Annotated in this window: 102 protein-coding genes (2 of these 102 only partly in view); 27 read left to right on the forward strand and 75 right to left on the reverse strand. The window is 68.3% G+C overall.

The window, feature by feature from the left end; all coding sequences use genetic code 11:
* Positions 1 to 133: the beginning of a type 1 glutamine amidotransferase gene (locus tag ACH34W_RS35775; protein WP_395965586.1), read on the reverse strand. The gene continues 614 nt to the left of window position 1, outside the view; the window shows 133 of its 747 coding nt (coding positions 1–133); the start codon lies at positions 131 to 133; the stop codon falls past the left edge of the window.
* A complete protein-coding gene (locus ACH34W_RS35780) occupies positions 123 to 1,373 on the reverse strand; it encodes a MurT ligase domain-containing protein (protein WP_395965587.1) in 1,251 nt (416 codons plus the stop codon). The genes ACH34W_RS35775 and ACH34W_RS35780 overlap by 11 nt, the downstream gene beginning before the upstream one ends.
* A gap of 466 nt (positions 1,374 to 1,839) precedes the next feature.
* On the opposite strand from ACH34W_RS35780, the gene ACH34W_RS35785 reads away from it, so the two are divergent.
* Both ACH34W_RS35785 and ACH34W_RS35790 read left to right on the forward strand, forming a co-directional pair.
* Positions 1,840 to 3,369, forward strand: coding sequence for a hypothetical protein (locus ACH34W_RS35785; protein WP_395965588.1), 1,530 nt, complete (start codon positions 1,840 to 1,842; stop codon positions 3,367 to 3,369).
* Between the two features lie 233 nt (positions 3,370 to 3,602).
* Positions 3,603 to 4,340, forward strand: coding sequence for a hypothetical protein (locus ACH34W_RS35790; protein WP_395965589.1), 738 nt, complete (start codon positions 3,603 to 3,605; stop codon positions 4,338 to 4,340).
* A gap of 60 nt (positions 4,341 to 4,400) precedes the next feature.
* Here ACH34W_RS35790 and ACH34W_RS35795 read toward each other — a convergent pair whose 3' ends face one another.
* The 7 genes from ACH34W_RS35795 to ACH34W_RS35825 form a co-directional block, all read right to left on the reverse strand.
* Positions 4,401 to 7,397: an ATP-binding protein gene (locus ACH34W_RS35795; RefSeq protein ID WP_395965590.1), complete on the reverse strand. Its 2,997-nt coding sequence runs from the start codon at positions 7,395 to 7,397 to the stop codon at positions 4,401 to 4,403.
* A gap of 36 nt (positions 7,398 to 7,433) precedes the next feature.
* Complete coding sequence (locus ACH34W_RS35800) at positions 7,434 to 9,539, reverse strand: hypothetical protein (RefSeq protein WP_395965591.1); 2,106 nt, start codon at positions 9,537 to 9,539, stop codon at positions 7,434 to 7,436.
* A 371-nt stretch (positions 9,540 to 9,910) separates the two neighbouring features.
* Positions 9,911 to 10,552, reverse strand: coding sequence for a hypothetical protein (locus tag ACH34W_RS35805; RefSeq protein ID WP_395965592.1), 642 nt, complete (start codon positions 10,550 to 10,552; stop codon positions 9,911 to 9,913).
* 154 nt (positions 10,553 to 10,706) lie between these two features.
* Complete coding sequence (locus tag ACH34W_RS35810) at positions 10,707 to 10,955, reverse strand: hypothetical protein (protein ID WP_395965593.1); 249 nt, start codon at positions 10,953 to 10,955, stop codon at positions 10,707 to 10,709.
* Between the two features lie 880 nt (positions 10,956 to 11,835).
* Complete coding sequence (locus tag ACH34W_RS35815) at positions 11,836 to 18,444, reverse strand: polymorphic toxin-type HINT domain-containing protein (RefSeq protein WP_395965594.1); 6,609 nt, start codon at positions 18,442 to 18,444, stop codon at positions 11,836 to 11,838.
* A gap of 542 nt (positions 18,445 to 18,986) precedes the next feature.
* Positions 18,987 to 22,619, reverse strand: a complete 3,633-nt coding sequence (locus ACH34W_RS35820) for a LamG domain-containing protein (RefSeq protein ID WP_395965595.1) — start codon at positions 22,617 to 22,619, stop codon at positions 18,987 to 18,989.
* A 511-nt stretch (positions 22,620 to 23,130) separates the two neighbouring features.
* Positions 23,131 to 24,171, reverse strand: coding sequence for a glycoside hydrolase family 43 protein (locus tag ACH34W_RS35825; RefSeq protein ID WP_395965596.1), 1,041 nt, complete (start codon positions 24,169 to 24,171; stop codon positions 23,131 to 23,133).
* A 384-nt stretch (positions 24,172 to 24,555) separates the two neighbouring features.
* On the opposite strand from ACH34W_RS35825, the gene ACH34W_RS35830 reads away from it, so the two are divergent.
* Positions 24,556 to 25,677, forward strand: a complete 1,122-nt coding sequence (locus tag ACH34W_RS35830; protein ID WP_395965597.1) for an alpha/beta hydrolase — start codon at positions 24,556 to 24,558, stop codon at positions 25,675 to 25,677.
* Positions 25,678 to 25,720: 43 nt separating this feature from the next.
* Positions 25,721 to 27,391, forward strand: coding sequence for an RICIN domain-containing protein (locus tag ACH34W_RS35835; protein ID WP_395965598.1), 1,671 nt, complete (start codon positions 25,721 to 25,723; stop codon positions 27,389 to 27,391).
* Between the two features lie 100 nt (positions 27,392 to 27,491).
* On the opposite strand, the gene ACH34W_RS35840 is transcribed toward ACH34W_RS35835, so the two are convergent.
* From ACH34W_RS35840 to glf, 6 genes are read right to left on the reverse strand one after another with little or no spacing between them, the layout of a single operon-like run.
* Positions 27,492 to 28,997, reverse strand: coding sequence for a sulfatase (locus ACH34W_RS35840; protein ID WP_395965599.1), 1,506 nt, complete (start codon positions 28,995 to 28,997; stop codon positions 27,492 to 27,494).
* Between the two features lie 57 nt (positions 28,998 to 29,054).
* Positions 29,055 to 30,500 (reverse strand): acyltransferase family protein, encoded by a 1,446-nt coding sequence (locus ACH34W_RS35845; protein WP_395965600.1) that lies wholly within the window; start codon positions 30,498 to 30,500, stop codon positions 29,055 to 29,057.
* Positions 30,497 to 31,294, reverse strand: coding sequence for an ABC transporter ATP-binding protein (locus ACH34W_RS35850; protein ID WP_395965601.1), 798 nt, complete (start codon positions 31,292 to 31,294; stop codon positions 30,497 to 30,499). Before ACH34W_RS35850 ends, ACH34W_RS35845 begins: the two co-directional genes overlap by 4 nt.
* Positions 31,295 to 31,332: 38 nt before the next feature.
* Positions 31,333 to 32,205 carry an ABC transporter permease gene (locus ACH34W_RS35855; protein WP_395965602.1) on the reverse strand — a complete coding sequence of 291 codons (873 nt, stop codon included), beginning with the start codon at positions 32,203 to 32,205 and terminating at the stop codon, positions 31,333 to 31,335.
* Complete coding sequence (locus ACH34W_RS35860) at positions 32,202 to 34,193, reverse strand: glycosyltransferase (protein ID WP_395965603.1); 1,992 nt, start codon at positions 34,191 to 34,193, stop codon at positions 32,202 to 32,204. Before ACH34W_RS35860 ends, ACH34W_RS35855 begins: the two co-directional genes overlap by 4 nt.
* The gene (glf, locus tag ACH34W_RS35865; protein ID WP_395965604.1) at positions 34,190 to 35,359 is read right to left on the reverse strand and encodes a UDP-galactopyranose mutase; all 1,170 of its coding nucleotides are present in this window, start codon (positions 35,357 to 35,359) and stop codon (positions 34,190 to 34,192) included. Before glf ends, ACH34W_RS35860 begins: the two co-directional genes overlap by 4 nt.
* 224 nt (positions 35,360 to 35,583) lie before the next feature.
* On the opposite strand from glf, the gene ACH34W_RS35870 reads away from it, so the two are divergent.
* The 3 genes from ACH34W_RS35870 to ACH34W_RS35880 all read left to right on the forward strand — a co-directional run bounded on the left by ACH34W_RS35870 (position 35,584) and on the right by ACH34W_RS35880 (position 41,165).
* A complete protein-coding gene (locus ACH34W_RS35870; protein ID WP_395965605.1) occupies positions 35,584 to 36,903 on the forward strand; it encodes a hypothetical protein in 1,320 nt (439 codons plus the stop codon).
* Positions 36,900 to 37,808, forward strand: a complete 909-nt coding sequence (locus tag ACH34W_RS35875; protein WP_395965606.1) for a glycosyltransferase family 2 protein — start codon at positions 36,900 to 36,902, stop codon at positions 37,806 to 37,808. The genes ACH34W_RS35870 and ACH34W_RS35875 overlap by 4 nt, the downstream gene beginning before the upstream one ends.
* 96 nt (positions 37,809 to 37,904) lie before the next feature.
* Positions 37,905 to 41,165: a hypothetical protein gene (locus ACH34W_RS35880; protein ID WP_395965607.1), complete on the forward strand. Its 3,261-nt coding sequence runs from the start codon at positions 37,905 to 37,907 to the stop codon at positions 41,163 to 41,165.
* Positions 41,166 to 41,359: 194 nt separating this feature from the next.
* Here the strand turns inward: ACH34W_RS35880 and ACH34W_RS35885 are convergent, their stop codons facing one another.
* Together ACH34W_RS35885 and ACH34W_RS35890 are read right to left on the reverse strand one after the other, a co-directional pair.
* The gene (locus tag ACH34W_RS35885; protein WP_395965608.1) at positions 41,360 to 42,319 is read right to left on the reverse strand and encodes a glycosyltransferase; all 960 of its coding nucleotides are present in this window, start codon (positions 42,317 to 42,319) and stop codon (positions 41,360 to 41,362) included.
* 280 nt (positions 42,320 to 42,599) lie between these two features.
* A complete protein-coding gene (locus ACH34W_RS35890; RefSeq protein ID WP_395965609.1) occupies positions 42,600 to 44,072 on the reverse strand; it encodes an LCP family protein in 1,473 nt (490 codons plus the stop codon).
* Positions 44,073 to 44,150: 78 nt separating this feature from the next.
* Here ACH34W_RS35890 and ACH34W_RS35895 point away from each other — a divergent pair, with 78 nt between their 5' ends.
* From ACH34W_RS35895 to ACH34W_RS35905, 3 genes are all read left to right on the forward strand, one after another.
* A complete protein-coding gene (locus tag ACH34W_RS35895; protein ID WP_395965610.1) occupies positions 44,151 to 45,101 on the forward strand; it encodes a DUF6177 family protein in 951 nt (316 codons plus the stop codon).
* 357 nt (positions 45,102 to 45,458) lie between these two features.
* Positions 45,459 to 46,280 (forward strand): hypothetical protein, encoded by an 822-nt coding sequence (locus tag ACH34W_RS35900; protein ID WP_395965611.1) that lies wholly within the window; start codon positions 45,459 to 45,461, stop codon positions 46,278 to 46,280.
* 117 nt (positions 46,281 to 46,397) lie between these two features.
* Complete coding sequence (locus ACH34W_RS35905; protein ID WP_395965612.1) at positions 46,398 to 46,841, forward strand: MarR family winged helix-turn-helix transcriptional regulator; 444 nt, start codon at positions 46,398 to 46,400, stop codon at positions 46,839 to 46,841.
* Between the two features lie 42 nt (positions 46,842 to 46,883).
* Here the strand turns inward: ACH34W_RS35905 and ACH34W_RS35910 are convergent, their stop codons facing one another.
* Both ACH34W_RS35910 and ACH34W_RS35915 read right to left on the reverse strand, forming a co-directional pair.
* Positions 46,884 to 47,324: a hypothetical protein gene (locus tag ACH34W_RS35910; protein WP_151561473.1), complete on the reverse strand. Its 441-nt coding sequence runs from the start codon at positions 47,322 to 47,324 to the stop codon at positions 46,884 to 46,886.
* Positions 47,321 to 48,928 (reverse strand): hypothetical protein, encoded by a 1,608-nt coding sequence (locus ACH34W_RS35915; protein WP_395965613.1) that lies wholly within the window; start codon positions 48,926 to 48,928, stop codon positions 47,321 to 47,323. Before ACH34W_RS35915 ends, ACH34W_RS35910 begins: the two co-directional genes overlap by 4 nt.
* A gap of 181 nt (positions 48,929 to 49,109) precedes the next feature.
* Between ACH34W_RS35915 and ACH34W_RS35920 the strand changes: the two genes are divergently transcribed.
* A complete protein-coding gene (locus ACH34W_RS35920; protein ID WP_395965614.1) occupies positions 49,110 to 49,580 on the forward strand; it encodes a YbaB/EbfC family nucleoid-associated protein in 471 nt (156 codons plus the stop codon).
* A gap of 13 nt (positions 49,581 to 49,593) precedes the next feature.
* On the opposite strand, the gene ACH34W_RS35925 is transcribed toward ACH34W_RS35920, so the two are convergent.
* Positions 49,594 to 50,436 (reverse strand): hypothetical protein, encoded by an 843-nt coding sequence (locus ACH34W_RS35925; RefSeq protein WP_395965615.1) that lies wholly within the window; start codon positions 50,434 to 50,436, stop codon positions 49,594 to 49,596.
* A 129-nt stretch (positions 50,437 to 50,565) separates the two neighbouring features.
* Between ACH34W_RS35925 and ACH34W_RS35930 the strand changes: the two genes are divergently transcribed.
* Genes ACH34W_RS35930 through ACH34W_RS35945 form a run of 4 tightly spaced genes read left to right on the forward strand, consistent with a single transcriptional unit; the run spans position 50,566 to position 55,674 of the window.
* Complete coding sequence (locus ACH34W_RS35930; protein WP_395965616.1) at positions 50,566 to 50,895, forward strand: WXG100 family type VII secretion target; 330 nt, start codon at positions 50,566 to 50,568, stop codon at positions 50,893 to 50,895.
* A gap of 6 nt (positions 50,896 to 50,901) precedes the next feature.
* A complete protein-coding gene (locus ACH34W_RS35935; RefSeq protein WP_395965617.1) occupies positions 50,902 to 51,393 on the forward strand; it encodes a hypothetical protein in 492 nt (163 codons plus the stop codon).
* 17 nt (positions 51,394 to 51,410) lie between these two features.
* Positions 51,411 to 55,190: an RHS repeat-associated core domain-containing protein gene (locus ACH34W_RS35940; RefSeq protein WP_395965618.1), complete on the forward strand. Its 3,780-nt coding sequence runs from the start codon at positions 51,411 to 51,413 to the stop codon at positions 55,188 to 55,190.
* A gap of 7 nt (positions 55,191 to 55,197) precedes the next feature.
* A complete protein-coding gene (locus ACH34W_RS35945) occupies positions 55,198 to 55,674 on the forward strand; it encodes a hypothetical protein (protein WP_395965619.1) in 477 nt (158 codons plus the stop codon).
* A gap of 31 nt (positions 55,675 to 55,705) precedes the next feature.
* Here the strand turns inward: ACH34W_RS35945 and ACH34W_RS35950 are convergent, their stop codons facing one another.
* From ACH34W_RS35950 to ACH34W_RS35970, 5 genes are all read right to left on the reverse strand, one after another.
* The gene (locus ACH34W_RS35950) at positions 55,706 to 57,979 is read right to left on the reverse strand and encodes a hypothetical protein (protein ID WP_395965620.1); all 2,274 of its coding nucleotides are present in this window, start codon (positions 57,977 to 57,979) and stop codon (positions 55,706 to 55,708) included.
* 141 nt (positions 57,980 to 58,120) lie between these two features.
* Positions 58,121 to 58,981 carry a nucleic acid/nucleotide deaminase domain-containing protein gene (locus ACH34W_RS35955; RefSeq protein WP_395965621.1) on the reverse strand — a complete coding sequence of 287 codons (861 nt, stop codon included), beginning with the start codon at positions 58,979 to 58,981 and terminating at the stop codon, positions 58,121 to 58,123.
* A 45-nt stretch (positions 58,982 to 59,026) separates the two neighbouring features.
* Positions 59,027 to 59,674 carry an SUKH-4 family immunity protein gene (locus tag ACH34W_RS35960; protein ID WP_395965622.1) on the reverse strand — a complete coding sequence of 216 codons (648 nt, stop codon included), beginning with the start codon at positions 59,672 to 59,674 and terminating at the stop codon, positions 59,027 to 59,029.
* A gap of 12 nt (positions 59,675 to 59,686) precedes the next feature.
* Complete coding sequence (locus ACH34W_RS35965) at positions 59,687 to 60,310, reverse strand: nucleic acid/nucleotide deaminase domain-containing protein (protein WP_395965623.1); 624 nt, start codon at positions 60,308 to 60,310, stop codon at positions 59,687 to 59,689.
* The gene (locus ACH34W_RS35970; protein WP_395965624.1) at positions 60,303 to 60,794 is read right to left on the reverse strand and encodes a hypothetical protein; all 492 of its coding nucleotides are present in this window, start codon (positions 60,792 to 60,794) and stop codon (positions 60,303 to 60,305) included. The genes ACH34W_RS35965 and ACH34W_RS35970 overlap by 8 nt, the downstream gene beginning before the upstream one ends.
* Before the next feature lie 153 nt (positions 60,795 to 60,947).
* Here ACH34W_RS35970 and ACH34W_RS35975 point away from each other — a divergent pair, with 153 nt between their 5' ends.
* Positions 60,948 to 61,280, forward strand: coding sequence for a hypothetical protein (locus tag ACH34W_RS35975; RefSeq protein WP_395965625.1), 333 nt, complete (start codon positions 60,948 to 60,950; stop codon positions 61,278 to 61,280).
* Positions 61,281 to 61,371: 91 nt separating this feature from the next.
* Here ACH34W_RS35975 and ACH34W_RS35980 read toward each other — a convergent pair whose 3' ends face one another.
* The 10 genes from ACH34W_RS35980 to eccD all read right to left on the reverse strand — a co-directional run bounded on the left by ACH34W_RS35980 (position 61,372) and on the right by eccD (position 69,860).
* Positions 61,372 to 61,494 carry a hypothetical protein gene (locus ACH34W_RS35980; RefSeq protein ID WP_395965626.1) on the reverse strand — a complete coding sequence of 41 codons (123 nt, stop codon included), beginning with the start codon at positions 61,492 to 61,494 and terminating at the stop codon, positions 61,372 to 61,374.
* Positions 61,495 to 61,700: 206 nt separating this feature from the next.
* Positions 61,701 to 62,102, reverse strand: coding sequence for a hypothetical protein (locus ACH34W_RS35985; protein ID WP_395965627.1), 402 nt, complete (start codon positions 62,100 to 62,102; stop codon positions 61,701 to 61,703).
* Between the two features lie 110 nt (positions 62,103 to 62,212).
* Positions 62,213 to 63,547 carry a S8 family serine peptidase gene (locus tag ACH34W_RS35990; RefSeq protein ID WP_395965628.1) on the reverse strand — a complete coding sequence of 445 codons (1,335 nt, stop codon included), beginning with the start codon at positions 63,545 to 63,547 and terminating at the stop codon, positions 62,213 to 62,215.
* A 104-nt stretch (positions 63,548 to 63,651) separates the two neighbouring features.
* Entirely contained in the window at positions 63,652 to 64,950 is a 1,299-nt protein-coding gene (locus ACH34W_RS35995; protein WP_395965629.1) for a WXG100 family type VII secretion target, read from the reverse strand.
* Between the two features lie 46 nt (positions 64,951 to 64,996).
* On the reverse strand, positions 64,997 to 65,443 hold the full coding sequence (locus ACH34W_RS36000; RefSeq protein ID WP_395965630.1) for a hypothetical protein: 447 nt from the start codon (positions 65,441 to 65,443) through the stop codon (positions 64,997 to 64,999).
* A gap of 140 nt (positions 65,444 to 65,583) precedes the next feature.
* A complete protein-coding gene (locus ACH34W_RS36005; protein ID WP_395965631.1) occupies positions 65,584 to 65,859 on the reverse strand; it encodes a WXG100 family type VII secretion target in 276 nt (91 codons plus the stop codon).
* Positions 65,860 to 65,926: 67 nt separating this feature from the next.
* The gene (locus ACH34W_RS36010) at positions 65,927 to 66,241 is read right to left on the reverse strand and encodes a WXG100 family type VII secretion target (protein ID WP_395965632.1); all 315 of its coding nucleotides are present in this window, start codon (positions 66,239 to 66,241) and stop codon (positions 65,927 to 65,929) included.
* A gap of 236 nt (positions 66,242 to 66,477) precedes the next feature.
* Positions 66,478 to 66,768, reverse strand: coding sequence for a WXG100 family type VII secretion target (locus tag ACH34W_RS36015; RefSeq protein ID WP_395965633.1), 291 nt, complete (start codon positions 66,766 to 66,768; stop codon positions 66,478 to 66,480).
* 253 nt (positions 66,769 to 67,021) lie between these two features.
* Complete coding sequence (gene eccB / locus ACH34W_RS36020) at positions 67,022 to 68,449, reverse strand: type VII secretion protein EccB (protein ID WP_395965635.1); 1,428 nt, start codon at positions 68,447 to 68,449, stop codon at positions 67,022 to 67,024.
* Between the two features lie 13 nt (positions 68,450 to 68,462).
* On the reverse strand, positions 68,463 to 69,860 hold the full coding sequence (gene eccD / locus ACH34W_RS36025) for a type VII secretion integral membrane protein EccD (protein ID WP_395965636.1): 1,398 nt from the start codon (positions 69,858 to 69,860) through the stop codon (positions 68,463 to 68,465).
* A 433-nt stretch (positions 69,861 to 70,293) separates the two neighbouring features.
* On the opposite strand from eccD, the gene eccCa reads away from it, so the two are divergent.
* Together eccCa and ACH34W_RS36035 are read left to right on the forward strand one after the other, a co-directional pair.
* On the forward strand, positions 70,294 to 74,253 hold the full coding sequence (gene eccCa / locus ACH34W_RS36030) for a type VII secretion protein EccCa (protein WP_395965637.1): 3,960 nt from the start codon (positions 70,294 to 70,296) through the stop codon (positions 74,251 to 74,253).
* A gap of 57 nt (positions 74,254 to 74,310) precedes the next feature.
* Positions 74,311 to 74,796, forward strand: a complete 486-nt coding sequence (locus ACH34W_RS36035; protein WP_395965638.1) for a YbaB/EbfC family nucleoid-associated protein — start codon at positions 74,311 to 74,313, stop codon at positions 74,794 to 74,796.
* 93 nt (positions 74,797 to 74,889) lie between these two features.
* Here ACH34W_RS36035 and ACH34W_RS36040 read toward each other — a convergent pair whose 3' ends face one another.
* From ACH34W_RS36040 to ACH34W_RS36075, 8 genes are all read right to left on the reverse strand, one after another.
* Entirely contained in the window at positions 74,890 to 76,101 is a 1,212-nt protein-coding gene (locus ACH34W_RS36040) for a hypothetical protein (RefSeq protein WP_395965639.1), read from the reverse strand.
* The gene (locus ACH34W_RS36045) at positions 76,101 to 76,394 is read right to left on the reverse strand and encodes a hypothetical protein (protein ID WP_395965640.1); all 294 of its coding nucleotides are present in this window, start codon (positions 76,392 to 76,394) and stop codon (positions 76,101 to 76,103) included. The genes ACH34W_RS36040 and ACH34W_RS36045 overlap by 1 nt, the downstream gene beginning before the upstream one ends.
* A gap of 149 nt (positions 76,395 to 76,543) precedes the next feature.
* Positions 76,544 to 77,158: a hypothetical protein gene (locus tag ACH34W_RS36050; RefSeq protein ID WP_395965641.1), complete on the reverse strand. Its 615-nt coding sequence runs from the start codon at positions 77,156 to 77,158 to the stop codon at positions 76,544 to 76,546.
* A gap of 2 nt (positions 77,159 to 77,160) precedes the next feature.
* Positions 77,161 to 77,775, reverse strand: a complete 615-nt coding sequence (locus tag ACH34W_RS36055) for a hypothetical protein (protein WP_395965642.1) — start codon at positions 77,773 to 77,775, stop codon at positions 77,161 to 77,163.
* Positions 77,776 to 77,813: 38 nt separating this feature from the next.
* The gene (locus tag ACH34W_RS36060; protein WP_395965643.1) at positions 77,814 to 78,086 is read right to left on the reverse strand and encodes a hypothetical protein; all 273 of its coding nucleotides are present in this window, start codon (positions 78,084 to 78,086) and stop codon (positions 77,814 to 77,816) included.
* 6 nt (positions 78,087 to 78,092) lie between these two features.
* Positions 78,093 to 78,794, reverse strand: coding sequence for a hypothetical protein (locus ACH34W_RS36065; protein ID WP_395965644.1), 702 nt, complete (start codon positions 78,792 to 78,794; stop codon positions 78,093 to 78,095).
* Positions 78,795 to 80,102, reverse strand: a complete 1,308-nt coding sequence (locus tag ACH34W_RS36070; protein ID WP_395965645.1) for a hypothetical protein — start codon at positions 80,100 to 80,102, stop codon at positions 78,795 to 78,797.
* A gap of 54 nt (positions 80,103 to 80,156) precedes the next feature.
* Positions 80,157 to 80,459 (reverse strand): hypothetical protein, encoded by a 303-nt coding sequence (locus tag ACH34W_RS36075; RefSeq protein ID WP_395965646.1) that lies wholly within the window; start codon positions 80,457 to 80,459, stop codon positions 80,157 to 80,159.
* A gap of 285 nt (positions 80,460 to 80,744) precedes the next feature.
* Here ACH34W_RS36075 and ACH34W_RS36080 point away from each other — a divergent pair, with 285 nt between their 5' ends.
* Complete coding sequence (locus ACH34W_RS36080; protein ID WP_395965647.1) at positions 80,745 to 81,893, forward strand: S8 family serine peptidase; 1,149 nt, start codon at positions 80,745 to 80,747, stop codon at positions 81,891 to 81,893.
* Positions 81,894 to 82,075: 182 nt separating this feature from the next.
* On the opposite strand, the gene ACH34W_RS36085 is transcribed toward ACH34W_RS36080, so the two are convergent.
* From ACH34W_RS36085 to ACH34W_RS36100, 4 genes are read right to left on the reverse strand one after another with little or no spacing between them, the layout of a single operon-like run.
* Positions 82,076 to 82,702, reverse strand: coding sequence for a hypothetical protein (locus tag ACH34W_RS36085; RefSeq protein WP_395965648.1), 627 nt, complete (start codon positions 82,700 to 82,702; stop codon positions 82,076 to 82,078).
* A complete protein-coding gene (locus tag ACH34W_RS36090; protein WP_395965649.1) occupies positions 82,703 to 83,998 on the reverse strand; it encodes a hypothetical protein in 1,296 nt (431 codons plus the stop codon).
* Positions 83,999 to 84,010: 12 nt separating this feature from the next.
* Positions 84,011 to 84,304: a hypothetical protein gene (locus tag ACH34W_RS36095; protein ID WP_395965650.1), complete on the reverse strand. Its 294-nt coding sequence runs from the start codon at positions 84,302 to 84,304 to the stop codon at positions 84,011 to 84,013.
* Between the two features lie 22 nt (positions 84,305 to 84,326).
* Positions 84,327 to 84,650 (reverse strand): hypothetical protein, encoded by a 324-nt coding sequence (locus ACH34W_RS36100; RefSeq protein WP_395965651.1) that lies wholly within the window; start codon positions 84,648 to 84,650, stop codon positions 84,327 to 84,329.
* A 161-nt stretch (positions 84,651 to 84,811) separates the two neighbouring features.
* Here ACH34W_RS36100 and ACH34W_RS36105 point away from each other — a divergent pair, with 161 nt between their 5' ends.
* From ACH34W_RS36105 to ACH34W_RS36115, 3 genes are read left to right on the forward strand one after another with little or no spacing between them, the layout of a single operon-like run.
* Positions 84,812 to 85,438, forward strand: coding sequence for a hypothetical protein (locus ACH34W_RS36105; protein WP_395965652.1), 627 nt, complete (start codon positions 84,812 to 84,814; stop codon positions 85,436 to 85,438).
* Positions 85,435 to 86,037: a hypothetical protein gene (locus tag ACH34W_RS36110; RefSeq protein WP_395965653.1), complete on the forward strand. Its 603-nt coding sequence runs from the start codon at positions 85,435 to 85,437 to the stop codon at positions 86,035 to 86,037. Before ACH34W_RS36105 ends, ACH34W_RS36110 begins: the two co-directional genes overlap by 4 nt.
* Positions 86,034 to 86,798 (forward strand): hypothetical protein, encoded by a 765-nt coding sequence (locus ACH34W_RS36115; protein ID WP_395965654.1) that lies wholly within the window; start codon positions 86,034 to 86,036, stop codon positions 86,796 to 86,798. Before ACH34W_RS36110 ends, ACH34W_RS36115 begins: the two co-directional genes overlap by 4 nt.
* Here the strand turns inward: ACH34W_RS36115 and ACH34W_RS36120 are convergent.
* From ACH34W_RS36120 to ACH34W_RS36165, 10 genes are all read right to left on the reverse strand, one after another.
* Complete coding sequence (locus tag ACH34W_RS36120; protein ID WP_395965655.1) at positions 86,680 to 87,987, reverse strand: hypothetical protein; 1,308 nt, start codon at positions 87,985 to 87,987, stop codon at positions 86,680 to 86,682. The two genes, ACH34W_RS36115 and ACH34W_RS36120, sit on opposite strands and share 119 nt — an antisense overlap.
* Before the next feature lie 155 nt (positions 87,988 to 88,142).
* Positions 88,143 to 88,451 carry a DUF1416 domain-containing protein gene (locus tag ACH34W_RS36125; RefSeq protein WP_395965656.1) on the reverse strand — a complete coding sequence of 103 codons (309 nt, stop codon included), beginning with the start codon at positions 88,449 to 88,451 and terminating at the stop codon, positions 88,143 to 88,145.
* A 56-nt stretch (positions 88,452 to 88,507) separates the two neighbouring features.
* On the reverse strand, positions 88,508 to 89,347 hold the full coding sequence (locus ACH34W_RS36130) for a sulfurtransferase (RefSeq protein WP_395965657.1): 840 nt from the start codon (positions 89,345 to 89,347) through the stop codon (positions 88,508 to 88,510).
* Positions 89,344 to 89,781 (reverse strand): DUF4395 domain-containing protein, encoded by a 438-nt coding sequence (locus ACH34W_RS36135; RefSeq protein WP_395965658.1) that lies wholly within the window; start codon positions 89,779 to 89,781, stop codon positions 89,344 to 89,346. The genes ACH34W_RS36130 and ACH34W_RS36135 overlap by 4 nt, the downstream gene beginning before the upstream one ends.
* A 106-nt stretch (positions 89,782 to 89,887) precedes the next feature.
* Entirely contained in the window at positions 89,888 to 89,953 is a 66-nt protein-coding gene (locus ACH34W_RS36140; protein WP_360610734.1) for a putative leader peptide, read from the reverse strand.
* A 116-nt stretch (positions 89,954 to 90,069) separates the two neighbouring features.
* Entirely contained in the window at positions 90,070 to 90,558 is a 489-nt protein-coding gene (locus tag ACH34W_RS36145) for a TlpA family protein disulfide reductase (protein WP_395965659.1), read from the reverse strand.
* Positions 90,559 to 90,645: 87 nt separating this feature from the next.
* Entirely contained in the window at positions 90,646 to 91,377 is a 732-nt protein-coding gene (locus ACH34W_RS36150) for an anti-sigma factor family protein (protein WP_395965660.1), read from the reverse strand.
* Positions 91,374 to 91,859, reverse strand: coding sequence for a sigma-70 family RNA polymerase sigma factor (locus ACH34W_RS36155; protein ID WP_395965692.1), 486 nt, complete (start codon positions 91,857 to 91,859; stop codon positions 91,374 to 91,376). Before ACH34W_RS36155 ends, ACH34W_RS36150 begins: the two co-directional genes overlap by 4 nt.
* A gap of 118 nt (positions 91,860 to 91,977) precedes the next feature.
* A complete protein-coding gene (locus tag ACH34W_RS36160) occupies positions 91,978 to 92,673 on the reverse strand; it encodes a DUF2993 domain-containing protein (RefSeq protein ID WP_395965661.1) in 696 nt (231 codons plus the stop codon).
* A gap of 130 nt (positions 92,674 to 92,803) precedes the next feature.
* On the reverse strand, positions 92,804 to 93,064 hold the full coding sequence (locus ACH34W_RS36165; RefSeq protein ID WP_151561424.1) for a MoaD/ThiS family protein: 261 nt from the start codon (positions 93,062 to 93,064) through the stop codon (positions 92,804 to 92,806).
* A gap of 225 nt (positions 93,065 to 93,289) precedes the next feature.
* On the opposite strand from ACH34W_RS36165, the gene ACH34W_RS36170 reads away from it, so the two are divergent.
* Positions 93,290 to 94,000: a winged-helix domain-containing protein gene (locus ACH34W_RS36170; RefSeq protein ID WP_395965662.1), complete on the forward strand. Its 711-nt coding sequence runs from the start codon at positions 93,290 to 93,292 to the stop codon at positions 93,998 to 94,000.
* A gap of 106 nt (positions 94,001 to 94,106) precedes the next feature.
* On the opposite strand, the gene ACH34W_RS36175 is transcribed toward ACH34W_RS36170, so the two are convergent.
* The 12 genes from ACH34W_RS36175 to ACH34W_RS36230 form a co-directional block, all read right to left on the reverse strand.
* Complete coding sequence (locus ACH34W_RS36175; RefSeq protein ID WP_395965663.1) at positions 94,107 to 94,799, reverse strand: Crp/Fnr family transcriptional regulator; 693 nt, start codon at positions 94,797 to 94,799, stop codon at positions 94,107 to 94,109.
* Between the two features lie 76 nt (positions 94,800 to 94,875).
* The gene (locus tag ACH34W_RS36180) at positions 94,876 to 95,391 is read right to left on the reverse strand and encodes a hypothetical protein (protein ID WP_395965664.1); all 516 of its coding nucleotides are present in this window, start codon (positions 95,389 to 95,391) and stop codon (positions 94,876 to 94,878) included.
* A 428-nt stretch (positions 95,392 to 95,819) separates the two neighbouring features.
* Positions 95,820 to 96,596: a phosphate ABC transporter ATP-binding protein PstB gene (gene pstB / locus ACH34W_RS36185; protein ID WP_395965665.1), complete on the reverse strand. Its 777-nt coding sequence runs from the start codon at positions 96,594 to 96,596 to the stop codon at positions 95,820 to 95,822.
* A 38-nt stretch (positions 96,597 to 96,634) separates the two neighbouring features.
* Positions 96,635 to 97,534 (reverse strand): phosphate ABC transporter permease PstA, encoded by a 900-nt coding sequence (gene pstA / locus ACH34W_RS36190; protein WP_395965666.1) that lies wholly within the window; start codon positions 97,532 to 97,534, stop codon positions 96,635 to 96,637.
* Positions 97,531 to 98,511, reverse strand: coding sequence for a phosphate ABC transporter permease subunit PstC (pstC, locus tag ACH34W_RS36195; RefSeq protein ID WP_395965667.1), 981 nt, complete (start codon positions 98,509 to 98,511; stop codon positions 97,531 to 97,533). The genes pstA and pstC overlap by 4 nt, the downstream gene beginning before the upstream one ends.
* Before the next feature lie 92 nt (positions 98,512 to 98,603).
* Positions 98,604 to 99,716 carry a phosphate ABC transporter substrate-binding protein PstS gene (gene pstS, locus ACH34W_RS36200; protein ID WP_395965668.1) on the reverse strand — a complete coding sequence of 371 codons (1,113 nt, stop codon included), beginning with the start codon at positions 99,714 to 99,716 and terminating at the stop codon, positions 98,604 to 98,606.
* Positions 99,717 to 99,932: 216 nt separating this feature from the next.
* Positions 99,933 to 100,829, reverse strand: coding sequence for a mycothiol synthase (gene mshD / locus ACH34W_RS36205; protein ID WP_395965669.1), 897 nt, complete (start codon positions 100,827 to 100,829; stop codon positions 99,933 to 99,935).
* A 36-nt stretch (positions 100,830 to 100,865) separates the two neighbouring features.
* Entirely contained in the window at positions 100,866 to 101,885 is a 1,020-nt protein-coding gene (locus tag ACH34W_RS36210) for an anion permease (protein ID WP_395965693.1), read from the reverse strand.
* 137 nt (positions 101,886 to 102,022) lie between these two features.
* Positions 102,023 to 102,640 (reverse strand): DUF47 domain-containing protein, encoded by a 618-nt coding sequence (locus ACH34W_RS36215; RefSeq protein ID WP_395965670.1) that lies wholly within the window; start codon positions 102,638 to 102,640, stop codon positions 102,023 to 102,025.
* 306 nt (positions 102,641 to 102,946) lie between these two features.
* Complete coding sequence (locus ACH34W_RS36220) at positions 102,947 to 103,144, reverse strand: hypothetical protein (protein ID WP_395965671.1); 198 nt, start codon at positions 103,142 to 103,144, stop codon at positions 102,947 to 102,949.
* 294 nt (positions 103,145 to 103,438) lie between these two features.
* The gene (locus tag ACH34W_RS36225) at positions 103,439 to 107,482 is read right to left on the reverse strand and encodes an AAA family ATPase (protein WP_395965672.1); all 4,044 of its coding nucleotides are present in this window, start codon (positions 107,480 to 107,482) and stop codon (positions 103,439 to 103,441) included.
* A gap of 143 nt (positions 107,483 to 107,625) precedes the next feature.
* Positions 107,626 to 108,150 carry a gamma carbonic anhydrase family protein gene (locus ACH34W_RS36230; protein ID WP_395965673.1) on the reverse strand — a complete coding sequence of 175 codons (525 nt, stop codon included), beginning with the start codon at positions 108,148 to 108,150 and terminating at the stop codon, positions 107,626 to 107,628.
* 288 nt (positions 108,151 to 108,438) lie between these two features.
* On the opposite strand from ACH34W_RS36230, the gene ACH34W_RS36235 reads away from it, so the two are divergent.
* The gene (locus ACH34W_RS36235) at positions 108,439 to 109,464 is read left to right on the forward strand and encodes a DivIVA domain-containing protein (RefSeq protein ID WP_395965674.1); all 1,026 of its coding nucleotides are present in this window, start codon (positions 108,439 to 108,441) and stop codon (positions 109,462 to 109,464) included.
* Positions 109,465 to 109,604: 140 nt separating this feature from the next.
* Positions 109,605 to 110,168, forward strand: a complete 564-nt coding sequence (gene def, locus ACH34W_RS36240; RefSeq protein ID WP_395965675.1) for a peptide deformylase — start codon at positions 109,605 to 109,607, stop codon at positions 110,166 to 110,168.
* Positions 110,169 to 110,211: 43 nt separating this feature from the next.
* Here the strand turns inward: def and arfB are convergent, their stop codons facing one another.
* The 6 genes from arfB to ACH34W_RS36270 are packed head-to-tail and all read right to left on the reverse strand — an operon-like array spanning position 110,212 to position 114,130.
* Positions 110,212 to 110,637: an alternative ribosome rescue aminoacyl-tRNA hydrolase ArfB gene (gene arfB, locus ACH34W_RS36245; RefSeq protein WP_395965676.1), complete on the reverse strand. Its 426-nt coding sequence runs from the start codon at positions 110,635 to 110,637 to the stop codon at positions 110,212 to 110,214.
* A 43-nt stretch (positions 110,638 to 110,680) separates the two neighbouring features.
* A complete protein-coding gene (locus ACH34W_RS36250; RefSeq protein WP_395965677.1) occupies positions 110,681 to 111,568 on the reverse strand; it encodes an alpha/beta hydrolase in 888 nt (295 codons plus the stop codon).
* Positions 111,569 to 111,605: 37 nt separating this feature from the next.
* Positions 111,606 to 112,100 carry a nuclear transport factor 2 family protein gene (locus ACH34W_RS36255; RefSeq protein ID WP_395965678.1) on the reverse strand — a complete coding sequence of 165 codons (495 nt, stop codon included), beginning with the start codon at positions 112,098 to 112,100 and terminating at the stop codon, positions 111,606 to 111,608.
* Positions 112,101 to 112,139: 39 nt separating this feature from the next.
* Complete coding sequence (locus ACH34W_RS36260; protein WP_395965679.1) at positions 112,140 to 112,970, reverse strand: NAD(P)H-binding protein; 831 nt, start codon at positions 112,968 to 112,970, stop codon at positions 112,140 to 112,142.
* Positions 112,971 to 112,994: 24 nt separating this feature from the next.
* The gene (locus tag ACH34W_RS36265) at positions 112,995 to 113,672 is read right to left on the reverse strand and encodes an SDR family oxidoreductase (RefSeq protein ID WP_395965680.1); all 678 of its coding nucleotides are present in this window, start codon (positions 113,670 to 113,672) and stop codon (positions 112,995 to 112,997) included.
* Entirely contained in the window at positions 113,669 to 114,130 is a 462-nt protein-coding gene (locus tag ACH34W_RS36270; protein WP_395965681.1) for a nuclear transport factor 2 family protein, read from the reverse strand. Before ACH34W_RS36270 ends, ACH34W_RS36265 begins: the two co-directional genes overlap by 4 nt.
* A 61-nt stretch (positions 114,131 to 114,191) precedes the next feature.
* On the opposite strand from ACH34W_RS36270, the gene ACH34W_RS36275 reads away from it, so the two are divergent.
* Together ACH34W_RS36275 and ACH34W_RS36280 are read left to right on the forward strand one after the other, a co-directional pair.
* Complete coding sequence (locus ACH34W_RS36275; RefSeq protein WP_395965682.1) at positions 114,192 to 115,073, forward strand: LysR family transcriptional regulator; 882 nt, start codon at positions 114,192 to 114,194, stop codon at positions 115,071 to 115,073.
* Positions 115,074 to 115,099: 26 nt separating this feature from the next.
* Positions 115,100 to 115,343, forward strand: partial view of an oxygenase MpaB family protein gene (locus ACH34W_RS36280; protein ID WP_395965683.1) — the beginning only. The gene runs 626 nt beyond the window's last position; the window shows 244 of its 870 coding nt (coding positions 1–244); the start codon lies at positions 115,100 to 115,102; its stop codon lies beyond the right edge, outside the window.

Raw genomic sequence — 115,343 nt, forward strand, 5'->3', positions numbered from 1 at the left:
TGCCGCGCAGCGCGGCCCGGCGCTCCAGGACGATCGTGTTGCCCTGGTCGCCGTACGTGGAGAGCAGGTCCGGGTAGATCCAGACGATCTTCAGCGGGCGGTGGGGCCCCGCGTTCGTGGGGTCAGACGACACGGCCGTACCTCGTTCGGATGTTCTGGAAGGCGGTGTAGTTGGCGATCACGTCGAGCGGGCCCGGCGGCACCGCCATGACGGCCTGGTCGATGTCGTCGACGATCGTGAACGGGACCTCGGCGGCCTCCAGCCGGGCGGCGAGGTCGACGCGGCGTTCACCGGTCACCCAGACCGGACGGCCGCGCAGGATGCGGTAGTCGACGTCCCACAACCACGACGTGTCGCGGCCGTCGGGGCCCTGCGCGTTGATGGACAGCGCGACCGGCCCCGGCGCGGGCTCCAGCACGTCGAACGCCTCCAGCCAGCCCGCCGGATTCTTGGAGAGCAGCAGGCGGATGTGGCGGTTTTCGTGCTCGACCGTGGTGTAGCGGCCCGCCACGGACCGGACCTCGCCGAGGAGCGGCAGCGCATGCTCCGGCGGCACCCCGAACTGCGCGACGACCGCGAGGGCGATCACGGCGTTCGACTTGTTGGCCCGGCCGGGCAGGGCGAGCTGCGACAGCGGGAACATCCGGCCATCGGGGGCGGTGACCTGGTCGCCCTTCAGCACCCAGTCGGGCTGCGGGCGGGCGAAGTGGCACTCGCGGCAGCGCCAGTCGCTGTCCTCGTCGGTGTCCTGGCGGTCGAGCGGGCCGCCGCACTCGGGGCAGCACCAGGAGTCCTCACGCCAGTGCTGCCCGGCGGCGACCCACGTCACGCTCCTGGCGGTGGAGGCACCCCAGGTGACGAGCGGGTCGTCGCAGTTGGCGATGACGTGGCTCTGCGGCGAGGCCTCCAGAGCCTTGCGCCACTTGCCGGCGAGCAGCCAGATCTCGCCGGCGCGGTCCATCTGGTCGCGGCTGAGGTTCATCAGGGCGATGACGTTGGCCCCGGTCTCCCTCAGGACCATGGGGACGTACTTCTCGTCACATTCGAGCACGCCGTAGCGGGCACCGGGCGCCGAGGCGAGCGCCGACACGTGCCCGGTGGGCATGTTGGCCCCGAACGCGTTGGTGGCGACCTCGCCCAGGGGGGTCATCGCCGATGTGATCAGCCGGGTCGTGGTGGTCTTGCCGTTGGTCGCGCTGACGAGCACGAGCTTGCGGTCCTTGGCGAGCCGGGTGAGCAGTTCGGGGTCGAGCTTGAGGCCGACCTTGCCGCCGATCACCGACCCGTCCCCTTTGCCGGCGAGCCGGGACATCTTGGCGGCCGTACGACCGAGCGCGACGGCCAGCTGCGAACGCAGTGGAAGATCGCTCATGGACTCCGTCTTCTCTGGTGTGCGGGGGGGCATCTGGGGCGCCTCGGAAAGTCGCCCCGAGCCTAGCCGGAACCAGCGGCGATCTCGCCACAACGTGATGAGATCGCACGCCCGTCATGCCCGCCGCACGTGAAAAATGCGACGAGAGTCACACGATCTGAGGTAAACCACTTGGCTCGATCTTGACCGATCTCACCGGGGCATGGTTCGGTGCCAGCCCCGGATGGCTGCGGCTCACCTACGACAAACCGGATGAACGAGTCGCAAAATCGCCATCGGCGCGCCTGAGAGCGACGTCAACCAGTACTTTGTCGGGGGCCCTGCTGTTTCGTGGGGAAAGCGGCGACAAGGCGAGGTCTGAGCGATGCAGTGTCCGACGTGCGGTACGAACACGCCCGGGACGCTCGGCAGGTGTTCGAACTGCAACGCAGTGATAGACCGGCTCGCGGGACCGCTGGAGACTCCGTTGAGCGCACCGGTGGCCGCCGATGCCGAGGTGGTCGGCGACAAGACGATGATGGTGCCACCGCCGACCCCGGCCTGGGCACCGTCCCAGGATGCGGCGCCGGGCGGTCTGCCGCCCGCCCCACCCAGCACCCTCCCGCCGCCACCCGCGCCGGCCGAGGGCTTCTCCCCGGCGTCCTCGGGCGGATTCCCGGCTGCGTCCGGCCCACACCCGACCACGTCCGGCCCGCACCCAGCTGCGTCCGGCGCGCTCCCGCCCGCCGATCCCGAATCGACCGCCGCGTGGACGTTCGACCCCGACGACGACATGGATGACGGTCCCGCTCCGGGTTCCGGACCCGGCTCGGGTGGTGCGCCGGCGGCGTTCGGCGCCGCGCCGCCGCCTCCGCCGCCCTCCTGGGCGGGCGCGGGCGCCGGGCCGTCCCCGTACGGCAGCGAGCCGCCCGCCGAGTCGATCGTCCCCGATTCCTGGTTCGCCCCTGCTCGCACACCAGACGAGCAGTCGCAAGACGCTGCCCAGGCCACCCAGCAGTGGGCGCCACAGTCTCAGCCCGCCGAGCAGTCCTGGGGTATGGACGCCACCCAGGTCGCCCCGCCCGCCCAGCATCAGCAGCAACCGCTGGATGCGAACGCGACGATGATGGACCAGGGCCGACCGCAGTTCGACGGCAACGCAACCATGCTCGATCAGGGCATGCCGCACCCGAACGCGCCCTTCTCCCCCGGCATGGACCCCTACGGCTCCCCCGGCATGGACTCCTACGGCATGCAGCCCGGCGGCATGGATCCCCACGGCATGCAGCCCGGCGGTATGCAGCCCGGCGGATTCCCGGGGCAGGGCGGCCCGATGGGCCCGCACGGCATGCCGGGCGACCCCGCGTACGGCGGCCAGCTACCGCCGCGGTCCTCTGGCGGCGTGAGCAAGGTGCTCGTCATCGCCGTGGCTGCCTTGGTCGTGGTCGCGCTGGTCACCGTCGGCCTGGTGATGTGGCCGGAGGGCGATAAGAAGCCGCCGGCCGCCAAGCCGCCCGCGACCACGGCGCCCAACAAGAAGGTGTCCGACGACAAGCCGCTCCCCGTGGCCACCAAACAGCAAGCCGCGGCCGTGAACGAGTTGCTGAACGCCAGCGCCGACACCCGCCGGGTACTCACGGCCGCGATCGGCAAGACCCGCAAGTGCGAGGACCTGCCTGCCGCCATGAGCGGCTTCCAGCGAGTGGCCCAGCGCCGGCAGAACCAGGTGCGCCGCACCGATGGCCTCAAGGTCGACAAGCTGAGGCGCGGCGAGCAACTGCGCGCCGCGCTCCGCCAGTCGTTCCAGGGCTCGCTGGAAGTGGACCAAGCACTCATGACGTGGGCGCAACAGGCCCAGCAGAACTGCAATGGCAAGCCCAAGCCGGATGCCACACAGGCCCCTGGCCGCGCTGCTGCGGAACGCAAGGCGACGCTGGGGAAGAAGCAGCTCGTCAAGCTGTGGAATCCGATCGCCAAGAAGACGGGACACTCCCAGCGACGCTGGAACGGCGTGTAGGTATCTTGACGGCCTGTAGGTATCTTGTGACCGAAGGTTCCCCCTAAGTAAGGGCAGGGCTTGGTATGCGGTGCCCGCGATGCGGTAGCGAGGCCGATCCGGCACTCTCCACCTGCCCACGGTGCGATGCACCCCTGGGTGATGACGCGACGGCTCCGGACCCGGGCGGACCGCGGTTCGGCTCGTCCGACCGGCCTCCGCCTACGCCCTGGTCACCCGCTCCCCAAGAGCCGGTGCCGTGGTCGCCGCCACCGCAGTCCGACCCTTGGGCACCGCGCGAAACGCCGCACGAGCCGTCGGCGGGTGAGACCTCGATCTCGCTGTCGCGCGAACCGTGGGACGAGCCGGAGATCTGGCAGCCGCCGCCCAGCAGGAAGAAGAAGAAAGCCCTTCCTCTCATCCTCATCGCCGCGGGCGTCGTGCTGCTCGCTGCGGTGGCGTCGGCAATCGTGTTCTGGCCGGACGGCTCGTCCGACAATGCCGGGCCGCCGCAGCCGCAGCAGAGCGGGAACGTCCAGGAGACCCAGACCGGCGATGACGGGACGCCGTCGGCGACGACGTCGGCGACGACATCGGGGCCTGGGCTGACCGAGCAGGCCGGCAAGGTCGACGCTCTGCTCACCGAGATGGTCGCGACCCGGTCAGAGCTGGGCACGGTCACCGGTGACGGCGAGTGCGAGAGCTCCGGCCTGCAGCGGATCCGGACCCAGCGCCAGGATCAACTGGAGAAGGCGCGCGCCCTCGAGGTCAGCGCCTTGGAGAGCGGCACCGAGATGAAGGACGCGCTCGTCCGGGCGCTCCAGGCGTCGGTCGAGTCCAACCAGCGTTACCTGGACATGGCGCCCGACTGCCCGTCGACCGCGACCGACGCGGACAGCCGTGCCTCCCAGGCCAAGTCCGACTTCGTCCGGTACTGGACCCCGATCGCCGAGCAAGCAGGCCTCCAGACCCGTTCCGCCGACGCCATCTGACACCGACCGACCCCGCCGACCGACCCCGCCGCCCGATTCGGCCTGCCCGCAGCGAACGCCTCAATCGGTCGGGAACGGCAGGCCGGCGTCCGGGTCCTCGAACGGCGCGATGAAACGCTCCGGCCAGCTCAGCACCGGATCGAGCCATGAGCTCACCCGCATGGTCTCGGCGACGTGCGCGAGCTGCTCCTCGTCCGACAGCCCGATCCCGACCACCGCGAGGTCGCGGACGAAGCCTTCGTGGTGGTCCTCGCCGGCGAGCGCCGTGATCGCGATGGGCCGGTTGCGTTCCAGCTCCATCGACAGCGGATGGCGGCGCAGCGCGCGCAGCCGATGCCCGAGCTTGGGGTCGGCGGGCTGCTTCAGCCCCGGGAGCTGGTAGTCCAGCGGCGGCGCGGGCGCGTGCTTGTCCGGAGCGCCGGAGCCGAGCGGGAAGAGCCGGTCCATCTCATGCAGCCAGCGCAGCTGCGGGATCACCCAGGCGGGTCCGGGCAGTCCCCCCGCCAGCCCGTACGAGCCGCCGAGGAGCTGCTGCGCGGACGCCGCCACCGTCGCGGTGAGCTCCGATGGCGCGAACGCGTTCCGCAGCGCCCACGCCCTCCTTGTGACCGCGCGCTCGACCAGCGTCGCCAAGGTGCACTCGCGCAGGCGCGGCATGAGACGCGACCAGGCACGGCCGAGCTCCACCGGTACGACGGGCAGCGGGCGGTTGGTGACGTGGGCGAGAACGAGCGTGTCCGTCCAGAGCCGCAGCCACGCCCAGTCCGAGTTCCCTGCCATCAGGTCGGCCTCACGCAGCTCGTACAGCGAGCACGCGCGCCCTGAGCGGCACTCCACGCCGCACGCGGCGGAGCGCCGGCCGTCCACCGGAGGCGGCGGGCCGGGCTGGACGGCCTCCCGCCCCTCGCCCAGCGGCACCCGCACCCGCAGCGGCCGGTCCATGCCGTCCGCGAACACCGCGGCGACGCCCGGCCGCAGCGACACCACCTCGCGGGACTGCTCGGTGTCGAGGTTCATCGCGGCGCCGACCTGGTGCCGGTCGTCGTACGCGGGGAGCCGGTGCACGACCTTGAGCGCGGTGTTCTTGATGACGTCGGGGACGAGCTTGGTGGGGATCTGCTCGGCGACGATGATGCCCTCGCCGTAGGCGCGGATCTCGGCGAGCATGCCGGCGAACAACTCGACCGCGTGCGAGCTGGTGCGCTCGGGCCCGCGGTTGCGCAGCAGCCGGTGCGCCTCCTCGATCACGATCACATGCCGCAGGCCCGGCGAGGTCCCGCTCCCGGCGGCCCGCGACCGCATCCGCAGGTGCTCGACCACCCGGATGATGAGCGTGCCCATGAGGAACGCCTTGTCCTCGTCGTTGGCCACGTCCTCGATGGCGAGCACGATGTTCTCGCGCAGCATGCCGCCGATGTCGGCCGGATGGCCGCCCTCGAAGAACCGCCCGGCCGAGCCGATGCGGAGCGACCGCAGCCGGACGTCCACGAAGCCCTGGACGTCGGCCATCAGCTCGCGGCCGTACCCGACGTCGCCGATCACCTGCAGCGCCGCGTTCTGGAGTTGTTCGAGCGTCGGCACGGCGGGTTCGATGAGCGATCCGGGCACGCCGGCGCCGGTCACCACGTCCCAGCCGTTCGACTCGTACACCCGCTGCAGTGCCTGCGCCATGATCTGCGGGAACGGCTCCTCGGCGTCGAACGCGGCCTGGAACAGCGCGCGCACCATGTCGATGTGCGCCTGCACCGGATAGCCGGGCTCGGGTGCCAGCGGGTTGACCGACAGCGGCACCGACGCCGGGTCGGACGGGTTGACGACGGTCACCGGGCCGCCGAGGTCCTCGATGCGCCCGGACATCGCCGCGTACTCCGACTTGGCGGGCTCGATCGCCAGCCAGGGGATGCCCGCGCGGGTCAGCTGCTCCAGCAGGTGCCGCACGGTCTGCGACTTGCCCGAACCGGTGGAGCCCGTCACGAACACGTGCCGGTTGATGGTCGAGCGTGGCACGGTGAACCGCCCGACTTGCCGGTCCTGCCCGTCCAGGATCGCGCCGAGCTCGATCCTCGGCTCGTTCGCGTTCACCGGAACGGCGTCGTCGGTCTCGGACGTCACGTCGAAGTAGCCTGCGTCCAGCACCCGCAGCCCCGGCACCTCGCGGCGCGGAAGCCCGGCCAGCGCCGCCAGCGCGCCCGCCGTCGCCACGAACGGGTAACGCTGCTCCGACTCAACCGCGGGGCGGGCGAGCGCCGGGCTCGACGCCGGGGGACGCAGGATCTCGCTGAACGTGCCGCTGCCGTGCCCCGAGCGCAGCCGGTACGGATGGTGGCCGAGCTCCATCGAACCGACCAGCACGGGCGCGATCTGGCTCAGCTCGGTCTCGGACGCGGCGCCCGCGAGCACCCGGACACGCCAGAGTCCCGCCTCCCGGAACGCGTCGAGCTCAGCCAGGCGCTGGTCGGCACGTGCGACCGCCAGCCGCGCCTGCTCGTCCTCGCCGCGCCGCAACATGCGCAGCTCGTGATGTAGGTCCCGCATCTCGGTGTCGAGCAGCCGCTCGTCGCACGGGTCGGCGACCACGAACCAGCCGAACGGCCGTTCCATCAACGTCATGAGCGTCGCCTCGAAGAGGCTCGCGCCGTTGTCGGCCGACTTCACCTGCGGCGCAAGACGGCCGGGACACCGCGTCCACACCATCCGCTCGGCTCGCCGCAGCCAGCCGTCACCGATCGGCACGCCGCGCGCTCCGCTCGGGAACAACAGACCTTGATGGGCCTCCGGGCCCGGGCTCACGGGACCCGCGTTCGTGATGAGCTCCAGCGGCGCGCCGCCGCCCGGCGAGATCCACCCCACCACGAACGGCCGCTGCCGCCGTGCCGCCGATAGCACAGCGGGGAGCACGCTCACGAAGTCCCACTCGGCCGAGGCGTTCCGCTCGGGAGCGGGGATCGCCTGGATCCGGTACCAGGGTCCGGGGAGAACGGAGCCGTCCGCGCCGTGTTGACCGGCGGAGTGGTGCTGCGCGCCGGGAGGTTGACGCATGCTGGGGGCTGGGGTCACGCCAGCATCCTTACCTTCGCCCGCCCCCTAGCGCCACTACTCGGCAGGTGGTTTCGGCGGGGGGTCTGCGGCGTGCCTGCCGTTCTTCTTCAGCGGCGGCACGATGCGCTGCGGTCGCGGGCCGGTGCCCCTGGGCAGCGCGTGGCGCGCCCGCGACCCCCAGGCCGCGCGCGGCGAGGGCGGCACGTCGCGTTCCTTCTGGCCGGTCCGCTCGGTCGCGGTCTCGTCAGAGGCCTCCGGAGCCGCCTCCGACGCGGCCTCTGGGCTGTCGCGTTCCAGCTCGGCTTGCTGCAGCCGTTCCTGCTCGCGTACGTGCTCCTCGAACTCCACCGAGTGCGCGGTCGGCAGGGTGATGATGCCGGGGTTGGCGTCCACCAGCAGGATCCGGCGGCCCGTCGCGCCCGCGTGCGTGAAGACCATCGCGGTCAGCGGCAGCTCCTGGAGCTGCGGCGGCTCAATCAGCAGTTCGCGGAAGCGCTGGCGCGTCTCGGTGGCCGGGATGCTGCGTCCCCAGGCTGTGGACGAGCTGATGCCCTCAACCAGGGCGGTGTCGTCGGCCACCGGAGCCGGGAGCGCCGACCACACCGGGTCGGTGAGCTCGTCGCCCCGCCGCCGCGCGAAGGCGACCGTGCTGGCATAGGTCTCCCCCGCGACATCGGACAAGGTCTCCCCCGCCGAGTCGGTGATCTCGGCGACGAGGAGGCGGTGGTCGGCGCCGATGTGCTCGGCGGCGATGCGTGCGTCCTCCGGGTTGCCGAGCCTCATGAAGCCCACCGCCGCATGGCCGCGCCGCCCGAGCCGTTCCCTGACGTGCTGCGGGATCGACCGGTACATCAGCACCAGCCCGGTGCCCGTGGCCTCGCACGCGTCGATCAGACGGTCCAGAACGTCCCCACGCAGCTTCTCCGCGCCGCACAGGAACAGAGTGTGGTCCCACTTGCCTCCGGGCGGCGCCTCCCGGATCCGGTGCGTGAGAGCCGTCGTGACGTACGTGCCGAGCACCCGGTTGGTCAGGACGCCGGCCCGCCGGTCCATCGAGACCACGTGCAGCCGCGACGGCGGCAGCCGGACCGGCTCGGTCGCCAGCCGCTCCAGCTTGCGCAGCTGTGCCTCCAGCGCCCAGGCACGCCGCACCACGATGCGGTCGGTCGCGTCCCGCCCGAACAACGTCGCGATCCGTTCCAGTTGCTCGTCAGTCAGCAGCCCGCGCCGCAGGTCGTCTCTCGGGTCCCCCACCTGCGCCAGCACGCGGAGCGCCGCCGTGATCTGCGGGATCGTCACCTCGTCACCGAGGACCTCGATGAGCCGTTCCAGGATCGAGTTGTCGAACGACAGGTCGCGCGTGCTGCCCTGCTCCTCGCCCGCGCTGACCACCAGCGACAGCACGTCGGCGAGGGCCTCGGGCCCGAGCCCGCGCGTCGCGTCCAGTCGCGACAGGTCCGCGGGCAGCACCCACACCAGCGGGTCGTCGCCGCGGTCGGCCGCGAGCCGCAACAGGTCATGCGCGACCGCGCCCTCCGAAAGATCGATCACGGTCACCCGCGCACCCACCGCGAGCCGCGCCGCGCCCATGGTCGTCACCGAGGCCGACCATCCGGCGAGCGTCCCGCCCACCACATCGACACGGTCGACACCGGGCGGGACGGCCACGGGATACCACTCACGCTGGTTCTCGTACGCCCGCTGCCGGCGCTCCCAGTCGGCCAGCGCGGTCGCGTACTCCTTCTCGGCCGCGTCCCGAGCCCGGCTCCGCGCGGCACGTTCCCGCTCGCCCAACGCCCGCGCCTGCGCGATCCGCTCGCGCACAACGCGCTCGTCCCGCCACAGCGCCGAGCCGGTGATGCCGAGCACAACTCCGCAGGCCAGCAACGCCACCACCGCGAACGCCCAAGGCAGCACGCCGACGAGGCCGCACAGCAGGAAGAGCGCCATGCCGACCCCGGTGCCGACGCTGGCGATGCGCAGCGGGCGCCCGGCGAGGTGCTCTGCGGGCATGCGTTCGGGTATGCCGCTCGCCACCGGCTCCGCGGTCGCGGGCGGGGTGGGCGGTGGCCCGGGATCCGGGTGCACCTGTGCGTAGCGCCAGCCGACATAGACGCGATCGGCCTGTGTCAACCGCGCCATCGCGGACCCGCTCGCCATGTCCGTCACGTGGTCAAACCCCTGGGTGTTGCGGGACGGTAAGGAACGCCTGGGGGCTTAGTTGGGTCAGATTCCTACCCGCACAGAGTAAAGACGTTTCCGCCACAACGCGCCACATTCAACCGAACACGAATACCCATGGCCGACTTGAGCCACCAATTCGGTCACCCGGTTCACCTGCGGTAAAGATCGGACACACTGGGACTCAAGGTTGGCCGGATCCGGCCAACCTTGAGGTCTTTCCAGTAAGCGAACGAAGGAGTAACTGCGGCCCGTGGTGTCTGTGGTGCCGCCGACGAAGCCCTCCGCCAACACCCTGGCAGCCGACCGCCCAGCCTGAGCCGAGACGCCGCCTGACCTCGGTACCGCCGTCAGGAGTAGATCTTGGCGGCGACGGAGGCTTTTGCCTCCGCGTATGAGCGGAGGGCCGCCAGGTCGAAGCCGCCCCCCGCCGGGCGTTCCGGAACGGTCAGTCCGTCGGTGAGGGCCCAGCCGCTGCCGCGCTCGATGAGGGACCGGTGCTTGGTGGCGTAGTAGTCGGCGTTGATCGACACCGCGACGCCGCTCGCGCCCGCCGCCGCAGCCATCATGTGGAGGTGGAAGCGGGTCGAGATCCACGTCTGCCCGGGTCCTGCAGGGAGGCCGTGCCGCCAGACGCCCGCGAACGGATAGAAGCGCACGTCCGGCAACTCCGGCTCGATCAGGTCGAACACCGCCCGGTCCGCGCCCGGGATGCCCTCCACGATGCCGACACGGTCGCCGGTGACGCCCCAGGACCTCAGCGTGTCGAGCACGAACGCCGCCAGCGCTCCGCGGGGCATGTCCAGCAAGTCCGACTGCAGGCACAACATGACCTCGCGCAACGGCTCCTCAGGCCGCCGGTACAGATGCGGGCCGATCCCGAACAACATGTCGTCCCCGGTACGGCTGACGGCCGTCGCATCGCCGACCAGCTCCGCGGACGGCTCGTCCCGCACGTCGATGAGCTCGAAGCCCGACGCCAGCCCGCGCATCAGCGGTGTCGCGTACTACGGCAGAGGCCACAACCCCTGACCCGTCATCACAGCGCGACCGCCGGACCGCTGCACGGCCGCGGCCATCAAACCCGTAGTGCTTGGGCCAGATCTTGTTGATGTAGCCCCCGCCGATGATGTGCACCACCCGTGCTTAAGCGGCCACCTCAACGCCAGCCACCCAGCGGACCGCCATGCTCGGCGAGTGGACGGCCTGCCGCACCCAGCGCGTGACCTCCCACGGGTCGTCACCCGGCGCCTCCCAGCACAACCGCCCGAACGTGTCGGTGAACCGCGCCCTGGGATGGATGTCGCCCAGCAGCGCCGCCGCCGGTCCGGGACTCGGATAGTCCAGCCAGACCTCGGTCTCCGGATCCGTCTCAGCCAGGTACCGAAGCCACAAAGCCGCAACCAATTAATCGCCATAGCTCGGAAAGCCCGAAGTGCCGACCAGGTAGAACATCTCACACCCTAAATTACGACCTGGACAAATACCCACAAATCCTACCCGACCACCCAAGCGAACGAGCTAATGAATCAAGCTTCCAATATGGCAACGCACCAGACGCAGACCGGAAAATCTGCAAGCTACCAGCCTCTTCTAAGCAGGGCCAGCAGGCAGGAATGTGGCCATGCATGAACGCCTTTCACTCTCGGATGCGTTCTGAATCTCACGGTCCAGGACATTAACTACTCAGAAACTCGCCCGACCGACATTAGAGCCCCCGCCCTGCACCACTCGATTGCAAGTTTCCTACTCTTGCCCTCTTCCATATATGAAACCATGTCACACAAAGCCTCAAGACCCATCCTTACTCTGGAGAGCCAACGCAGGCTTCGGAGCATAGATTCGTCATCAACGCCTGAGGGTCGGACTTGCACAACTTCCCGACAGTTCTCGACGAACTTCTCCGGAGAGCCCCCCAGCCGACCGAGCATCCATGCAAGTATCCGTTCCGGATCTCGAGAATTATTCCCCTCATTTACGCCGTGATATTTAATTGCGGCTGCACATGCAATCATGCGGCGGTGAAATGTCTCCTCTATGCCGAGCGCTCCACTCGCATTAGCGGCATCAAGAGACTCGACGAGAAGGTCCGACCACTGATCTGCGTCAACTGCTCCAACTTCGGCACTAAGGTGGTGCGAATTACATACCGAGATAACGGCACTCCACCAGCCAGCCCCAGCAGAGGACAAATCGTTCCGACGCAATATATTGGCCATCTCATGCGCCGACCGAATTTGCCCCAACTCGTCCGCACTCGGCAAAGTAGACATCACTACCCCCCTCCAAACACCGACGAAATGTAGTCAATTCCAGCACGCTCGAAAGCAGCCTCACCTATTGGCAGGGTTTCCGCGCCTGGCATGAAATGGCCGCTGTGATTATTAATGAATGCTGGAAAACCTTCCATAAAGGTACCGGATCCCGCTGCGCGAACTCTAGCCCCGAGCCCCGCAAGAACCGTGTGAGCGATCTCCGCCCGAGGCCATCCACCTGACCCGCCGCCAGCAAAGGCAGGCATCACCTTGAGGTCGTCATCCATGGTGACGGCCCACTTGAAATCAGACGCTCCGCCAATAGCTTCCTTCAGACCGCTCATCCCGGCACCTTCCCCAAGAGTCACAGGCTTGACTCCTCGATCGGCCGCCGTCTTCAACTCAATCTTCTGAATCTCAATTGATCTTTGGTTAGGGAGCCCGGGCCCACAGTCGTTGTGGACGAGGAGTTTGGCATCAGTGACGTAGTAGTTGTGGGTGTTTTCGACTTCGAAGTTGTAGACGGTGGTGTTGGTTTGCAGGGCGCCGACGGCGGCGATGGTGGCGGTGCGACCGTTGGCTTGGAGGAGCTTGTCGCCCACGGCCAGGTTACGCGCGTGGGTCCAGCCCTTGCCGTTGACCCAGATGCGGTGGTCGGGGGTGACCTTGATGTGCTGGCCGGCGACCTTGAGGGTGATGAGTCGGTCGGTCTTCTTTTGAAAGAGTCGGACGACGCGTTGGAGGGTGAGTTTGCCGGTGGCGGTGTCGCGGGACCAGACACGGTCGCCGACCTTGATCTTCTCGATCGGTTTGCTGCCGTGTTCGGTGGCGATCTTGGTGCCGGCGACGAAACATTCGGCTTCGGTCAGGGTCTTGGTCGGTGTTGTTCGGCGTAGGGCGTTGACAGCCCGTTTGATGAGGCCAGGTGCTTTGGTAGCGGCCCGGACGCCTCCGGTCGCGCCGGCGCTGGGAAGTGGAACGCCGGTCACTTCGCCGATGACCTTGGCGACCTTGTAGGTCTTGGAGTTGGTGTCTCCGCCGAGAGGGACGTGGACGGGGGCGGGCTGTTGGCTGGTCTTGGCTACGATCTGGCAGCCAGCTGAGCTGCCTGCGGCGCAGGGGCCGATGGCGCCGAGTCCCATCATGGCGCGGCTGAGGTTGGTGATGCCTTCGGTGGCGCTGGTGATGGCGCCGTCGACCCAGCCGTTGAAGGCGTTGACGCCGTGGCCAATGATGCCCTTTTGCCACCAGTTCTTGTTGGCCGGCGGGTTAGTTCCGCCTCCGCCTCCGCCCGGGCTTGGGGGGTCTGGGTTTGTGCCTGTAGACGGTTTCTTGCATTTGCCGTGGAATCGGCATTGGGCTTCGTTGGGTTCGTCTGCCCTCAAGCCCGTCGGGTCGCTGAAGGTGATGGGGCTGTTGTTGGCGTAGGAGTAGCCGTTCCAGCTTTGGGGGTTGGAGGCGTCGAAGATGGGGTCGACGGTGGTGAAGCGGCCGGTGTTGGGGTCATATTCGCGGGCGCCTAGGTGGGTGAGGCCTGTGGTGTCTTTGGTGCCGCCGACAAAGCCCTTGTCCAGGGAGGTGGGCCAGGTGCCGGTGGTGCTGCGTTCTTGGCCGAAGGGTGTGGTGCGGCGCTGGGTGAGTTTCTGGTCGGCGGCGCCGATGGTGAGGAGGCTGGTGCCTTGGTGGTCGGGGGCAAGGAAGGTCACGCCGGCACTGGTGCGGGTGGCGATCGTGTTCCCGCCATATGAGTAGTAGCGGGTCGCGGTGGGCGTGGTGGCGCCCGCGGCGAGTTTGACCTCCATGCCTGGGAGGTAGAGCGTGACGCCGGTGGAGTCACGCTTGATCAGGCGGCCGCCTTCGGTGCCGTAGACGAAGGTGCTGGTGTCCTTTGCCTTGCCGGTCTCCTCCTGGGTGATGGAGGAGATCTCGCCTTCGGTGTCGTAGTCGAAGGTTTGAGTGCGGGATTTCGGTGTGCCGTTGTCGGTGTAGGCAATGTTGCGGGTGGCGGTGTTGCCTACTTGGTCGTAGGTGAAGGTCTCCCTGCCGGTGGCGCCGGTGTAGGGGCTGGTGCCGCTCTGGACGACGTTCGCGAGCTGGTGTCCGTTGTAGCCGGTGACTCCGGGCTCTCCGGCGTAGGCATAGGCGCGGGTTGCTGTTTGGGCCGTGCCGACGGCGTCCTTGAAGTACTGCTTCTCGCCCTTGCGACTGCCGTCGGTGGCGTAGGTGTAGGTGGCGCGGTAGGGAGCGGGGCCACCGATCGTGGGGGTGGTGGAGGTGTCGGTGGGGCAGTTGCCTGCGTCCTGCGACCAGGCGTCGGTGAGTCGCCGGAGGTGGTCGTAGCGGAAGCATTGGGTGTCTTGGCCCGCCGCGGATATGTCGGCGACCTGCAGGATGTTGCCGGCGTCGTCGTACTTGTAGGTGGCGTCACGGTCCGACAGTGTTGGGATGTCCTGGCGGGTGACGCGGAAGCGTGAGGTGCGCTGGGTAACGACCTCGTACTCGTAGGACAGCCAGGTCTTCTTGGCGCCGGTGGTCAGCTCGTACTGCAGCGGTTTGCCGGTCGGGGTGTAGAGGCTGTCGGTGACGTAGCTGGACAGGTTGCTGTCGAGCGTCTCCGGCAGCGCGAGGAGATCGTTGCTGTAGCCGAAGGTGACCGCTTCCCCGGGCAGATCACCGGCGGCGGGCATGCCGGTGGACTTGGGGGTGCCGTCGGCGTTGAAGGTGCTGGTGAAGGTGAAGCTGGTGCCGACACCTTCGGATGCGGGGATGGTGAGCGTGGTGCCGGTCGGGCGATACAGGTTGTCGTAGCCAGCCACGGTGGTGGTGTAGTCGGCGATGTTGCCGTTGCGGTCCTTGGCCTTACGTGTGCTGGAGGTCAGCTGGCCCTTGGCAACCGTGTCGTAGACGTTGCTGGTCAGAACGCTTCCTGCACCATCGGTGGTGCTGGTGACGCGGTTGAGGACGTCGTAGTTGGTGATGACCTTCTGGTCGCGGGCGTCGGTGACGCTGGTGAGCCGGTCAAGGTCGTCGTAGCTGTATTTGGTGGTGCCCTTGTCCGGGTCGTCGGTACGGGTCTTGCGGCCTACCTGGTCGTAGTAGGTGGTCCAGGTCTTGCCGGAGCCGCCGGTCTTGCTGTTCACCGGCCCGGTGAGCGTCTTGAGTTGTCCGCCGGGTGCGTAGGTATAGCGCGTGATGTCGTAGTCGTCGCCGGTCGGAGTGCTCGCGTGGTACTGCCGCTGCTCGGTGAGCTGGCCTCGGGCGTCGCTGATGCTGATGGTGGGGGTGCCGCCCTTGGGCGGAGTCACGCTCACCCGATCGCCTTCGTAGTCGTAGATGGTGGCCCACATCTGCGCGCCGTCACCACCACCGTTGATCAACGCTTCCTTGGTGACCCGGCCAAGCCCGTCATAGACGTATTTGGTCTGAGTCTCGGTGGCGCCGGGCGAGGTGACACCCCACAAGACCGGGCTGGGCGCGCCCTTTTCGTAGTAAGGCGCGTAGACACGTTCGGCCTTGCCGACGTTGTTATAGAGCGTCTCAGCGACGATCTTGTTGCCGCCCGGACCGTGGCCCTGGGTCTGGCGGGGACGTAGGAGGCCGTCATACAGCTGGTAGGTCGGCGGCTTCTGGGCTCCCGTCGCGGTCAGGTTCTTGGTGCCGATCGCAATGATCTTGCCCTCTTCAACCTGGTACGTGTACTCCAGGTTGGGAGACAGGCCGCGTGCCTTAGGGCGGTCCGGGAACCACACCTTGACCAGCCTGCCCAGAGCGTCATAGACGGTGTCGGTGCGCTTGAGCGCGGGGTCGACTCGGGTGAGCGGCTTGCCTGACGCGGTGTCGTAGTCCGTGACAGTGACGTGCGCGCTGTCGGCGTCATCCGCCTTCGTTCGCGGGCTGGTCACCGTGGTTCGGGTCGTGAGGCCTTGAGGGTCCTCGTAGGACGTTCTAGTGGTGTTTCCCTTGGCGTCGGTCACCTCGGTCTGACGCCCGTACAGGTCGTCGTACTTGGTGGCAGTGACCCTCTTGTATGTGGGTGTGGTGCCGTCGTGCGAGGTCAGACGTTCAGTCAGTGTCACGCTGCCCTTGGTCGGCGCGACATTCCAGCCCTTCTCGTCGTAGGAGGTACGGACGTCGGAGATGACGTGGCCTGGTTGCCCGTCGGGCTTGGTGGCTCTGCTGGGCGTGGTGGAGCACTTGACCGCAACGGTCTCCACACGGTTGGGGAAGGACAGCAGCCAGTCGCCGGTGTTGTCCTTGTAGGTCGTGCGAGTGCAGCGGTCGTCGGTAGCAGTGGAAACGTCACCTAGGTCTTCTGACATGGTGACGCGGCCGATCGGGGTGTCGGTGCCACCGTTGCCGTTCACATCGAAGGTGTTGTTCACGCGGGTCTCGCGCCAGCCGCCACCGCCGACCGCGGTGAAAGCTCGGGTGCTGGAGACTCCCGACAGGTTGGCGGTCACCGTGCCCCATGAGCGGGTACGGGACGCCGTCTGGTGGTTCCAGGGCGTGCGGACGCTCTTGGCGGCGACAGCTCCGCCGGGACGCTCGTAGTTGACGGTGCGGTATTCGAAGCCGGCGTAGACGTTGTGGTCGATGATGGTGCCGCCCTCACCGTCATCGATTTTGACGATCCGGCCTAGGTCGGTGTCCGGGACGGCGCGGTCGGCGTCCATGCCGCGCAGGAAGAAATGGTCGCTTTGCGTGCGCGGGTCATTCCATCCGCCAGTACGGATTTGGACGTGCCCGTAGCCGCGCCACTGCGACCAGGTCTTGTACTTCTCCTTGGTCAGGCCGTCGTCATCATCGAAATGCCAGGCCGCACCGCCCTTGTAGTCATAGGTGGTGACTACGTTGGGAGCCAGTCCGGTGCGGTCGGTCGTTTGGACGTTGTCGACCACGTACTTGTGAAACCAGTCGATCTTAGGGTCCTCGCCGCCGTTATGGACCCAGTACACCGGGAAACATCGTTTGGTGTTCGTGTGCGGTGTCGGCAGGTTGTCGGCGTTGCATTCGGCGGTCTTGTAGGTGATGGCGGTCTGGCCGCCGGACTCATCGGAGACTCCGACCAGCCGGTACTTGATGAACGGACCAGTGTTGTCGCCAGCCTTGTCCACCCGATTGGGACTGTCGTGGTAGGCCAAGGTCACCTTCGGCAACGTCACCGACGGAGTCGCCGCAAGACCGGTGTGCTGGATCGTCTCCAGCAACAGCGACCGTTCAGGGTCGGCGTCCCCCCACTTGTGCCCGAGCTTCCAGTTGTCGACGTTGCGCCAGCCCATGCCGTTGTCTTCGATCACCTTGGTGGTGATGTTCAGCAGGCGGTAGCGAGACCAGAATGTCGGCGCCAGGGTGCCGTGGTCGTCCTTGCATTCTTGACCGGACTTGCAGTTCAGGTCCCACGGCGTGTCCTGCCACTGTGCGCGCTGTGCATCGATCTTGTCGGGGTCACAGTTGAACGAAGCGTTGGGCAGGCAACGCTCGGCCACCTCGAACTCCACTGCGGCCGGTACGCGAGAGGCCCACAGATTGTCCTTACGCAGGCCATACTCCACCCGCGACAGGTAGCCGCCGCGGACATACGGGGTTTCATCGCTGGCCTTGAGGTTGCGGCCGTAGTGGTTGGTTTCCTTGGCGTAGTAGTAGGTGATGGCGTTACCGTCACGGTCAACGACGTAGTCAAGGTTCCAGCGATAGGCCTGCGGACACGACGAGTCCTTGAACGCCGCCGCGTGGCATGGCTCGGTGGAGTTGTTCCCGAAGACCGGCGCAGTCCAGGCCGAGTTGGTCACCGGATTGCCTGATGTCCAACCTTCAAGCTTGTGCTTGCCAAAGAAGTACTGCGTCCCGTCGGTCGTAGTGACCTTCCAGTACTCGTTGTCATCATCGCCATTGTCGGTATTGGCATCCGTGCCTGTGAGACGCTCGACGCGTGTGCCGTCATCGTTCTTGAGCCGGTACTTGCCACCGCCAGCCGGGATCAGTTCCCCTGAGTGGCCATTGAGGCTGAGAGTGGCGTTGTCGTACCCCCAACACTGGTCTGCAGGCGCGACTCCCCATTCGTCCTTGGGAGCACCGTCGTCCTCACAGGACTTGTAACCCCGCTGTACGTACCCCGGCCACAGCTCGAACCCATCGCCAGCCCAGGATGACTGGTTGTTCGAATTGGCCGTCCGGCCGTCGATGCCTCCGGAGTTGTAGCTCAACGCCAAATCAGGCTGTAGGCCACCCGGTACTGGCGGAACCCGCAACGGATATGACCAAGTGAAGTCACCGGTGTTGGTAGAGACATTGCCGCTCGAGGACGGCGACAACGACGTGGCATTGTAGTCGCCCTGGCTGCTCGAGGCACCTGCGGTCACCGCCAGAACCGTTGCCTGCCCTGCGGATGCGGATGAGCCCCTGGATGCCACATCGATTTCACCAATGAGCCTCTTTGACTCGGTGTCGTTTCTAGTCGGCACAGGCTTGTGCGAACGGCACTCCGGTTTATCCGGAGTCACCAGCGCACAAGCCGGCAATTGAACGAGCCGCAACCTCGACGCGTAAGCCCCTCCCGCGGCGTGCGCGAACTTCGAGTAGTCGAGGTGAAGGGCCACCTTGCCGGCCTGTGTCTGATCGGTGGGCGCCACGGTCAGAAGTAGAGTGCTCACCCCTGCTCGCTGAGCGGCCGCACGGTCCGCTAGTCGGACTCGGACCTTGCCTGGAATCTCAACACGCTTTTTTTGAACGGCGCGCTGCTGCCGACCCGGAGGAGCAACCCACACGGGAAGGGAACCAACTCGCACCGGCTGAGTGCCGCTAGCCGGAACCTCTACCTCTGCGCCTCCGGGTTCAGGCCACGTTGGAACAGGCAGCGGCCTCGTGGTGAAGGCCTCAGGACTGGTCTTGCGGGGCCGCACCTTCAGCTTCTCAGCCTCGGCGAGTTTCTCGTGATGAGTGACCTTGGGACGATCACCTCCGCGGGGGTCTGCCTGCGCGGGTACCACCGACAGCAATCCGGTTCCGAGCGTGACCGTCATTATGACGGCGATACGCCGCCTCAGTCTGCTCGCACCGCAGAGCACCATTCGACCGCTCACGCAGCCCTCCAAGACCGCCGCCCCGCCACTGCGAGGCGCCTTTAACACGACCGACAGGGGAGATCAGGCTGAACGCTGAGAGCTAGCCGACATCAAGGGGCATCTTCGAGTCTGAATTCGACGCCGCTGTGCAGCTGGCCGATCTGGTCCTCCAAGAGTGCGCCTTGATAAACCCACACATCATCGACCAGGCCAGCGAACGGTTGACCGAACGTCCCGTTCCTGAGCGCTCGACCGATCTGCAGCTTGCCGTCGGCGTTGAAGCTGCTCACGCCTTCGCGCACCGACTCCACCGCGCCACCGAGAAGCCCGTTGACGTACAACTTCATCGTTCGGGTCGGCGCGTCGTAGACCAAAGCGAGATGGTCAGGTGTGCTGGCAGAACCTTCACACACACTGCATTTGTCATGGTCGACGGTCTTCATATCTGCATCAGAGGTGTCTTTGTCCGGCACCTCGATCTGCCAACCACCCAAGCCGTTGTACGCGGTGGGCGCATAGCGCACCGTGAATCCGCTGTTCACATTTCCTGCTTGGGAGAAGACCGCAGCGTTGGCCCCGGGCACTCCGGCCGGAGTGGCCCAACCTGCGATCGTGAAGCTCCGATCCGTCTCAAGCACCGGTCCGGACGTCTCGCCATATCCCCCTTGAGGAAGGCTCAAGCATCCCGGTCCAACGACCCTGGTCGTGCAGGAAACGCTCGTTGCGATTGCGGCGCCACCTTGGAGAGTCAGTCCGTGGCCTCCCGTGTCGTCGGGCACCGTACCTCCCGCAGAATCGAGCCGCCAACGCGCCGACACCGTTCCGTAGTAAAGGTCTTCAGCCTCGCTCGCCGAAACCGCGCGCGTCAGCACCTTCACTTCGTCAATCTCACCCGGGAAGAAGTCAACCGAGCCGCCGTTATACTTCGTGCGTCCGATGGTGAATGGTCCTGCACCACCGGTGGACCATTGCGTTTCCGGGGCGGTCTGGGTCTGCTGAAGCTTGCCGTCCACGTAAAGGCTGACATTTTTAGCCGACGCGTCGTAGACACCCACCAGATGCGTCCACCTACCCAAGGTAGGTGCATCATTGGACAGTGCCCGAGCGACAGAATTGCCCTGGTAGTCCCCGCCGGTGATCGCGAACTTCCAACGATTGTCCACCTGCGAGTACTGCAAATAGAACGGCGTAATCACTGCGCCGTCCTGTCCAAGGACGGTGGCGAAGGCGCCGTTATTCTCGAGTTTCGCCCATGCCGAGACCGAATAGCTCTTCACAGGATTGATGAGCGGCTTATCGGTCTGCGCGTAACCTACGGTGCCCGGATCGGCATCGCGATTGAGACGGAGAGCGGTCCCACGCTTGCCCACCGCGCCTGTGGACACATCCGCACCTTGCACAGCTGCCGAGAAGGCATTGGCATCCTGGTCGTTTACCAGCTGCCTGGCTCCAGCAGCGTCGTCCAACCTCCAGTAGGCCGCCGCTGGGGGCTCCTCCTTCACACGGAAGACGTAGTAGTAGCTGGCGCTAAGACGGTTCGCACCATCCTTCGCGGTCACCACGAGGACCTTTTCACCGCCCGAGGTAGGGCTCAACGGAAGTTCCACGCTTCCGTCGGCCGCCGCCGCGATGGTCCTCGGCGCAGCCCAGTCGGTGAACGTCACTACGTAGGACTTCGGTATATCCCAAGCCGGCGTGCCCGGGGCCGCTGCCAACTTGAACCTCCCCGGCACCCCGGCACCACCGTTCCAAAGCGTGTTCGTGGGATACTCCGAGTAAACTCCGTCAAGTGAAGTCACCTGCGGCTTGGCGGGCGCATTAGTATCAATGACAAAGTTGCACCAGTGTTCTTCCCGGGGTGTATCCGGGTTGGGCACGTCGCTCCACGGACTCATTCCCTGCCAGGTGTTCGTGACATTCCCACCACTGTCGCGACGGAAGTCATGGGCGGCAATCCGCCAACGGATCTGCTTATTAGCGGCCGGCTCCGCCTGGGCCATATTGAACTCGAACCGCGTTGGATTATCAAAATTCTCGTTTTCCCATGCGACATTCGTCTTCCACCCGCCCGCCGGACTTGAGAATCCGAGATTCGGGTCGATGTACTCGAGCTCGAGTTCGCCCTGCAGCTTCTCTGTGTCATTCGGGTCCGTCAGGCCGGCCCTCAGCATAGGTACCTTGTTCACGATCAGCGGAGCGTCAATGGGCTGGCAGGGGCCACCATCCGTTGTCAGGTGAGCTTGGCGCGGCTGATGCGGAGGCAGGTTGAATTGCACTTGAAGGTAGGCATAGTTGTCGAAGCGCTTCCAATTCTGGAAGGTACTTTCACTCTTGGCCTTCAGCCCAAATACCACCTGGGAGGATCCAGCGAGTGAACTGCGATGTACATAGTCCGTCACCGCTGCCGAATCGAACCTCACTGTGTTCGCATTAGCTGCCGGAGACCCGTAGTTTGTACTCTTTTCCTGAAGCATCCTGTCCCAGAATTTTCCGTCTCCGAAAGAATCCTGGCCACCCCAGGTAGTGGAAGCGCTGTAGTTCTTCGTCGCCCATGTCTGGACGGCAGTCATGTCACCGTCATAGTTGAGAGTCTGCTTCACCTGGAGGGCAGCAGTGATGACGTTCTGCCCCTTGAAGATCTTCGTTGGGAAGCGATAGAAGATCCGCTTCCTAAGGCCACTGCCACACGACGCCATATTGACGCCGGAACTGTGGCAATAACCCACGCCTTCCGTATCCCAGCTGGCGTCCAGCCCACCCCGGTCGGACACCATTGCATATCCGTAGCCAGAAGAAGATGGGTTGACAGTCTTGAAGACAGGGTCGATGACGACCGGGAACTCGGTGGCTACGCTAGAAAGAAGCTTTAGGTCAGGTTTGAGGGACAAGGTCCCATCAGCGACCGTCGCTTTTACCGGCGATACTCTGGCCCCGTCGTTCGGTCCAGCCAACAAGTCGTTCTGTCCGCCTGTAGTAGAGCGTGCCGCAGCAGGAGTCGGCTGACCAGCGGAGTCCCACATCGTCGGGGCATCGGCCTCGAAGAGCTCATTCCCGCTCCCCCGATCCTCCACGCGGACACCGCCATCCTTGGCGGAACGCAGTTTGATCTTGGAGCCTCCAACCGCGAGCCGCACGTCCGCCAGCTTCGGATTGCGCGCAGCATCTGGTGTACGTACGACCAAGAAATGCGAGATTCCGTCGGGCAGGACTCGGACAGCGAGGTCGATTCCTTCGCTGACAGCATTGACATAAGTCGCCGTGTCGCCTGCCACGGTCGGCGCCGGCAACTCACCGGGGAGTGTCAGTGAAAACTCGCGCCCCGCCCGCGATACACGAACAAAGGCGCCCTTACCACCCCCCGAAACAATGACACCTACCGTGGATGCCGAGGGCTCCCATCGCCCGTCTGCCATCTTGCGCAAGCGCGTGTCGACCGGAACAAACTTGTTTCCCTTGCGGGTTTGGAAGGGAACTCCAGAGAGTGTCGCGGTGAATGTTCCATCAGCAGAGGCCACAACGTTGCGACGTTCATCTGCCAGCGACAACACTTGAACGGGCTTCTTCGCGCGCTGTGCTTCCTGCGCCGCATCCTGCGGGGACAGGGCAATCCCATCCGTCGCGCTTGCCGGTTCGGCAATTGCTTGGTCACGCCCTGCAATAGCTGGCGCTCCGAGCAGAGGAATGGTTAGGACGACGGGCAACAGTCCGGCCAGCAATCCACGTCGAGCACGCGAAGGGGCCACGAGAGACTCCAAAAGCCACAGGGTCGGGGGAACCATACGCTGCGGCCGCATAAGCCCAACATAAAGGCCATGGCTTCAGCGGCTTGATCTTGCCTCAACAAGCGGTCAGAGATCAAGACACAAGTGGAGTAAACCTTCGAGGGCCGTCGCGCGTCTCCATCACCGGACAATTAGGTCACGTGGCAGTTCTGTTCATTCGGCCGAGGAATGAACAGAACGGTCGGATCTGCCATGACGTCTCGCGGGCGGGGGCACACGTGGCAGCACGAGGCGAGACGCCCCTCAGCCAGTGGAGCGGCCCAAGCAGCAGGACCTGAGCCATCCCGGAATATGACGGCGTGGCGGGGGGCTGTGTGCATACGCGGGGCGCGCAGGTCGACGTACGCGTCACGCGTGCGGGACTCCGGGCTAGAGGCCGTGGGGCGGCCCGGGATCATCGCCTACGCGCGAGTTTGCGGCCGGCTCCAGTTGGAAATCTCCGGCTACCCCTCCGAGAAAAGATCAGAGCGGGTCAGCGGACGTAGGGGTGGCCGCTCTTGGTCCAGCCGAGGCCGGTGACGTACATGCCGCGCGTGAGCTTCGGGGGGTGCGGCGAGGGGTCCGGCTTGGGCGGCGGGCCGGGGAGGATCGCGCCGTGGAACACGATGCTCCAGACGCCGGCGCCGCCCCACAGCGCGTCTGCGCCACCTGGCCCGTTCACCTTCCGGCCGAAGCCGCCGGTGGTCATGAGCGGCTTGGCGGCTTTCTTGTACGGGCCGCCAAGCTTCGAGGCCACCGCGTAGCGCGTTTGATAGTTGTCCTTGCTGAACACCCCGGCGGAGTAGAACAGCACATACTTGCCGTTGCGGTAGACCAGGTCGGGAGCTTCGACCGTGTACGGCTCGTTGGTCTGGGTCAGGATCACCTTGGCCTTGCCGACGCGGCTGAGGCCGTTGGAGCTCACCCTCTGGATCGCCAGGAACGAACGCTTGCCGTACTTGTTGTAGCCGACCTTGTAGAGGACGTAGTTGCGGCCACCCTGCGAGAAGCTGCCCGCATCGATGATCTCCGGGAGCACCCCGGGATGCGTGGCGCCCGCCGGCGGGTCGCACACCAACGGCCGGGCGGCGGGCGTGAACGGGCCGAGCGGCGAGGGTGCCAGCGCGGTGCCGAGGCAGTGCCGGCCGGTCGACCGGTTCAGGGCCGTGTAGTAGAGGACGAACTTGCCGTCCTTGCGCCGCATCACGTCCGGAGCCCACGTACGTCCCGCCTTGGCCCACGCACCGAGCACGGGCAGCCCGTCGGCCCGCTGCTTCCACGGACCGCGCAGGGACGGCGCGGTGGCGACGGGCATGTTCTTGCCACGGGTGTTCGTCGCGTACGCGTAGTAGGTCTTGCCGACCTTGATGACGTCCGGATCCGCGAAGTTGACCGGGATGACGAGCTTGGGAGCTGCGACCGCCGCCTGCGCGGGAGCTGCCACCGGCGCCGCGGCCCGCCCGGCCTCGTCGCTGGTCACCGCCCACGCCGCCGTGCCGCCCACCGCGAGCGCCGCGGCGCCGGCCACAGACATGATCAACCGTCGTCTCATCGATGCGTCCCGTCGTGGAGAGGTGGCGGCAGCGCTAACCCGGCGAAGCTCACCGACCGGTGCGGGTGTGGGCTCCGGTGTCAGCGCGGATGCAGGCGCGGATTTCGGTGCGGTCTCCGGCCTAGGTGTCATGGCACGGCGCTTTGACTTGGAGTAGGCGACGTATCCCGCAGCTGCGGCGGCCAGCACGGCGCCACCAGCGGCGAGAATCACGACGCGTCGCACGGCGCACTCCAATCGGGGGAAGATCAAAATTGTAGCGTCGAGCAGCCCACCAGGGGCCACACGATCAACAACCGTTACCGAATGGGACGGACTTGCCGGTAGTGTCCGCTATGCCGGTGACTCGGGGATCAAGGAGTATGCGTGTCGCTTATCGGCTGGCCGTTGGTATGCCTGCTGATCGCCGCCGCAGTCGCCGTGCTGATCGCGACGGTCTGGGGCTGGCGCCGGCTGGGCGGCCAGGGACTACGCTTCGTGATCGGGCGGCTCGCGATGTTCGGCCTCTGCCAGGTGCTCGTGGTGGCGTCGGTGCTGGCGTTGATCAACCGGCAGTTCGGCTTCTACGCCACCTGGAGCGAGCTGACCGGGATCGGCCGCGGCGGCGAGGGGCCGGCGGTGGTCCAGAACGGCGGCCCGGCCGGGGCGCTGGCCGGCGCGAAGGTGATCAAGCTGAAGCCGGAGTTCTCGGTCGGCGGCGACCCGGCGAAGGACGGCTCGGTCGACACCGTGGACGTCCAGGGGGCCCGATCCGGGCTGCGCGGCCGCGGCTATGTCTATCTTCCACCGCAGTACTTCCAGCCCGGCGGGCAGCAGAAGCGCTTCCCCGTCGTCCTGGCGCTGAGCGGCTACCCCGGTGCGGTGCGCAACCTGGTCACCCAACTGAAGGTGCCCCAGACGGCGAGCAAGGAGATCAAGGCGGGGCAGGTCCAGCCGACCATCTACGTGCTCATGCGGCCGGCGCTCTCCGGGAGCCGCGACACCGAGTGCATGGACGTGCCGGGCGGCCCGCAGGCGGCGACCTTCTTCTCACAGGACCTGCCCGAGGCGATCTCATCCCAGTACAAGACCTCCACGTCCCGTACCGGCTGGGGCGTATTCGGCCTGTCGACCGGCGGCTACTGCTCACTCAAGCTGGCGATGCGGAACTCGAACGTCTTCTCCGCGGCCGCCTCCATTTCGGGCTACTACGGCGCCATCAAGGACTTGACGACCGGCGATCTGTACGGGGGCAGCCAGGCCGTCCGGGACGAGAACGACCTGTTCTGGCGGCTGCGCAACCGCCCTCCCCCACCCATCTCGGTCCTGGTCACCACCAGCAAGGTCGGTGAGCCGAACCGCGCGGGAACCGAGCGCTTCCTTTCGATGGTCAAACCCCCGATGCAGGCATCGTCGATCACACTGGACTCCGGTGGTCACAACTTCGGAACCTGGAACCAGGTCCTGCCGCCTGTGATGCGATGGATGAGCCAGCGGCTCACTCCCTGACGGACACCTCTGGCCAAGGGGTGAGGTGCGATGTAGGAGAGAGATGGGGAGCCAGTCCGGTCACCGCTCGGCCCCGGCCGTCGTACGCGTCACGGCGCTGCTGACGGCCATCCTGCTCGTGGCCAACTGGTGCGCGGGCTCAGACTCCAAGCCGCCCGCGCCGAAGAAGCCGCCGAAGCCCACCGCGGCCGGACCGGCGCCTGAGGCGGCCGCGCAGCTCGTCACCCGGCCGGAAAGGCCGCTCGATGACCGGGAGGCCATGTACCCGCGGGCGATCCGGCTCAAGGACGGGCGCATCATCGTCAGCGTCTCCAGCTCGGCTCAGGGCGGCCTCACCGATCTGGCGCGCTTCTACGAGAGCGCCGACGACGGCGCCACGTTCAAACCGATCTCGGAGATCCGGGACGACCGGGCGGCCGGTGGCCGCGGCGGGTGTTGCGGCAGCCTGTTCCAACTCCCGCACCAGGTCGGCGCCCAGCCGGCCGGAACCCTGCTGTGGGCCTGGACGGTCGGGATGAAGAACAAAGCGCCGGGGCGGCACCCCGAGCTTCGGATCTGGCGGAGCACGGACGGCGGCCGTCACTGGAGCCATCTGTCGAGCTGCGCGAGCGCGCCGCCCGGGACACCCTCCGACCAGGGCCTCTGGGAGCCGGAGCTGGCCCTGGACGCGCAGGGCCGGCTGGTCTGCTACTTCTCCGACGAGACCCGTCCGGGCCACGACCAGACGATCGCACAGGTGGTGTCGACCGACGGCGGGGTCACGTGGGGCGCCAGGACGGATGTCATCACCCTCGGCGGCGGCGCCCGCCCCGGCATGCCCGTGGTCAGGCGCACGCCCAACGGCACGTACTTCATGGTGTACGAGGTGTGCGGCCGGGACCAGGACTCCTGCAAGGTCCACTACCGCACGTCGCCCGACGGATGGAACTGGGGCGACCCGCGCGATGTCGGCACCGCCGTCCGCACCGTGGACGGCAAGTTCCTCTACCACGCCCCCACGGTCACCTGGATCCCCGGCGGCGGCCCCAACGGACGCCTGCTCCTGGTCGGCGGCCTCCTCCGCTCCGAAAACGGCAAGCTTTCCCGTCCGGCGAGCGGATCCACCATCCTGGTCAACGTCGACAACGGCCGTGGCCGCTGGTACGAGCAGTCAGCCCCGGTCAGGGTGGACTTCTCCGCGCGCCCCGACCACGACGAGGTGGTGTGCGACAACTACAGCTCCACGATGCTTCCGGTGGCCGACGGCAACGGCCTGCTTGAAGTCGCCACTGAACGATCCGGCAGCAAGACGTGCCGCGCGTTCGTCGGCACGGCCGCGATGCAGCCGGCCGCGCCCGCCCCGCCCAAGCCCGGCTCTTACCGCCTCCGCAATGCGGGCAGCGGCCTGTGCCTGGACGCCACAGGCCCGGGTGACACCACGCGGCAGTTGCCGTGTGATGCACGCCGTCCGCGCCAGAAGTGGACGATCTCCGGAACGCCCGACGCCTCGCTGAAGCTGCGCAACGCCAAGACGGGCCGCTGCCTGGGCGGCCCCTGCGCCACCAGCCCCACCTGGTCCGTCAACCAGCTCACCGGCATGATTTACACCGTCGTCGCTAAGGCCTCCGGCAACTGCATCGATGTCGCCGGCGGATCGCACACCGCCGGTGCCGCCGTCCAGCAGGCGCCGTGCACCGGCCGGGCCGCCCAGCTCTGGCGCGTGGAACCCCGGTGACGGATCTCCAAGATCTGGCGCGTGGGGCCCCGGTGAGGGATCCAAGATCTGGCGCGTGGAGCCCCGCTGACGGATGTCCAAGATCTGGCGTCTGGGCCCGCTAGCGGATCTTGCGGCACGCGGCCCCGGCACACGTGCGGTAGGCGCCGAGCACTCCTTGCAACTCGGTCCGCCTCGCGGCCGGCATCTGGGCGTAGAGGTTCCCAAGCTGGTACGGATCCCGCGTGAGGTCGTAGTACTCACGGTCCCCGTTCTGGTACTCCACGTACAGCTCGCTCGCGGTCCGCACCGCCGCGTATGTGGGCGGGTTACCGCCGTATTTGAGTGGCAGGTCCGGGTCGTTCTTCTGGAACTTGGGCCCGAGATGTTCGATGAACGCGCTGATCCGCCAGTCCCGTACGGATTTGCCTTGCAGTAGCGGGAGCAGGGACCGGCCGTCGGTGTTCTGCGACGGCTTCACTCCTGCCAACTCCTGGAACGTAGGGGAGATATCGGTGTTCTGCGTGAACCGCTGCTCCGTGCTGCCCGCGCGCACTCCCGGCCCTGACACGATCAGCGGCACCTTGATGTCGGTGTCGTATGCCGTGAGCTTGCCCTCGTCGAGTCGATGCTGGCCCATGTGGTAGCCGTTGTCAGAGTTGAAGACGAAGTAGGTGTTGTTGCCGACGCCCTTGGCGTTCAGTGTGGCCTGGAGCTTCCCGATCATCCGGTCGACCGACTGGACGGCGCGCACCCGCTCCCGGTACGCGCGGTCGATGGCCTGGACCTGCTTGGGGCTGAGCTGCGGATACGTGCGCAGCCAACCCGGCTTGTCACTGATGTCCGGCTCGTTGAAGCCCGGCGTCCTGGGTGCCTTGAGCTTCGCGAACGACTTGGCGTCCTGGGGGGCGGGCGTGGCCGGCGCGTGGGGCGAGAACGTCGACATCTGCAGCATGAAGGGCCGGCGGGTGTCGACACTGCGATTGATGAAGTCGACGCCCTTGTCCGACAACACTCTGTTGAGGTAGTCCCTCGGTGCCCGCCCGTAATACCTGAGGACGCCGTTGCTGTTCAGGTTGTAGTTGTACATCCCGTAGCCGAGCCCGGTGACCTGCCATTCGGTCCAGCCCGGCGGAACGTAGGTACGGGTCGAGCCCTGCTGCTTGGTCGGCTCGTAGCCGTTCATGTACTTGCCCATGAGGGCCGTCCGGTAGCCGGCCCGCTGCAACGACATCGCGAAGGTGTTCTGCTCGTTCCCACGCTGTTGGAAGACCGTGAACCCCCCGGTAGGCGGGTCATTGCTCTGGACCCCGGTGTTGTGCGGGAACTTCCCGGTGAGGATCGTGGCCCGCGACGGGCAGCACAGCGTGTCGGCGACGAAGTAGTTGGAGAACGTCATCCCGCGCTGCTGGAGCCGCTTGACGTTCGGCATGTACTGGAGCAGGCCCCAGTCCAGGTCGTCCGTCAGCACGTACACGAGGTTCGGCTTATTGCGTGCCGCCTCCGCGTCAGCCGTCGCCGGTGCCTTGGCGCGCTTGCCGCCCCCGCCCATGCCACCGCAACCCGCGAGCACCATGGCGACAGCGATCAATGCGCCTGCCAGCCGTCTCGGCCTCGCGCGGAGCATCCAGTACCTCTTCCGACCATCGGGGCCAATTTGACGATCTGGGCAACCTTGATCAGATTAAGGCATTCCGTCGCCCGGCGCGGTCCGAACACTTTCCCAACGCCCTTCCAACGGGGCCTCCCCCGCAACAGGTTCCCCATACGGTCTCCCGCCGTAGGAGGGGCCGGGCTGTACTGCAGTTGCTGAGGTTTGTGCGGGGACCGTTGAGGTCTGTGCGGGGGCCGATGAGCTCTGCGCGGAGACCGATGAGGTCTGCGCGGGGACCGGGGCTTGTGCGTGGACCTCCCCGGGCGCCTGCGTGAGAGCGGACGCCGCCGGTGCCGGCGATGAGGCTTTGGCGGCCACCCCGGCGCCCTGCAACCGGATCTGCTCGAACGCGGTCGTCAGTCTCGGCCTGAGCCAGCCCTGCGCGGGCACCTCCACCAGCCGGTAGACGGCGTACGAGACCGTCAGAGCCACGACGACGCTGACACCGAGGGTCTCCCACGAGCCGAGCGCGTCACCGAGCTGCTCCCGGACCACTCGGCCCAGCGTCTCGTGCACCAGGTAGAGCGGGTAGGTGAGCGCACCGAGCACCGTCGCACCGCGCACGCCGAGCCAGCCCATCCGCCGGGTCGACACCAGCCACATGATCGCGAAGACGAGCGTGACGCCGAGCGGGATGGCCAGGTTCCGCGTTTCGGGCAGTGCGAGGACCGGATTGAGAACCGTGGTGCGGTGGTAGGTGGCCAGCGCCCAGCTGAACCCGATGATCAGCGTGAGCGCGAGGTTCGGCCCGAACCGGTACATGAGGTAGAAGGCCATGCCCGCGACGAAGTAGGGCGCCCATGTGGGGACCAACAGCGCCATCAGCAGCGTGGAGTCGACCTCCTGCGCGAACACCCCGGCGAGCAGCCAGGCCACCATGAACGCGATGCACCGGCCATAGGTCATCCCGCGCTTGGCCAGCAGCGCGACCGCGACCAGCACGTAGAAGTGCAGTTCCACCCAAAGCGTCCAGTAGACGCCCTCCAGCGACTGGACGTGCAGGCCGCTCTGGAGCATGGTCATGTTGGGCAGGAACGCCTCCAGCGCGCCCCTTCTCTCCTCGTCGGCGGGAAGCCACCGCAGCCCGGTGGCCAGGTAGACCATCAGCACCAGCACGACGGCGAACCAGTAGGCGGGGAAGAGCCGGACCACGCGCGAAACAGCGAACCGGTCGACGCCCCGGCCCCATGCGCTCATCAGGATGACGAACCCGCTGATGAGGAAGAACAGGTCCACGCCGAGGTTGCCGTACTGCGTGGCCTGGGACACCCCGCTCATCTGGTCATAGCCCTGCGGACCCCACCCGACGATCTCGCCGACGTAGTGGTGCAACATCACCGCGGCTGCGGCGACGAAACGGAGCAGGTCGAGCTCATGCAGCCGCCCGTGGGCGGCCGTGGCGGGAGTGGCGGTGACGGGGGTTGTAGCGGTGGCGGGGGACTGGGAGGGGTGAGCATGATGGGGAGCTGGGGTCATCTACTTGCTCCGGCGGCCGGGGGCACGGGCAGACCGAGGGCGCGGCGGCGTTCCTGGCGCTTACGCACCAACAGGTCGGCGGCGGTGTCGATGTCGCCGTCCCACAGAACACGTCCTTTCTCCAGAAAAACACCACGCGTGCACAATTGACGCAGCAGCTTAGCGTCATGGGCGACGATGACCATCGTGCGGCCACTGTCTTTGTATTCGCGGAGCCGCTTGATGCACTTGTCCCGGAACAGCGGATCGCCTACGGCCAGGACCTCGTCGATGAGGAACACGTCCGGCTCGGTGTGCACAGCGATGGAGAAGGCCAGCCGCATGAACATGCCGGACGAATAGAAGCGCACAGGCTGGTCCAGGAAGCGGCCGATGTCGGCGAACTCCACAATGGAGTCGAACTTCCGCAGCGTCTCGGCACGGTCCATGCCGAGGATCGCGCCGTTCAGGAAGATGTTCTCGCGGCCGCTGAGATCGGGGTGCAGGCCGGCACCGACCTCGATGAGCCCGGCGATGCGGCCGCGCACGCCGACCGAACCGGCGTCCGGCGGCAGCACCCCGGAGATGATCTTCAACAGCGTGCTCTTGCCGGACCCGTTGACGCCCAGCAGCGCCACGGACTCGCCCACGCCGATGCTGACAGAGACCTCGTCCAGCGCGACGAACCGTTCCTTGAGCTTCTCCCGGCGGAGCGCCCGCACCGTCATGGTCTTGATGGAACGGGCGTGCCGGAGAGTGAACCGCTTGGTCACCGCGTCGACGACGATCGCTTGCCGACCTGACGAGTGGGTCACGTCACAGCTCCTCGGCCATGGTCAGCTCCTCGGTCATGTCACAGCTCCTCGGCGAAGCGGCGTTGCAGCCGGGCGAAGACGAGCTGGCCGAACACCAGCACCACGACGCCGATCGCCAGCGAGATGAGGCCGTCCCGGGTGAGGTGCGGCGGGAACAAGAACGTCTGGTCGGTGGTGGGCCACCAGAACGCGCGCTCGAACAGCAGCACGGCGTCCGCGATGGGGTTGGCCAGGTAGAGGTCGAGGGCCCAGCCGGGCGCGGTGTCGCGCACCACGGTCCACGGATAGATCATCGGGACGGACCAGGTGATGAAGAGCGTGGCGATGTCCACCACCTTGTCGGTGTCCCGGTAGAAGACGTGCAGCGCACTGCACAGCAGCCCCAGCCCCATGCCGAACACGGCCACCAGCGCGAAGCCCAGCAGCGCCGACCCGATGGCCCCAGCGCTCGGCGTCCAGCCCCAGGCGATCGAGACGCCGGTCACGATCGCCAGGCCCGGCACCAGGTGAACACAGGACACCAGCAGCGAGGCCACCGGAAAGAGCTCGCGCGGCAGGTAGACCTTGCGCACGAGCGGCGCGTTCCCCAGCACGGAGTGCGTGGCGTTGATCAGGGTCTCGTTGAAGAACGAGACCAGGATCAGGCCGGAGAACATGAAGATCGGGAAGTGCTGAACGTTCTTGCTCATCCCGAGGAAGATGCCGACCACGAAGAAGAACACCGCGAAGTGCGCGGCCGGCCGTACGTACGACCAGCCGATCCCCAGCAGCGATCCCTGGTAGCGGGCGCGCAGCTCCCGCCGGACGATCAGCCTCAGCAGGTAGCGGCGGCGGACGACGTCGCCCAGCCCGCCACTGCGTCCCGGTTCGACCAGTTCCCCGGCCGCGGCATCACCCGACGCGACGGTCATTCCGTACGGGCCTTCTCGAAGGTCGCTACCCACTCCTCCTGTGAGGTCAGCATCGGCAGCGCGTCCTTGTACTCCTGGCTGAGCTTCGCCCAGTCCTTGCCGAGCTGGGCGTGCAGCGCGGACGCGCGCTTGATGAGCGACCAGAACCGCTGCGGGTCACGCTGGTACCAGGCGACCTTGGTGCCGTCGGCGGACGAGACCAGCGCGCTGTCGAACTTGGTGAGCAGCCACCAGGTCTGGTCGACGTGCGGGACGACCGCCTCGGGGTTGCTCTTGGGCAGCGAGCCGACCGGCTTGAGCTGTCGGATGCCGCCCATGATCGCGGTCTGGAACATCGCGCGCCGGTTCTTCGGCGGGACGACGTCGCGGCCCTTGCGTGGCGGCTTGCTGCGCTTCACGGCCGGGAAGGCGTCCAGGTCGGGCTTGGCGCGCGCGTCGGTGAAGCTGGCCCGGAACTCCCGCAGCTCGCCCATCTTGGTGACGATCGAGGGGTGCAGGTCCTGCGGGCCCTTGAGCGCGTCCTCTATGGCCATCAGCATCAGCTCGGCCGTGGAGTACTGCATGGCCAGCGCGTGCTTGACGGTGATGAACAGGCTCTCCTTGAGCATGTTCCCGCCGCGCTCGTACGGGGAGTACATGAGCGCCGTGATGACACGGTTGCGCTCGGTGAAGTACGCCTGCCAGTCGGTCATGACGTCCTTGGAGTGCCACGGCACGTGCCACACCGCGGCGCCCGGGAGCGAGACCGTCGGGATGCCCGCCGCCTTGGCCCGCAGGCCGTACTCGATGTCGTCCCACTTGATGAAGAACGGCAGGGAGAGGCCGATCTTGCGGATGACGTCGACCGGGATCAGGCACATCCACCAGGCGTTGTACTCGACGTCCGCGCGGCGGTGCAGCCAGTCGGTGTGACGCAGCGGCGAATGGGCGAGGTCGTGCGACAGGTGCGTGTTGGCCGCGGGGACCATCCACCAGCGGTAGCGGGCGATCGTCTCACCGAAGACGTGCAGCACCGAGCGGTTGTAGAGGTCCAGCATGTGGCCGCCGACGATCATCGGCCCCTTGGCGAGGTCGGCGAAGGTCACCGAGCGCAGGATGCCCTCGGGCTCCAGGATGACGTCGTCGTCGAGCAGGAGCGCGTAGGTGCTGCGGCCGCTCTCCACGGTCTCGTGCATGACGCGCGCGAAGCCGCCGGAGCCGCCCAGGTTGGCCTGGTCGATCACACGCAGCTTGTCGCCGAGCGCCTCGGCCGCGGCGGCGAAGTCGGGGTGGTCCTCGATCCGGTCGGTGCCCTGGTCCACGACCACGACCTCGTCGATGACGTCCAGCACGTCCCCCGCGCCGCCCAGCGCGATGAGCTGCTCGACACAGAACTTGGGCCGGTTGAACGTGGTGATGCCGATGGTGGCGGTGCCCTGGGCGACCTGCCCGGCGTCCGCGCACCACTCCGCCTCTTCGAGCACGGCGGTCCGGCCGTCGGCGACGATGTCGAACCAGTACCAGCCGCCGTCGATGAACGGGGCGAGCGGCAGGGTCACGGTCTCCTCGACCGAGGTGTCGGAGTCGACGTGCAGGGACTTGATCCGCTCCAGGTGGCCCTTGCCGGTGGAGCGGTAGATGAGGACGGTCGCCTCGCCACTCAGTCGCAGCCGGAGGGTGACCTCCTCGAGGGTGCTCCAGCGGCGCCAGTAGCTGGCCGGGAAGGCGTTGAAATAGCTGCAGAACGACACGCGGGCACCCGACGGCACGACGATGCTCCGGCGGCCGACGATCTCAGCCTGGTCTTCCTTGGTCGCCGGCCGGTAGGCCTTGCCACTGCCGGAGCTCGGCTGGTCCTGCTCGGCCAGCACCTGCTCGGCGGCGCTCTGCAGGTCCGCGGCCTTGCGGCCGAAGACGGCGTTGCCGTCCACGTAGAGCTTCAGGACGTCGAAGTCCCGCTCCGCGGGCATGATCACGCGGTGCAGCACGCGCAGCTGATCGGCACTCATTCGTCCACTCCTCCAGAGATGAGCCGCTCGCCCTGCGCGAAGTGGGGCCGCAGCCGGTTGTCGACCATGCTGAGAGCGCTCGCGATCGCCATGTGCATGTCGAGGTACTTGTAGGTGCCGAGGCGGCCGCCGAAGAGCACGCTGTCCTCGCCCTTGGCCAGCTCACGGTAGGCGAGCAGCTTGGCCCGGTCCTCGGGGGTGTTGATCGGGTAGTACGGCTCGTCGCCACGCACGGCGGAACGCGAGTACTCCCTCATGATCACAGTTTTGTCGGCCGGGTACCAGTCCCGTTCCGGGTGGAAGTGCCGGAACTCGTGGATCCGGGTGTAGGGCACGTCCTCGTCGGCGTAGTTCATCACCGGGGTGCCCTGGAAGTCGCCGGTCGGCTTGACCTCCATCTCGAAGTCCAGCGTGCGCCAGCCGAGCTCGCCTTCGGCGAAGTCGAAGTAGCGGTCCAGCGGGCCGGTGTAGATGACCGGGACCTGCCCCGCGAGGTCGCCGCGTACCTCGAAGAAGTCGGTGTTCAGCCGCACCTCGATGTTGGGGTGGTCGGCCATGCGCTCCAGCCAGGCGGTGTAACCGTCGACCGGCAGCCCCTCGTACTTGTCGTTGAAGTACCGGTTGTCGAACGTGTAGCGCACCGGGAGCCGCGCGATGATCTCGGCGGGCAGGTCCTTGGGGTCGGTCTGCCACTGCTTGGCCGTGTAACCCCGGATGAACGCCTCGTACAGCGGCCGCCCGATGAGGGAGATCGCCTTCTCCTCCAGGTTCCGCGCGTCGGTGATCTCCCCGGCTTGCTCGGCGACCAGGGCCCGCGCCGCGTCCGGGGAGAACGCCCGGCCGAAGTACTCGCAGATCGTCGCGAGGTTGATCGGCATCGAGTAGACCCGGTCCTTGAAGGTCGAGTACACCCGGTGCTGGTAGCCGGTGAACGAGGTGAATTTGTTCACGTACTCCCACACCCTCTCGTTGGAGGTGTGGAAGAGATGCGCGCCGTACCGGTGGATCTCGATACCGGTCTCGGGCTCGGCCTCGCTGTAGGCGTTGCCGCCGAGGTGGTCACGGCGTTCCAGGACGAGCACCCTCAGCCCCAGGTCGGTCGCACAGCGTTCGGCGACGGTCAGCCCGAAGAATCCGGAGCCGACCACCACGAGATCAACGTTCACGGACGTCCTTCTGTGTTGACGAGGGGAGCTGCGCCCTGCTCCAGCAGGAGTCCACTTCGGCGGACTCTGGGACGATTGAGGGCGTTGGGTCGCTAAGATACCTGCGCCACCAGGCCTGGATGACCAGGTTGAAACACTTGGCCGGTATTTTCCTGGTTTGTAAACCGCGCTGCCGTTCCAGGTGTCCTGCGCCAGATCACGAGACCGACCCCGGGAGTACCCAGGTGCCCGACGCACCCGCCCCCCCGCCCCAGACCGTCTTCCTGCACATCGGCGCCCCGAAGAGCGGCACCACCTTCGTCCAGGGAGTCCTCTGGCGCAACGCCGAGCTCCTCGCCGAACACGGCGTGGTCATGCCCGGCGGTTCGTTCGGCGCACACGTGGCGGCCACCCGAGACCTTCGCGGCCTGCGGCCCGAGCCGGACGACCCGGCGCCCGACTGGGACGGCGCCTGGGACGGGCTGGTGGACAAGATCAAGGAATCCGCCGGCCGGGTCGCGGTCATCTCCAACGAGGTGCTGGCGGCGACCAACGCCGACCAGGTCAAGCGGGCGGTGGACTCCCTCGCGCCGGCCGAGGTGCACGTGATCTACTCGGCCCGCGACCTGGGCAGCCTGCTGCCGTCGGAGTGGCAGGAGTACGTCAAGCACCGGTTCCACTTCGCCTTCGAGAAGTGGCTGTCCGAAGTCGTGGACGGTCCGCGCGACGAGGCCGCCGGTGAATGGTTCTGGCGTGTGCACGACATCCCCGAGGTGCTCGGCCGCTGGGCCGCGGTCGTCCCGCCCGACAGGATCCACGTCCTCACCATGCCGCGGCCGGGCAGCCCGCCCACCCTGCTCTGGGAACGTTTCGCCTCGCTGATCGGCGTCGACCCCGAGCTGGTCGATCTGTCCGAGGCCCGCACCAATTCCTCGCTGAGCTGGACCGAGACCGAGCTGCTGCGGCGCCTCAACCAGGCCATCGATGAGGATGCGCCGATGTGGCTGTACCACCAGCTGGTCACCGATGTGCTCGCCCTGAAGGTCCTGCCGGGTCGCGGCGCGCCGGGGCGGGTGCCGCTGCCGGCGGACCGCCGCGAATGGGCCGCGCGGAAGTCCGAGAGCCTCGTCACAGCCGTGCGGGACGGGGGCTACGACGTGGTCGGCGATCTCGACGAGCTGCTGGCCGCACCCGTACCGGCCACCGAGCCGGCCGCGGCGCCGGGTGATCCGGAGCTGCTGGACGCCGCGACCCACACCATCCTCGGGCTGCTGGACCGGATCTCGATGTTGCGCACGGAGATCGGTGACTTGCACAAGGAACGCAGCGAGCAGCGGACGACCGCACTGCCGAAGCTCATGGCGCGCCATATGAGCGAGCGCAGCCAGGCGGTGTGGAAGATGCGTGTGGGCTACTGGCACCTGGTCGAACGGATCAAGGGCGTCGAGCCTCCCGCCCTCCCGGCCCCCGGGGATGCGGAGGCCGCCGACGACACCGAAGCCACGGAGGAGGAGACCGGCCCCGCCCTCTCCAGCCGTACGGCGAACACCACCGCAAGCCGATGACCCCGCGTGTCGTCGCCGTCGTGGTGACCTACAACCGGCGGGAGCTGCTGACCGAGGCGCTCACCGCGCTGGCGGCGCAGACCCGGCGCCCGGACGCCGTCGTCGTCGTGGACAACGCTTCAAGCGACGGCACGGCCGACCTCGTCCGGGAGCGGTTCGGCGACGTCGAGCTGGTGGAGCTGACCGACAACACCGGCGGCGCCGGCGGCTTCGCGGTGGGCATCGCCCAGGCGCTCGACCAGGACGCGAACCTGATCTGGTTGATGGACGACGACACCGTCCCCGAGCCGGCGGCGCTCGCGGCACTGCTGTCCGCCCGGGAACGGTCGCCGGCACCCCCGGCGCTGGTGGCCAGCCGGGTCGTCTGGACGGACGGCCGTGAGCACCCGATGAACACCCCGCGGACCAAGCCGGGCGCCGGTCGTGCGGAGCTCTCCGCTGCGGCCGCCGCGGGCTGCACGCCCATCCGGTCCGCCTCGTTTGTGTCGGTCCTCGTCGACGCGGAGGCGGTACGGGAACGCGGGCTGCCGATCGCCGACTACTTCCTGTGGAACGACGACTTCGAGTTCACCACTCGGCTGCTGCGTGGCCGGGTGGGCCTCTACTGCCCCGCAAGCGTGGTCGTGCACAAGACGAAGACCTTCGGCGGCACCGACGTCGACCCCGGTGACCGGTTCTACTTCGAGGTGCGCAACAAGGTCTGGCTGTTCACGCGCAGCCGCGGCCTCGCGCCCGTGGAGCGCTCGCTTTACGCGGCCTCGACCCTGCGCCGCTGGGCCCGGACATACGCCGGCTCCGCGGACCGCACGACGCTGCGCCGCGGCCTCAAGAAGGGGCTGTGGGACGGGGTGCGCAACGGTCCCCGGCCCACCGAGGAGCTGCTGCGCGACGTGAAATCGCCCTGAGCACGCCGTGTGACCCGAAGCGCAGCTCAGCCTGTGCTTCCATCCTCAATGCGTCGCTATCATCCTTGGCGACGCAGACGACCACGGGAGACCGGCGTGACCACACCGAGGACTCCGGACGACGAGCCGGGCGACGACCAGACGCGGGCTGACTCCTTCGACCAGCCGTCGGCGCCCCCACCGCCCCAGTGGCTCGACGAGGGCCAGGCGACCCCTGGCTCCCACCTGCCCCCGGAACCGCCACAGCTGCCCCCGGATCCGCCACAGTTGCCCCCGGAACCGCCACAGTTGCCACCGGACCCCGCCGAGCCGCCCCCCGCCCAGGATCAGACGATCATGGATGCCGACGTCGGCGACGCGATGCAGACGCAGGTCGTCCCTGCCAAGCAGCCCGGCACCGGCGAGCAGGCTCGTGCCGCCGGCCAGGCTCCAGCCGCCGATCAGGCTGGAGCGGGCGAGCGGATCGACACGGAAGCCACAACGTTCATCGCCCCCGGCCAGGCCGGAACGCCCGCGCCGGGTGCCACGCCGCCTGCTCCTGCGAACCCTCCTGCGGCAAGCCCACCTGCAGCAAGTCCTCCTGCGGCAGGCCCTCCTGCGGCGAACCCTCCGACCGACATGACCGTGTCGGATTTCTCGCGGTACATGCCGGGCCCGCAGCAGGCACAGCCGCCCGCGCCACCGCCGCCGCCTGAGCCGTTCCCGTACGCCCAGCAGATTCCGCCGGCGCAGCAGGTTCCCCCGGCGCAGCAGCCGCAGCCTCCGGCGCAACCATCTGCACCTGAGCCGTTCCCCTACGCGCAGGAAATCCCGGGTCAGACCCGTCCCGCCGCTCCGTCGGCCCCTGAGCCGTTCCCTTACGCGCAGGAGATTCCCGGCGTCCCGTCGCCCAACGCGGCGGCCGCTCCCCCACCCTTCCCGTACGCCCAGGAAATCCCGGGCGCGGGCCAGGCCGGGCCCGCTCCCGCGGCTCCTGCGGCTCCCCCTCCCCAGATCGACGAGCCGTGGCGCACCCCCTCAGCCGGCAAGCGCAAGCGCAAGCTCAAGGTCGGCAAGAAGCCGCTGCTCATCGGCATCGGCGGGCTTGCCGCCGCCGCTCTCGTCGCCGCCGGTGGCTTCTTCGTGCTGGGCGGGGGCGACGAGAGTGACGACGGCACCGTCACGCTCGCCAAGAACGTCTTCGCGATCGATCCGGCCGTCCGCGCGGACGGCCGGATCCAGCAGCTCACCGACGTGGCCTCGGTCGGCTCCACCGTCGTCGCGGTCGGCGGCGAGTCCGACCCGGACCAGCAACGCGGTGTGTTCCTGGTCTCCGGCGACGGCGGCAAGACGTTCAAGCAGGCCTCCGTCGGCGGCCTGGAGGGCGCCGGCCCCGCTTCGGGCGATGTGCCGCAGCAGGTCGTCGGTTCCGAGCGCGGCTGGATCGCGATCGGTTCGCGGGCCGGCGGCGGCGCGGTGTGGACCAGCCGGGACGGCAAGGACTGGCAGCGCCAGCCCGACGCGGTCGGTGACGTGTTCCGCCCCGGCAACCAGGTGAAGCAGGTCATCACCACCGGCAGCGGCTTCGCCGCCATCGGAGAGAACTCCGAGAAGGGCGACTTCAGCGACTCGCAACCCGCGCTCTGGCTGTCCACGGACGGACAGCGCTGGGAGGCGCTCATCGGTGACAAGTTCGCCATCCCGGCCCCGGCACGCAAGGGCAAGGTCTCACTCATCAGGGCCGCAGCCAGCGGCAACGCCATCCTGCTCAGCAGCCAGCACACCCCTGACCCGAAGAAGCCCCAGACCACGTTCCGGCGCGTCTGGCGTTCCGACGACGGCGGCCGCACCTGGGTACCGGCGAAGGTCCCCGCGCCCAAGGGTGCTCGCGGCCTCATGGTCGGCGGTGGCAAGCCGGGGCTCCTGGTGATCCGCGAGGTCAAGGACGGCGACAAGCCGGCGTACGGGCAGGCGTACACGTCCACAGACGGCCAGGCGTGGACCACGGCCGGCAAGCTGGAGAGCCCCGGCTACCAGCAGGTCTCGCAGATCCTCGCCACCGACTCCGGCTACGCCGCCCTTGTGGTCCGGGGGCGCGACGTCCTGATCTCACGCACACAGGACGGCAAGTCCTGGCAGGACGCGGGCTTCCTCCCCAACAAGTCCGGGCAGACGTTGCAGAGCGCCGCCTTGTCCGGCGATCAGACCATCCTGGTCGGCCGGGCCACGGGGGTGGGCGACGGCGACGCGCTGCTGTCGGTCTGGAACGCGCGCGGCAGCCAGCTGCCGGTCGACCCCGCCAAGGTCCCCGGTGCCAAGCGCCCCGACCACAATGTCGCCACCGTGGCCGCCGCCGACGGCCGCGCGGTGGCGGTCGGCAGCGCTGGCGGTGACGCGGCGCTGTGGAGCACGCAGGACGGCAAGTCCTGGACGGCGGGCAAGGGTTCCGGGACTGCGTTGGCCCGGCCCGGCTTCCAGATGCTCCTGGACGTGACCGGCGGCAAGTCCGGCTGGCTCACGGTCGGGTTCGACGACTCGGTTCCGCGTCGGCCGATCGTCCTCACCTCCGCCGACGGCGCCACATGGCAGGCCATGGACGGTGACGCGCAGTTCAAACCCGAGAAGGACGCACTGACCACGTTCGCGGCGGCCTCAGGACCGGCGGGCTACGTGATCGTGGGCGACGAGGGCCTCTCCGCCACGACCTGGTTCTCCGCTGACCTCAAGAAGTGGGAACGCGGCAAGGGCATCGGCTCGAACGCGCTGGCCGCACAGCCGAACTCCAACCGCTGGATGCGATCCGCCGCCGGCGGCTCGTTCGGCTACGTCGCGGTGGGCGGCGTACGCGACCCCAATGTGGGCGACGCCCCCGCCGACCGTCCCGCAGTGTGGACCTCGGCCGACGGCAAGCAGTGGACGCTCCAGCAGCCGCAGTTGCCAGGCGGTCTGCGTGAGGGTTTCCTGTCCCACGTCGCAGCCAAGGGCAACACCCTGGTGGCGGCGGGCACGGCGACGACCGGCTCGGCCAACATGCCCCTCGCCTACGTCTCCACGGACGGCGGCAAGACGTGGCGCGAGTCCAAGATGCCCGCCCCGGACGGGGTCGCCGGCATCGACGTGACGGCGCTGACCGAGACCTCCAAGGGCTTCACCGCAACCGGGGTCACCGGCCGCCAAGGCGCCACGGACGTGGTCTCCTGGACCTCAGCCGACGGCGTCTCCTGGACCCCCTCCAAGCCCGGCGGCGACGGCCTCGACGGCGACGGTGACCAGCAGATCACCGGACTGGCGGCCCTCAGCGACACCCTCCTCGGCGTGGGCCGCACCGTCACCCGATCGGACGAACAGCCCGTCCTCTGGACCCGTTCCGTCCCCTGACGCCACGAACACAGCGCCCCGAACACAGCGCCCCGATCCCTCCGCGGGGATCGGGGCGTTCGGCATTGGAAGGCGGCCCTGCGACGGGTTGGCGGAGTTGATTCGCCAGAGTTGATTCAGCAGCACTACTTCGGCACGGCACCGCTGCTTGGGGACCGCTACTTCAGCAGCGCTACTTCAGCAGCGCTACGGGCTCAGGCGTGCGGCGGGAACTGGTGCCCCGCTGAGGGCGCGTCGTGGGGAGGAGCGGCGTGCCGGGGAACGTAGGCGGGCTGCTCAAGTAGGGGCGCGGGCGCTTCGAGCTTGTCGCGGTTCTTGTTGCGGCGAGCCCCGTACGGGGCCACCAGCAGCCGGTACACGGGACGGCGGATCGGCGTGGGGACCAGCCGGTAGCCACCTCGGACCACGACGTTCCGCCAGTACTGGGGCCGTGAGATGAACCCTTCGCGGAGCATCGCGCGCTGGAGCCGCATCTCGGAGCGCAGCAGGTCGCGGCCGCCGCGGCGTTCGTACGCGCCGTCACCGACGCGGTAGTAGACCAGCGGCTCGGCCACGTTCACCACCTGCGCGCCGTTCGCGATCATGCGGGCGAACAACCAGTAGTCCTCCATCAGCGGGAGGTCTCCGTAGCCACCCGCGGCGATCACCGCACTGCGGCGGTAGACGACGGTGGGGTGGTTGAACGGGTCGTGCAGCCGCGAGTAGCGGGCGATGTCGAGCGGGTCGCTGGGCGGGATGCGCTGGCCGACCACGTCGTGGATGTCGGCGCCGAACTCCAGCAGGCCGGCGCCGACCAGGTCGGCGCCCGCCTGGACGAGCGGCACCTGGAGCCGGAACCGCTGCGGCATCGCCACGTCGTCGGCGTCCATGCGGGCCACGATGTCGTAGCGGCTGGCCTGGAGACCGGCGTCCAGGGCGGGACCGAGCCCCCGGTTGGCCTCCAGGGAGAGAAAGGTCACCTCGACCGGGCTCGTCGCCACGAGCTCCTTGAGGCACACCGCCAGCTCGGCCGAGATCGGGCCGTCCTGGACCAGCACCACCTGGCTTGGACGGAGTTCCTGCGCATCCACCGCACTTCGGAACGCCGCCCGGACGTACTCCTCCCGATCACCGCCGTACACGGTCATCAGCAGGGCGAAGGGTTCGGGCTGCATGCGGTCCATTTCCGGGAGGGGTCGTCTGCGGGGGTCACAGGGCCGGGGGGCGGCGCTCTGAAGGACGACACGAGGGGAGCTGGCTGAGCCAGTGGTACCTGTCCTACTTATGACGCTTTGGAGGTCTTATTGGTTTGCGTGTCGCCAAGATACCCGTGGGCTGAATGTGGCGTCGGCGGATCTGCCCTGCTTGTCGGGTATCTTCATCTGCTTTTCATCTGGTCGGGCGGGCCTTACGCCGTCGCGGCCACACCCGGCCATCGGCACCCTCACGTCCGGCTCACGTCTGGGCGCAGACGTCGCGGTCGGCGCGGAGCTCTCCGGCGATCTTGGGGAGAGGTTTGCCGGCGCCGGGCATGACGGCGCCGTCCTTGCCGATGACCAGATAGACGAGCCCCGCCTTGCCGGCCGCGTACGGCCGGGGCGGATGGCCGGGCAGGGCCGCGGCGAGAGCGGCCGCCTGCCGCTCGGCGCCCGCGCCGTACAGGATCTGGGTCTTGAAGCCGGCGGGCGCCTTCTTCGTCCCGACCTTGGCGATCTTGAAGCCCTTCTCCTCCAGCTGCTCGGCGGTGCGCTGGCCGAGCCCGTCGGCCTTGGTCGCGTTGTAGACCGCGACCTGGACCTTGCTGGGCTTGACCGGCCGCACCGGCACCTTCGAGCCCGGCTGCTGCGCGGGGATGGGGGGCGGTGCGGGCTCGGGCAGGGTGTTGTCCTGCTTGACCGCCTGGAAGAGGGGCGTCGCCAACGCCATGTTGAACTGCACGCGGTTCTTGTCCTGCGGATAGGCCTGCACCGGAACGGTGACGAACCTCACCTTGCCGGCGCTCATGCCCTTGAGGCTGCCCGCGAGCTTCTGCATGACCGAGAGCGTCAGCCGGTCGTCAGCCTTGATCGACTTGGTGGCCGCGGAGAGGAAGCCGTACGCCTTGCCCGGGTCGGTGAGCATGCCCTTGGCGGTGGCCTTCTTGACGACCGAGGCCATGAACGCCTGCTGCCGCTGGATGCGCGACAGGTCCGAGCCGTCGCCCAGCCCGCCGGTGCGGGTCCGCACGTAACCCAGCGCCGCGTCGCCGCGGACGGTCTGGCGTCCCTTCTTGAGGACGAGTTCGGCCTTCGGGTCGTTGATCGCCCTGGGCACGCAGATCTCGACGCCGTCGAGGGCGTCCACCACCCGCTTGAAGCCCGAGAAGTCCACCTCGACGTAGTGGTCGATGCGGATGTCGGTGGTCGCCTCGATCGTCTTCCAGGTGCAGGCCGGGCCGCCGACGGAGTACGCGGCGTTCATCATGGCGAGCTGCGGGGGCGACTTGCTGCCGTCGCGCTTCGTGCATGACGGCATCTGCACCATCGTGTCGCGCGGGAAGCTGATGCCGATGGCGCGTTCACCGCCCGGCGAGATGTGCAGCAGGATCGTGGTGTCGGAGCGTTCCCCGCCCTCGGCGCCGTAGCGGGCGTTCTCGCCGGCCCGCGTGTCCGACCCCATCATCAGGATGTTCATCGAGTTGTTGAGCTTGGCCGGGCGTTTGTCCCCGAGCTTGTCGTCCACGTTCTCGCGGTCGATCTGCCCGTCGAGGCTGCGCCAGGTCATGTACGCGCCGAGGCTGCCGACGACCATGAGCACCGACATCACGATCGACACCCATCCGAGCACGCGCCAGCCCCGCCCCCGCGTCGGCGGCCGCGGTTGTCGCGGCGGCTGCGGAGCCGGGTCGTCTCCCCAGAACGCGTTGTCTGGCTCGGCCAATCGCTGCATCCGTTACATTTCAGCACACTCGGGACACCTGCCACGGCCATCACACCAAAGTCGATCCCCACTAGACTCGGTCACAGGATGAGCACTGTCGACGCGCTGACCGATCAGGCCATGGTCGTACTGCAGGACCGGCCTGTGGTCGCGCTGCACCCATGGCTGGCCGAGGCCATCGATGCCAGCGCCGATTCCGGACGCATCTTGCAATTGGTCACACCCCTGGACTCGCGCCTGTCCCTGCCCCTCCGGACCGCCGCCGCCGGGACCGGGGTGCAGTGGGTCGTGCGCGACGGGAACGGCTATTACGAGGGCCTGACGGGGCGTCCCCTGCATTGGGGCGGCGGCGCGTTCACCCCGGTGCCCGAGGCGCGCGACTACGCGCCCGGCTTCACCAGCCGGCCGAGCGCGCCGATCGGAGCGCAGCTCACCCTCGTCTACCGCATGCGGCACGGCGGCGAAGGCGATCTCGGCGGTCCGGTCGAACGGCTCCTGCAGTTGCTCACCGGCAAGACCCCAGCGGGCTGGGGCCCGGCGGAGCCGCTGGAGCACCGCTGGCAGAACGACCGGTTCACCGAATACGTGCGGGGCCGTTCGAGCGCCCGCCTCATCGTCGGGGGCGACGGCCCGCGCGCCGCGCAGGCCATCTGCGAATACTCCGCGAGCGGTGCGGGCGGGGTCGCCGAAGTGAGCACTGTCACAGTCGGTTACGCCCCCGAAGACCCGCCACCGCTCCAGCACCTGCCGTCGCTGGTCGGCGGGATGGCGGCCGACCAGCCCGTCTCCTCGCTCTTCGTCCAGCTCACGCCCGGCCGCGCCGACCTCACCACCGAGCCGCGCTGGACCGGCGCGCCCGCCCCCGTGGCCCTCGCGGTGAGCGGCCACGTGACCGGCCCGACCGGCGTTCCGGGCCAGCAGGTCGGGCCGCCGCGCACTCCGCTGACCCTTTTCCCGCTGGGCGACGGCCGTTCGCCGGACGGCTGGCAGCGCCACCGCCACCTGATGCAACACCTGCAGTCGGGCAGCCAGGCGTAGGGACCGCACCGAGCGACTCCGCAATTACGGAGTGCCTTCTCCTCGGGTCCTGTCCACTCTGTCTTGTCGCTGTCCGTCCACAATCTGGACGTGGCCTCGTACGGCCCATCAAGATCGACGCTAAACGTGGACCAAAGGCGTCGTTCCCTGTGCTTGCCGCCGACGGCGAATAAGGCCCTTTCCCAGTCGCTGGCCGAGCCTGGCCTCCACGTGAGCTGAGCGTTTCCTATAAGTAAGCCACTCGGAAAGACGTTCCACGCTGTGAGATGAACGATCTCTGGTGTGCCCTAGGCTGGGTCCTCGGTAGTCTTGCCCGACCTTCTATGCTTATTTCATGACTACCGGCCTGGAGCAGTGATGAACCCTCCTGAATGGCCTGGCCAGAACCCCCCGCCCGGCCAGCCGGGATTTCCTCCGCAAGGCCCGATGCAGGGCCCTCCGCCCTATGGACAGCCGCCGCCCTACGGTCCCGGCCCTGGCGGTTTCCCGCCGCCGATGCCGCCGCAGCGCCCGCCGAGCGGTGGCGGCCCGCTGATCCCGCTGCTGATCATCGGGGCGGTCCTCGTCGTGATCGTCGCCGCCGTGGGCGCGTTCGTCGTGCTGAGCGATGACGACAAGAGGGACGAGCCCATCACACTGTCGCCGACGTCCAGTTCTCCTCTCGCGCCCACGGCGTCGCAGTCGGCCACCACCCAGGACCTGAGCACCATCCTCAAGCCCACGGTGACCACCGCCGGCGGGAGCACCTTCACCCGTGCCGGCGGCATCCGTTCTGGCAGCTGCGTCAGCCGCGCCGGTGCGGAGCTGCAGAAGGCGCTGCGGGCCAACTCCTGCACCCAGGACATGCAGTCCGCGCTCTACGCCAACCCGTCCCGCACGGTCGTCACCGTGGTCTCGATCCTGCGCTTCGCCGACTCGTCGGCCGCCGCCGCGGTCAACGACGACACCAGCGAGGGCGCCGACCCGACGCTGCTCCTGCCGCCGTCGGGCAGCGGCCTGCCGACCCTGTCCCGCAACCCCAGCTCCTGGACCCGGAGCTGGACCCGCGGCCAGTTCGTCGTCTACTCGCAGGGCTACTGGGCGAGCGGCAGCGACGCGGGCGAGCGCAACGGCACCGTCTACAACACCTCCGGCGAGCTCGGCATCGAGATCTCCAACGTCATCAGCTGGTCAAACTAGACACCTGAACCGAACGAGCGGCGCCCGCCACCCAGCGGGCGCCGTTTCGCTTCTCGGCCAGCGCCGTTTCGTGTACTGGCGATGATTCGTGGGCTGCACCAACATAGACTGTCGCGCATGACTGACGAGACGCCGTCGCGGTTGATGGAGCTGCCGACCTGGCTGATCAGCCAGACGTCCGTGCAGGCCCACCGGTTGCTTTCGGAGGCGTTCGCCGCCATCGACTCCCGTGGCTACCACTATCGCCTGCTGGCAGCGCTGGAGGAGTTCGGGCCCGCCAGCCAGGCGACGCTGGGCCGCCGCACCGGGATCGACCGCAGCGACGTGGTGGCGGCGCTCAACGATCTCGCCGACCGCGGGCTCATCGAACGTTCGCCCGACCCTTCGGACCGGCGCCGCAACATCGTCACGGTCACGCCGGCCGGGAGCGAGCAGTTCCGGCGGCTCGACAAGGTGCTGGCCGGCGTCCAAGACGACCTGCTCGCGCCGCTGTCGTCCGCCGAACGCGACCAGCTCGCCGAGCTGCTGGCACGCGTCCTCGCACACCACGGTGCCAAGTGAACCCCGCACCACGGCGGCAAGTGAAGTTCCGCCCGCGGCGGGTTAGCTCTGGATCACTCCGCCGGAGTAGGAGGCGGCCCCGCCGGTTGGCTGGTCGGTGGCCTTCCAGCTGCGGACCTGGGCCTCGGGGGCGCCGTCCGGATAGACCGTCCCGCCGACCCAGTGCACAAGGGCCTCGGCGAACTTGCGTGCGACCCGCTCGGCGTCCGGCACGTCGGCGACGACGCGTACGTCGACCCACCACACCGGGGCCGGAGCGCGGGCACCGAACTCGGGGCCGAGCAGGCGCCCGACCTCGCCCGGCACCGCGACGAGCACCGGGTCCTCGATCGAGACCAGCAGCCGCCGGTCGGCGTCGAACAACAACGTCGGCTTGGGGTCGCCGCCGCGGATGTGCACGGCCTCGCCCAGCGCCACCATGCCGTCGATGACGGCGTGCACATCGGGCTGCCGCCGGGCCAGCACGACCAGGTCGCAGCTCACCGGGCCACCCCCGGCATGCCGAGCGCACGCCCGAACGCCTCGTACGCCACCCGGTCGACGGCCGACCGCGTCGCTTCACCGATCCTGCTCAGGTCGAGCGCAGCCCCCGCCGCCACGTGCCGGTCGTACGGCACGCGGACGACCGGCAGCCCCCAGGCGCCGAGCATCTGGGTCGCGCGTTCGAGGTCTGCACCGACTTGGGGAGCATGCATCACCATCGCGATCACCGTACGGGACATGAGCGCCTGCTGGCCGCTGTTCGCGAACCACTCCAGCGCACCGCGCGCGCTCAGCGCGCCGTCGACCGTGCCGGGCGTGACGAGCACCAGGCCATGCGTGGTGGACAGGATGCCCCGATGCAGCTCGGTCAGGATGCCGGCGCCACAGTCGATCACCGCGGTGGAGATGTAGCGGGCGAGTGAGGAGAGCGCGGCCTGGAAGGTCTCCAGGTTGAACTCGCCGGCGATCCGTCCACCCCGGGTGGAGGACAACACCCACAGGCCATCGTTCGTGCGCATCAGGTACTGCACGGCCTCTTCGAACGTCCGCGGCTGCTGCGCCGCCAGGTCGAACAACGAGAGCTCCGAACGGACCCCGAGGCGCAGCGGCAACGAGCCCAGCTCCGCGTCGGCGTCCATGGCGAGCACCCGGTCGGTGCGGTGCCGCGCCAGCTGCGTCGCCAGCATCGCGGCCATGGTGGTCTTGCCCGCCCCGCCGCGGACACTGGCCACGGCGAGCTGGCGGTAGCTCGACACCGGACGCTGCAACAGCTCGATGATCTCGGCTTGGGTCTTCACTCCCGCGGAACCGGAGGCTCCGACGGCCTTGCGCATGCCACGCCCGACCCGGCGCATCAAGGGGTCACCGTGGACGTTCTTGCGGACGAACTCGTTGGCCATGGGCACGCCACCCGCGGCGTGCTGCGGATTCGCCGCGGAAGCGGCATGCGGAGCCGCGGGACCGGACGAGGCGGCGGGCTGGTCGTACGAACCGCTCGAGTGTCCCTGCTCGGGCTCCTCCTCGGAGACGGCACCGGGCGCGCCGGGTGCGCCCGGTGCGCCCGGTGCCTGACCGCTCAGGACCGGGGAGATGGCCGCGTCCCAGCTGAACTCCTCGTTGACGAGCGGCGCGGCCAGCGCCTCCTCGGCGGGCTCGGTCTCCGCCTCGGGATGCGGCTCGTACGTCTGTGGCTCGTGGGTCTGCGGCTCGTACGTCTGCGGCTGGGAGGCGTGCGCCTGCTGCGGAATCGGAGCGGCATGCGGCTGCGGGGCGGGATGCGGCTGGGAGACGGGCGGAGCTGAAGGTGTCACGGGCGGGACCGGACCGGTCCCTTGGACCATCGCCGGGTCGTTCTCCGGCAGTACCGGCCCTGTGCCCTGAATCACCGCGGGCCCGGTGCCCTGGATCACATCCGGCTGTCCGGTGCCGGGGATCACCGCCGGCGCGGCCATCGGCTGGGCGGGCTCGGGGGCAGGCTGTGGCGCGGCCTCCGCGCCCCAGGCACCCTGCGCGGTGCCCTCTGAAGTGGGCTCGAGCGTTGCGAGCCCACGTTGGGACGCGCCAAGTTCACGCAGTACGGCGTGCTGCCAGCTCGAGTCGGACACCTGCCTCCCTTTCCTCTCTCGCAAGCCTACGAGACGCTGGGTATCCCCGGGTCCCCTCTGCGCCGCTGACACTCGCAACCCATGATGATTACAGGCGTGGCGTGCCGCGCCATACCCCCGCCGTCCGGAATCTCGTTATTCTCCCTACAGGGACTGTTCATGATCATGAAAGGACCGGGGTGTGGCGGACTTCTCGGGCGCGGACCTGGATCGCATGCTGACGGACGCGCGCAAGACCCTTGAGTCGATGCGCAAGGGCGACAGCGCCGGTCAGCCTGCCGCGACGCCCCGTACCTCCGACTCGGGCACGCCCGCGCGCGGTGGCGAGCCGATCGAGGGCGTCGGGCTGGCCGCCGACGGCAGGGTCCGCGCCACGGTCGTGGCCGGCGGGCGGCTCAAGAGCGTCGATATGGACCCGCGCGCCATGCGCCTCGCGTCGGCGGAACTCGGCGAGCAGATCGTGGTCGCGGTGAACGCGGCCCTGGACGACCTCCGGACCAAGGCCGCCGCCGCTCCGACCGACGAGGTGGTCGACACCGCCGCCCTCGGCAAGCAGGTGGAGGAGATCCAGAACCAGAGCCTCCGCCAGATGGAGCTCATCACCCAGGCGCTCAACGACACCATCTCCAAGATCGGCAACACCCGCCGCTGATCCTGGACCGGCGTCAGTTGGACCAGGTGTAGACGTTGGTGAGCTCCGCCTGGAAACGGCGGATGAGAACGTCACCGAGGACCTGCGCCGGACCGCTCCGGGGACCGGCGAGCCGGGCCTCGTTGTTGAACGACTGCCGGATCAGGACGTACTCGCCCACCGACGAGCTCGACCACCAGTGGCCAGGCTCGTTCCCGTACGCGACGCGGATGACCGGCGCGGTGGAGCTGTTGATGCGCCGCGACACCGACCGGGCGGTCGACGAGTCGGGGAACTGGAGGAGCGTCATCTGGACATAGGTGCGCTTGTTCGGCCCCTGGTACATGGCTCCGTACAGGCGGCCCTTGCAGTTCTCCTGCCGGTTCAGCGTGGCCAGCCGCGGCTTGACGCCGGCCGTGCAGCTCTTGTTCCACGAACTGGACTGCAGGTACGTGCCGCTGCTCGTCGAGACCGACCTCGCGAAGAAGGACAGCCCGACCACGGGCTTCCGGGGGATGGAGGGCGTGCTCGGGCGGAACGAGGGCGCGGAGTACGTCGGCGTGGGCACCGAGGTCGGGAACAGCGGCCTGGACCCGGAAATCGTCCTGTCGCGGGAATCGTCATCGCCGTCGGACAGCAGGATGAAGCCGCCGACCCCGCAGCCGCCGAGGACCAGCACGCCCATCAGCAGGATGACCAGGAACGCGGCCGGGTTCGCCTTGTGCCGCGGCGGCCCGCCCGGCATCCCGGGGGGCGGCAGGTAGGGCGGCGGAGCCTGCGCTCCCGGCGGGAAGGACGGATAAACGGGGGGCGGGCCTCCAGGCACACCGGGCTGCGGCGGCGGGTAGGGCCCTCCAGGCGGTGGTGGTGTGCTCAACTTGGCTTCCTCGACAGGGGGGCGGAGACGTTGCGCGTACAATATCGTTCTTTTTTCCACCGTTCCGCACCGTTATGCTCTTTCCATCCCACATGATCAAGCACGGAAGCACCGGATCAGGGGGCGTCGATGACCAACGGCTACACCATCCAGCCGGAGACGTTGCGCACCGCGGCGAGCGGTCTGACCGACGCCGGCGACCGGCTGTCGCAGGAGTGGTCGAACCTGATGTCCACCGTCCAGGGCATGGGTGAACCGTGGGGCGGCGACGACATCGGCATGCTGATCGGCATGTCCTACACGGCGATCCAGGAGCAGGCGAACGAGTCGTTCACCGGAGCCGCTGAGGACATGACCGCCTTCGCGGAGAAGCTGACCGCCGTCGCCGACAACTACGAGAAGGCCGAGCAACAGATGGTCGGCGAGGTCACGTCGATCTCCGCCGCGCTGAACGGCTGACCGCCCATGGGGCTCCAACTACCCGGCGAGCTCATCGGACTACTCGGAATGCTGGGCTACACCTGGCCGGAGGCGGACGAGAGCAAGCTCTTCGAGCTGGGCTCCACCTGGATGAGCTTCTCCGGGACTGTCCAGGGTGTGAGCGCCGACGCCAACAGCGCCGCGCAGCAAGTGTGGTCGGGCAATCAGGGCGAGGACATCCAGGCGTTCCAGAAGGCGTGGGGAGAGGAGGACTCTCCCGCGGCCATCCTGCAGGACGCGGCGACCGGCGCCATGGCCGTGGGCGCCGCGTTCTTCGTTTGCGCAGGCATCGTCCTCGCGCTGAAGATCAGCGTGATCGTTCAGCTGATCATCCTGGCGATCCAGATCGCCCAGGCGATCGCCACCGCACCGGTCACCTTCGGCGCCTCCCTGGCCGAGATCCCCATCTTCAAGACGATCACAGGAATCATCATCGATGTCCTGATCGACCAGGCCATTGGAGCTCTCCTTGGGTAGACGGGCCGGTGGCCGCCGTGGGTAGACGGGGCGGTGGCCGCCGTGGCGGGCGCCGCGGCGGACCCGGCTCAGCCGGTGGCGCGTTCGGCCGGATGGCCGGGCATTCCTTCCGCACCCCCCGCGGCCGTGCCGGCGGTGGCCCGGGCGGGCGAGGACCCGGCGGCAGGGGGCAGTCTCCGGGTGGCCGGAACCGGCCGGGTGGAAACCGGAGCAGGAGCGGTCAGGACCCGCGCGCCACGAGCAGGCAACCGAACGGGCGCACCACGACCAACGACCCGATCGATGTGGTCACCGGCGAGGTCCTCCTCAGCCAGACCGATCTGGATCTGCCCGGCGCCCTCCCGCTGCTCTTGGAGCGCACCCACATCTCCACGTATCGCGACGGCGGCCTGTTCGGGGATTCCTGGGCCTCGACATTGGACCAACGCCTAGAGCTGGATCCGGAAGGCGTATATTTCCTGGCCGCCGATGCGATCACCCTGAAGTATCCCCAGGCGATGTTGCCGAACGTTCAGTTCCGGCCGGTCGAGGGCCCGCAGTGGCCCCTCGTCCTGACCGCGGACGGCGGTTATACGGTCACCGATCCTTACCTCGGCCGCATCCTTCACTTCCCCGCGCCAGGTGAGGAGCTCGGCTGGTCCCGCCTGCCTCTGACCCGTATCAGCGACCGCAATGGCAACCGCATTGACCTGATCTACGAGGACCAGGTCCTTGTGGAGATCCGGCACTCCGGCGGCTACCGGATCGCCGTCGACACCGCCGACGTCGAGGACGCCGACGTGGGGGACGGGGGCCGGCGGCTGATGTCGCTGCGCCTGCTCACCGATGCCGCCGACGGCCAGGCAGAAGGCGTACGGCTCATTCGCTATGGCTACGACGAGAACGGCCGGCTCACCGAAGTGGTCAACTCTTCCGGCCGGCCGCTGCGGTTCAGCTACGACGACGATGGCCGGCTCACCGGCTGGCACGACCGCAACGACTTCTGGTACCGCTACGACTACGACACGGACGGCCGCGCCATCCGCGGTTTCGGCTCTGGCGACTTCCTGAACTCCACCCTCGCGTACTCGCCGGACACCCGGACGACGGTGGTCACCGACGCGCTCGGCCGCCCCACCACCTATCGCTACGACGAGGCGTTCCAGATCATCGCTGAGACGGACTCCCTTGGGGCGACCACCCGGTCCGAGTGGGACCGCTACGACCGCCTGCTCTCGCGCACCGACCCTCTCGGCGCGACTACCCGGTACGGCTACGACGAGCAGGGAAATCTCACCTCCGTCACCAATCCCGACGGAACCCGGCGGACTGCGCGCTACAACGAGTTGAACCTTCCCGTCGAGATCGTCGAGGCGTCCGGGGCGACCTGGCTGCGCACCTGGGACGACCGCGGAAACCTCGTTCAGGGCACTGATCCGTCCGGCGCGGTCACCGCCTATGCCCGAGACGATCAGGGCAACCTGACCGCCCTGACGGACGCGCTCGGTCAGACAACGCACATCGAGTACAACACCGCCGGGCTCCCTGTCACGGTCACCGATCCTCTCGGTTCCAGAGCGCTCTACGCGTACGACGCGTTCGGCAGGATCACCGCCGCAACCGACCCCCTGGGCGGGATCACCCGATTCGGTTGGACGCTCGAAGGGAAACCGGCCTGGCGGACGCTGCCCGACGGCTCGACCGAACACTGGTCGCACGATCCCGAGGGCAACCTGACGTCCTACACCGATGCCGCCGGTCAGGTGACCCGCACGGAAGTGGGTGCGTTTGACGTCCCCACGGCCCAGGTGGGACCGGACGGAGACCGGCTGGAGTTCGCGCACGACGCCGAGTTGCGGCTGACATCCGTTACGAACGAATTGGGCCTGAGCTGGCGGTACGAGTACGACGCGGCCGGCAATCTCGTCAAGGAGACCGACTTCAACGGCCGGCTCGTCGAGTACGCCTACGATGTGGCCGGCCGGCTGACCGAGCGGACGAACGGTGCCGGTCAGACCGTTTCGTTCACCCGTGACGTGACGGGCCGTGTGACAGAACGCAGGGCCGGCGAGGTCGTCACGACCTTCGCCTACGACGCGGACGGGCGTCTGGAACGCGCGGCCGCTCCGGGGGCCGACCTGAGGTTCGAACGTGACCCGCTCGGCAGGGTCATCGCCGAGGTCTGCAACGGGCACGCGGTGACCTCGGGTTATGACGCCGTCGGCCGGCGAACCGTGAGGCGCACCCCGTCTGGCGCCGAGAGCGTCTGGGCCTACGACGCGGCCGGACAGCCGGCCGGGCTCGCCACGGCGGGCCAGTACATCGGCTTCGAGCACGACCACGCCGGGCGCGAGGTCCAGCGCCGGATCGGTGGCGGCGCGGTCCTCTCCCAGCAATGGGACTCCGCCCATCGGCTGACCGCCCAGACCGTGTGGGGAGCCCCCGCAGGGACACCGCAGACCCCGTCCAGCCAGGCACGGCTGCTGCCGCAGACCGCGTCCAGCCAGGCACGGCTACTTCAGCACCGTACATATGCCTATCGCGCCGACGGCGTGGTCACGGCCACTGGGGATCGGCTCACCGGAGACCGCGTTTTCGACCTCGACGCCCGAGGCCGGGTGACGACGGTGAACGCGCGCGGTTGGAGCGAGCACTACGTCTACGACGCGGCAGGCGACCTCATCGAAGCGACCTGGCCCGGACGACAGAGCGAGACCCCCGAAGCCGCCGGCCGGCGCGAGTATTCCGGCACGTTGCTGCGGCAGGCCGGCACCGCCAGATTCGAGTACGACCAGCAAGGCCGCGTCGTGCTTCGCCAGCACACGCGGCTGTCATCGAAGCCGGCGAACTGGCGGTACGAGTGGGACGCCGAGGACCGGCTCGTCGCGGTCCAGACGCCCGACGGTCAGCGCTGGCGCTATCAGTACGACGCTCTGGGCCGGAGGATCGCCAAGCTCAGGATCCTCCCCGACGGAAGCGGAGTGGCCGAACAGCTCGACTTCGTCTGGGACGGGGCCGTCCTCGCCGAACAGGTGCACCGGACGTGGTCTCCGGAACATGGCGCGTACATCGGACGGGGCACCGTCTGGGAGTACGAACCTGAGACACTGAGACCGGTCGCCCAGACTGAGCGAATCCCGGCCAGGGACGCGCCGCAGCAGTGGGTCGATCAGCAGTTCTATGCCATCGTCACCGACCTGGTGGGCACCCCGACTGAACTCATCGCCCCCGAGGGCGACGTCGCGTGGCACCCGATCACGACGTTGTGGGGCGAGCATCTGGCGAGTACGCCTGGTCCCGCTACCTGCCCGCTCAGATTCCCAGGGCAGTACCACGATCCCGAAACCGGGCTGAACTACAACTTCCACCGCTACTACGACGCCAGTACGGCTCGTTACGAGAGCAGCGATCCACTGGGGCTGGCGCCGGCGTTCAATCCCTATGCCTACGTACGCAACCCGCTGGCCGAGATCGACCTGCTCGGCCTCGCCCCGTACTACTCCGCACAGTCACGGCGGCACGTCTACTCGCACGGGCACGCCGCGAACTCCCCACAGATTCCCGGTAAGAGCCGTTTCCGCGTCACCGAGGGCGGCAAGAAGTTCACCGATGAGATCGTCAACCACCCGAATGTGCAGGTGACCCACCAGGCGAACGGACGCGTCAAGTACGAGGTCCCCAACCTGAACCGCGGCTTCACCGGGTGGGATCGGCACGGCAACCGCGTCTACGGTGGCCGCGTCATTGTCGAGGGCCAGAACCCTCCCAGTTGGTCCACGTACGCGCCCGACGAGGTCGTGACCCAGTTCCCGGTATAAAGACCGCATGGACGAGCTCAACCGCTATCTGGACGCCGCACCCGACTACTCCCAGTCGTTCACCGACCGCGTGAGCCGGATGGGCGCAGAGCTCTCCGATGTGCTGTCGACGGACTTGTCGCACGACGATGACATGAACTACAGCGCGGGCCAGAAGCTCGGTCTGCTCCTGCTGCCCAACGGCTCTCCCACCACGGACCCACGAGCGGCCGTCTACTCCTTGGGGATCTGGATCTCATCCAAGGGCCCGCTGTGGACCCGCATGCTGCACTGCAGTCAAGAGGGCGTTCTGGTGTGGCACCCTTGCTCGCTGACCGGGCTCCCAGATCCTGCCCTACTCGCCACCATCAACGACTTCATGCGCGGCAAGGGACTGACCCTCGTGGACGAGGACACCCTCGGCCAGATGGCCGAGGGAAAGGAAACAGAAATGGACGGCGCACCGGCGACCATACGCGACGTCCTCTTCTGCGAAACCTGCTGACCGGATCGCGCCCGACCGGATCGCGCCTACGTCACTCGGTGCCTTCGTAGGGCGGTCCCAGGAGGGAGCCGAAGTCCAGGGTGAGGGCGACGATCCCCTCGGCACCGCCAACGAAGAGCGTGCCGTCGGCGTCCAGGAGCAGGGCGGTGGCCGCGAAACCCAGGCGCAGGAACGCGTCGTTGCCGGTAGCCAGGTCCCAGAGATGGATGTCGCCGTCGTTCCAGCCCACCACGACCACCGGGCGCGAGTCGGCGAGGGCCGCCGTCAGAGCCGTGACCGCGCCCTCCCGGAGGTCAGCGGGGTCGGGCGGCGGGGCCTCGCCGGGGCTCCAGAACCGCACGGCCCCGTCGGCGCCGCCGCTGATGACCAGATGCCCTCCGTACGGCCCGCGCAGGCAGGTCACGGCGGTCACCGGGCCGTCGTGGAGCTTGGTCGTGACCACCGTCGGCGGCCCGTCGTCCAGCAGCCACGACTGCACAGTGCCGTTCCGTTCGCCGAGCAGGAGCCTGGTGATCTCCCGGTCGGCACCGAGCGCGGTGAGCTCCGCCTCCTGGGAGGTGATCAGTGCGTGGACGGCGCCGGGTTGAACAGCGGTCTCGGTGGCCGTGTCGCCCCCGAGGTTGAGCAGGTTGCCGATCTCCTCGGCACGGCTCTGTGCCTTGCGGCGAGTGCTCAACTCCAGGACGCCGTGCGGGTCCAGGTGCATGACGGCGCCGTCGTCGAACGCGACGAGCCCCCACAGCGCAGGAGTGGAGTTGGGGATGCGCCCGATCGGCGACCCGTCTCGCGCGAGGACGTGCAGAGTCCCGTCTGCGGAGGCCGCGAGGAGCGGTGCCGCGCCCTCGCCGGGACCGGACGTCAGCGCGGTGACCGGACCTGTCCAGCGGCCGGCGGCGCGGTCCGCCGACTCGGCGGCGGGGCCTGCCGGCTCGGCGGTGGCGGGGTCCGCCCGCTCGGAGGCGGGGCCTGCCGACTGGCCGGCGGTTGGGTCCGCCGGCCGGGCGGCGGCGGGGTCCGCCGGCCGGGCGGCGGCCCATCGTACGGACCATGGTGAACGGGCCGCATGCGGCGCCAGCCCCTCGGCGAGGGCGTTGTCCTGACGTTGTAGCGCGCAGAGCCGGAGCAGCGCGGCACGTTCAGCGGGCTCCTGCGTGGCGGCCAGCGCCGGGCCGGCGGCATCCCACGCCGCTGCCAGTCGCCGCGTCAGGTCACCGCCGGCAGCTTCGATCACCGCGGTGACCGCGAGCGGGTCCGAATGCACGACGCATCCGAGATCGGCGAGCATCCGGTCAGCGGTACCGGAGGCGACGGCGTGCCGGAGCAGATGCCGGCGCACGTACGCGGTGGACCGGCTCCAATCCGGCATCCCGCTCTGACCCTTGGGCACGCCGCTGTACAGGGCGTAACCGATGGCGTTGCCGATCTGCGCCGCCAGCTGGCCTTGACGCGCCGCCAGGACCCTTTCCCGCAGCACCCGGGCGAGCAGGTAGCGGCCCTCGCTCTGGACGGTCAGCGGCGCCGCGGCGGCGAGCGCCTGCCGAGCGGTCTCCGGATTGCCCGTCAGCGCGGTGGTCCACGCTTCCCACATGGCGCCGTCAATCGGCTCGTACGCCGACGCCAGCGCCTCGATCGCCGGCCTCGCCACGGGCGACACCATCGCGAGCCACCGCCCGGGTACGTCCGGCCCCGCCCCGCAGCGGAGTGCGATCTCGGCCAGACCGGCGTTCGGGAACATCGCGCCGGCGCCGCCCTGATCGACGCGCAGCCACGCCATGAACGCCGCCTGGTCGGTCCACTCCGGCGCGTCCAGATGGATGACCTCGGCAGGAGCGTCGAAGTGGTTGACCGTCTCCGGACGACCGTCCACCAGGAGCCGGATGTGCTGGAGTTCCAGCACCGGATTGAGCAGCGTCTTGATGATCTCCGCGGCGCCGCCGCCGTCACAGCCCACGCCGGACTCGTCCAGCTCACCGATGATCACGGTGGCCCGCCGCCGGTCCGCGGCGATCCGCGCCACCACCTCGCCGGGCTCGCCGCCGGGCAGGGTGAGCTGGTCGGCCAGCGCCCACGCCATCGAACGCGCCGTCATGCCCCGCGCGCCGATCATCCCGTTCACGGCACGATCCGTCACGGCGTCGGCGGCCCCGACCCAGGCGACCAGCCGGCTCTTACCGGCACCCGGCGACCCGGTCACCACGCACAGCCGGGGCCGCAGCAAATCGCCCAGCCACGCTCTGATCGCCGCGGCGGCACGTTCGCGACCCGCACCCACGGGCGGGAGCCGGGGCTCCACAGGGCTGCCCATACGTCCTTCTTCCTCAGGCCAGGCCCGCGCGCACGGTCTGGCCCACTGTCAAATCCCGGCGCGTCCGGCGTCCGGGAGCGTGCTCACGGACGCGTCGGCCGGCACGTTCTGCCAGCGCGTTCTGCCAGCGTGTTCTCAAACTCAACGCCGGCTCGCGGCGTGCTTCATCAGTGCCACCATTCCGGCCTCGCGTTCCTCGGCGGTCGCGCCGTAGTCGAAGCTGTGGGTGAACTCGGCGTTGGTGAACTGGGTGAGCCACATCGCGCAGTAGTTGCCCGGCAGGAAGCAGGGCTCGAGCTCGGTGTAGATCCTGGTCACCTGTGCCGGACGAACGCCTTGGGCCGACAGCCGGGACCAGAGCACCCGTTCCGGATGCGGCAGCCCGACTTGGGCCTGCTCGGTCTCGATCCGCGAACCGCCGCGATCGTCCTCGACTTTGAACGCGGCCGAGAACCGGAAGCTCAGGGCATGCCGGATCTCCTCCAAGACCCGCGGCCACCAGGCCTCGGCATCCTGCAGGGAGGCATCGTCGAGGTCGAGCAGGCGTTGCCGGAGACGGCGGAACACAGCCACGGGGTCCTGGTCACCGGGCGAGGCGATCACGGGCAGGTGCGTGTCCAGGGCGAGGAGCGAGGACACGAAGGCGGTCACGCTGGAGTTGACCCGCATCGGCCGTTCGTCGGCTTTGACGAACACCGCCTCGACAGTGCCCGCCGGACCGACGCAGATCTCCGCTCCGTGATCGGTGCCGAGCCTGCACCACTGCGCCTTGTCCTGCTCGACGTCCGGGAACCCGATGGTCGCGGCGTACTCCCCCAGCGCCAGGGGCTCACCGGACGTGGCCACGAAGTAGGGCCCCACCTGAACGGGCAGCCCGAGCCGGACGAGCTGCTCGGCGGACTCCGGCGAGAGCGCCAGGGCCTGCAGTTCTGTGGGCTCTATCCTCCGCAGCCCTTCGGGGCCGAAATGAGCCGCCACCTGTCGGGCGATGTCCGTCGTCATTCGTCACGTTCCTCAGCGTTCGCGGTCTCCGCCATGTCTACCGTGTCAGCCGGACCACATGCCTCCGGCGATGTCCTCGAACGCCAGGGTCCATGGACCGGCGAAGTCATCGGGGAAGGGCTCGCTGTCCATGTCGCCATGGGTGAACGGAGGCAGCGCGTCGACCGTGAAGGGGGTGCTGTCGACCTCCATCAACTCGGTGGCGATGCGCCGGGCGGTGTCGACGAAGACGTCGATTTCTTCCCGCTGGTCGCCGGGGTCGTCTTCGACGGTCTTGGCGTAACCCTGGCTGTAGTAATAGCGGTCACGCTGGAACACGTACATGAAATAGGCGAGCGAGTCGACTCCGCTGTGCAGCGGCTGTGGCGGCTCGTCCCATTCCGGCAGGAAGAACACGCGGCCGTCGGTGCCGTTGACCGCGAGGTCGCCGCCGAAGAATCCGCCCAGGACGTACCAGTTCGCCGCGTCGCCGGGCATATCCCAGGTCCAGTCGCCGACCTCGGCGTAGCGCTCCGGGAGCGGCTTGAAATGCGGCAGATAGAGGAAGTTGTCGCGGAGGTTCTCCGGCAGGCCCACGTCGATGAGGAAGCGGCGCGTCTCCTCATGGGGCACGCCGTCGGGCAGGGCGCCGAACCGTCGCACCCCGTCGTCACCGAACGCCTCGACCAGTTGCCCCCTGGTCAGATCTGGCACGTTCGCTCACCCCTAGAAGAGTCCCTCACGGTATTTCCTGTGCTGAGTATTGGCCTGATACTTACTGGTCCCATCTATACCATAGTTGAACCTATGGGAGACGTCCGCATCGGGCGCGTGTTTCTTGATCCATTGATCACAATACGAAGAATTGATGTCACACGGAGATCTCTCCGTATAAATTCCCCGAATGTTCTTGGGATCGATTCCGTTGTCCAGCAGATAGTTGCCGCCCATTCGTTCGGAGTGGACGCCATCGCTGTTGGTGACGAGGATGCGTTCCTTGCCGTCGCTGTCGACATATCGGATGGCCGCGTAGTTGTTGCCGCTGGAGTCACCGCGTTCCTGCCGCGATTTCTCGACCGCGTCCATCATCTCCCGATCCTTGGGATCGAGATTCGGGTCGTCGGGATCGAGTTTCCGCGAGGTCACCTTGTCGCCGGGCCCCGGCTTCTGTGACTTCCGGTCGTTCCGCCATCTTTCCCGGGTCTTGGGATCGATGTTCTTGGGATCGAGCCCGAGGACCTTGCCGTCCGGCGAATGTTTGAACCGGAAGAGCTTGCTCCCGGCCTTGCCGAAGATGCCGCCGACCTCGCCCGCGACCTTGCCCGTAGCCCCCTTGCCGCCCTTACCCAAGGAGAGCTCCGATGGCCTGGTCGATCAGGACGTCGATGATGATGCCTGTGATCGTCTTGAAGATGGGGATCTCGAGCAGGGAGGCGCCGAAGGTGACCGGTGCAGTAGCGATCGCCTGGGCGATCTGGATCGCCAGGATGACCAACTGGACGATCACGCTGATCTTCAATGCCAGGACGATGCCCGCGCACACAAAGAACGCAGCCCCCACCGCCATCGCCCCGGTCGCCGCATCCTGCAGGATCGCCGCAGGCGAGTCCTCTTCACCCCAGGCCTTCTGGAACGCCTGGATGTCCTCACCCTGATTACCCGACCACACCTGCTGAGCCGCACTCCCGGCATCCGCAGCCACACCCTGGACCGTCCCCGAAAAACCCATCCAGGTAGAACCCAGCTCAAAAAGCTTGCTCTCGTCCGCTTCCGGCCAGGTATACCCCAACATCCCCAGCAACCCGATCAACTCACCGGGCAGTTGCAGACCCATCGACCACCTCGCCGGCCCAACCTGATCATCGTCCAGTGAAGAGCATAACGGCACAAATACCCCATACGCCGCCCACATGGGCAGTCCGGCAGGGCAACCCCGGCCAACGCGCCCATGAGCGAGGCCCCCGCCTTATCGCCCGGAGCCACGACCATGACCGAAGACGCCCCCACCGACCGGCTCACCAGCGCACGCCAGGTCATGGACGAGTTGGTGGAAATCGTGCACAGCCAGGGCCGACGCACTCTCGGGTCGTATCTCATGCTCCTCGACATCCGGGACTCCCTTGCCGATACGAGCAAGTCTCCGGAGGAGATTCTCACCATCGCCGCCGCCATGGTGGACGCAATTTATTCCGGGCCGCACAATTTCGCGGAATTCTTCGTCGTGCGCGACGACCAAGAGGAGATGATCGCCGCCAACGAACACGTCGAAGAACTCATCGCCCGGCTGCTCGAGGCCGTGCACGGCAAAGGAGAGCGTTGACGTTTCCGTTTCGACCTGCTGGAAGAAGTGCTGATGGAAAGGTCGACAGAGGACGCCTTCCTCAAGGCACTGGCCGAGGCCAAGGCCCCGTTCAGCGGGACTTGGGAGTGAGCATCTGCGGAAGCTCGCCAGAATCCCACATGGCCTGGAGCCGGTCGAGCATCTCCGAACCCTCTTTGTCGCGGATATCGTGCAATTCAGCCGAATCGTCCATGGGGTCCTATGCTCGCGCCGGGCGAGATGGCCGCACAGCCGACGAAGACACTGGTACCGGCGATCGTGGTTGACGGGGCGAACCCACCGGCGGCCATCAAGAGGACTGCTCCCATGCTTCTCATGGGAGAACACAAATAACGCTCGAGCGAAAGGGCATCACAAGGGTGATTACTTTCGCTCGAGCGTTATGTTGCGCTGGCGGGCTCAGCCGCCGGAGCTGGCCTGCTTGGCGCAATCCGCGGCGTCCTTGTTGGCCTTGTCCGCGTCCTTGACGTTCTTGGGCGTCACGCCGAAGTCGCCGGGCTTGGGGTTATCGACCGTGTAACCCCTGGTGCGCATGCAGTTGGCCACCTTGACCAGGTTGGCGAGCTGCTTCTGCTGCGCCGGCGTGAGCTTGCCAGCGCCACCGCCGGTGCCGTTGCCTGCGCCCGTACCGCTACCGGGTGCCACGGTGTTGTTCGGCGTGACGACACCCGGAGCACTCGGCGCCGCGGAGGTCGACGGGCTGCCTGACGCGCCCGCCTTGTCCTTGTCGTCGGAGCCACACGCGCTCACGCTCAGCGCGAGCGCCAGAACGGCCGCAGGCACGACCAACAGCTTCTTCAACGCATTGCCTCTCTGGGGAGCCTGTCCTCTGACAGAACCTGCATGCTAACCACCATCGCTCGCCGTCCGCGAACGATGTCCGACTAGTGGCATTGACCGCAGTCGGCCCCTCAGCCCCGGTATCCGGGCGGTGGACCCTGCTGTCCGGGCGGCCCCTGGGGCGGCGTCGGGAACCCACCGCTCTGGCCAGGTGCTCCGGCGCCCCAGCCTGGCGGCGGACCACCTGCCTGCTGCCCCGGACCCGCGCCGGGCCCACCACCGAAGCCACCGGACGGAGGACCGCCCTTACCGCCTCGCCTGGAGAACACGAAGATCACGACCGCCAGCAGCAAGACACCGAGGATCCCGCCCAGGGCGATGATGAGCGTGATGATGCTGTTCCGGTCGTCGTTGTTCTTCGGCTCGGTGAGGCCGGGAGTCTGGGTCCCCGCCTGGCCGCCCTGCCCCTGAGGCTGAGTCTTTGCCCATTGGTCATACTTCGCGAAGACGGGGTTCGGCGCGCTCTTCGGCACGTTGGCGGTCAGAGCCCGCTCCGGAATGATCACACCGGTGCCGGTCATGTTGTCCCTGCCGGGCGGTCCGGCGTCCACGGTCGACGCGATGATCCGCTGTACGACTTCACGGTTCGACATCTGCGGATGCTTTGACCTCACCAGAGCCGCGACGGCGGACGTGAGCGCGGCGGACTGACTGGTACCGATCACATCCCCGACCAACGTGCCCGCCTTACCAACGGTGGTGACCGGGGCCCCGGGGGCCGCGACCGCCACGTACGGCTGCCGCTGAGTGCCGATCCACGCCTTCTTCTGGTTGTCCACCGCACCGACGGCCAGCACACCCGCGCAGTTGGCCGGGGAGAACGACGGATTGCCCTTGTTCCCCTCGTTGCCTGCGGACACCACGACCACGGCATCCTTCTGGACCGCGTAGCCGATCGCCTTTTGAAGGTTGGGATCACAACCGCGAGACGCGGGGAACCCCTGGGAGATGCTGATCACTTTGGCGCCGTGATCCACCGCGTACCGGATGCCCTGGGGCATCTGCACGAATCCCCTGGCCACCAAGGGCATGATCTTCGCTTGGGGCGCGACGCCGACGAATCCCGTTCGCCCACCCTGGCTGGCGATCAGTGCCGCCATACCCGTGCCGTGGCCGCCGTCCTGATTGTCGGTGTCCGTACGCCCGTCACCGGAACCATGGTCGATATCGGTCCCCGGAACTACGACACCGCCCCGGAACTCAGGCAGCTGAGCGTTCACACCGGTATCGATGACCGCGACGGTGACACCCGCGCCCTGGCTGACGGGCCAGACCTTCTTTTGAACCTCCCACGCGGAGAACCACCACTGTTCGCTTCGCGGGCCTGGGACCGCCGCCCCGGCCGGGGTCGCGACTGTCAGCGCGAGCAGCGAGCTCGCCCCGGCGGCGGCCAGGAACCGTGTCATCCGTCGCACAACAACCTCACTAACGCGGAAGCGGTGTGAACGGCCCGGAGCATACCGGGCCGTTCACACCGCCTCGTCCATCTTCACGGAAACTGTGCTACGGCTCAGCCGATGACCGGGGGCGCGGCGTCGCCGTCGCTGCCACCCCAGATGTCCTCGTCTTCGGTCAGCCAGGTGGAACGCTCGTTCTCGTCCTCGCTGCCGCCGCCGCGACCACCGGCACCGCCCATCGGACCTGCGCCCATGCCGCCCGCACGCATGCCGCCCTTGCCGAGTCCGCTGCCCTTGCCTGTTCCGGCACCACCACGGCCTGCTGCACCGCCGCCCATGCCCGCGCCGGGCATGCCGGCCATACCACCGCCGGGGATACCGCCACCGCCAGCGCCGCCACCGGGGATACCGCCACCGCCGCCGCCCAGGCCACTACGGCCGAACGGGTCGCCGCCGAGGCCGCCGCCGCCGGGGATACCGCCACCGCCGCCGCCCTTGGGGATACCGGCGAGGTCACTGCCGCCACCGCCGCCGCCACCGCCGGGAATGCCACCGCCGGGAATGCCGCCGCCCGGAGTGCCCCCACCCGGAATGCCGCCACCAGGGGTGCCGCCACCCGGGATGCCGCCACCGGGGACACCGCCGCCCGGGATGCCGCCGCCAGGGGTGCCGCCACCCGGAATTCCACCACCGGGGACACCACCACCAGGGATACCGCCGCCGGGGATGCCACCCCCCGGAATGCCACCACCGGTGTCCGTGCGGGGCGGCTGCGTGTACTGGTTGTTGCCGCCACCGTAAGGAAGGTCGGTGGTGACATCCTTGGGCATCCGGAGGTTGTTCGTCTGGATGGTGGAGTCCTGGAGCCTCTTCATGTGCTCCTTGGCGAGGGCCTTCTCCTCGCTGTCCCACCAGCCGGTGAGGTCACCGACGACGTCGGCGACCTTCTTGCCGCCGACCGCCAGGGCGCCGCCCGCGGGGCCGGCGATGACCGCGCCGGCCGCGAAGACCGTGGCGTCGGTGTAAGTGAAGTTGGGGATGGCGCCGCCGCCGGGAGCAGTCCGCTGGAACTCGATCTGCTGGTTGGCGTGGTGGTCGAGCGCCCTACCGGCCTCGGCGAGCTTGGCGTCCATCTCCTTGGAGGTGGCGTTCAGACGCTGCATCTGCTTCTGCGCGGCAGCGGCGTCCTCGCCCTTCCAGACCTTGGACAGCGCGTCGGCACGGGAGCGCAGCAGCCCAGCGGTTGTCTCGAACTTGGCGGCCGCGTTGGTGTACGCGGTCCCCGCCTCCTTGACCCTTTGGGGCTGCATGTTCTGGAGGATCTGCTTCATCTCGTCGAGGCCACCGTCCCACTCGCCCGGTGGGGTGGCTTCGACACGCAGCGGAGTAGTCTGCGGCCTGCTATCGGTCATCGCTCTGGTCTCACTTCCTGGTGCTGCGAAAGCCCGCTACGAAGGGCTAGGCGTACGACTGCGTATTGCCGGTCGTGGGCTTGGAGGTGGAGTTACCCGTCGTCACCCCGTTGGCCGTAGCCGAGTTGTTGGTCTCCATGTCCTTGTAGCCCTTCACTGCGTTCTCAAGGGCCGTGATGATCGCTTCGTAGCTGTTCAGGAAGCTGTTGTACTGAGCGGTGAACTGGTTGTACGTGGCCTGGGTGCTCGCCTGCAGGCTCTGGGCCGCAGGGTAGTTGCCCAGGTGCGCGGTGTTGATGTTGCCCTTGGACTGCAGGTCGTTGACGGTGCCGCTCCCGCTGGAGAAGCTCTCGTAGTCGGCCCGCAGTTCCTTCAGGATCCGCTCGACTTCGGCCTTGTCGATGTCGATGTCTTTGGTCGCTTCGAGCCCAGGCCAAGAGGCGTCCAGGTAGAAGCCCCCGTAGCCGCCTCCGCCGCCGCCGTCCAAAACCATGTCAGCCTCCTGCGGGCCGAACATGCCCGCTTCTATTTACTTGCTTGCTCTGTCTTGGACCGTCCGCTGACCCCGGGACGGTCCCGTTCCGGGCCGCCCGCCCGGCGAACCGGGACGGGCGGCCGGGGATGTCGAACGGGTCAGCCGCCGATCATCTGGGTGTTGGAACGCATAGTGGCCTGGCCGGTCTCCGACGAGGAGTTGATGACCGTGCCGAGCGCGTTCATGATCTTGCCGACCTCCGCCGCCGAGGCCTCCCACTGACGCTTGGCGTCCATGTAGGCGTTCTTGGCGTCGTCCTCCCACTGCGCCAGCTTCTGCTCGACCGACTTCTCGAGGTCGTCGAGCTCACCCTGCATGGCGGTGTACTTCTGCTGGAACGCGGCGTATGCCTGCTGCATAGCGCCAAAGTTCATTGAGCTAAAGCTCTGACCCATCGCGGGTTCCTCCGTAGCCTCAGGTCTGTTTGCTCAGGTCGGCGCGTCAGCCGTTGAGCAGGGAGTTGAGCCGGTTGACGCTCTCGGTCTGCTCCTGCTCGCTGGCCTCGTAGTTGATCTTGGCCTGCGTCATCTTCTCGTGCAGCGTCTCGAGGGCCTGGAGAACCTTGCCCAGCTCGCCGTCGAACTCGGTGTAGACCTTGGTGAAGGCGCTGGAGGCGTCGCCGATCCACTGTCCCTGCAGCTGCTGCTGCTCCGAGCTCAGGTCGCCCCTGATCTTCTTAAGGTCTTGCGCCGCAGACTCGACCCGTTGGGCCGCCTGAGCCATTTCTGCTCTGTCGACCGAAGACTTCTGAGTCATCAGTCACCCTTCCTCGTGTCTCTGATACGTCTTGGATGCGGCGCGAGCCCCGTTGGTTTCACCGAGCTGATCAAATCTTGGGGAGCCACACCTTGCCCGGCGTGCCCGGCGGTCAACACCGCCAGGGCATTACCAGATTACGGCAACGTCCGCATCACTGTCGATCTACCCCAGAGGGGCCTCTGTCACCAAATCACACATGGTGACAAGCTCGGTGCAAAACAGGCCGGAACCGCTCACGCCCACATGTCGGTGTTGTAGTTCTCGGCCTTCTTGTAGTTGCCGTGCGCCGTCTTGATCACCGTCGAGAACTCTTCCACGGCTTTCGCCGCGTCCCGGGCAGCCTTGTCCCACTTGGCCTGCTCCTCGAAGTAGGCGTCGCGCGCGTCGTCCTCCCACCGGGACAGCCTGCTCTTCAGGTCGGCCTCCAGAGAGTCCAGCAGCGAAGTCAGCTCCTTGTGCTTGCTCTTGAAGAGAGCTTCCGCCTGCTGCATGCTCGCGTACGTCGTGCTGAACGCCTGACCCACGCTCTACACCTCCGTCGTGTCAAGCCCGGTGGAACAAGGCTGGCAAACCTACCAAGCCCGCCCGGGACGATGTGATCTATTTTGCTACGTACCGGCAAACGTACGGCTACCTGCGAGTTTCCACACAAACCGGAGGCCGGCGTGAACGTGCAGTCGCTAGAGCAAGTCGACCTGCCGCCCGATGCCACTTCCGGCCATGCCCGCTACCGGTCACACCGACGAACGGCGCCCGCCGAGGCGGACGCCGTCCATGTCATTGGCCCATGTTTCCTTGCGTATTGAGTTGTGGTGGGTTGTTCGGATCGAGGAGAGCCAGTGCCGGCCCGTCCGGGAGCAGGTCCAGCAACGCGGCCGGAACCGGCTCCACGTCGCTGCTCTTGTCGGCCGAGATCGTGTAACCGAGGGCCTTGGCGGCGTCGGCGTTCTTCACCGCGTACTTACGGCCGCTGTCGGCCACGAAGTAGTAGCTGCTGATTGCCTGCTCGGTGGTGACCAGCGCGCCCGCAAGCACCGCGCTGCCCGGTGGGAGCACGACGTTGTCGACACCGCCGTTGCCCTGCGTCGTGGGCAGGGGCAGGTCGGTGCCGCCGCCGACGGTCAGTTGCGGCGCGGCGATGCCGGTCCCGAGGTTCTTGTAGACCACGCAGAGGGCTTCCTTGGCGTCATACCTGACCGGCTGGAGCTGCTTGTCCGGGAGACCCCGCGCGGAGAGTTGGGTCTGCGACGGGTTCGCAGTGACCTGGGCAGGCTGGACGGGCGCCTGCGGCGGCATGGTCCGGTACTCGGGCATCGCCTGGATCAGCTGGGCCTGAGTCTTGGTGATGGAGGCGTAGCCGTCAGGCATCAGCACGTAGTAGCGGTCGTTGGACTGGTCGTGGAAGACCTGACCTTGCTTGCCGGTCGCGCCGCCCTGGGCGTTGACCGCACGGCCGAAGCCGCTCCGGATCTCGTTGGGCGGGCCGAACGCGGGCCCCTCGGGCATCGCGTTGATGAAGACCGGCGAGACGGGCACCGGCTCGGTGTTGCCGAGGACCGTACGGCCGCCTTCGCTGACCTTCAGCCGCTGGTTGTTGTAGACGAGCCAGTCGGATCCGGCGGAGGTGACGACCACCGCGGCGGTGGCGTCGAGCGGGCGGCCGCCCACGTTCTTGCCACCGACCAGGGAGACGGCCGGCCGGGGCTGGCCGGACTGTCCGGTGGTGGTGCGCACGCACACCGACCACGGGCCGCCCACCAGGCGCTTGCGGTCGGGGATGCTGTCGGGTGCACCGGCGATGCCGATCACCGGTCCGCGCGGGAACTTCGACAACGACTTGGACGACACGGACTTCTGCTTGCCCTGGCCGCCGACCGCCAGCTTGGCGGAGGCGTAGTTGGCCACCGGGCAGAGGGCCTTTTCCTTCTGCCCCTGCGGCAGGCACCACACGTACCGGGTGCCGGTCTGCTTCTCAATCAGGAGCATCTGCGGGTCGTCGAGGCCCTTGCCGCCGCCGCCCATGAGCAAGCCGGCGATGCCGAACCCGGCCGCGACCAGCACGGCCGCCATGACACCGGAGAACGTGCCGATGTTCAGCCGCTTGAGGGGCTGCTCAGGGTTGTCCGGCTCGCCCAGGATCAGTGCCTGCGAGGCGCGCTGGGTCATCAGCTGGTGCGCCTGCAGCAGATCGCGTTTGGTCTGCATCTACCCTGCCCCCTCAGCCCGCGAGGCCGCGGACCCACTCGAAGACGCCGCTGACACCCAGCGCGAGCGGGATCAGTGCGACCACCAGCATGATCTCGATGATGTCGCCGGCCCGGCCCCAGAACGGGGTGAGCCGGTTCTTGGGCAGCCAGATGCCGACGCCGACCGCGATCCCCGACACGACGAGCGCCGGGGCCAGCACGCCGACCAGCAGGATCACCTCGGACTCCGTCGTGAACGCGGTGCCGACGGCCAGCACGGCCAGCACGGTGATGCCGGGCACGAGCATCCAGAGCTTCTGCGCCCGCCCGCGGAACATCCGGGCCCGCAGCAACATCGCCAGCGCGACCACCACCGCCATCGTGGGGGCGACCCATCCGCTCTCCAGCGCCAGCGGGATCGAGCCGCCGAGGGCGATCAGGCCCATGCCGGAGACGCCGCCGGTGACGAAACGGTCGGCGGCGCCCGACCGGGTCAGGACCTGCTGGCCGTCCACCATCAAGGTGTCGCGCCGCAGGTCTTCGGCGCTGCTCGGGACCGGCGGGAGCGTCACCCGCGCGAGCTTGAACGCGATGCCGGGCAGCAGCGGGGTCAGGGCCAGCGAGACCGCGATGGTGACCGCGGCGACCCCGGCTGCGTCGTAGTCGAAGACCAGCGCCAATCCCGTGGTGATCGCGCCCAGGAGAGTCGCCAGCGCGGTCCCGTAGAAGACCGGCAGGCCGTCGGAAATCGCGAAGGCGCAGATCGTGGCCGCCAGCACCGCGGCGCCGAAGCCGGCCGTCAGGTGCAGCGCTCCCAGGTCGGACAGCGCGTCGTCACGTGCGGGCGCCAGCACACCGGCGAGGAATGCGTACGGGACCGCCCCGTAGCCGAGCGTCGCCCCGGCTCCCGCGTCACCGAGCGCTCGCGACAGGGCGATCGCGCCGATGATGAGGAGCACGGCGATACCGCCCGCGGCAGCGGCCGGCACGATCCAGTTGGGCCCGGTCAGGAGCAGGGTGACCGCACCGACACCCAGGCCCGTCGCGCCCCATCCCAGGGCGAACGTCCGAGCGTTCTCTGGACGCCACCGGCCCGGCCGGTCGTTGACCGCCGTGGCGACGACGTCCGGGACGTCATCGAACGCGAGGTCTGGCAGCTGCGACATTCGCGGCCGCAAGTAAATAAGGTCACCGTCCCGCAGCCCGGCTTGGCCAGGTGTGGCCGACGGATCGAAGGGCGCCTGGTCCAGCTTCTGCAGGATCCAGCCGCCATGCGCCAGGCCCGCGTCGGCGAGGTCCTGGCCGGCGTAACGCAGCATCGTCGGGTAGAGCTCGGCGAACGTGGCATCCGCAGGAACGGCGATGTCGACTCGCCGTTTCGGTCCGACGACCGTGATCCTGCAGATGTCGGCTCCAGGGGGCGCGCTCACGACTTCCTCGCAGTTGTCCGGGACGGGTGGACAGGGGAGACCACCGATGGGCGGGGGACGACCACTTTGCATGGTGGCATGCAAGTGGCGCCAGCGGGCCGGGAGATGCAGCTCATCACATCCCGTCGACCCCTGATCACACCCGGGGATGTGATCAGGGCAAGATTACGCAATGAACAGCGGCACAGCACAAAACCGTCCTGATCCGACGATTCCACGGCTGAAACCGTTCATGATCGACTTCGAACGTGACGAATCGGGCTCTCACCGGCGGCCCAGGACCACTACGATTTGGATGATTTGGTTTGCTCGATTGTTTACAGCGTGCGCAAGCAGGTGACCCGGAGACGCCGGCGTCGCGACCGCCCGGTCACCGCCGGGCGGGAGGCGGGCAAGGCTCCCACTCCGGGTCCCCGGTGGAAGGAAACGAAGCGTGAGCACGGTTCTCGTCCGCCGTCGTGACCGGCGGAAACCCCCTGCGATGCCGCGTGGCGAGATTTTGCTGGAGTCTCCGCCCGAACTCCCCGAGGTGGTCCCGCAGGGGTTCTCTGCGGTCATGACGTACCTGCCCATGCTCGCGGGCTCGGGCGCCATGGTGTTCATGATGGTCGGCCGCGGCGGCGGCCCGCTGCAGTACGCGGCGGGCGGCATGTTCGCGATCTCCATGTTCGGCATGATGCTCGGCCAGGTCGGCAGGACCGGCGGCGAGCGCAAGGTCAAGCTGAACAACGAGCGCCGCGACTACCTGCGCTACCTGGGCCAGGTACGGCGCAAGGTGCGGAACGCGGCGAAGCAGCAGCGCGAGTCCCTCGAATGGGGCAGCCCCGACCCCAGCGGCCTGTGGTCGCTGGTGATGAGCGCCCGGCTCTGGGAGCGCCGTCCCTCCGACGACGACTTCGGGCAGGTCCGCCTCGGCACCGGCTCCCAGAAGCTCGCCGTGGAGCTGATCGCACCCGAGACCAAGCCGGTCGAGGACCTGGAGCCGATGAGCGCCGGTGCGCTCCGCCGGTTCATGCGCACGCACGCCAACGTGCCCAACCTGCCGATCGCGGCCAACATCCGGTCGTTCGCACGAGTCGTCCCGCAAGGCGACCCCGAGGCCGTCTACGGCATGGTCCGCGCCATGCTCATGCAGATCGCGTCGTTCCACTCCCCCGACGACGTGCACATCTCGGTGTGCGCCTCGCGCGAGCGCATGCCCTGGTGGCAGTGGGTCAAGTGGCTGCCGCACAGCCAGCACCCCACCGAGCACGACGCCGCCGGCCAGGTCCGGCTCATGAGCGAGAGCATGACCTCACTTGAGGCGATGTTCGGCCAGTCGGTCAAGGACAGGCCTCGGTTCCAGCCCGGACTCTCCGCCGACGACCTGCCGTACCACATCATCATCATGGACGGCGGCCAGGCCTCCTACGACTCCCAGCTCGCCGCCGACGCCATCGAGGGCGTCTGCATCATCGACCTGACCGGGTCGTCGGCCCAGGTGCACGAGTCGATCACGCTGCGGCTCGCGGTGCAGAAGGAGCGCATCGCCCGCCTCACCAAGGACCGCACCGGCAAGGACGTGGGCACCCGCCTCGGCAAGCCCGACTCGATGACGCTGCAGCAGGCCGAGGCCCTCGCACGCCAGCTCTCCCCGCTGCGGTCCAGCGCCGCCCAGGGCGGCTTCGAGGAAGACGTGCTGTCGTCCGCGACGACGATGACCTCGCTGCTCGGCATCGACAACCCGTTCACCGTCGACGTCCGGGATGTCTGGCGGCCGCGCGCGCCGCGCAACCGGCTGCGTGTCCCCATCGGCATCGACCCCGACGGCCGGCCTGTCTCCCTGGACATCAAGGAGTCGGCACAGGGCGGCATGGGGCCGCACGGCCTGTGCATCGGGGCCACCGGTTCCGGTAAGTCCGAGCTGCTGCGCACCCTGGTGCTGGGCCTCGCCGTCACGCACTCGTCCGAAGAGCTCAACTTCGTGCTCGTCGACTTCAAGGGTGGCGCGACGTTCCTCGGCATGGACAACCTCCACCATGTCTCGGCCGTCATCACCAACCTCGAAGACGAGCTCCCTCTGGTCGACCGTATGTACGCGGCGCTGGAGGGCGAGATGGTGCGCCGCCAGGAATACCTGCGCGCGTCCGGCAACTACGCCTCGCTGCGCGACTACAACAAGGCGCGTGAGCAGGGCGCGGAGCTGCCGCCGATGCCGACGCTGTTCCTGGTGCTGGACGAGTTCTCCGAGCTCCTGAGCGCCAAGCCCGAGTTCGCCGACCTGTTCGTCATGATCGGACGCCTGGGCCGGTCGCTCGGCGTGCACATCCTGCTGGCCTCGCAGCGCCTCGAAGAGGGCAAGCTGCGCGGCCTCGACACGCACCTGTCGTACCGCATCGGCCTCCGTACGTTCTCGGCGCAGGAGTCGCGCGTCGTCCTGGGTTCCCCGGACGCGTACGAGCTGCCCTCCGCACCCGGCCACGGCTACATGAAGTTCGGCACCGAGTCGCTGACCCGGTTCCGCGCCGCCTACGTCTCCGGCCCGGCCACCGAGGACCTCGCGCCCGCCGCCAAGAAGGGCAGCAAGCAGCAGGTCCGGCAGATCGTGCCGTACATCCCCGACTACATCCGGCCGCAGATCATCGAGGAGCCGGAGGAGCAGCAGGAGAACGAGACCAACGAGCCGACGGCCTCGCTGTTCGACGTCGTGGTCAAGCAGCTGGAGGGGCACGGCCCGCCCGCGCACGAGATCTGGCTGCCGCCGCTGGACGCGCCACCGACGCTCGACGAGCTGCTGCCGACGCTGGCGGTGGTCCCTGGCCTCGGGCTGACCACGCAGAACGACGCGTGGCGCAACAAGCTGCACGCGATCGTCGGCATCATCGACCGGCCGTTCCACCAGCGCCGCGACCCGATGTACGTCGATCTGTCCGGCGCGGCCGGCACCGTCGGCCTCGCCGGCGCCCCGCAGAGCGGCAAGTCGACCATGCTGCGCACGCTCATCGCTTCGCTGGCGATGCTGCACACGCCGCAGCAGGTGCAGTTCTACTGCCTCGACTTCGGTGGCGGCACGCTCGCCGCGTTCGAGGAGCTGCCGCACGTCGGCGGTGTCGCCAACCGCCTGGACGCCGACCGGGTGCGCCGGACCGTCGCCGAGGTCACCTCGCTGCTCGAACGCCGCGAGCGGGAGTTCGCCGAGCGCGGCATCGACGGCATGGCGACCTACCGCCGGATGCGCAACGCGGGCGAGATCACCGGCGACGGCTACGGCGACGTGTTCCTCGTGGTGGACGGCTGGATGACGGTCCGCCAGGACTACGAGAACCTCGAACCCGTGATCACCGACCTGGCCGCGCGCGGCCTGGGCTACGGCATCCACGTGGTCGCGACGGTCAACAAGTGGTCGGAGTTCCGCACCACGATCCGTGACCTGTTCGGCAGCAAGCTCGAACTGCGGATGGGTGACCCGTACGAGTCCGAGGTCGACCGCAAACTCGCGGTCAACGTGCCGGAGGGGCGGCCGGGCCGCGGTCTGACCCGCGACAAGCTGCACTTCCTGTCGGCGCTGCCGCGGTTGGACGGCGAGCCGAACGGCGAGAACCTCTCCGACGGCGTCCGCAAGTTCGTCGGCGCCGTCGCCGGCAACTGGCAGGGCCCCGGGGCACCGAAGGTCCGGATGCTTCCGTCCGTGCTCCCCGTGAGCCAGCTGCCCGCCGCGGCCGAGAGCGGCAACCGCATCCCGTTCGCGATCGACGAGGACTCGCTGTCGCCGGTCTACCTGGACTTCGCGCAGGAGTCGCACTTCCTCGTCATCGGCGACACCGAGAGCGGCAAGTCCAACATGCTCAAGACGATCATCCAGGGCCTCATCGACCGGCACACGCCGGAACAGGCCCGGATGATCTTCCTGGACTACCGCCGGTCGTTGCTGGACCACGCCAACTCCGAGCACCGCATCGGGTACGCCGCGTCCTCGACCGCCGCGGCGTCACTGGTCAAGGACATCGTCGGCGCCCTCAAGAACCGGCTCCCACCGGCCGACCTCACCCCGGACCAGCTCCGGGACCGGTCGTGGTGGAGCGGCCCGGACCTCTACCTGATCATCGACGACTACGACCTGGTGGCCACGTCCAACAACCCGGTCACCCAGCTCGCCGAGCTGCTCCCGCAGGCGCGCGACATCGGCCTGCACGTGATCGTGTCCCGCGCGTTCGGCGGCGCCGGCCGCGGCATGTACGACCCGATCATGCAACGCATCAAGGAGATGGGCTCACCGGGCCTGCTCATGTCCGGCAACAAGGACGAGGGCGTGGTCCTGGGCAACATCAAGGCCCACGCGCTGCCGCCGGGCCGCGGCTACTTCATCGACCGCCGCGGCGGCACCCGGCTCGTGCAAACCGTCCACCAGGAGTGATACGGCTCCTCCAAAAACTCGCAACCTTCCGCAAGCTCCCTAGAAAGGTTTGGTCAGATGGCCGATTTCAGCCTCGGCAACGGCTTCGAGCAGTTCCAGCGCGACATGGAACAGAACATGGGCGACTTCACCAAGATGAAGGAGCGCATCGACGAGGCCGTGGGCAAGGGCGAGGCGGCCGACGGCCGGATCTACGCCGAGTTCACGGCCAAGGGCGGCCTCACCCGTCTGGACATCGACCCGCGTGCGCTGCGGCTGCCCTCGTTCGAACTGACCGAGGAGATCAAGGCCGCCGTCAACGCCGCGTCCGCCGACTTCCAGACCAAGGTGCGGGAGGCCAGCGAGACGATGTTCACGATGTCGAACGACCCGGACAAGGCCATCGACCCCTCAGCGGCGCTCGCGTCCCTCGACAAGATCGCCAACGGCTTCGCCGGTCAGATGAAGGACCTGGCCCGCGAGCTCGGCCTCCAGCAGCAGCGCGCCAAGGAGGCCATGGAGAACTACAAGGGCCCCGGCCACCCCGGCGACTACCAGCGGTAGCCAACCTGGCGACTACCAGCGGTGGCCAACGGCTAGCGGAAGCCAACGGCAAGGGCCCCGGAACGCCAGGCACGTTCCGGGGCCTTCACGTTCTCAGTTGCCGTCGCTGTCCCAGGGCGGTGCCTCGTCCTTCTTGCCGCCCTGCACCTTTCCCTGGCCTCCCCAGGTCGTCCCTTCGCCCTTGCCCTTCCAGTCGCCGTCGTCGTTAACCTGGCCTTCCAGGCTTCCCTTGCTCCCCGTGGGCGCGTGCTCGGCCCCGGCCTTGCCGCCGGCATAGAAGTCCCCGCCGCGACCGTCGTCGTCCGCCTCCCAGCCGAGCTTCCCGCCGAACGTGCCCTGCCCTCCCGCGGCACCCGCCGCCCCCGGCAGATTCCGCTTCTGGTTGTATTCGCCTTCGATCCCCTGGAAGCCCTTGTCCCCGTACTTGCCACGGATGCCGATCTCGTGCTCGGGACCGACGGGCCCGGTCTGGACCTTCGCACCGGCCCCGACGTTCCAGGTGTTGTCGATCCCCCGGTCGGCGTCCAGATCGATCTCCTTGAGCGGGCTGCCCTTGTGCCCGGTCGGCACATAACCCGACGGGTCGAACCGGTTGATCCAGGCGAGACCCGCGTTCGCCGCGTTCTGGCTCAGGTTCGCCGCCGCCCCCGCGGCACCCGTGGCCTGCGCCTTCATGAAGTCGCCCAGCGCCTTCTCATTCCCCCGCGACCGCTCCGCCAGCGCACTCACCAACGTGCCGCCCCCGATGACGGCTCCCGCGATGCTGCCCGCGGCGGCAAGGATTCCGGTGGCGACATGGGTCACGGTCGCGGCGGTAGTGGCAGTGGTCAACATGACCCCGTATGCAGGGGCGCTGACGACCCCGGCAAGCGCGGCCGCTGCTGCGATCGTGAGACCGTCCAGAAAGACCGCCATGCCCATTGCGAAGACCGCGTACGCCATGAGGGCGTAGGCGAGCGCCGTCAGAGTCATGCCCGCCGCTTCGCAGTAGGTGTTGAGCACGTCGATCTGGGAGGCCCATTCCTGGACCTTCTTCTCATAGGCCGGCCGATCCTTGGACGACCACGACTGCTGCGGCACCCCGGTGGCGAGTTGCTTGATCGTAGAGCTTGCCTCCTGGAGTTCCTGCGCCGCCTTGCGCCACGCCTGGCCCGCCGCGTCCAGGTTGGCGGGCTTGCCGGAACTCAGCTTGAACTCGAACGAAATGATCAGGGCCGGAGGAAGCACCAGCCCCGCCACCGCCGCCATGGGCACGGCCGCGGTCATCAGGCTCTCCGCGCTGCCCAGTACGCTGAACTCGCCCATCAGATCTTGTTGTTCTGCTCGGCCGCGGCATACCTCTTGGCCGTGGCGTTCACATTCGTGACGAAGTCCTCGAGCATGCCCAGGTGCGTCTTCAGATCCTCGAAAGCGAACTGGACCCCGCCCGGGTAGGCCACGGCGGCCATGGTGCAGGTGATGCTGAAGTCGCCTCCTTCGAGGTTGAAGACGCCGTCCTTGCCGAGCTCGTCCCCGGCCTTCTTGACGTGGGTCTTGACGTCGGTTTCCAGGTCTTTCGCGTGATCGGCGATCACTTTGGTGTTGATTTCGAGGGTCATGAAGAACGTCCTTCCGGAGTTTCTTCAGCACAGGTCGGCAGGGAGCGACAAGGCCGGAGATGCCTGCTTTGGGATCTGTGGCCCGGAAGCATAGGGGTGAGGCGTCTCCAAGTTGTCTCTTCCGTGACTTTCGATGCCGGCCGGACGTGTCACCTCGGTATGACGATCTCCATGCCGAGCAGCGAGGCGAGGACGAGGGTACGCGCAGGCTCCGGAAGCGCCTGGTGAACGCGCATGGTGTGCTGGCGCCTGCGCTCGTTGTGAGGAGATCGACGAGTGGCGAACCGCCCGATCTCCGAACCCTTCGGACCGCGGAGTTCCCCCTCCGCGAACGGGTTGTCCATGGGTGGGCCCACCATGAGGACGACCTCCCGGCCCTCGGCGTCTCTCAGTGAGAACTTGGGCCGGTGTCGATGAGTGAGCAGCTCGAACGCACCCTTCAACCCACCCGACTTGACGGCCACCACGCCGATGCGCCCACCGTCCGGCGCCACGACGACCGCGGGACTGTAGCCGCCCGACATGCTCGAAAAATGTTCAACGTAGAAGTACGGGGTCGCGTGTGGGTCCATCACGCACAGCAACGTCCGTGACAGATCGTTCTGTGCGTGCGGGTCGGCGTAAGGCAGCCCCGTATCGTCGGGGCGGCGAACGGCCACACGTGTGACGTTGGCGAGCACTTCGCCGTCATTATGAATGACGAACTCCAACGGGCGCTCGGGTTCGTCGATCGTCCAGCTCAGTGCTTCGTATAGGTGCGTCATGCTCAGCTCCTCGTCAGGTCGTAGGCGAGCGGGGCGGCGATGACGAGCGTGCGGAGCGGTTCGCTGAGCTGGAGCATCAGCCGGAGGTCGTAGCGGTCCTTGAAGGTGGCCGCGTGGACGTCGACGTGAGCGACGCGGTTGCCGTCGAGGGTCGTGAAGTCGCAGGCGACCGGGGCCCATCCCCGGTATTCGCCGCCGCCGGGTCTCAGCGTCCAGGCGATCTCGCACACCGGGCGGTCATGGGCGTCGACGAGCCGGTGGGTCATGGCCGGTGTCTGGCCGGTCAGGCGCGCGGCGGCCATCTGGTGCATCTCGGTGACCGGTTGGTGGTCGTATCGGCCGACGAGCGTTCCGTCCGCGGCGACGATCGCGACCGGCGCACCCGTCTGGTGGTCGACAAAGAAGAACGGGGTCTGGTCCGGGCCGCTGACCTGGACGACGACGCGGGCGTTCTTGAGGCCCGAGCCCAGCAGCGCGCGCAGGCCCTTGCGCGGTTTGGGGCCGGACACCTGCCCGGCCACCGCGATGACCTGGTCGTTCGCGTCGGCGAACTGATACTCCAGCTGCGACGATCGCTGCTCGATCTTGAGGACGGGTGAACCGTACAGATCGGTCATGACACGGCACCCTACGCGCGGTCAGGCGCGGAGGAGGGTCAGATCAGCATGCCGATGAGTGCGGCGATCCCGAGGAGAAGGAGGATGGCGAAGAAGGCGCCCAGGGCGACAAACCTCTGGCGCAGTTTGCTCTGGGCATGGGCGGACTGTCCTGGCAGGTCCCCGCGCATGAGGTCCATCGGAGTGACTCGCTGGGCGGGCTGACTTGCCTGAGCTGCGGCCTGCTGTTCGCGTCGGCGGGTGCGTTCGTCGTACTGGGCGTGGACGTTGTCGTCGAAGCCGGGGTAGGGCTCCTGCGGTGGGCTGCCCATGGTCGTCTACTCCGAGCTTCTCAGCAGGTCGAGGGCGATGGGGGCGGCGAGGATCAGGGTACGGAGCGGCTCAGGGAGCTGGTAGCTGAGTTCCAGCTCATACCTGTCCTTGTTCGACCAGGTCGGCTGATGGCTGTCGAGACGGGCCAGTGCCGTCCTGTTCATGTCGTAGAACGTGCAGAAGCGGCCACCCAAGGGGCGTTCCAGGTCTTCGTAACGGAATCTGCTGACCCGCGCGGTCCCGTACTGCAGTTCCTCCCAGACGACGTCGCAGACGAGCTCCCCTGCGGCATCGAAGACCCGGTGCGACTCGGTGACCGATCCACCGCCCCCGGCCAGCGGACCGCGCACGCCCTCGAGATAGCTCTCCGCGGTCGACTGGAGATTGAACTCGAACCGGCCGATGAGCTGACCGTCCGGCGCTACGACCGCGCACGGCGGTCCTTGCAGGTCGGTCGGGTCGTTGGAAGTCGCCGCCCGGTCCGCGAAGAACAGCGGAGTGCCGTCTGGGCGGTCGACCCGTACGACCGCGCGGCCCATGGCCTGCGGGCCTTCGATGTTGCGGCGCAACCAGCTCTTCTTGGGCTGTTCGCCCATCACCCGGGTGCCGTGGCCCAGCGGGCCGCCGTCCGGATCGGTGATGACGTAGGTGTTCTCGTCCTTCGGCTGATCGACCAGCAGGACGGGAGAGTTGTAGATGTCGCCCACTTACTGGACCTCCCAAGGCGGTTGGAAGTCGCCGTTGGCGTCGTTCACGTTCCAGCCCTGACCGGACACCTCACCGGAACCCTGGGCGACCTGGGCCCCGCCAGGAGAGTACTCGCCGCTGGCCTTGCCGCCCCAATCGCCGGTGTCGGCGTTGACGTTGCCCTCGACACCGCCCTTGACGCTGCCGGTGGGGTCCTCGACGCTCACGCCGCCCTTGACCTTGTCGTGGCCCTTGTCGTCGTGCTCGTAGCCGACGTTGCCGCCGACGCCCGCCTTGTTCTGGCCCTCCGCTTCGACGTTCCAGGTCGGCTTGCCGTTCTGGTCCTGTTCGTAGCCGCCCTTGACGCCGCCAGAGTTGCCCAGCGGGCCCTCGTACTTGTACTCGCCGCCGACGCCCCAGGCCTGCCCATCACCCTTCTTGCCGTTGACGCCGACCTCGTGGGTGCCGCCGGCGCCGGTCTCGATGGTCGCGCCCGCGCCGACGTTCCAGGTGTTGTCGAAGCTGCGGTCGGCGTCGAGGTCGATCTCCTGGAGCGGGGTGCCCTTCGGCGGCTTGACCTTGCTGCCCGGGATGGTCGCCGCGTCCTGGTAGCGGTTGACGAACGACAGGCCCGCGTTGGCGACGTTCTGGGCGAGGTTGGCCGCGGCGCCCGCCGCACCGGTCGCCTGCGCCTGGAAGAAGTCGCCGATGGCCTGGTCGTTGCCGCGGCCCTTCTCGGTGATGGCGGTGAGCAGCGCGCCGCCGGCCAGGACGGTGGCGACGATCTGCCCGCACATCGCGAGGATCGCGGTGGCGACGTGGGTGACGGTGAGGCAGGTGGCGGCGGCGGTCTGCATGCCCGCGATGGCCGGGGAGCCGACGACCGAGGCGGCGGCCGCGATCACCGCGATCGCGAGAGCCGCCAGGAACGTTCCCATGGCGATCGCGAAGATCGCGTAGGTGAAGAGCGCGTAGGCCACCGTGGTCAGCGCGATGCCGACGGCCTGGCAGTAGGCCTGCAGGGCCTCCAGTTGGGAGCAGAACTCCTGGACCTTCGCCTCGTACTGCGGCCGGGCGGTGTCGGTCCAGGCGTTGGCCGGGATGCCCTGCACGTTCTGCGGCAGCTCGGAGATGAGCTGCTGGATCGCCGCCGAGGCGTCGCGCCAGGCCTGGCCGGCGACGTCCAGCGCGGGCGCGTCACCGGTGGAGATCTTGAACTCGAACGTGATCAAGGCGGCCGGCGGCAGCACGAACGCCGCGGTCCCGGCCTCGGTGGTGGCCGTGTCCATCATGGTCTCGACGGCTCCGAGCGCTCTTCCGGCTCCCATGGTTCAGTCTCCTCCGTACGTGGCGGGTCGTGTCGAGGACGTGCGGGAACCAGGTCAGACGACCTTGCTGCCGTCTTCCGCGCCCTGGTAGTTCTTCGCCGTGGTCTCGATGTTGGCGGCGTAGCCGCCCAGCATCTCGATGTGGGTCTTGAGGTCCTCGAAGAGGAACTGGACGGCGCCGGGGTAGGTCACCGATGCCATCGTGCAGGTCACGCTGAAGGCGCCGCCTTCGAGGTTGAAGACGCCGTCCTTGCTCATGTCTTCGCCGATCTTCTCCAGCGCGGGGACGAAGGTGTCCTTCAGGTCCTTGCCGTGCTGCGCGATCCGCTGCGAGTCGATCTGTAGGTCGCCGCCCACCCTGTGCCCTTCGCTCGGTGCCTGCCCGGGGTCAACCGCACCCCATGTCGCGGAAGATCACTCCGAACCGAAAAGCAGGATATGGCATGACCCACTGAATGTTCACGAGAGTGATCGAATGTTCACGCGCATGTCGAATGCGCCTGTTCCGGGGGCCTACACCCGAATCACGGTCCGGCACCCGAATCGCGGTCCGGATCCTTTAGAGTTTCTTGGGATCGATGGGATTCCGATGGGAGGCTCGACATGAGGTGGACGGCGGTCTCGGCCGTGGCCGTGTGTCTTATGTCACAACTCGCCCTGGCCACCGCGGCGGAGGCGGCCCCTGAACGGTGCGAGCCCGAACGCGGCAACCTTCCGAAAAACCAGATCGTCCAGCAGCCCTGGCCCCAGGACATCCTGCCCCTGGACAAGGCCCACGAGCACGCCACCGGGCGCGGCGTCCGGGTCGCGGTGATCGACAGTGGCTCCGACGCCAGGAACCCCCAGCTGAAGTTCGAACCCACCATCGATATCACCAAGACGGGCAAGGCCGACTGCGTGGGCCACGGCACCGAGGTCGCGGCCATCATCGGCGCCAAGAAGGGCCACAGTCTCTTCGTCGGAGTCGCCCCCGACGCCACGATCATCCCGATCAAGTACGCGGCGGGCGCGACCAATAACGATGACGGCCTGCTCGTCAAGGGCGTCCGGGCAGCGATCAACGCTCGCGCCGACGTCATCAATATCTCGTCGGAGAGCCACACGGACAACCCGCAACTGCGGGCCGTCATCAGGGAGGCGCTGTCCCGCGACATCGTGGTCGTCGCCGCGGCGGGCAACATCGACCCCGAACGCAAGGGCCGTCCGACTCCCGCGTTCCCGGCGCAGTACAACGGCGTCATCTCCGTCGGCGCGTTCGCCCAGGGTGGCGACGTGACCCAGTTCTCGAACGCGCAGACCCGGGTCTCGGTCATCGCGCCCGGCAAGGACATCATCACGATCGCGCCGGACGGCGGCTACATCGTCAAGGGTGAGGGGACGAGCTTCGCCGCCCCGTTCGTCGCCGGGGTCGCGGCCCTCGTCAAGCAGGCCCACCCCAAGCTGACCGCCGTGCAGATCAAGCGGCGCATCGAGGCGACCGCCCTCGGCAGCAAGGGCCCGGGCAGCGGCTTCGGAGCGATCAACCCCCTGACCGCCGTCACTCAGGTCGTCGACCTGAACGCGCCCGCCGCCCCGGTCTCCGAGCCGGGCTCGCTCACCCTGCCCAGGCGCGAGAAGGTCGACCCGGTCACCCGCAACGTCGCTCTCGGCATCGGCGCGGGCGGTCTCGCCCTGGCAGGGCTGGTCGTGGCCGCCGGCATGGTGATCCCGGCAGGCCGCCGCCGCGGATGGAAGCCCGGGCAGGTCACCTTCTCCAGCGAGGACCCCACCTCCAGCCGCCGCGTCCGCTGACCAACCTGCCGCGTCCACCCGCCGCGTCCGCTGACTCACCAGCCGCGTCCACCCGCTGCGTCCGCTGACTCACCAGCCGCGTCCACCCGCTGCGTCCGCTGATCCACCCGCCGCGTCCGCTGGCCCCACCCGGTCGGCCTGCGTGTGGCGGCCGCCGTCAGCCGACCATGGATGAGACGCGGTCAGGTGCGGATCAGGTCGAAGGCCAGTGGGGCGGCTACGACCAGGGTCCTGAGGGGATCGAGGAACTGGTCGTAGACGTGCAGGGTGTACTGGTCCTTGAAGGCGGCCTCACGGATGTCGATGCGGGCTATCTGCTGCCCGTTCGGGACGGAGAACGTGCCGCCGACGGCGACCCAGCGGCGGTTTTCGGAGCCGCCTTCCACCCGCATGTCCCAGTTGACCATCGCCTGCGGCCGGTCGTAGGCGTCCATCAGGTGGTGCGCCTGGGCCGGGCCAGCCTGGGACAGGACGGCGTGGACGGCCGCACGGAAGCCGGCGCCGGGTGTGTGTTGCGCGCGGGCCTCGACGAGCCTGCCGATCAGCGTGCCGTCGGGAGCGACGATCGCCACGGGCGCCGCGTCCTGGCGGTCAACGTAGAAGAGCGGCGTCCCGTCCAGGTGGGAGACCTGAACGACGACCCGGGCACCCTGGAGGCCCGAGCCGAACAGGCTGAGCGGTCCCTTGCGCGGCTTGGGCCCGGCCACCTGCGTGGCCCGGCCGACCAGGGTGTCCCCGGCGCTGATCTCGTAGTCGAGCTGCGATGACCGCTGCTCGATGCGCAACGTCGGGGAGTTGAGGAGGTCCACCTACTTCTCCCACGGCGGCTTGTCGTCCTGGTCGTCGAAGGTGCCGAACGGGGTGTCGACCTTGCCGCTGTTGTAGGAGTTGCCCTGGCCGTCGTACTGGTGCGAACCGGTGGCCCTGCCGACGTCGCCTCCGTTGACCGTGCCGCCGACGTTGCCCTCCACCTTGCCCTTGCCCGTCTCGAAGTCGTGCGAGCCGCTGATCCCGCCGCTGATGCCGCCGGTCGGGAGCGGAACGCTGTAGCCCTGGCCGGGGTTCGACGGATTGGTCTTGTACGAGCCGGGGGTCTCCACGCCCGCGTTGGCGCCGTACTTGACGCTGCCGTCCTTACCCTGCCCGATGCCGTCCTCGTCGGTGTACTCGACGTTCCCGCCCGCTGTCACGCCGCTGGCGCTGTGCTTGCCCTTGTACGACAGATCGCCGCCGGCGAAGCCCTGGTCGCCGTACTTCACGTGGCCGCCCACCGTGTGGTCGATGCCTCCGGCGGAGAACGTCGCGCCACCGCCGACGTTCCAGGTCTGGTTGGCGTTGCGGTCGGCGTCGAGGTCGACCGCCTTGAGCGGCGAGGAACTGCCGCCAATGGGTGCCCGCGCACCGGCCAGGTTGAGGCCCGCGTTGACCGCGTTCTGCGCCAGGTTGGCGGCAGCGGCGGCGGCTCCGACCGCCTGGGCCTGCTTGTAGTCAGCCATCGCCTGGTCGTTGCCGTGGGCCGCGGACCCGGCCGCGGCGAGCAGCGCGCCGCCCTGGAAGACCATGGCGGCCAGCTGCGCCATGAACGCCTGGATGCCGGTCGCCACGATCGTGATGGTCAGGCACGTCGCCGCGATCGTCTGGCAGGTGGCGGCGATGGGGGCGGTGATGATCCCGGCGAGGGCCGCCGCGGCGACGGCGGCGAGCACGGCGAGGAAGGTCCCCATCGCGATCGCGAAGATCGCGTAGACCATCATCGCCCACGCGTAGACCTCGAGCGCGATGCCCACCGCCTGTACGAAGGTGCCCAGCACCTCCAGCTGCGCGATGAACTCCTGCACCTTCTTCTCGTAGGCCGCCCTGTCGTCGGCGGTCCAGTCCGTCGCCGTGATGCTCGACACCGACTGCTGGAGCTCGGTCGCGGACTTCTCGATGCCCTTGACCGCGTCGTCCCAGGCCTTGGACGCCAGCTCCAGGTTGACCGGGTTCCCCTGGCTCGACTTGAACTGGAAGTTGATCATCACCGCGGGCGGCAGGATGAACATGGCCAGCCCGCACTCGAGCTGGGCGGTGCCCATCAGCGTGTTGTACGAGTTGAACGCACCCATGACCCCGTCCCCTCAGACCTTGCTGCTCTGCTCGGACGCGGCATAGTTCCGCGCGGTGGCGTCGATCTTCTTCGCCATGTCGGCGAGCATCTCCAGATGCGTCTTCATGTCCTCGAACGCGAACTGCAGGGCGCCGGGATAGGCCATCGACGCCATCGTCCCGGTGATGCTGAAGTCGCCGCCCTCGATCGTGCCGCCGGCGTTGAGCTTGTCCAGCCCACCCTTCAGCGTCGTGCTCACGGTCTCCTGGAGGTCCTTGCCGTGCTTGGCGATGCGTTCGGGGTTGACGTGGATCTGGTTGCCCATGTTCCTGCCTTCGGCCTGGTCGTCAGAGGGAGCTCATACAAACGATCTTGAATCTCTCGGCGTCGTCGCCCAGCTGGGTGTACCGGTCCGTCCACGCGATGGCGGTCGCTCCTGGAAAGTCCCCGCAGTAGGTCGTGGCGGCCGCGCCGGACACCGGGTCCCCGTTCCCGGGGGGCCGCTGCCCGCTGTTGCGCTTGCCGAGGACGCGCCATCTCGCCTTGTCGTCGTCGCAGTCGACCACGACCGTCTTCTGGTCGGCGCACGCACCCGCGAGCGCGTCGACCGCGTAGTCGACGTCGCTGGGCCCGGTCCCCCCGCACCCTGACAGGACGCTCACGAGAGTCACGAACGCCACATGTGAACGCCTCGTCAATGCCACTCCCCGGCGGAGCTACACGCACCTCAGACAGAACCGGTCAGAACACAATTCTCGCCGCCACCGCCGAATCCGGCGGGCGCGTTCTCTCAATGACCACAATCGGCCCATAGGCGTTACCATCTGGCGGCATGCAGCCCTCTCCTCCGGTTGCGCCGCTCCCCCCGGCTTCCCAACAGGTCGACGAACCGACGCGGCGGCGTTTCCTGGTGCCCGCAGTCGTGGCCGGCGTGGTCGCCGTGCTGCTTCCGGTGTTGTGGCTGACCGGAGGACTGAACCAGACCCCTCAGCAACCGGAGCGGTCGCCAGGTGAGGCAATGGACTCCGGCAAGTTCACCGTCACGGTTCACGAAGCGCGCATCCAGACCGCGAAAACCATCTTCGACGAGAACCCGCAACGGTACGTCGTGGTGCGCGTGCGCGTGGTCAACAACGACAAGGAGACCGTGTCGCTGGGGGTGGGCGGGCTCAGGGACGGCATCGCAGCCCGTACCAAGACCGGCAAGTGGGTCCCGCCGGATGATGTCAACGGGACCGCGACCGGCGGCAAGGTCAACGCCATCGAGCCGGGCCTGCCCGTCGAGGCGTCGGCCATGTGGCGGATGGGACCTGCGGACGCACCCACGAAGTTCACGGTGGGGGTGCTCACCTGGGAGTTCGGCACCGGCTTCACCGACAAGGAATACAAGTGGCGTGTGGTCGACAGCACCGGGGGCAAACTCGCGGGCCTCCTGACACTTCCGGTGGCGGCACCATGAGGGCGCAGATCGTGCTCGTCCGGGGCGGCGCCGGGGTGGTCGGCTGCGCGTTGCTCGCGGCCGCCATGTGGTTCCACTCGCTGAAGCCCAAGGTCGAGGCGGACGTGATCGACCCGATCCGCGCCTCCGGCAAGGTCGGCAAGGTGATCACCAACCGCGACTTCAAGCTCCAGCTCGAACGGGTCGTCGTGGCGCGCTCGCTCAAGCAGGGCCTCTCCAGCAGCACCCAGCCGCCCGTCGGCACCGACGGGGTCTTCGTGGTGGTGTCGGGCCGCGCGATGAGCCAGAAGAAGCCGATCAGCCTCAACACAGCGGTCCTGGAGACCCGTGACGGCTACAAGTACAAGAAGGCACAGCGCCCCGGCGTGTACGCCGTCGACCCGTCGGACCTCGCGCCCCTGCTCTGGGGCAAGCTCACCTTCTACTTCGAGATACCGAAGGAACGCCTGGCCGGAGCCCGCGTCGTGGTCAGCCAGAGCAGCCTGTTCCTAGCCCCGAACGCCGCGACCGAGGTCGACCTCGGCATCAGCGAGTCGCGGGCGGAGGAAATGATCCGCGGCGCCGTCCAGAACTATGACCTCTCCGGGAGACGCCCATGAGCGCGCAGCCTCCCTGGCCGACCGAGCCACCGCCCGGCAGGCACCGCCAGCCGGGGAACGCCCCACAGCCGCCCGGAGACGGCTCGTACGGCCAGAGTGGGGCGTACCGGGGCATCCGCCGGGCTGAGCAGGATCCGTACGAGCAAACCCGGCCTGAGCGCGATCCATATGAGCAGACCCGGCCCGACCCCCGGCAGGACGAGCGCGAGGAGGCCGGCGAGGGCGACGAGGGCGGGGAGACCCCGCCGCGGCGGGAGTGGCTGCGGCGCGGCGAGCGGCGGTTCATCGAGGTGATCGTGCTGGTCTGCCTGGCCTCGTTGTTGCTCGGCGTCCGGTGGGTGGATTCGAAGGACGCCGTCCGCAAGACGTTCCAACCGCCCGAGCGGGTGACCTCCGTGGCCCGCGGGGCTCCGGGCGTGCTGGCCGACATCGAGTGGCGCGTGACGGGCCGTACGGCCGGGCGGGCGCTCGGCGCGCAGGACCCCGAGGTGGCGGAGCTGCGGGTGACGCTGGCGGCACGGCCGCTGAACGCCGCCGGGATGAAGGCGATCAAGAGCTACGGGATCGGCTACCGGGTCCTCGACGCCGAGGGGCGGGAGTGGGACGCCTCGGGCCTGCCACGCCCGGGCACGCCGTACCAGGTCACCGTCCGGGCGACGGTGCCCCGCTCCAAGGCTGACTCGCTGGCACTTGAGGTACTGGCTCCGCGGGACGATGAGCGGCGGGGGGCGCCCCGGCCTTCGCTGCGGTTTGCACCATGACCCTGGTCACCACGAGGTTGAACGCGGCGGCCAGCAAGCAGATCCGCAGCGCCTCGAAGACCATCCCGACACCGAAGCCGACGATCGGCAGGGCGACCGCCCACCAGGCCGCGTCGTGCGGGCCCAGCAGCTCGTAGACCAACCGCCGGGTCATGACCTCCACCACGTTCAGGCCCGTGAACATCGCGGCGAACGTCGCGAACGGGACGAGGCCTGACCGCCGGACCAGCCGGAGCCCGTACCAGGCGGGCAGCCACATCTCGCGGAAACCGCGGGTGACGAGCTCGCGGAAGCTGTTGGTGCGTGCCAGTCCGCTGGCCCGGGCCAGCCGCTGGGCCGCCCGGCTCCGGCCGAGCACGACCTGCTCGTCGCTCGCGTCCAGGCCCAGGACCACACCGGCGATCACGAGCCAGATCAGGCCGCCCAGCACCGCGTGCTTGAAGGACGGCCACAACGCCAGGACGTCGCCGGCGACCTCGTTGATCCATCGCCAGACCTCACGCTGGGTGATCCAGTCACCGACCTTGCGGCGCAGGTCCTCGATGGTGAACAGGGCCGCCAGCGCGAAGTTGATCTCGATGAACGCCAGCAGCAGCCCGGACACGCGCGGCAACCGGTCCCGCAGCAGCCACTCACCGAGGATCTTGAGCACGATGAAGCCGACCGTGAGCCCGATCGCCAGCTCCATGTGCTTGCCGACCTCAAGGGCCAGCCCCAGTCCCTTGGCGGAGCCTTTGAGGCCCCCCTCGGCGATCCCGCGGCTCGCCGCCGCCCCGGCGAAGTCGAGGGCGTCCTCGCGCAACATGCCCCACGCGAGATAGAAGATCACGAACGGGAGGACGGCGCGGTTGAGGGCGTCGAGCGCGGACTCGTCGTTGCCGACCGCCCAGGACGTCAGGTCGCCCTCGGCCTCGCGGGCGTGCACCACGTCCAGGCCCTCGCGCACGCAGTGCACCATCGCCACAGTGATGGCGAGGCTGAGCATCACGAGCACGCCGATGGTGAGGAGGGGTGTGACGGTGGCGATGACGCCCTTCATCTGCCCGGCCTTGTATCCCCCGTACATCACCCCGTAGCGCAGCAGATCACCAATCGTGAACCACATGGCCAGCGGCAGCGCGAAGCGTGCCGCGAGCTTGAGCGTGGCCCACGGCAGTACGAGCGGAGAGCGCGCCGACAGTTCGAACATCCCGGAGATGCTATCGAGCAGCGGCGACATCAAGGGGACGAACAGCCACGAACGCGACGAACCCCGCCGCCCACGGAACGCGGGTGACGGGGTTCGGCGATGGACCGGACGGCCTGCCGGCCATCGGCGCCCCTCAGGCCGGTTTCGGCTTCAGGTCAGATCGCGACCTCGAGGGCGGCGACCTCGCCGACCTTGGCGCTGACGGTGTTGTCCACGCTCACGCCGCCGGCGGCGAGCACGCGGACCGTCCAGTCGCCGTCGGCGGCGAAGAACCGGAACACGCCCTCCTCGCCGGTGACGACCTCGGCGGTGAACTCACCGGTCGAGTCGAGCAGCCGGGCGTAGGCGCTGGACACCGGGGCACCGTCACGGGTGACCGTGCCCTGGATGACGGCTTCGTTGTTCAGGTCGACGGTCGCCGGAAGATGCGCCGTCTGCTCGGGTGCTGCGCAGCCCTGAGTCATTTCTCCTCCTTCTCCGCCACGAGGCGGGGTCAACTCCGCTGAGGGGCGGACAGGCCTTACTTCGCCTCGCCGAGCTCGATCGGGACGCCGACCAGCGAGCCGTACTCGGTCCACGAGCCGTCGTAGTTCTTCACGTCGTCGAGCCCGAGCAGCTCACGCAGCGCGAACCACGTGTGCGACGAGCGCTCGCCGATGCGGCAGTAGGCGATGGTCGACTTGCCCAGGTCCACGCCGGCCTCGCTGTAGATCTTGCGGAGCTCGTCGTCGGACTTGAACGTGCCGTCGTCGTTGGCCGCCTTGGACCACGGGATGCTGCGCGCGGTCGGCACGTGGCCGGCCCGCTGTGCCTGCTCCTGCGGCAGGTGGGCGGGGGCGAGCAGCTTGCCGCTGAACTCGTCGGGAGAACGCACGTCGATGAGGTTCTTGGTGCCGATGGCGTCGACGACCTCGTCGCGGAAGGCCCGGATGGTGAGGTCTTGGTCCTTGGCCTTGTAGTCGGTGGCGGGCCGGGTCGGCACGTCGGTGACCAGCTCGCGGGACTCCAGCTCCCACTTCTTGCGGCCGCCGTCGAGGAGCTGGACCTTCTCGTGGCCGTAGAGCTTGAAGTACCAGTACGCGTAGGCCGCGAACCAGTTGTTGTTACCGCCGTAAAGGATCACCAGGTCGTCGTTGGCGATGCCCTTGGCCGACAGCAGCTGCTCGAACCCGGTCTTGTCGACGAAGTCGCGGCGGACCGGGTCCTGCAGTTCGGTCTTCCAGTCGATCTTCACGGCGCCACGGATGTGGCCCTTGTCGTACGCGGACACGTCCTCGTCGACCTCGACGAGAACCAGGCCGGGGGCGTCCAGGTTGGACTCCACCCAGTCAGCGTCCACCAGAACGTCGGAGCGGCTCATGCGGGAACCTCCCAGTCGGAATGCTTCTTCGGAGAAATGCGGCGGATCAGCAGATACATCTCGCAGCCGAGGCAGAACCCGAACGCCGCGTTCAGGAACGCCGCCCCCAGCGCGAAGGCGGTGGCACCGATGCCGAGCCATTCGATCCCCAAGGCGTAACCGGCCGTTCCCACCAGGGCGAAGACCAGCCCGACTCCCTGGGCGAACCGGGGAGGGGCGGCGTCCTCGTAGTCCTTGGGCGGGGCTAGACGGGGCCGGATCAGCAGTTTGAAGACCATCCCGTACGGGCCGTACCGCAGACCGAAGACGGTGCCGAGTGCGAACACCAGCGCCTGGCAGGCCAGCAGCACCCAGCTTCCCTGCACCAGAACGCCGATCAGGACGACGGTCGTGACGGCCGCGGCGAAGCGCTGCCCTCTCGGGTCAACCTGCATCGGGATGCTCCTGTGCGGAGAGAACGTGCGTACCGGCAGTCAGTCAATGCTCAGCGCGCCGGAGGCCTGGGCGCAGCCCCTGGGAATACAGAAGGGCTCAATGCCTCTAGGCCATGCGACAGAGCGAAGCGGCCAGGCGGCAGAAGTCCACCGCGCGGCGCTTCGTGAGCATCTGCTCTGTCCAGTAACGCACGGGTCGATGGTAAGCCGAGTTTCGCCGGGCTGTCACCTCTGTCTCGCCTTTCGAGACACCGGCGCCGCTCTTCACGCAGGTCAACGGGCCGCCGCTCACGGGGTGATCGCCTCGCCCAGAGCGGCGATGACATCGGCCTTCCGGGGCTGTCCAGCGGCTCGCCGGATGATCCGCCCGGCGCCGTCCAGCACGAGCACGGTTGGGGTACGGATCACATTCAGGCGGCGTACGAGCTCAAGGTGATGCTCCGCGTCGATCTCGACATGTGAGACGCCTTCCACCATGTCGGCCACCTCGCCGAGGAGGCGCCGGGTCGCGCGGCAGGGTGCGCAGAACGCGCTGGAGAACTGAACGAGGGTGGCCCGCTCGCCAAGTTCCTCGCCACCGAGATCGGCGGCGCCCAGCTGATCGCCCATCCCGTTCACGCTCGTCCCGTCTACGCCGGTCCCGCTCACACCATGCGCTCCAGCCGCCTCGCCCGAACCCACCTTTGGCCCACGCAGCACTCCGTCACGGCGCCGCCGGACGACCCCGAACACCGTGGCCGCCGTCAGGACCGCGATCGCGACGAGTGCACCTTCCATCGTCAGTGAAAGTACCCGGACCGCCGAAAGATTCCCGGCCCGATCGGCTCAGGCGTGGATTGTTAGGCGGGGATCTCAGGCGGGATCTCAGGCAGGGATTGTGATCAGCGGCTGGCCGCCTACGGTGACGACCTCGAACGCGAAGAGTTCGTTCCGATGGAACATCGTGGATCCGAAGTACTTTCCGTAACCCCGCGGATACGCGACATGCCAGCTGCCGAGCATGTCCCGCCGCCCGTCCTTAGCGACGGCGTACCAGCGGCAGCTCTCGCCGTACGGCGCCCCGCTCAGGTAGATCTCCACGCTGGTGCCCCACTTCTTCTTGAGCAACATCACGCGCGCGTCGACCTTCTGATCAGGCGATCTGGCGCTGATCTGCTCCGCCTTCGGGGGCTTGGTGGGCGTTGGCGGAGGCGGGGTGACCGTCCGCACGGCCGTGGGCCGTTCCCCCGCGCTCAGCGCGCCGGACATCTCCATGCCGATCAGCGCCCCGATCACCAGCAGCACCGCGGCGGCGGCCGCGAGCGGCGCCCAGCGCGACACTCCCCCGCCGAACACCCGTCCCCATGAGCCCTTCCGCTCCGCCGCCGCCCGCGCGAGCAGGCTGTCAAGGAGCTCCTCGGGAGGCCCGGCGACCTGGGTGATCTGGGCCTCGGTCACCCGTCCGAGCAGCGCCGGCAACCCGGCCAGCCCGGCCAGCTCGTCCCGGCAGGACGGGCACGACTCCAGATGGCTCTCCAGCCGGCTCCGCTCGGCTGGGTCGATCGCGCCGAGGACGTACACCCCGAGCGAGCTCTTCTGCTCCCCGCAGCCTGTCATGGCGCCAACCCCCGCTCCTCCAATGCGAGTTTCAGCGCCCGCAGCGCGTAGTAGGTCCGCGACTTGACCGTGCCGGGCGGGATGCCGAGCGTCTTGGCCGTCTCCGCCACCGAACGTCCGCGGTAGTAGGTCTCCACCAGCACCGCCCGATGCGGCGGGCTGAGATCCGCCAGCGCCTCGGCGACGGTCCACGATTCCAGCGCCCGGTCGATGTCGTCGACGCCGGCGGTCTGCGTGACCTGGTCGTCGATCCCGGTCTCGGGCGGCCGTGCCCGCCGGGCCCGGTGCGCGTCGACCACGAGGTTGCGGGCCACCGTGAACAACCACGGCCGGACGGGCCGCCCGGACAGCGCCTCGGGATGCCTCCAGGCGCGCAGAAGCGTCTCCTGGACGACGTCCTCGGCCTGCGGTTTGTCACCCCCCGTCAGCCGCAGCACGTAACCGAGGAGAGGACCGCCATGCTCGCTATAGAGGGCGCGCAGCAACCCTTCATCCGCGGTTGGACCCACACCACAGACACGTACGCCGATCGCGTCCGGTTCACAAGTCCCTGACTATTTCCAGGGCGGACGCCGATCAGCTCTTTGCCCGGGACGCCGATCAGGCGTTCGGAAGGTCGTTCAGCCGGACGTTGTTGGCGGTCGCGGAGACCCGCAGGCCGTCCGGGGTGGGCTCGATCTTGCTGATCCGGGAGCCGACCGGCAGGTTGGCGACCGGGACCGTCCAGCTGACGAGCTGGCCCACGGCGGGCAGCTGCGGCAGGCCTGCCAGGCCGCCGGAGATCGGCGTGATGACGATGCCCTTGGCGCTCGGCTTGACCGAGACGACCGCGCTGCCGCTGAGCGGGAAGCCCGCGATGGTGCCGTTCAGGTCGACCTGGAGGTTGTCGCCCTTGGCGGCTATGTTCTTGACCTCCTTGGGCGCCCGCGCCTTGATCACGGCGTACGGGATCACCGCGGAGGCGGTCGCCTCCTCGGCGGTGACGCTGTTGGCGTTACCGGAGGTGACGTCGGCCAGCGGCGCGTTCACCCCGCGCATCTCGATCGTGACGTCACCGACCGTGACGCCGCGCTCGGTCCACTGGCCGAGCTTCACGTCGATCTGGTCGTACTCGCCGCCGATCGCCTGGGTGAGGAACGGGAACCCGTGGATCGTCACCTCGGGCCGCTGTTGCAGGTTGTACTGCGCCGCCACCTGCTTGCCGATCTCGTCCTGCGCGACCCGCACCCCGATGCGGTCGGCGGCGATCACGCCACCGATCAGCAGGATGAGCAGTACCAGCAGTACTTTCCGCATGTTTCTCCTCTAGGCGGCAAATGGCGCGATCGCCACACGATAGTGGCCAGGAGACCGCCACCGAGTCGCCTCAGGGATTGAGATCGCGGGACGGGCCCATCGGTTCGCGGGACTATCCGGGACTGTGATGTCAACCACCCGCGAACGGCGGCAGGACCTCGACGACGCCCCCCTCCGGCAGCTTGATCGAATCGTGCGCGCGCGTGCCCACCGGGTCGCCGTCGACCAGGAACGAGCTGCGCTCCACCACACGCCGGAAATCGCCGGTTCGCCCGTCCCGCAAGGCGGCACCTGCGATCGCCTCGGCAAGCGTGTCCGCCTCGTACGGTTCCTCGGCGACCCCGGCTGCGGCCTTCGCAGCGGCCCAGTATCTGATCGTTCCCTTCGCCATAAACCCAGGATCTCATCCCGGCAACCTCGGAAACCTGTTGTCAACGTCCCATTGCCCAGCTCGACCACTCGGATATGCTCAGGTGGAGGGATCCGGGCGACGAGGCCATGGAGTTCATCCGACAGCCCCTTCATGGTCACCTCTCCTTTGAGCCGGCGACCTGTTGCCGGGCTGGAGGACGAACCGCCTGGGTCCTCGACGTCTTTTAGGGCGAGGAGGCGGCACTTGAGCAGCTTGCTCCTGCTGACCAACGCATTGGAACCTTCCGATGAGGTGCTGCCTGCGTTGGGGCTCCTCCTGCATTCGGTACGCGTCGCGCCCGCCGAGGCGTCCGCGCTGATCGACGCACCCCCAGCGGACGTGGTCCTGGTCGACGCCCGCCGCGACCTGGTCCAGGCCAAGAGCCTGTGCCGGCTGCTGCGGACCACCGGGCTCGACTGCCCGCTGCTGGCGATCGTGACCGAGGGCGGTCTGGCCGCCCTGAGCCCCGAATGGGGCCTGGACGACGTCCTGCTCCAGTCGGCGGGCCCGGCCGAGGTCGAGGCACGTCTCCGCCTCTCGGTGGGCCGCGTGTCGGTCGCCGAGGCCGACGAGGTGCCCGGCGAGATCCGCAGCGGCGAGCTGACCATCGACGAGGCCACCTACACCGCCCGCCTGCGCGGGCGCGTGCTCGACCTGACGTTCAAGGAGTTCGAGCTCCTCAAGTACCTCGCCCAGCACCCCGGGCGCGTCTTCACCCGCGCCCAGCTGCTCCAGGAGGTCTGGGGCTACGACTACTTCGGCGGCACCCGGACCGTCGACGTCCACGTCCGCCGCCTCCGCGCCAAGCTGGGCGCCGAATACGAATCGCTCATCGGAACGGTCCGAAACGTCGGCTACCGCTTCGTCCCCGACCACCGCCCCGGTGAATCGGAAGAAGTGCCCGTTTCTACCTAGCTTTCGCGGCCTCGGGACCTCGCCTGGCGGCTCGGACCCGAACCGCAAAAGCGGCGAGCGCGACATCGCTTCGCGATCTCTCGTGAAGCTTCGCCTTCGGCTCGCTTCACGACCCGTTAGCGCGCTCGCGTGCGTGGCCGGGATCGTCGGTTTGGGTGCTCATCGACTTGTGGAGCTCTTCGAGATTGACCTTGATCTCGTGGCCCAGCCGCTGGATGACGCCCCGGCCCTGGAGCCAGCTCAGCGCGCGGCCGGCCGCGCCGCGTGACGTGCCCGCCCAGTTGGCGAACTCCTCGCTCGTAACGCCCGGATTGATCGCCACCTCGGCCCCGCCACCGTGGTTCTCGCGGTGCGCGATCTGGTGCAGCAACTCGATGACCCGGTCGCGTGCGCTCCGCGCTCCGCGGATCTCGTTGGCCGCACGCAGCCGCCCGCTCATCACCTGCAGCAGCGCCGTAGAGATCTCCGGCGACGCCAACGCCACCTTGCGAAACTGCTCGCCCGGCAGCTCCAGCACCTTGATCATGCCCTTGGCCACGACACTGGCCAGTCTTGGCCGGTGGTCGACCGCCTCCAGCTCGCCGACGATGTCGCCCGGACCCAGCACATCGAGCACGGTCTCCTTGCCCCGGTCGGTGACCATGCAGACCTTGACCCGGCCCTCCATGATCACGTACACCCGTTCCGGCGCGTCGCCCTGCAACATGAGCGAGTGCGTGTCGGGGACGATCCGGTAGCGCCCGAGGTCGCTCAGGGCGCCCTGCGCCGTGGCGTCCAGCAGTTGCCAGAAGTTGTCCACGACGCACTCCGTCCCGCTCGCTCCACCCAGTGGAGTCGCGGACCCGCGTCCGGTCAATGACATGTGACGCGAATCATCACCCTGCTCCGGCCACCGAGTTGAGCACCGTCCACAACACCAGCGCCCCGGCACAGCCGAACGACCACTTCAGCGCCGCGTGGGCGTGGAAATGCCGATCGTGCGCCTCGGCGATCAGCAACTGGACGTGCTCGTACAACGAGCGCCCAGGCGGAACCCGCCCCGGCGCCCGCAGATAAGGCCGCCACCCAGCCCGCGCCGGCGCATTGGTCGCCCGCCGGATCACGCTCAGCGGACGCAGGACGTCCCCGTGCGTAAGAGCGAGAAGCGCCGCACACCGCAGCGCCCCCACGCCCAACGCCATCAGCACGACCAGCCGCGCCCCCGCGAGCGGCCGGTGAAGGTCATCGACAGCGCCGGACTGCAGCAGCAGACCGACGACAACAAGCGCCAGCGCACCACCGGCCAGCAGAACGTCCTGCCCAGACCTGCGCAACAACAACGTGAACTCGGCGAGCAACTCCAGCGCCTGATCGTGCGGCGGCTCGGACGGACGTGGCTTCGCAGGGACCATGAGGACCCTCCTCCCATGAGGTCGGAGGTCCAGGAGACCCCCACGCCCCCACCGGGCGACAGGCGCTTTGCGTCCGCCCCGCCGTCCATTCCTGCTCGCCCAGCCCACGCAAACCGGCGTCACTTCGGCGCCCAGTCGGCACACTCAGGTGGCGCAAAAGACCCAAGCTCTCGTCTCCACCCGACAACCCCGGCCCGCACGCGAGCGCGTTAACGGGTCGTGAAGCGAGCCGAAGGCGAAGCTTCACGAGAGATCGCGAAGCGATGCCGCGCTCCCTCCCGCTACACCCCCCACCCAGCCGCCCTTTCAGCGGACAAGCTTCGCTTGGCCGCCGCTTTTGCGGTTCGGGTCCGAGCCGCCAGGCGAGGACCCGAGGCCGCGAAAGCCATGAACACAGCCGCCAGGCGAGGACCCGAGGCCGCAGAAGCTTAGCCGAAGCGGCCGGTGATGTAGTCCTCGGTGGCCTTCTGCTCGGGGTTGGTGAAGATCTTGCTGGTCTCGTCGATCTCGATGAGCTTGCCGGGCTGGCCGGTGCCGGCGATGTTGAAGAACGCCGTGCGGTCGCTGACGCGGGCGGCCTGCTGCATGTTGTGGGTCACGATGACGATCGTGTAGAGGCTCTTCAGCTTGGCGATGAGGTCCTCGATCGCGAGCGTGGAGATCGGGTCGAGCGCCGAGCAGGGCTCGTCCATCAGGAGCACCTGCGGCTTGACCGCGATCGCGCGGGCGATGCAGAGACGCTGCTGCTGACCGCCCGACAGGCCCGCGCCGGGCTTGCTCAGCCGGTCCTTGACCTCGTTCCACAGGTTCGCGCCCTTGAGCGACTCCTCAACGAGCTCGTCGAGCTGCCCCTTGCGGCGCACACCGTTGAGCTTGAGCCCCGCCGCGACGTTGTCGTAGATCGACATGGTGGGGAACGGGTTGGGCCGCTGGAACACCATGCCCACGACGCGGCGCACCGCGACCGGGTCCACGTCCTTGGCGTACAGGTCCTCGTCGTCGAGGAGCACCTTGCCCTGCACGCGGGCGTTGGGGATCACCTCGTGCATCCGGTTGAGGGTCCGCAGGAAGGTGGACTTGCCGCAGCCCGAAGGTCCGATGAACGCGGTCACCGAGCGCGGCTCAACCGTCATCGAGATGTCCTCGATGGCATGGACGCCGCCGTAGTAGGCGTGCAGCCCGGAGACTTCGATCCGCTTGGCCATGGGGGCGATGCTCCTATCGGGTCTTTCGTTGATGTCGGTCAGCGGCTGTGCGAACGGTGCCTGCTGGCCACCAGCCGGGCGGCCACGTTGAGCAGCATGATGATCAGGATCAGCACCAGGGCGCCCGTCCACGCGCGGTTGATCGAGTTCTGGTTGGGGTCGGAGGCCTGGTCCCAGATGAACGTGGGGAGCGAACCCTGCGGCCCTTCGAGCGGGTTGGTGTTGATCGCCTTCGTGATGAAGATCGTGAGAAGCAGCGGGGCGGTCTCGCCCATAACGCGGGCGACGGCCAGCATGATTCCCGTGATGATCCCAGTCATCGCGGTGGGCAGCACCACGAACAGCACAGTCCGCCAGCGCGGCACACCCAGGGCGTACGAGGCCTCGCGCAGGTCGTTGGGCACCAGTTTGAGCATCTCCTCGGTCGCCCGGACCACCGTGGGGATCATGAGGATCGCCAGGGCCAGCGAACCGGCGAACCCGGAGAACTCGAAGCCGAAGGCCAGCAGCCACAGGGCCAGGATGAACAGACCCGCGACGATCGACGGGATGCCGGTCATGACGTCGACAAAGAAGCTGATCACTCGGGCCAGCCGGCGGCCCTGGCCGTACTCGATCAGATAGATCGCCGTCAGGACGGCGATCGGCACCGCGATGACCGTGGTGATCGCCACCTGCTCCAGCGTGCCGATGATGGCGTGGTAGGCGCCGCCACCGGTGTCCCGGGCGGTCACACCGTTCATCGAGAAGGCGAAGAAGTCGCCGTCGAGCCGGGCGACGCCGTTCTTGATCACGGTGTACAGCACGGAGATCAGCGGGATCAGGGCCAACGCGAACGCCACGTACACCAGGCCCTGGACCACCCGGTCCTTGATCTTGCGCCCGATCGAGACCGAACCGAGCGATGAACGCCCCGCGGGCTTGGTCAGGGTGGTCACACGAACTCCTTGCGGCGGGCCACGACAGCGCGGGCCGCCATGTTGACGAGAAGAGTGATCACGAAGAGGACGAGACCGGAGGCGATCAACGCGCCGCGGCCTGTCTCGGTGGCCTCGTTGAAGCTGCGGACGATGTTGGCGGCGAAGGTGTTGCCGCCGTTCTCGAGGATGTGGATGTTGATCCCCGGCACCGAGGTCAGCACCATGGCGACCGCGATCGTCTCGCCCATGGCCCGGCCGAGGCCGAGCATCGAGGCGCCGATCATGCCGGACCGGCCGTAAGGGAGCACCGACATCCGGATCATCTCCCAGCGGGTGGCGCCCAGGGCCAGCGAGGCCTCCATGTTGGCCTGCGGCACCTGCAGGAACACCTCCCGGGTGATCGAGGAGATGATCGGCAAGATCATGATCGCCAGCACCACCGAGGCGGTGAAGATCGAGTTCTTGCCGGGATCGTCCCCGCCGAAGAGCGGTATCCAGCCGAGCACGTTGTTGAGGAACTTGCTCACGTCCGGCATCGCCGGCGCGAGGACCAGCAGACCCCACAGGCCATACACGATGCTGGGCACGGCCGCCAGCAGGTCCACGATGTAGCCGAGCCCCCACGACAGCCGCCGTGGCGTGTAGAACGCGATGAACAGCGCGATCGCGACCGCGACCGGCGTGGCCATCAGCAGGGCCAAGAACGAGGCCACCAGGGTGCCGAAGGCGAGCTGCGCGATGCCGAACCTGGCCGGGACGCCGTTCGGGTTCCACTCTTCCGCCGTCAGGAAGCTGGCCTCGTTCTTCTGCAGCGCCGGTATCGCCTGCCAGACAAGGAAGGCCGCGATGGCCGCCATGATGACGAGCACGAGGATCCCCGAACCGCGCGCGGCGGATACGAAGATCTTGTCACCGGCCCGGCCGGTGCTCATGGGCCGTCCGGTCGCGCGGTGCTTGGCGCCGACGCTCGCCTCGACGCCGGTCTCGGTGCTCACGGGGGATCCTCCTCGGGTGGATGGGCCGGAACCCACACCGGCCCCACCGCCGAGGTCCTCGGCGGTGGGGCGGCGGGAATTCGGGTCGGAGGTCAGGACAGGGCCTTGACCGACGCCTGGACCTTGGTCAGCACGGCCTGCGGCAGCGGGGCATAACCCAGCTTGGACAGGATCTGCTGGCCGTCCGCGCTGGAGGTGTAGGTCAGGAAGGACTTCACGAACTTCGCCTGCTCGGCCGGCAGGCCCTTCTCGCACGCGATCTCGTACGTCACCAGGACGATCGGGTAGGCGCCCGGCTCCTTGGTGGTGTAGTCGATGCTGAGCGCGACGTCGTTGCCGGTGCCCTCGACCTTGGCGCCCGCGATCGCCTTGGACGCGCTGTCCGCGTTCAGCTCGGCGTACTCGCCCGCACCGTTCTTGATCTTGGCGGTCTGCAGCTGGTTGTTCTCCGCGTACGACATCTCCACGTAGGAGATGGCGCCGGTGGTCTGCTTCACCTGGGCGGAGACACCGTCGGACTTGTTGGCGCCCTGGCCGGCCTTGGCGATGGCGTCCGGCCACTTCTTGGCGTTCTCATGCGGCCACGCCTTCGGCGCGGTCTTGCCGAGGTACTTGGTGAAGTTGTCCGTGGTGCCGGACTCGTCAGCGCGGTAGATCACCTTGATCGCGGTGGACGGCAGCTTGGCGCCGGAGTTCTCCTTGGCGATCGCAGGATCGTTCCAGGTCTTGACCTTGCCGGAGAAGATCTGGGCGAGCAGCTCCGGAGAGGCCTGCAGCCCGTCGACACCCTGCAGGTTGTAGACGACACCCACCGGGCCGACGACCATCGGCAGGTTCAGCGGAGTACCGCCCTGGCAGCGGGCCTTGGCCGGGGCCATCTCGTCGTCCTTGAGCGGAGAGTCGGAGCCGGCGAAGGCCACCTGCCCCTGGCTGAACGACGTGATGCCCGCACCCGAGCCGCTCGCGTTGTAGTTCAGGTTCGCCCCCGTGCACTTGGAGGCGTAGGCCTTCGTCCACTCCTCGATGGCGTTCTTCTGCGCGCTGGAACCGGCCGCGTTCACGGTCGCCTTCGCGCAGTCAATGTTGCCGGTAGGGGCCGCGGCGCCGCTTCCACCCGTGTTGTCGTCGCTTCCGCAAGCGGAGAGGGCGAGAGCGCCCGCGACGACCACTCCGCCCAGGGCGGCCAGCCGAGATCCGTTCTTCACCGGTGGGTCTCCTCGATAGTTGGTGGGCGATGCCCAGACCAGGTTGCCGTCGTTCCCCCGACCAGGTCTCTGGAGTCATTTGTCCAGGTAAGGGGGGCACCGTCGGTATCGACGTTAGGCAGGAGAGGTGACCAGTCACCCTGAACCAGGTGAACGGAAAATGAACTGGGACGGGCAGAGCCACGAAGAATGTCTCGACTAGACGTGGACGTGTGGTTAACAGCCGCTTTGGTACATCACGTCCACGGCGTAGCGGGTGAATCCCAGGGCCTCGTACAGCCGTACGGCGGCCTGATTCGACTCGTCCACATACAGCAGGATCGCCGGTACGCCCCGTTCACGCAGGTGGTGGAGGCCCTTGAGCGTGAGGGTACGGCCCAGCCCGAGACCCTGCGCGTCGGGGTCGACTCCGACGACGTAGACCTCGCCGAGCCCGTCGGGGTGGATCTTGGTCCAGTGGAAGCCCAGCAGCTTTCCGCCGTGTTCACTTTCGGCGAGGAAGAGGCCCGCCGGGTCGAACCACGGCTCCTGCTCGCGCAGCCGGACGTCGTCGAGCGTCCAGGCTCCCTGCTCGGGGTGGTCCGCGAAGGCCCGGCGGTTGACCTGAAGCCACGCCTCCTCGTCCTTGCCGACCTCGAACGTGCGGAGCCGCACTCCGTCGGCCGCCGTGAACTCAGAGAGCGGGTCATCGGCTGAGCGGCGCATCTGGAAGAGGGCACGGACACGGTCAAGGCCCTCCGACTCGGCCAGCGCGGCGGCGGCCGGGAGATCACCGTGCGCCCACACGCGCAGAGGCCCGTCGGCCTCCCGGCACATCCCGTTCAGCAGGGCGAGCCCGTGTCCGCGACGGCGCCATTGGGGAGCCACGACGAGCTCCCCCGCAGCGGTCTCCTCCGTGGTGGCCGCGTCCAGGTGGGCGTAGCCGACCAGGTCACCGGCGTCGTCCAGCCGCAGGAGGCCGCGCGCGTCGCCGCCACCACCGCCGCGCAGCCAGAGCAGTGAACGTTCGGACAGCGGCCCGACACCGTCATGCTCGGCGGCCGACACGACGAGTCGGACGATCTTCTCGATCTCGTCATCCGACAGCGTCGCGCGCACCTGCAGCTCAGACATGAGCTCAGCCTAGGCGGTACGCCCCGTCCACGAACGTCACGCGCCGGAGAGGTGGACCATCCAGTAGACGACGGCCGCCACGAGGGCGGCCATCGGCATCGTCAGGATCCAGGCGACGACGATGTTGCCGGCGACACCCCAGCGGACGGCGGACAACCGCTTGGTCGCGCCGACACCCATGATCGCCGAGGTGATCGTGTGGGTGGTCGAGATTGGAGCGTGCCAGATGTACGCGGCCGCGTAGAGCACCATCGAGGCGGTCGCTTCAGCGGCGAAGCCACGCGGGGGATCGAGCTCGATCACCCGCCGGCCGAGCGTCCGCATGATGCGCCAGCCACCCGCGTACGTGCCCAGCGATAGCGCCCCCGCACAGGAGATGATCACCCACAGCGGGACCGAGTCGCCGGTCGAGTGCCCGGTGGTGACGAGGGCGAGGACGATGATCCCCATCGTCTTCTGGGCGTCCTGCAGACCGTGGCCCAGCGCCATGGCGGCGGCCGAGAGCGACTGCGCGATGCGGAACCGGCGGCCGACCCGGGCGGGATGCGCCCTGCGGAAGATCCACAGCAGCGCCACCATCAGGAAGTAGGCCAGGAAGAAGCCGACCACCGGCGAGATCACCATCGGGATGGCGACCTTGTCGACCACCTTGCTCCAGCTGACCGTGGAGGCGGACGCCAGCCCGGCGCCCACGATGCCGCCGATCAGCGCGTGCGAGGACGACGAGGGAAGGCCGAAGTACCAGGTGACGAGGTTCCACGTGATCGCTCCGAGCACCCCGGCGGCGACCACGGTGAGGCCGTGCAGGCCGCTGGGCGGGGTGATGACCTCGCTGACGGTCTTGGCGACCTCGACGCCGAGCAGCGCGCCGAGGAGGTTCATCACGGCGGCCATCAGCAGCGCCGCACGGGGCGTGAGCGCCCGCGTGGAGACCGACGTGGCGATCGCGTTGGCCGCGTCGTGGAAGCCGTTGGTGTAGTCGAAGATCAGCGCGACGACCACGACCAGAACCAGCACCGCCGCCTGCGCGTCGGACCGGAGCCCGACCGCGCCCATCAGCATGACCAGCAGCACGCCGCCGAGCAGCGCCCACCAGAACTTGCTCGGCCCGCGCCGCGCCTGTTCGGCGAGCGACGGGTCCGCCCCGGGCACGGACCCCTTGGTGAGAGTCGTGCCCGTGTCGGAGGGCTCGATCATGATTCCTTGACCGCGATCGTCTCGACCGTGTTGGCCACGTGCTCGAAGGCGTCGGCCGCGTCCTCGAGGCGGTCGATCACCTCCTTGAGCTTGAGGACCGTCAGCGTGTCGTACTCACCGCTGAACAGCCTGGCCAGCAGCTTCCGGTAGATCTGGTCGCCCTGGTTCTCGAGCCGGTTGATCTCGATCCAGTACTCGTTGAGCTCCTTCATCGAACGCAGCCGCGGCATCGCCTCGGCGGTCAGTTCGGCCGCGCGCTCCAGGACCTCGACCATGTGGACGATGCCCTTGGGAAACTCTTCGATCTTGTAGAGGACGACGAGATCGGCGGCCTCCTCCATCTCGTCCATGACGTCGTCGATGGTGGAGGCGAGCCGGTAGATGTCCTCGCGGTCGAAGGGCGTGATGAACGTTTCGTTCAGCCGGCGCATGATCGCGTGAGTGCACTCGTCGCCTGCGTGTTCGCAGGCGCGCAGCTTCTCCGCGATCGCTTCCCGGTCGGCGCCGTCGCTGATGAGCTCCACGAGCAGCCTGGCACCAGTGACCAGGTTGTTCGCCGAATCGGCGAACATGTCGTAGAAGCTGTCCTCACGCGGCGTGAGACGCAAGCGCACGTCGTACTCCTGAAGTGCCGGAACGGTCCGCAGGCGATCGTAGGCGTTACCAGCCGTAAAAAGAACCGTTGCCCCAGCTTCGGCTGGTATCCACCATCCTCTCACCTACAAGGTTGCCCTAGATCAAGAGGTGCACACCCCCCGACACACAGCCCTATCTGCGGGGATTCACGGGTGTTCGTCTCCGTTATGTCCTGCTACGGACGGTTACGGCGAACAGCAGTGACGTTGGTTACAGGTGGGACGGTGGTGTTCCAGGTGGTGGCGCCGGGGCGGTCCCTCGGACATCCCCGGCGCGTTGACGGGCTACTGCTCCTGTGACGTCAGTTCGCGACGACCGGCTTCGTCGGGACGCACTCCGAGCACCATGTCGATCTCAGCCAGCGTCAGCGGCCGCTCGGCCGCCGCCACCGCACTGAGCATCTCGGCATAGAGTTCGATCTCGTCCAGCGCAACACGGTCGTGGACGCGCAGATCGACATACTGCTGGCGCACCGCGTCCACCTCCGTTCGTTCCCCACACCCACTGTCGAGGCTACGCGTCGGCCGCCCGGCGGGACATGACCCAAGAGGGCCATTCGAGGGCCACTCTCAGAGGTCCGCTCAGGCGACGCCCGACACGCACTTGGATCGACCGTTCCCCCGTACGTCCACTTCATGCGGCACCCGAGAGATATGGCCCGCGATCTTCGGGAGGGCCCTCAAAGCTCTCAAGGCCCTCCTAGGCCTCGAAAACGCCACCAGTCAGCAGGAGGACCTCTCGGGCGTGCGGAGCGCTCTCGGGGGGCTCAGGCGTGGCTAGCGGCCCTGGTGGAAGTCGCCCAGCATCTGTTCGAGAGGTGATTCGGGCAGGTCGCGTGCGGTGAGCCTCGCGACGGTGGCCGCGTTGACGTCCGCTCCGGCGAGCCGGGCCGCCTGGCGGGCGACGGTCTGCTCGAACAATGCCCGGACGGTACGGGCGTAGCCGAACGCCGGGTCGTCGCGCATCCGGGCGAAGCGGGACAGCAACTCGACCCGCAGCTCCTCGTCGAGCATGTAGAGATCGCGCTCGGCATAGCTCTGGAACAGCTTGACCAGATCGCGGTCGCCGATGCCCTCGAACTCCATGGTCCGGTCGAACTCGCCGCGGAACACCGGGTTGCCGGCCAGGAAGCCCTCCATCTCGGCGCCCGGACTCGAGCAGACGATCATGAACTTGCCGGGCCGGCCCCGCATGTGGCGCAGCAGCTCGTTCACCACCGCCGGGTTGCGGTCCAGCCGGTAGGCCTCCTGGATGAGCAGCACCCCGCCGAGCGCCTGGTCGATCATGCTCGCCACGCGGCCCTCGGTGTCGATCGGGTCGCGGCCCGACAGGTGGACCGGCCGGCACGCCACCACGTGGCCCGAGTCGAGCAGGCCCAGCGCCGCGTAGATCCCGCCGAGCAGGCCCGCGACCGTGGTCTTGCCGGTCCCGGGCGGTCCCGTGAAGATCAGGTGCCGGGACGTGTCGGACGTCACCCCGTAACGGGCCCGGTCGGCGGCCAGCCCGGCCTCGTCGACCAGCTCGCGGACGGCCGTCTTGACGTTCGTCAGCCCGATCAGCTCGTCCAGCCGCCGCAGGTAGCCGTCGATGTCGCCGGGCGGCCGCAGTGCGGGCTCGATGCCCTCCGCGACGCCGGTGAGGTCGTCCGGCGTCAGGACGAGCCGGTCGCGCGAGGCTCCGGCCCGTTCGAGATGCCGCTGGCACGCCTGGTCGAGGTAGGCCTCCACCAGGCGTGCGTTGACCAGGTCACCCGGCCCGCGCAACCGGCCGAGGTCCTCGCGGGCGACTTCGAGCGCCGCGTTGCCGAGCGTGACGCGGCGTTCGTCCGCCAGCAGGTGCAGCAGCGTCATGCGGTTGTCGAGCTCGGTGAGGTCGGGCATCCGGTAGACCCGGAACACCTCGATCAGCCGCGGATGGTCTTTGAGCAGGCGCTTGTACGCCTGGGGCTCGCAGGTTGCGATCAGGACCGTCCCGGTGGCGGGATGCCTCCGGGCCCGCCGTACCGCCGCCGCGACCGCCACCGGATCCATCGCCGAGGTGATCGCCACGTCGAGCCGCTCGAAGAGCACGGCCGCCGCGCCCCCCTGTTCCAGGATCCGCGACACTCCCTCGACCGGCGCGTCCCGTACGTCCTCCGCGTCGGCGGCGCGGATCGCGCCGTCGCCGAGGCCGGCGTCCGCGGCCGTCAGGGCGATCATCCGGGCGAGCCTGCGCTGCCCGGTGTGCGGGTTGCCGACCAGCATCACGCTCGGCACAGCGGGGGTGTCGCCGGGCTGGCCGTCGACCCGGGTCGCCTCCAGGCCCCCGCCGGCTGGGGCGTTCCACTCCGCGACGCGCTGCCGCACGGTGTCCAGCAGTTCCCCGGCGTCCTGCGCCCCGGACACGAAGCTGATGCCGAAACGTTCGAGGGTCCGGCGATCACCGCGGTCGGCCGGCGGCGGGATCTCGTGAACAGGCCGTTCCGGCGACGGGGTGTCGTCCAGGAAGTCGAAGTTGCCGACCATGGTCTCGGACATGATCCGCGTGCCCGCTCCCCTGCCCCCGCCCCCGCTCGCGCCGGCGGGCGGCGGTCCAGCCGGCTGCGGAGACGGGACGTCCGCTGCGATATCGCCCTGGTCCAGGATCCGGGTGCGGGGCGGTGCGGCCGGCGTCGGCGGACCGGCGTTCGGCGGACCTGCGCTCGGCGAGGCTGCCGGTTGCGGGCTGGCTTTCGCTTGGCCGCCCTCGTCGAACCTCGTCGCGTGCGGATCGACAGGCGGCGGCGGAGACTGCGGCGTCGGAGTCGCAGGTTGCTCGACCTGCGTCACCGGCGGCTGCCGGATTTGCTGCGGCGGTTGCGATTGTTGCTGCGGTTGCTGTTGGGCGGGCTGCTGCGGGACCTGGGCCGGGCCTGGGACCGAACCAGGGCGTTGGAAGCCGAGCTCGGTGTAGGGAGGTGCGATGTTTTCCGCAGGGCTCTTCTCCTCGGCCGGGGCAGGCGCTCCAGACGGCACAGGCGGGATGGAGGGTCCGGGCCGACCGGCCTGGCCAGCCGGGATGGGCGGCACCTGCTGCGCAGCCTGCTGTTGCGCGGCCTGCTGCTGCGCGGCCTGCTGCGGGGGCTGCTGCTGCGGCGTCGGCTGCGGGGGGCGGTAGCCGAGCTCTGTGTACGGAGGCGCGAAGTTGCCTGCCTCCTGCTGTCCTTCCGCTGGGGAGGTCCCGCCCATCTGCGGATCGGGAGATGCGAAGGCCGCCTGCTGCGCGGGCGGCGGCACGTACGCAGGGGGATGAACGTTGGCGGGCGGCTGCACGAAAGGCTTGTCAGGGCCGCCGGGCATGCCCATGGCCTGCTGAGGGGTACCCGGCTTGACCCCGGGCTGGCTCTGCGAGCTCAACGGGGAGGGCGGCTGGGCGAACGGCGGGACAGGCTGCGGCGTGCTCGTCGTGCCGGTCGCGACGGCCCGTGCCCGGTCCAACCCGATGATCTCGGCGACGATCGCCGTCGGCACGGGGAAGCCGCGCGGTCTGGCGGGCATCCCGGCCAGCCGGCACCAGGCGAGGTCCACCTCGTACATCGACGCGAGCAGGCGGGAGGCGGCGTCGCCTCGTCCCACCGAACCGCGCAACGGCTCGGGCAGGCGCATGTCGCTCGGCCAGAGGCGACGCAGCGGATGCCCAGGCTGGCTCCGTACGGCCTGAACGGTGTAGCGGATCTCTGGATCGAGCCACGGGACGATGCCGTCCGCGACGTCCTTGCGGACCACGTCCAGGTCGGCGGCGACCAGAGCGGCCGCTACCAGCCGCGGCTCGATGTAGACGGGGTCGGCCGGGTCGCCCACCAGCGACGCGACCACGTCGGCGAGGCTGTAGTAGGCGTGCCGGAAGTTGTCGCCCGGCGACGTCTCGTTCCGCAGCGCGGGCACCAGGTGCGGCGGGCAGCGCGTCAGCCACTGCTGGACGATCGCCGGGTCTCCGTACGGCAGCGCGTCGTAGTCCACCGTCGGGTTGCTCAGGGTTGAGCCGAGGATCTCCAGCAGCGCGTCGGCGCGCACCTGGAACCGCGGGTCCTCGCGGAGGACGCTCGCCACGGCCCACATCGTGCGCAGGACGACGACGGCCGCGTCCACCCGGCTGGCGCGCAACCGCTCGGCGTACAGCCCGACGAGGGCCTCAAGCGGCGGCGGCGTCAGCCAGCGCGGGCCGTCCACCTCCGGCAGCGGCTTGGCGCGGTACGGCTTCCAGAGGTCGAGCATCTGCCCGTCCAGCCGGGAGTCGAACACCGGAGCGGCCCCGCACCACAACATCACGCCCCAGCACGCGACCACCGTGGACGGCGTCTCGGACGTGAAGAGCGACCACCAGTGCGGGTATTCCGCGGCGGGCAGGTTGGAGGCGGAGTCGACGGTCGAACGGACGCGGGCGGTCAGTTCGAGCGCGAACCCCTGGTCGACGAACGGCAGGGCCCCGGGCGGCGCGAAGGAGAAGTCAGGCCCGGCCGGGACGACATGTGGCGGCAGCGCCGGGACCTGTCCCCCGCCGTGCTGGGCGGGCCGGGCGGCCATCCGGACGCCGGGCGAACGCGGCGGCGGGCACAGGTACCACTGGCCGTCGGACGGGTGCAGGCGGTACCAGCGCGCCCACGCCCCGAACAGCCACCATGTGCCGTCGGGGAGCATGAGCATGCGCCCCCCGATGGCGTGCTGGCGCTGTTGTGGAGGCGCCGACGCCCACCATCCGGCGGCCACCATCGCCTTCGTGTCACGCTCTGCCGCCGTGAACGGATCTTCCCCCGTCGGGGGGCTGGGCGGCGGAGCACTGCCATAGCCCGGTCCCCACACCACATGGTCATCGTAGTCAGCATCCGGAGGGAGGCACTATTGGACGGCCGATCTCCCACCGGCTGGACACTCCCGGGCGGCCCATCTCCCACCGGCCGGACACTCCCGGGCGGCCCATCTCCCACCGGCTGGACGCTCCCGGACGGCTACTTCCAGGTGGCGTTGCGGTGAAGCTGCGACTTCTTCACGTACACGTCAGGGGTGTACTCCAGGACAAGGCGGTCATCGTCGGTGAGCTCGCGGACGACCTTGCCGGGCATCCCGGCCACCAGCACGCCGGAGGGGATCTGCTTGCCCGGCGGCACCAGTGCGCCTGCCGCCACCAGGGTCCCGGCGCCGATGCGCGCGCCGTTCAGCACGATCGCTCCGATGCCGATGAGCGAACCGGTCTCCACATGGGCGCCGTGCACCATGGCCTTGTGCCCCAGGCTGACACGGTCTTCAAGGACGGCGGGCAGTCCCGGGTCGGCGTGCAGGCAGCTCAGATCCTGGATGTTGCAGGCGTCACCGACGATGATCTCCTCGTCCTCGCCGCGCAGCACCGAGCCGTACCAGACGCTGGACTCGCGGCCGAGGGTCACCTTGCCCACGACGACCGCGCCGGGCGCGACCCATGCCTCCGGATGGATACGCGGCTCATCCGTGCCGAGGGACCCGATATAGCTGCTCATGCCGACGATGTTATAAGGGCGGCGGCTGTTAAAAGGGACGGCGGGCCGCCCCGGGCAGGTGGCACCCTGCGCGGACACCCTGCGCGGACATTGACGCGATATTTCCTAAGATTGGACAACTTGCCTGCCCACCCCAGGTTAAGAAATGGCTGCGACAACACCCGTTCCGGTTGCGCGAATGGGGTGGACCGGACAAGAGTCAATCCTGACGTTTCCCGTGTTGTCCTCCTGTGCCGTTCTCCGACCCTGACGGGGTGATCACCCCCCGCCAACGACCCCCAAGGCATCATGAACAACGAAGCTGAAATCCTGCCGAACCTCCTTCGCGAGGAATCCTTCGAGATCGTCATGCGCGGCTACAACCGCCGCCAGGTCGACGAGTTCATCGCCCGCAGCCAGAACCAGATCCGCGAGCTCGAGGCCCGGCTCGCACGCGCGCTCGACGACGTCGAGCGGACCCGCCGCGAGATGGCCGAGGTCCGGGAGGCGCGCAAGCCCACCGGTGACGACCTGAGCGACCGGCTCCGCCAGATCATCAACCTGGCCGAGGACGAGGCCAAGGACAAGGTCGCCGAGGCGGAGGCCAAGGGCTCGCAGATCCGCAAGGAGGCCGAGCACGAGTCCAAGCGGATCGTCGACGAGGCCAGGGGTCACGCCGAGGAGGACCTCGCCCAGGCCAAGCACAAGGCCGACCAGGTGCTCGCCTCGGCCAAGAAGGAGTCCGACAGCGTGCTGACGGCCGCCAAGCAGGAGGCCGAGCAGACCGTGACCAGCGCCCGGCTTGAGGCCGAGCGCACGCTGACCGCGTCCGAACGCCGGGCCAGTGTGATCAACGAGGGTGCGACGACGCGCCTGACCCAGCTCACCAAGAACCACACCCAGGCGCTGCAGCGGCTGACCGAGATCAGCGAGACCCTGAACCGCCTGCTCAAGTCCGAGAACGACGCCGGTCCGCTGGAGAAGATGGTCGCGGACGCGGTCAAGCAGCCGATGTCGCCCGCGCCGCAGCGCAAGCAGCCGGTCCCGACCGGCGCACCGGCGGCTCCGGTCGCGCAGCCGTCGCAGGCCAAGCCGGTTCCGGCCGCCCCGCTGCCGCCTGCGCCGCCCGTGCCGCCCGCCCCCGTCGCGACGCCGACTCCCGCGATCAAAAAGCCGGAGCCCGAGATGACCCGCGCCGACACGCCCACGCCGCAGGTTCCGCAGCAGGCCAAGGCGTCCGCTCCGGCGAGTGACCAGGACAGGCCCGGTCCCGGCGGCATGCCGCCGCAGCCCGGCCCCAAGCAGCCAGGCCCCAAGCCAGGCGACGCCGGCTGAGGCGGTCCCCCAGCAAGGTCCGGGGAATCAGGCAGGGCATAGGTCACGCAGGCATAAATCAGGCTGGGCAAAGCGGTGCCTCTGCCATGGGTTTCGATCCATGGCAGAGGCACCGTTGTCGCTTGAATAGGATCTTCCACATGGCGAGGGCACCCCAGGGACGTGACGGCAGGCGGGGCAAGAAGCAGGCCGACCAGCAGGGCACGGTCCGCCCGATCCGGCGGCTGGGCGACCCGGTGCTGCGCACCGAATGCGACCCGGTCCGGACGTTCGACACGGCGCTCGAACGGCTTGTGGACGACATGTTCGCGACGATGTACGAGGCGGACGGCGCGGGGCTGGCCGCCAACCAGATCGGTGTCTCCCAGCAGATCTTCGTCTACGACTGCGCGGACGACGAGGACCGCCGCCACATCGGGCATGTGGTCAATCCCGTGCTCGTCGCCGAGGACGGGGAGATGGTCGTCGAGCAGGAGGGGTGTCTGTCGGTCCCCGGCCTGAACTTCCCGACCCCGCGCTACGCCCACGCGGTCGTCGAAGGCGTGGACGTGAAGGGCAAGCCCGTGCGCATCGAGGGCACCGGCTACTTCGCCCGCTGTCTCCAGCACGAGTGCTACCACCTGCGTGGCGGCGTCTACATCGATGTGTTGTCAGGCGACGCTCGCCGTGAGGCCATGCGCGCCATCCGAGCCGCCCAGCCCTGACCCCAGACCTGATGTCCTTGGGCGCGCCACGAAGTCTGCCGCTCTAGTCCCAGCGGCGGGAGCGGGCACGTTTCACGCCTGAACGGCGCTTCTTGTTCTCCAAGCGGCGCTCGTTGATGCCGCGCGGGATCTTCTTGGGGATCCGCTTCTTGGGCGGCGGGGCGATGGCCTCGGACAGGACGGCCGCGAGCCTGTCGCGTGCCGCGTCGCGATTGCGCGCCTGCGAACGATAGTCCTCGGCGCGGATCGTCAGGACGCCCCGGACGAGCCGTCCCGACAGCCGTTGCAGCGCCCGCTGCTTGAGCGGGTCTGGCAGCGACGGCGACTCGGCGACGTCGAACGACAACTCCACGGCCGTCGAGGTCTTGTTCACGTTCTGCCCGCCCGGCCCGGAGGATCTGGAGAAACGCCAGCCGAGCTCGGTCTCCGGGATGGAGACCGAGTCGCGGACGTGGATCTCGGCGGGCATGCCCTGATTATCCCCACCGGGTGTGGATCGTGTCGCGTGATTTTCAGCCCAGCGTGCCGGTGAAGTGCGCGGCCGCGGCATCGGCGGCCGTGGTCACGTTGGGCTCCTGGTCGTAGAAGTCGAACTGGCTGCCCGTCGTCCATACGAAGTTCTTGGGACCCGCCAGCCCGTCGTGGAACCGGCGTGCGCCGTCCGGGATGGCCGCGTCCTCACTGTGAATCAGGAGCACTGGCTGGGTGAGGCGCGGTGCGAGCGAGATCGAGTCGAACGTGAGCCACCCCGGCCAGGCCATCACGGCGAACCGGTTGGGCCACTGCGGGATGCCACCGCGATCGGGGTTGAGATAGAAATCGACCTCCATCGGCATGGCGGCACGGGGATCGGTGCCGCTGACCACGGGCACGTACTCGACCTCACCGCTCGCCTCGTACTTCGCGCGTGCCGCCTCGGCCGCCTCGATGCGTTGAGCGACACCCTCCGCGCCTCCGTACGCGCCCCGGCAGATCTCCGGATCGTGCAACCACGGTGCGACCAGCGACATCGACGTGATGCGCGGATCGTCGACAGCGTTGGCGCTCATGTACATCGCCGCAGCGCACACTCCCAGTGCACCCAGCCGGTCGCCGTCCACAGCCTCGTGCGTCTCCAGGAACGTCACGGCGTTGTGGATGTCGCGGACCTTCTGCTCGGGCGACTCGAAGTCACGCGGCGCCCCTTCTGACTCGCCATAGCCGGTGAAGTCAAACGAAAGCGCCGCGAACCCGCGGTCGGCCAGCCGCTCTGCGTACCGGTCGGCCATCTGCTCCTTCACGCTCGTCCACGTTCCCGCGACCACGATGCCGGGCGCGGGCCCGTCGCCGCCCGGAAGAAAGAGGTTGCCGGTCAAGGTGGCCTTGTCGCTGGCGAAGGTGACCTTCTGCCTTGATGTCATCGTGCACTCCTCAATGGCCGGTTAGCTGGCTGGCCGGTTAGGCGTACGTGAGCTCGGCCTTGGTGATGGCCGAACCGGTGACCGTGAAGGCGTAGTAGGCCTCGAAACCGCCCGTACCGCCGGGCGCGAAGCGCACCAGGAGACGCTGGTAGCCGGGCCGGTTGCCGGCGACCTTGATGACGGTCAGGGTTCCGCCGATGACCTCGGCCTTCGCCCAGTCACGGATGGCGGCCCGGCCGTTGAAGCGGCGGCCGCTATCGATGAGCTCGGCGTTCTCGGCGAACGCTCCGGCCAGTCCGTCCAGGTCCTTGTTCTTAACGCCGTTGACGTACGCGCTGACGGGCGGCAACAGGTCCTTGGCTACGGAGGCGGCGGAGGATTCGGAGGATGAGGGGGACGCGGTGGACGCGGAGGACGACGGACGGTCGCCTGCAGTGTCCTTGCCGTCGTTGTCGTTGGAGCAGCCTGCCACCAGCGTGAGAGCGCATGCGGCAGCGGAGGCCGCGGCGATGAGCCGCAATCTCTGAATCATGGGGGCCTTATCGAGTTGTCCGTACGTAGTCGGCTGTATTCAGCGGAAGTCGTCGGCGTGCGCGTTCGACCATTCGACGAACGTGCGGGGCTCGCGGCCGGTGACCTCACGAACGGTCTGGCGGACGATCGACTCGTCGAGTGTCCCCTTCACGTAGAAGTCGAAGAAGGCGTTCACGTACTCGACCGGCATCGTGGCGGTCATCTCGGCGCGGGCCTGCTCGTTCGTCAGTTCCACGGCGCGCAGGTCGCGCCCGAGCACCTCGGCCAGCACGGCGACCTGCTCGGCGGGCAGCAGCGCCTCGGGACCGGTCGGCCAGAGGATCTCGCCCTCGTAGTCGTCGACGAGCAGCGCGCGGACGGCGACGGCACCGAGGTCGAACGGGTCGAGGCTCGCCGTGCGGACGGCCGGGAACGACACGCGGACCTCGTCGCCCGCTTGGAGCTGCGGCAGCCAGCGCAGGGCGTTCGACATGAACGCGCTCGGCCGCAGGAACGTCCAGGACAGTCCGGACGCCCGCACCGCCGTCTCGGAGGCGGCCATGTAGCGGGTCACCGCGTTCGTCAGGTCATCGAGTCCAGCCGAACCGCCGGACAGCAAGACGACCTTCTCCGCGCCGGCCTTCTTCGCTTCGCTGAGCAGTCCGGGCATGTCCTCGTACCCCGGGAGCAGGAAGACCGCACGCACCCCGGCCAGCGCCTGGGTCAGGCTGGCGGGTTTGTTGAGGTCACCGCCGACCGCTTCGACACCTTCGGGCAACGTGACGGCGTCGGGCCTGCGTACCAGCGCGCGGGTCGGCTCGCCTGCGGCGGCCAGCGCCTTGACCACTTCCGAGCCGATGTTTCCGGTGGCTCCGGTTACCAAGATCATTTACCTGTCCGTTCTCGTCGAATTTCACCAGGGAAGGGGACGGCCGTCGCGGAAGAACCCGCCTGTCGGGCCGCCGTCGGGAAGGGTCGCGGCCCAGACGATCCCGGCCGCGCCGTCGGTGACCGGGCGGCCGCCGGGGCCGCCCATGTCGGTCGCCACCCAGCCGGGGCAGACCGCGTTCACGAGGATGCCGTCGCCGCGCAGCTCGGCCGCCAGCATCCGGGTCAGGGCGTTCAAGCCGACCTTGGAGGCGTTGTACGCGGGCGTGCCGCCGCCCATGTTCGTGAGCGAGGCCGCCTCGCTGGAGACGTTGACGATCCGCGGGTGCTCGCTGCGGCGCAACAACGGGAGCAACGTCTGGATCAGGCGCCACGGCCCGTAGAGGTTGGTCTCGGCCGCCTCGCGGACGACGTCCAGGTCGGCCTCGACGGCCCGCTGCCAGGTGTCGTACGTGATGGCGGCGTTGTTGACCAGGGTGTCCAGGCGCCCGTACCGCTCGTCGACCTCGGCCGCCACGTCTGCCAGGTCGGCGGCGGTGACATCGAGCAGCAGCGGGACGGTGTCGTGCCCCAGCTCGCGCGCCGTCTCCTCCGCCGCCTTGGCCGAACGGGCGGTCACCAGGACGGTGTGGCCCGCGGCGGCGAGCTGGCGGCTCACCTCACGGCCGATGCCCCGATTGGCGCCGGTGACGAGCGCGATCACCGTGATCCCGCCGCCGCCGCGAGCGAGAGCAGATCCTTGTTGCCGTCGGCCCAGGTCACGGTCATGACGACGCCGCTGATCTTCCATTCGGAGCCGGCGCGGACGAGGTCGAAGCGGTAAGTGCCGCCCAGGGTCCACAGCGGTGCGCCGAGCGGGTTGGCCAGCCGGTGCGTCGCCTGGAACGAGGCGGTGCACACCGCGGTGTCGCCGTCGACCTTCACCAGATGGTTGGTGATCAGATGCTGGGTCGCGTCGAACGAGCCGAGGCTCGCAGACCAGCCCGCCACGATCTGCTCGGGGCTGAGCTCGGCCGGCTCGCCTCCGTTCAGGCTCGTGTAGTCCAGGGTGACCGTGTCGGCGAAGATGCCGGCCAACTGGTCCCACTCACGCTGGTCGGCATGCCAGGCCATCCGGGTGCAGGTCTCGATGACGGCAAGTCGATCTTCAACGGTGCTCATGGTGGTCATCTTGGGAGCATCGGCTTGGCAGGTCCAATACACGCTGTGATAGCTATCGGCTATGGATGCCCATCTGCGGGACATGCGCTATTTCGTGGCCGTCGCCGAGGAGCTCAGCTTCACCCGGGCGGCGGAGCGGCTGTTCGTCTCGCAGCCGGCGCTCAGCAAGCAGATCCGGCAGCTCGAAGACCTGCTCCGGGTGAAGTTGTTCGACCGGGACCGGCGCGCGGTGGCGCTGACGGCACCCGGCAAGGCGCTGTTGCCGGCAGCCCGCGAGATTTTACTGAAGTGGGACGAGGCGCAGCGCGCGGTGAGCGACGCCGCGGCGATCGACGCCGCCCGGCTCACGGTCGGCATATCGACCAGCGTGGGCCGGGGCCTGTTGTCGACGATGCGGGCACGGTTCTCCGAACGGCGACCCACCTGGCAACTGCGAATGCGCCAGGTGAATTGGGACGACACCTCCGCCGGATTGGCGGAGGGGGACGTGGACGTCGCGTTCATCTGGCTCCCGATCCCCAATCAGGAGATGTTCAAGGTGTGCGTGGTCGCGTGCGAGCCGCGCTGGGTCGCGTTCCCGGAAGACCACTGGCTCGCCGGCCGCGACGAGGTCGACTTCGCCGAACTCCTGGACGAGCCGTTCCTGGCGCTCCCCGAGAGCGCCGGGCCGCTCCGCGACCACTGGCTCGCCCTCGACGAACGCGGCGGGAGGGAGGCACGGATCGGCGGTGTCGTCACCAACGCCGAGGAGGCGTTCGCCGCCATCGAAAGCGGCACGGGGATCGTCCTGCTCGCCTCCGGGAACGCGGCGCTCTACCGGCGTCCGGGCGTCCACGCCATCCCGGTCACGGGCCTGCCACCGAGCGAACTGGCGCTCGCGTGGCGCCCTGACGACCATCGCAGCGCGATCCGTGACCTCGTCGAGGCGCTCCTGGCGTCTTAGCAAGCACTTACTTACAATCTTCCGTCATGACCGACGGACTGTTCCGGGACGACGACCTCATCCGCGTCGTCACGCGCGAGGGCCTGCTCATCGCGGCGGGCGGGGTCGCCTCGCTGCTCCAGACTGCGCACCCCAAGGTCGCCCAGGGCGTGTACGACCACAGCTACACCGCCCAGAACCCACTGCGTCGCCTCCAGAACACCATGGGCTGGCTCTACGTCGTGCAGTTCGGCACCCGCGACGAGGCCGAACGGTTCAGCGCGCTCGTAC

Source organism: Actinomadura sp. 6N118, assembly GCF_044326415.1.
GTDB lineage: Bacteria > Actinomycetota > Actinomycetes > Streptosporangiales > Streptosporangiaceae > Spirillospora.

What these genes read in the sequence shown, in the direction of transcription:
- ACH34W_RS35890 (WP_395965609.1), bottom strand. Translation starts at nt 44,072, where the DNA reads ATGCAGCGATTGGCCGAGCCAGACAACGCGTTCTGGGGAGACGACCCG.
- ACH34W_RS35970 (WP_395965624.1), bottom strand. Translation starts at nt 60,794, where the DNA reads ATGGGTCTGCAACTGCCCGGTGAGTTGATCGGGTTGCTGGGGATGTTG.
- eccB (WP_395965635.1), bottom strand. Translation starts at nt 68,449, where the DNA reads ATGCAGACCAAACGCGATCTGCTGCAGGCGCACCAGCTGATGACCCAG.
- ACH34W_RS36180 (WP_395965664.1), bottom strand. Translation starts at nt 95,391, where the DNA reads ATGGTCCCTGCGAAGCCACGTCCGTCCGAGCCGCCGCACGATCAGGCG.
- ACH34W_RS36125 (WP_395965656.1), bottom strand. Translation starts at nt 88,451, where the DNA reads ATGACTCAGGGCTGCGCAGCACCCGAGCAGACGGCGCATCTTCCGGCG.
- ACH34W_RS35995 (WP_395965629.1), bottom strand. Translation starts at nt 64,950, where the DNA reads ATGACCGATAGCAGGCCGCAGACTACTCCGCTGCGTGTCGAAGCCACC.
- ACH34W_RS35805 (WP_395965592.1), bottom strand. Translation starts at nt 10,552, where the DNA reads ATGCGCGGGCTGGCGTCGGGCTTCGAGCTCATCGACGTGCGGGACGAG.
- ACH34W_RS36230 (WP_395965673.1), bottom strand. Translation starts at nt 108,150, where the DNA reads ATGAGCAGCTATATCGGGTCCCTCGGCACGGATGAGCCGCGTATCCAT.
- ACH34W_RS35825 (WP_395965596.1), bottom strand. Translation starts at nt 24,171, where the DNA reads ATGTCTGTGGCCGGCGCCGCGGCGCTCGCGGTGGGCGGCACGGCGGCG.
- ACH34W_RS35900 (WP_395965611.1), top strand. Translation starts at nt 45,459, where the DNA reads ATGAACCCTCCTGAATGGCCTGGCCAGAACCCCCCGCCCGGCCAGCCG.
- ACH34W_RS35840 (WP_395965599.1), bottom strand. Translation starts at nt 28,997, where the DNA reads ATGCTCCGCGCGAGGCCGAGACGGCTGGCAGGCGCATTGATCGCTGTC.
- ACH34W_RS36150 (WP_395965660.1), bottom strand. Translation starts at nt 91,377, where the DNA reads ATGACAGGCTGCGGGGAGCAGAAGAGCTCGCTCGGGGTGTACGTCCTC.
- ACH34W_RS36130 (WP_395965657.1), bottom strand. Translation starts at nt 89,347, where the DNA reads ATGAGCCGCTCCGACGTTCTGGTGGACGCTGACTGGGTGGAGTCCAAC.
- pstB (WP_395965665.1), bottom strand. Translation starts at nt 96,596, where the DNA reads ATGGCCAAGCGGATCGAAGTCTCCGGGCTGCACGCCTACTACGGCGGC.
- ACH34W_RS35905 (WP_395965612.1), top strand. Translation starts at nt 46,398, where the DNA reads ATGACTGACGAGACGCCGTCGCGGTTGATGGAGCTGCCGACCTGGCTG.
- ACH34W_RS36165 (WP_151561424.1), bottom strand. Translation starts at nt 93,064, where the DNA reads ATGGCGAAGGGAACGATCAGATACTGGGCCGCTGCGAAGGCCGCAGCC.
- ACH34W_RS36095 (WP_395965650.1), bottom strand. Translation starts at nt 84,304, where the DNA reads ATGGGCAACCAGATCCACGTCAACCCCGAACGCATCGCCAAGCACGGC.
- ACH34W_RS36050 (WP_395965641.1), bottom strand. Translation starts at nt 77,158, where the DNA reads ATGACGCACCTATACGAAGCACTGAGCTGGACGATCGACGAACCCGAG.
- ACH34W_RS36275 (WP_395965682.1), top strand. Translation starts at nt 114,192, where the DNA reads ATGGATGCCCATCTGCGGGACATGCGCTATTTCGTGGCCGTCGCCGAG.
- ACH34W_RS35955 (WP_395965621.1), bottom strand. Translation starts at nt 58,981, where the DNA reads ATGACGACGGACATCGCCCGACAGGTGGCGGCTCATTTCGGCCCCGAA.
- ACH34W_RS36070 (WP_395965645.1), bottom strand. Translation starts at nt 80,102, where the DNA reads ATGGGAGCCGGAAGAGCGCTCGGAGCCGTCGAGACCATGATGGACACG.
- ACH34W_RS35895 (WP_395965610.1), top strand. Translation starts at nt 44,151, where the DNA reads ATGAGCACTGTCGACGCGCTGACCGATCAGGCCATGGTCGTACTGCAG.
- ACH34W_RS35885 (WP_395965608.1), bottom strand. Translation starts at nt 42,319, where the DNA reads ATGCAGCCCGAACCCTTCGCCCTGCTGATGACCGTGTACGGCGGTGAT.
- ACH34W_RS36210 (WP_395965693.1), bottom strand. Translation starts at nt 101,885, where the DNA reads ATGGGCGCGGTCGGGCTCCGGTCCGACGCGCAGGCGGCGGTGCTGGTT.
- ACH34W_RS35855 (WP_395965602.1), bottom strand. Translation starts at nt 32,205, where the DNA reads ATGACCGTCGCGTCGGGTGATGCCGCGGCCGGGGAACTGGTCGAACCG.
- ACH34W_RS36080 (WP_395965647.1), top strand. Translation starts at nt 80,745, where the DNA reads ATGTCACAACTCGCCCTGGCCACCGCGGCGGAGGCGGCCCCTGAACGG.
- mshD (WP_395965669.1), bottom strand. Translation starts at nt 100,829, where the DNA reads ATGTCTGAGCTGCAGGTGCGCGCGACGCTGTCGGATGACGAGATCGAG.
- ACH34W_RS36010 (WP_395965632.1), bottom strand. Translation starts at nt 66,241, where the DNA reads ATGACTCAGAAGTCTTCGGTCGACAGAGCAGAAATGGCTCAGGCGGCC.
- ACH34W_RS36090 (WP_395965649.1), bottom strand. Translation starts at nt 83,998, where the DNA reads ATGGGTGCGTTCAACTCGTACAACACGCTGATGGGCACCGCCCAGCTC.
- ACH34W_RS36135 (WP_395965658.1), bottom strand. Translation starts at nt 89,781, where the DNA reads ATGCAGGTTGACCCGAGAGGGCAGCGCTTCGCCGCGGCCGTCACGACC.
- ACH34W_RS36160 (WP_395965661.1), bottom strand. Translation starts at nt 92,673, where the DNA reads ATGCGGAAAGTACTGCTGGTACTGCTCATCCTGCTGATCGGTGGCGTG.
- ACH34W_RS36040 (WP_395965639.1), bottom strand. Translation starts at nt 76,101, where the DNA reads ATGGGCGAGTTCAGCGTACTGGGCAGCGCGGAGAGCCTGATGACCGCG.
- ACH34W_RS35945 (WP_395965619.1), top strand. Translation starts at nt 55,198, where the DNA reads ATGGACGAGCTCAACCGCTATCTGGACGCCGCACCCGACTACTCCCAG.
- ACH34W_RS35835 (WP_395965598.1), top strand. Translation starts at nt 25,721, where the DNA reads ATGGGGAGCCAGTCCGGTCACCGCTCGGCCCCGGCCGTCGTACGCGTC.
- ACH34W_RS36105 (WP_395965652.1), top strand. Translation starts at nt 84,812, where the DNA reads ATGCAGCCCTCTCCTCCGGTTGCGCCGCTCCCCCCGGCTTCCCAACAG.
- ACH34W_RS36145 (WP_395965659.1), bottom strand. Translation starts at nt 90,558, where the DNA reads ATGGAAGGTGCACTCGTCGCGATCGCGGTCCTGACGGCGGCCACGGTG.
- ACH34W_RS36005 (WP_395965631.1), bottom strand. Translation starts at nt 65,859, where the DNA reads ATGAACTTTGGCGCTATGCAGCAGGCATACGCCGCGTTCCAGCAGAAG.
- ACH34W_RS35780 (WP_395965587.1), bottom strand. Translation starts at nt 1,373, where the DNA reads ATGAGCGATCTTCCACTGCGTTCGCAGCTGGCCGTCGCGCTCGGTCGT.
- ACH34W_RS35990 (WP_395965628.1), bottom strand. Translation starts at nt 63,547, where the DNA reads ATGACACGGTTCCTGGCCGCCGCCGGGGCGAGCTCGCTGCTCGCGCTG.
- ACH34W_RS35800 (WP_395965591.1), bottom strand. Translation starts at nt 9,539, where the DNA reads ATGGCGAGCGGGTCCGCGATGGCGCGGTTGACACAGGCCGATCGCGTC.
- ACH34W_RS36060 (WP_395965643.1), bottom strand. Translation starts at nt 78,086, where the DNA reads ATGGGCAGCCCACCGCAGGAGCCCTACCCCGGCTTCGACGACAACGTC.
- ACH34W_RS36260 (WP_395965679.1), bottom strand. Translation starts at nt 112,970, where the DNA reads ATGATCTTGGTAACCGGAGCCACCGGAAACATCGGCTCGGAAGTGGTC.
- ACH34W_RS35935 (WP_395965617.1), top strand. Translation starts at nt 50,902, where the DNA reads ATGGGGCTCCAACTACCCGGCGAGCTCATCGGACTACTCGGAATGCTG.
- ACH34W_RS36115 (WP_395965654.1), top strand. Translation starts at nt 86,034, where the DNA reads ATGAGCGCGCAGCCTCCCTGGCCGACCGAGCCACCGCCCGGCAGGCAC.
- ACH34W_RS36110 (WP_395965653.1), top strand. Translation starts at nt 85,435, where the DNA reads ATGAGGGCGCAGATCGTGCTCGTCCGGGGCGGCGCCGGGGTGGTCGGC.
- arfB (WP_395965676.1), bottom strand. Translation starts at nt 110,637, where the DNA reads ATGCCCGCCGAGATCCACGTCCGCGACTCGGTCTCCATCCCGGAGACC.
- ACH34W_RS35950 (WP_395965620.1), bottom strand. Translation starts at nt 57,979, where the DNA reads ATGGGCAGCCCTGTGGAGCCCCGGCTCCCGCCCGTGGGTGCGGGTCGC.
- ACH34W_RS36270 (WP_395965681.1), bottom strand. Translation starts at nt 114,130, where the DNA reads ATGAGCACCGTTGAAGATCGACTTGCCGTCATCGAGACCTGCACCCGG.
- ACH34W_RS36120 (WP_395965655.1), bottom strand. Translation starts at nt 87,987, where the DNA reads ATGTTCGAACTGTCGGCGCGCTCTCCGCTCGTACTGCCGTGGGCCACG.
- ACH34W_RS36055 (WP_395965642.1), bottom strand. Translation starts at nt 77,775, where the DNA reads ATGACCGATCTGTACGGTTCACCCGTCCTCAAGATCGAGCAGCGATCG.
- ACH34W_RS35975 (WP_395965625.1), top strand. Translation starts at nt 60,948, where the DNA reads ATGACCGAAGACGCCCCCACCGACCGGCTCACCAGCGCACGCCAGGTC.
- ACH34W_RS36000 (WP_395965630.1), bottom strand. Translation starts at nt 65,443, where the DNA reads ATGGTTTTGGACGGCGGCGGCGGAGGCGGCTACGGGGGCTTCTACCTG.
- ACH34W_RS35930 (WP_395965616.1), top strand. Translation starts at nt 50,566, where the DNA reads ATGACCAACGGCTACACCATCCAGCCGGAGACGTTGCGCACCGCGGCG.
- ACH34W_RS36045 (WP_395965640.1), bottom strand. Translation starts at nt 76,394, where the DNA reads ATGACCCTCGAAATCAACACCAAAGTGATCGCCGATCACGCGAAAGAC.
- ACH34W_RS36035 (WP_395965638.1), top strand. Translation starts at nt 74,311, where the DNA reads ATGGCCGATTTCAGCCTCGGCAACGGCTTCGAGCAGTTCCAGCGCGAC.
- def (WP_395965675.1), top strand. Translation starts at nt 109,605, where the DNA reads ATGGCGAGGGCACCCCAGGGACGTGACGGCAGGCGGGGCAAGAAGCAG.
- ACH34W_RS36250 (WP_395965677.1), bottom strand. Translation starts at nt 111,568, where the DNA reads ATGACATCAAGGCAGAAGGTCACCTTCGCCAGCGACAAGGCCACCTTG.
- ACH34W_RS35875 (WP_395965606.1), top strand. Translation starts at nt 36,900, where the DNA reads ATGACCCCGCGTGTCGTCGCCGTCGTGGTGACCTACAACCGGCGGGAG.
- ACH34W_RS36235 (WP_395965674.1), top strand. Translation starts at nt 108,439, where the DNA reads ATGAACAACGAAGCTGAAATCCTGCCGAACCTCCTTCGCGAGGAATCC.
- ACH34W_RS35845 (WP_395965600.1), bottom strand. Translation starts at nt 30,500, where the DNA reads ATGACCCCAGCTCCCCATCATGCTCACCCCTCCCAGTCCCCCGCCACC.
- ACH34W_RS35980 (WP_395965626.1), bottom strand. Translation starts at nt 61,494, where the DNA reads ATGGACGATTCGGCTGAATTGCACGATATCCGCGACAAAGAGGGTTCG.
- ACH34W_RS36255 (WP_395965678.1), bottom strand. Translation starts at nt 112,100, where the DNA reads ATGATTCAGAGATTGCGGCTCATCGCCGCGGCCTCCGCTGCCGCATGC.
- ACH34W_RS35860 (WP_395965603.1), bottom strand. Translation starts at nt 34,193, where the DNA reads ATGAGTGCCGATCAGCTGCGCGTGCTGCACCGCGTGATCATGCCCGCG.